Source organism: Pseudomonas sp. UYIF39 (assembly GCF_029963765.1).
Taxonomy (GTDB): domain Bacteria; phylum Pseudomonadota; class Gammaproteobacteria; order Pseudomonadales; family Pseudomonadaceae; genus Aquipseudomonas.
The window spans coordinates 1-82701 of the sequence record NZ_JALBYU010000026.1 but is presented as its reverse complement, the minus strand read 5'-3'; the positions used below and the strand labels follow the sequence as shown (position 1 = coordinate 82701).

63 protein-coding genes and 1 pseudogene are annotated in these 82701 nt (G+C 59.3%); 32 read left to right on the top strand and 32 right to left on the bottom strand.

Going from position 1 to position 82701, the window contains the following annotated elements; genetic code table 11:
- Positions 1 to 138: 138 nt before the first annotated feature.
- Positions 139 to 1443, bottom strand: a complete 1305-nt coding sequence (locus MO767_RS26070; protein ID WP_282482881.1) for an IS4 family transposase — start codon at positions 1441 to 1443, stop codon at positions 139 to 141.
- 300 nt (positions 1444 to 1743) lie between these two features.
- Between MO767_RS26070 and MO767_RS26065 the strand changes: the two genes are divergently transcribed.
- From MO767_RS26065 to MO767_RS26050, 4 genes are all read left to right on the top strand, one after another.
- A complete protein-coding gene (locus tag MO767_RS26065; protein WP_282482880.1) occupies positions 1744 to 2385 on the top strand; it encodes a DUF1345 domain-containing protein in 642 nt (213 codons plus the stop codon).
- A 76-nt stretch (positions 2386 to 2461) separates the two neighbouring features.
- On the top strand, positions 2462 to 3301 hold the full coding sequence (locus MO767_RS26060; RefSeq protein WP_282482879.1) for an AraC family transcriptional regulator: 840 nt from the start codon (positions 2462 to 2464) through the stop codon (positions 3299 to 3301).
- A gap of 51 nt (positions 3302 to 3352) precedes the next feature.
- Positions 3353 to 3970 carry a LysE family translocator gene (locus MO767_RS26055; RefSeq protein ID WP_282482878.1) on the top strand — a complete coding sequence of 206 codons (618 nt, stop codon included), beginning with the start codon at positions 3353 to 3355 and terminating at the stop codon, positions 3968 to 3970.
- Between the two features lie 167 nt (positions 3971 to 4137).
- Positions 4138 to 4638 (top strand): hypothetical protein, encoded by a 501-nt coding sequence (locus MO767_RS26050; RefSeq protein ID WP_282482877.1) that lies wholly within the window; start codon positions 4138 to 4140, stop codon positions 4636 to 4638.
- A gap of 63 nt (positions 4639 to 4701) precedes the next feature.
- Here MO767_RS26050 and MO767_RS26045 read toward each other — a convergent pair whose 3' ends face one another.
- The 3 genes from MO767_RS26045 to MO767_RS26035 all read right to left on the bottom strand — a co-directional run bounded on the left by MO767_RS26045 (position 4702) and on the right by MO767_RS26035 (position 10087).
- Positions 4702 to 6894 carry an autotransporter outer membrane beta-barrel domain-containing protein gene (locus MO767_RS26045; RefSeq protein ID WP_282482876.1) on the bottom strand — a complete coding sequence of 731 codons (2193 nt, stop codon included), beginning with the start codon at positions 6892 to 6894 and terminating at the stop codon, positions 4702 to 4704.
- A 266-nt stretch (positions 6895 to 7160) separates the two neighbouring features.
- A complete protein-coding gene (locus MO767_RS26040) occupies positions 7161 to 9179 on the bottom strand; it encodes a hypothetical protein (protein WP_282482875.1) in 2019 nt (672 codons plus the stop codon).
- A gap of 104 nt (positions 9180 to 9283) precedes the next feature.
- Positions 9284 to 10087 carry a hypothetical protein gene (locus tag MO767_RS26035; RefSeq protein ID WP_282482874.1) on the bottom strand — a complete coding sequence of 268 codons (804 nt, stop codon included), beginning with the start codon at positions 10085 to 10087 and terminating at the stop codon, positions 9284 to 9286.
- 230 nt (positions 10088 to 10317) lie between these two features.
- On the opposite strand from MO767_RS26035, the gene MO767_RS26030 reads away from it, so the two are divergent.
- The 7 genes from MO767_RS26030 to MO767_RS26000 all read left to right on the top strand — a co-directional run bounded on the left by MO767_RS26030 (position 10318) and on the right by MO767_RS26000 (position 17772).
- The gene (locus tag MO767_RS26030; protein WP_282482873.1) at positions 10318 to 11340 is read left to right on the top strand and encodes a LacI family DNA-binding transcriptional regulator; all 1023 of its coding nucleotides are present in this window, start codon (positions 10318 to 10320) and stop codon (positions 11338 to 11340) included.
- A gap of 56 nt (positions 11341 to 11396) precedes the next feature.
- Positions 11397 to 12179, top strand: a complete 783-nt coding sequence (locus tag MO767_RS26025; RefSeq protein WP_282482872.1) for a TIM barrel protein — start codon at positions 11397 to 11399, stop codon at positions 12177 to 12179.
- Complete coding sequence (locus MO767_RS26020; RefSeq protein WP_282482871.1) at positions 12172 to 13233, top strand: sugar kinase; 1062 nt, start codon at positions 12172 to 12174, stop codon at positions 13231 to 13233. Before MO767_RS26025 ends, MO767_RS26020 begins: the two co-directional genes overlap by 8 nt.
- Before the next feature lie 45 nt (positions 13234 to 13278).
- The gene (locus MO767_RS26015) at positions 13279 to 14577 is read left to right on the top strand and encodes an MFS transporter (protein ID WP_140678402.1); all 1299 of its coding nucleotides are present in this window, start codon (positions 13279 to 13281) and stop codon (positions 14575 to 14577) included.
- A 21-nt stretch (positions 14578 to 14598) separates the two neighbouring features.
- Complete coding sequence (locus MO767_RS26010; protein ID WP_282482870.1) at positions 14599 to 15576, top strand: D-glycerate dehydrogenase; 978 nt, start codon at positions 14599 to 14601, stop codon at positions 15574 to 15576.
- 150 nt (positions 15577 to 15726) lie between these two features.
- On the top strand, positions 15727 to 16905 hold the full coding sequence (locus tag MO767_RS26005) for an MFS transporter (RefSeq protein ID WP_282482869.1): 1179 nt from the start codon (positions 15727 to 15729) through the stop codon (positions 16903 to 16905).
- Between the two features lie 159 nt (positions 16906 to 17064).
- Positions 17065 to 17772, top strand: a complete 708-nt coding sequence (locus tag MO767_RS26000) for an HPP family protein (protein WP_282482868.1) — start codon at positions 17065 to 17067, stop codon at positions 17770 to 17772.
- A gap of 166 nt (positions 17773 to 17938) precedes the next feature.
- Here MO767_RS26000 and astA read toward each other — a convergent pair whose 3' ends face one another.
- The 7 genes from astA to MO767_RS25965 form a co-directional block, all read right to left on the bottom strand.
- The gene (gene astA, locus MO767_RS25995) at positions 17939 to 18973 is read right to left on the bottom strand and encodes an arginine N-succinyltransferase (protein ID WP_282482867.1); all 1035 of its coding nucleotides are present in this window, start codon (positions 18971 to 18973) and stop codon (positions 17939 to 17941) included.
- Positions 18970 to 19908: an arginine deiminase-related protein gene (locus MO767_RS25990; protein WP_282482866.1), complete on the bottom strand. Its 939-nt coding sequence runs from the start codon at positions 19906 to 19908 to the stop codon at positions 18970 to 18972. The genes astA and MO767_RS25990 overlap by 4 nt, the downstream gene beginning before the upstream one ends.
- Positions 19909 to 20091: 183 nt before the next feature.
- Positions 20092 to 20571, bottom strand: coding sequence for an Lrp/AsnC family transcriptional regulator (locus MO767_RS25985; protein ID WP_007974731.1), 480 nt, complete (start codon positions 20569 to 20571; stop codon positions 20092 to 20094).
- 12 nt (positions 20572 to 20583) lie between these two features.
- The gene (locus tag MO767_RS25980; protein ID WP_008155281.1) at positions 20584 to 21345 is read right to left on the bottom strand and encodes an ATP-binding cassette domain-containing protein; all 762 of its coding nucleotides are present in this window, start codon (positions 21343 to 21345) and stop codon (positions 20584 to 20586) included.
- A gap of 55 nt (positions 21346 to 21400) precedes the next feature.
- Positions 21401 to 22111: an ABC transporter permease gene (locus MO767_RS25975; protein WP_282482865.1), complete on the bottom strand. Its 711-nt coding sequence runs from the start codon at positions 22109 to 22111 to the stop codon at positions 21401 to 21403.
- A complete protein-coding gene (locus tag MO767_RS25970) occupies positions 22108 to 22833 on the bottom strand; it encodes an ABC transporter permease (protein WP_282482864.1) in 726 nt (241 codons plus the stop codon). Before MO767_RS25970 ends, MO767_RS25975 begins: the two co-directional genes overlap by 4 nt.
- A gap of 76 nt (positions 22834 to 22909) precedes the next feature.
- Complete coding sequence (locus MO767_RS25965) at positions 22910 to 23689, bottom strand: transporter substrate-binding domain-containing protein (RefSeq protein ID WP_282482863.1); 780 nt, start codon at positions 23687 to 23689, stop codon at positions 22910 to 22912.
- 448 nt (positions 23690 to 24137) lie between these two features.
- On the opposite strand from MO767_RS25965, the gene MO767_RS25960 reads away from it, so the two are divergent.
- Both MO767_RS25960 and MO767_RS25955 read left to right on the top strand, forming a co-directional pair.
- Positions 24138 to 25244: an enoyl-CoA hydratase/isomerase family protein gene (locus tag MO767_RS25960; RefSeq protein ID WP_282482862.1), complete on the top strand. Its 1107-nt coding sequence runs from the start codon at positions 24138 to 24140 to the stop codon at positions 25242 to 25244.
- A gap of 3 nt (positions 25245 to 25247) precedes the next feature.
- Positions 25248 to 26399 (top strand): acyl-CoA dehydrogenase family protein, encoded by a 1152-nt coding sequence (locus MO767_RS25955; protein WP_282482861.1) that lies wholly within the window; start codon positions 25248 to 25250, stop codon positions 26397 to 26399.
- Positions 26400 to 26538: 139 nt separating this feature from the next.
- On the opposite strand, the gene MO767_RS25950 is transcribed toward MO767_RS25955, so the two are convergent.
- The 7 genes from MO767_RS25950 to pssA all read right to left on the bottom strand — a co-directional run bounded on the left by MO767_RS25950 (position 26539) and on the right by pssA (position 34848).
- Positions 26539 to 27312 (bottom strand): enoyl-CoA hydratase, encoded by a 774-nt coding sequence (locus MO767_RS25950; RefSeq protein WP_282482860.1) that lies wholly within the window; start codon positions 27310 to 27312, stop codon positions 26539 to 26541.
- A gap of 14 nt (positions 27313 to 27326) precedes the next feature.
- Positions 27327 to 28454 (bottom strand): acyl-CoA dehydrogenase, encoded by a 1128-nt coding sequence (locus MO767_RS25945; protein WP_282482859.1) that lies wholly within the window; start codon positions 28452 to 28454, stop codon positions 27327 to 27329.
- A 9-nt stretch (positions 28455 to 28463) separates the two neighbouring features.
- A complete protein-coding gene (locus tag MO767_RS25940; protein ID WP_282482858.1) occupies positions 28464 to 29657 on the bottom strand; it encodes an acetyl-CoA C-acyltransferase in 1194 nt (397 codons plus the stop codon).
- A 12-nt stretch (positions 29658 to 29669) separates the two neighbouring features.
- Complete coding sequence (locus tag MO767_RS25935) at positions 29670 to 30431, bottom strand: SDR family NAD(P)-dependent oxidoreductase (RefSeq protein ID WP_282482857.1); 762 nt, start codon at positions 30429 to 30431, stop codon at positions 29670 to 29672.
- 16 nt (positions 30432 to 30447) lie between these two features.
- Positions 30448 to 32112 (bottom strand): AMP-binding protein, encoded by a 1665-nt coding sequence (locus tag MO767_RS25930; protein ID WP_282482856.1) that lies wholly within the window; start codon positions 32110 to 32112, stop codon positions 30448 to 30450.
- A gap of 249 nt (positions 32113 to 32361) precedes the next feature.
- Entirely contained in the window at positions 32362 to 33378 is a 1017-nt protein-coding gene (locus tag MO767_RS25925; RefSeq protein ID WP_282482855.1) for an AraC family transcriptional regulator, read from the bottom strand.
- 126 nt (positions 33379 to 33504) lie between these two features.
- A complete protein-coding gene (gene pssA, locus MO767_RS25920; protein WP_282482854.1) occupies positions 33505 to 34848 on the bottom strand; it encodes a CDP-diacylglycerol--serine O-phosphatidyltransferase in 1344 nt (447 codons plus the stop codon).
- A 216-nt stretch (positions 34849 to 35064) separates the two neighbouring features.
- Here pssA and MO767_RS25915 point away from each other — a divergent pair, with 216 nt between their 5' ends.
- Positions 35065 to 35628 carry a TetR family transcriptional regulator gene (locus tag MO767_RS25915; RefSeq protein ID WP_282482853.1) on the top strand — a complete coding sequence of 188 codons (564 nt, stop codon included), beginning with the start codon at positions 35065 to 35067 and terminating at the stop codon, positions 35626 to 35628.
- A 57-nt stretch (positions 35629 to 35685) separates the two neighbouring features.
- Positions 35686 to 36162 (top strand): nuclear transport factor 2 family protein, encoded by a 477-nt coding sequence (locus tag MO767_RS25910; protein WP_282482852.1) that lies wholly within the window; start codon positions 35686 to 35688, stop codon positions 36160 to 36162.
- Positions 36163 to 36283: 121 nt separating this feature from the next.
- Here the strand turns inward: MO767_RS25910 and sfnG are convergent, their stop codons facing one another.
- A complete protein-coding gene (gene sfnG, locus MO767_RS25905) occupies positions 36284 to 37384 on the bottom strand; it encodes a dimethylsulfone monooxygenase SfnG (protein WP_282482851.1) in 1101 nt (366 codons plus the stop codon).
- 341 nt (positions 37385 to 37725) lie between these two features.
- Here sfnG and MO767_RS25900 point away from each other — a divergent pair, with 341 nt between their 5' ends.
- Positions 37726 to 38964 (top strand): acyl-CoA dehydrogenase family protein, encoded by a 1239-nt coding sequence (locus MO767_RS25900; protein ID WP_282482850.1) that lies wholly within the window; start codon positions 37726 to 37728, stop codon positions 38962 to 38964.
- 191 nt (positions 38965 to 39155) lie between these two features.
- Positions 39156 to 39935, top strand: coding sequence for a TSUP family transporter (locus MO767_RS25895; protein ID WP_149627940.1), 780 nt, complete (start codon positions 39156 to 39158; stop codon positions 39933 to 39935).
- On the opposite strand, the gene nudC is transcribed toward MO767_RS25895, so the two are convergent.
- Positions 39903 to 40733 carry an NAD(+) diphosphatase gene (nudC, locus tag MO767_RS25890; protein ID WP_282482849.1) on the bottom strand — a complete coding sequence of 277 codons (831 nt, stop codon included), beginning with the start codon at positions 40731 to 40733 and terminating at the stop codon, positions 39903 to 39905. The genes MO767_RS25895 and nudC overlap by 33 nt on opposite strands.
- 6 nt (positions 40734 to 40739) lie before the next feature.
- Positions 40740 to 41552, bottom strand: a complete 813-nt coding sequence (locus MO767_RS25885) for a crotonase/enoyl-CoA hydratase family protein (RefSeq protein WP_282482848.1) — start codon at positions 41550 to 41552, stop codon at positions 40740 to 40742.
- Between the two features lie 562 nt (positions 41553 to 42114).
- Here MO767_RS25885 and glgA point away from each other — a divergent pair.
- From glgA to MO767_RS25830, 11 genes and pseudogenes are all read left to right on the top strand, one after another.
- A complete protein-coding gene (gene glgA, locus MO767_RS25880) occupies positions 42115 to 43701 on the top strand; it encodes a glycogen synthase GlgA (RefSeq protein ID WP_282482847.1) in 1587 nt (528 codons plus the stop codon).
- A gap of 13 nt (positions 43702 to 43714) precedes the next feature.
- Complete coding sequence (gene treZ / locus MO767_RS25875; protein ID WP_282482846.1) at positions 43715 to 45511, top strand: malto-oligosyltrehalose trehalohydrolase; 1797 nt, start codon at positions 43715 to 43717, stop codon at positions 45509 to 45511.
- A complete protein-coding gene (gene malQ, locus MO767_RS25870) occupies positions 45508 to 47586 on the top strand; it encodes a 4-alpha-glucanotransferase (protein WP_282482845.1) in 2079 nt (692 codons plus the stop codon). Before treZ ends, malQ begins: the two co-directional genes overlap by 4 nt.
- Complete coding sequence (locus MO767_RS25865; RefSeq protein ID WP_282482844.1) at positions 47583 to 50366, top strand: malto-oligosyltrehalose synthase; 2784 nt, start codon at positions 47583 to 47585, stop codon at positions 50364 to 50366. Before malQ ends, MO767_RS25865 begins: the two co-directional genes overlap by 4 nt.
- 21 nt (positions 50367 to 50387) lie before the next feature.
- The gene (locus MO767_RS25860; RefSeq protein WP_282482843.1) at positions 50388 to 50705 is read left to right on the top strand and encodes a DUF2934 domain-containing protein; all 318 of its coding nucleotides are present in this window, start codon (positions 50388 to 50390) and stop codon (positions 50703 to 50705) included.
- A 113-nt stretch (positions 50706 to 50818) separates the two neighbouring features.
- Positions 50819 to 52978 (top strand): glycogen debranching protein GlgX, encoded by a 2160-nt coding sequence (gene glgX, locus MO767_RS25855; RefSeq protein WP_282482842.1) that lies wholly within the window; start codon positions 50819 to 50821, stop codon positions 52976 to 52978.
- A 196-nt stretch (positions 52979 to 53174) separates the two neighbouring features.
- A complete protein-coding gene (locus MO767_RS25850) occupies positions 53175 to 53933 on the top strand; it encodes a PIG-L family deacetylase (protein WP_282482841.1) in 759 nt (252 codons plus the stop codon).
- Between the two features lie 256 nt (positions 53934 to 54189).
- Positions 54190 to 54990: an endonuclease/exonuclease/phosphatase family protein gene (locus MO767_RS25845; protein WP_282482840.1), complete on the top strand. Its 801-nt coding sequence runs from the start codon at positions 54190 to 54192 to the stop codon at positions 54988 to 54990.
- 397 nt (positions 54991 to 55387) lie between these two features.
- On the top strand, positions 55388 to 55756 hold the full coding sequence (locus MO767_RS25840) for a DUF6124 family protein (RefSeq protein WP_282482839.1): 369 nt from the start codon (positions 55388 to 55390) through the stop codon (positions 55754 to 55756).
- 49 nt (positions 55757 to 55805) lie between these two features.
- Positions 55806 to 56046: pseudogene (locus tag MO767_RS25835) on the top strand (autotransporter domain-containing protein); the annotation flags it as partial.
- Positions 56047 to 56368: 322 nt separating this feature from the next.
- The gene (locus tag MO767_RS25830; protein ID WP_282482838.1) at positions 56369 to 57442 is read left to right on the top strand and encodes an autotransporter outer membrane beta-barrel domain-containing protein; all 1074 of its coding nucleotides are present in this window, start codon (positions 56369 to 56371) and stop codon (positions 57440 to 57442) included.
- 80 nt (positions 57443 to 57522) lie between these two features.
- Here MO767_RS25830 and glgB read toward each other — a convergent pair whose 3' ends face one another.
- From glgB to MO767_RS25815, 3 genes are all read right to left on the bottom strand, one after another.
- The gene (gene glgB, locus MO767_RS25825) at positions 57523 to 59754 is read right to left on the bottom strand and encodes a 1,4-alpha-glucan branching protein GlgB (protein ID WP_282482837.1); all 2232 of its coding nucleotides are present in this window, start codon (positions 59752 to 59754) and stop codon (positions 57523 to 57525) included.
- A gap of 2 nt (positions 59755 to 59756) precedes the next feature.
- Positions 59757 to 63098, bottom strand: a complete 3342-nt coding sequence (gene treS, locus MO767_RS25820; protein WP_282482836.1) for a maltose alpha-D-glucosyltransferase — start codon at positions 63096 to 63098, stop codon at positions 59757 to 59759.
- Between the two features lie 164 nt (positions 63099 to 63262).
- Positions 63263 to 65257 carry an alpha-1,4-glucan--maltose-1-phosphate maltosyltransferase gene (locus MO767_RS25815; protein ID WP_282482835.1) on the bottom strand — a complete coding sequence of 665 codons (1995 nt, stop codon included), beginning with the start codon at positions 65255 to 65257 and terminating at the stop codon, positions 63263 to 63265.
- 230 nt (positions 65258 to 65487) lie between these two features.
- Between MO767_RS25815 and MO767_RS25810 the strand changes: the two genes are divergently transcribed.
- On the top strand, positions 65488 to 65652 hold the full coding sequence (locus tag MO767_RS25810) for a hypothetical protein (RefSeq protein WP_165353285.1): 165 nt from the start codon (positions 65488 to 65490) through the stop codon (positions 65650 to 65652).
- 68 nt (positions 65653 to 65720) lie between these two features.
- On the opposite strand, the gene MO767_RS25805 is transcribed toward MO767_RS25810, so the two are convergent.
- On the bottom strand, positions 65721 to 66221 hold the full coding sequence (locus tag MO767_RS25805) for an MgtC/SapB family protein (RefSeq protein WP_129443892.1): 501 nt from the start codon (positions 66219 to 66221) through the stop codon (positions 65721 to 65723).
- 122 nt (positions 66222 to 66343) lie between these two features.
- Between MO767_RS25805 and MO767_RS25800 the strand changes: the two genes are divergently transcribed.
- The 3 genes from MO767_RS25800 (at position 66344) to mapR (ending at position 69685) form a co-directional block, all read left to right on the top strand.
- Positions 66344 to 66577: a DUF3203 family protein gene (locus tag MO767_RS25800; protein WP_282482834.1), complete on the top strand. Its 234-nt coding sequence runs from the start codon at positions 66344 to 66346 to the stop codon at positions 66575 to 66577.
- Between the two features lie 195 nt (positions 66578 to 66772).
- Complete coding sequence (gene ccoG, locus MO767_RS25795; protein ID WP_282482833.1) at positions 66773 to 68203, top strand: cytochrome c oxidase accessory protein CcoG; 1431 nt, start codon at positions 66773 to 66775, stop codon at positions 68201 to 68203.
- Positions 68204 to 68275: 72 nt separating this feature from the next.
- Complete coding sequence (gene mapR, locus MO767_RS25790) at positions 68276 to 69685, top strand: GntR family transcriptional regulator MpaR (RefSeq protein ID WP_282482832.1); 1410 nt, start codon at positions 68276 to 68278, stop codon at positions 69683 to 69685.
- A 33-nt stretch (positions 69686 to 69718) separates the two neighbouring features.
- Here mapR and MO767_RS25785 read toward each other — a convergent pair whose 3' ends face one another.
- The 7 genes from MO767_RS25785 to tpx all read right to left on the bottom strand — a co-directional run bounded on the left by MO767_RS25785 (position 69719) and on the right by tpx (position 82486).
- Positions 69719 to 70465 (bottom strand): SDR family oxidoreductase, encoded by a 747-nt coding sequence (locus MO767_RS25785; protein ID WP_149415723.1) that lies wholly within the window; start codon positions 70463 to 70465, stop codon positions 69719 to 69721.
- A gap of 92 nt (positions 70466 to 70557) precedes the next feature.
- Positions 70558 to 72639, bottom strand: coding sequence for an EAL domain-containing protein (locus MO767_RS25780; RefSeq protein ID WP_282482831.1), 2082 nt, complete (start codon positions 72637 to 72639; stop codon positions 70558 to 70560).
- Between the two features lie 169 nt (positions 72640 to 72808).
- The gene (locus MO767_RS25775) at positions 72809 to 74290 is read right to left on the bottom strand and encodes an efflux transporter outer membrane subunit (protein ID WP_282482830.1); all 1482 of its coding nucleotides are present in this window, start codon (positions 74288 to 74290) and stop codon (positions 72809 to 72811) included.
- Positions 74287 to 77394, bottom strand: coding sequence for an efflux RND transporter permease subunit (locus tag MO767_RS25770; protein WP_282482829.1), 3108 nt, complete (start codon positions 77392 to 77394; stop codon positions 74287 to 74289). The genes MO767_RS25775 and MO767_RS25770 overlap by 4 nt, the downstream gene beginning before the upstream one ends.
- A complete protein-coding gene (locus MO767_RS25765) occupies positions 77391 to 80495 on the bottom strand; it encodes an MdtB/MuxB family multidrug efflux RND transporter permease subunit (protein ID WP_282482828.1) in 3105 nt (1034 codons plus the stop codon). The genes MO767_RS25770 and MO767_RS25765 overlap by 4 nt, the downstream gene beginning before the upstream one ends.
- Entirely contained in the window at positions 80492 to 81808 is a 1317-nt protein-coding gene (locus tag MO767_RS25760; RefSeq protein ID WP_282482827.1) for an MdtA/MuxA family multidrug efflux RND transporter periplasmic adaptor subunit, read from the bottom strand. Before MO767_RS25760 ends, MO767_RS25765 begins: the two co-directional genes overlap by 4 nt.
- 177 nt (positions 81809 to 81985) lie before the next feature.
- Positions 81986 to 82486 (bottom strand): thiol peroxidase, encoded by a 501-nt coding sequence (gene tpx, locus MO767_RS25755; protein ID WP_282482826.1) that lies wholly within the window; start codon positions 82484 to 82486, stop codon positions 81986 to 81988.
- Positions 82487 to 82701: the final 215 nt, after the last annotated feature.

The window sequence follows — 82701 nt, the reverse complement described above, 5'->3', positions numbered from 1 at the left end:
CGATCTGGCGAGCATTCTCGCCTAAATGGGTGTCCGGTTTCATTAGACCACTACAGGTGATTGGATTTCGGGTTTTGGTGTACATATCCGTTGCTGCGGTAACGGCGGCTTAGGGTTTCGCTCTTACAGCCAGCCCTTTCAAGGTGTTTTCTTTTTATGGGCCTTAAGCACGCGATCCTTCGACACATGAGCATTTGCAGCCCTGCCCTCCAGCCACTCCTTGGACTTGGCGATTTTGGGACCTCGTATGCTTTTGGCGACCTGTTTGGGTTTGATGTTTCTGGCCAGCGCCAACAGGCGCTGCGCCAGAGTCTCTGAGATCGATTGAAGTAACAGATATTCAGGGGGCAACGCGACCTGCATGCCCTCATACCCACTGCGCACTTGCACGGCCAAGTGAAAAACCGAGGCCTCCCACCCTTCGGGCTGCGTCTCGCGATGAGCCTGCTCCACACTGCGCTTGAGAACCGCCAAAACGTTGTAGGTCAAGATCGCCGAAGCAAAGCCCAGCAAGGCCGCGCGGGGAGAGCCGAGGCTTGCGATTTCACTGTCCAGCACCGACTCAAGACGCTGAAACATCCCTTCGATACTCCAACGGCGACGGTACAAATCGGCAATCTGCCCGGCGCTGATGGTGTCGGGCAGGTTGCTCCAGAACCACATCACGGAGTCGCCTGATTCGGTAGCTGTTTGTAGGTTCAATTCAATTCGGCGCCAGCGGTGGCCGCCGTTGAGTTCGATGGTTTGTTCGCGCACTGCTCCGGCTTCGACCGGCGTCGGTTCTTGCCAGTCGCTTTCCTGAATCAACCGTGGATGTTTGCTTGGCTGGCGAAAAATGAACGAAGCGCTCGCGTCCGCGCAGGCCTGCATGACGGGTAGCGTGCAATACAGTCGATCGGCCATCCACAGCTGCCCCTTACTGGCGCGAGCCAACAACGGCAGCACGCCGACGCGCTCACTCGCGTAGGCATCCTCGCAAGGCTGCAAGTCGACGATCTGATCCAGGTCAGGATCGTAGACCACCACTGAAAACCCTGGCCGAGCCGCACCTCGTTCACGCCGCAAAGCCCCAAGACGTTTTTCGGTAGAGGGCAAGTGGTTGCCGTCAACGACGCGCAGTTGCCAACCGGGCAAAATGGCTAAAAATCCCAACTCCTCTATCGTCGGAGCCAAGCGTTCTGCGCTACCGGTGACCAAGGCCCGCAGCAACGCGGGTTCTGTGCGACTGACCTTGTCATAGAGCGCCGCCAAGGTAACCGGTAGATGCTCCATCTGACGGGCGGCGGCATGCAAGGAAGGGCGTAAGCCCAATGAAACAAGGGACATCAGCTCCACGATGGTCGAAAACAAAAGCTCACGAGGGTACTGGCGTTGACGTTGTTCCTCGAACACCTGATCGACCCATGCGGCAGGAACAGCTTGCTCCAGTATCAACTTGGTCATGACACTGGCCGGTGTCTTTTTCTCAAGCCGCGCTAGAACTTCTGCCCACATTGTTTTCGTCACCCTGACTGGAGTTTTGGGGGATTTTAAACGAAGACCTTGAAAGGGCTGGCCGTAAGGGCGAAACCCTAAGCGGCCGTTACCGCAGGAATGGATATGTACACCATCAAAAACCCGGTCGGCTCTAAGGCCGCCATCGCGAACAAGCTCGCCACAGGAGGCCCCATCGCCTACAGCTTGGTGGTCACAACGGACTGCGCTGGGCTAAGGTATTTGCATACCCAGTCCTATCGAGTTCATATGCCTTTCCTTGCCCGCACCCACCCTCGCCTGTCCGCCGCCTTCACTCTCGGCGTTGCGGCAGGCATTCTGGCCCCGGCCGATTCAATCATCAGCAAAATCCTCATCGGCTGGAACACCGGGGTCTGGACTTACCTGATCCTGATGCTCTGGCTCACCGCGCGCGCCAAGGCGCCGGATGTGAAACGCATTGCCGAGGTCGAGGACGAAAACGCCGGGCTGGTGCTGTTTGTTGTATGCATCGCTGCGATTGCGAGCCTGGCGACCATCACCTTCGAGCTGGCCGGCAGCAAAGACCTGGAAACCACGCGCAAGCTGCTGCATTACGGTTTTACCGCGTTGACGGTGATCGGTTCATGGCTGCTGATCGGGGTGATTTTCAGCGTGCACTACGCCCGTCTGTTCTACACCTGGGGCGGCAAAGATCCCGCACTGCGTTTTGCCGAAGGTCTGACAACGCCCAATTACTGGGACTTCCTGTACTTCTCGTTCACCATCAGCGCGGCGGTACAGACGTCCGATGTTGGCGTGGCGACTCGGGATTTGCGCAAGATTGTCCTGGCGCAGTCGCTGATCGGCTTTCTGTTCAACACGGCCATTCTCGGGTTCTCGATCAACATTGCGGCGGGACTGTTCAACTGATCCCTGCACAAACGTTCTAGTCATCACCCTCGGTGCAGGCGTTAAATAAGCCGGCTATCCGCCTCACAGGTGCAGCATGACGACTCACAACTGGATCGACCTGGCCCAGGACGCCGACACCGGCATCGAGACCCTGCGCGCGCATTTCGAAGGCCATGCCTACGACCCGCACTGGCATGACAGTTATCTAGTGGGCGTCACCGAGCAAGGGGTTCAGCAGTTTCACTGTCGACGAGCAAAGCACCAAAGCACGCCGGGCAAGGTGTTTCTGCTCGAGCCGGGTGACATCCACGACGGCGAAGCACCGACCGAAGACGGTTTCACCTACCGCATGCTGTACCTCGATCCGCAGTGGCTGAAACGTGAACTCAGTGCAGTCTTCGAAAATGCCCCTGACAACAGTCAATTGAGTTTCGCCAACACCCTGGCCAGCGACTCGCGACTCGCCCACGCCACCAGCCTGGCATTTCAAACCCTGCATAACGGTGAGCTGAAAATCGTCCGCCAGACCGCCCTCGACGGTTTGCTCGAACGCCTGACCAGTCACCTGCACTGGCGCGCTCGCTATGGCGAGGATCCGCGCCTGCCGCTGGTGGCGCAAAAGGCTCGGGAATACCTGCACGCCAACGCTCAATACGACATCGGCCTCGACCAACTGGCTGCCGCCACCGGAGTTGATCGCTTCCGCCTGACCCGCGCCTTCAAGGCCGCTTATGGCATGGCACCCCACGCCTACCTCGTTCAATTGCGCCTGGCGACCGCCCGACGAATGCTGGCCCGTGGCGAGCAACCGGCGACGGTGGCGATGGAACTGGGGTTTGCAGATCAGAGTCACCTAGGGCGCTGGTTTGTCCGGGCATATGGCTTGACTCCGGCGTTGTATCGCAAGCGCTGCTCAAATCTTCCAGACGCATGACCCGGACTTTGTGAGGATCAACTCCTGAAATCATTCACGGAGTTCGCTGCCATGTTGTCTACCTTTCCCACGCTGTTGCCATTTTTGCTGTTCGCTTTCGTCGCCTCCATTACGCCGGGGCCAACCAATATTCTGGTGCTGAGTAATAGCGCCCGGTATGGCTTCAAGGCTACTTTGCCTATCATCTTTGGTGCCTGCGTCAGTGCTGCAGTCATCGTCCTGCTAGTAGGTTATGGTTTGGGTGAATCCCTGAAACAGATTCCCTTGTTGCAATACGCCATGCAGTGGCTAGGTGCTACCTGGTTGAGCTACCTGGCCTGGCAGATTTACCATTCTGCGACCGATACCTTAGATCCCGATGTATCCGGCAATCAAAAGCGCCCGGGTCTGTTGACCGCCGCAAGCCTGCAATGGGTGAACCCGAAAACGTGGATGATGGCCATGGCGGTCGTCAGCGTATTCGCCGACAACGGTGCCAATCGTCTAAACCACATCCTGTATTTGAGTTTTATTTTTTTCGGCATAGCTCTGCCTTGCATGTCTACCTGGGCGGTTCTGGGATCGAGGGTCAAACAGTTGCTCCATTCATCTAAAGCCCTGCGAAACTTTAATCGGTCCATGGGTTTATTACTGGCAGGTTCGACGTGGCTAAGTGTATGGATCGGCTAATAAAACTTTCCTTTCTCTCCAGACGACCAGATAAAAATCACATTAATAGGACTATGTAAACTGTCAAGTCTGACAGTTTACAGCGACGCCCAATGGCGGTTTTATACCTCATCCCGGACGTTTCTTTGATAGCGGGATACCTTGTCATGACTATGGAGACCGTATTAATGAACATGATCACGCAGAAACTCAGACAGGCCGTGGGTGCTGGTAGTTGTGCCGGGACAATAAACGGCAGAGAACGATACAGCGCAGGTCTGGTAGAACTCTCAGAGCGCACTTTCCCGCTGCCACATGGCGAGGCTTACGTCATGTTTGCCCGGCAACGCGAATCACAGCCGGAATACACGACAAAAGAACTCATCCTTTCGTTTTCCAAGGGATTGGAAAATAAGTCCTACGAACTTACGCAGGATTCACATCAAGTACGCCTGACATTCGCCGATAACAGCGACCCAGCCAAATCGGTTATTTATACCCAGCTCTCGGGAACAGCCGATCTTGAACTTGATGAGACTACAGGGATTTTTTCCGGAAAACTGACAAAGGTTATCGTCGAGAATCATGACGATGATGTCTCTAAACAGCTGACGCTTGATGTGATCTTTTCAGCAAAAGGAGCCTTTGCCACATTTCACCAACCTCGCGGTCGAACGCTAGCGGCATAACCGTTTGATCTAAAATTAAAAAGGAAGCAATTGCTTCCTTTTTAATTTGCTTTCGCAGACTTCTTACCACCTATAACGTAGACCGAAATTGATACCGTAAGGCTGTTCTATGTTTTGACCGCTGCTGTACTCGAAGTCCGCATGCATGTTGAGATTATCAGTCATTGCTACAGCGACGCCGGTCCCCAACTCCGCGCGGGAACCTGACAGGTCGTTGTTGAACACGTTGTTGTTGACTTGTACCTCATTACTTTTTGCGAATTCATGTGCCCATGCGGCGCGTAGATACGGCTGTACGACACGTCCTTGCCCAAACGATATATTTCGGCCAGCGGTAGCGCCCACCTTCCCGATAAACGAACGTGTGCGATCCCCTTCGGCTTGCAGGTCGTTGCTCAGGGAAAAATCCTTTCCTTGAATGACCACGGCGGACCATTGAGTGAAGGGTTCAAGGAAGTTGCCATTGTCGAAGTTGATGTGTTTGCCGAACTCGACAGAACCACCCAGCCCCGAGTTGTCATAATCTCCCTTGGCCCGGGTACCATCGCTCAACGCCACTTTCGCATCATTACGGAAGCGGTTTGCCTTCAACACACCGTCAAAGTAATAGCCTGTCTGGGTGTCTAACCAGGTGACATAGGTACCCACGTAGTAACTGTCCACGCTGCCTGAAGTGCCGGCATTGAGATTGAGATCAGATTGACTTTGACCCGCCATCACTCCCACTAACCATTGGCCGTCTCCGAGAGGAAGCGCCGCATCGGCACCCAGGGTGAAACCTTGCTGGGTTTGTTGATAACCGACACCTGAGCCATCGGCGATGTTGTATTTGTTGGCGTATGTACGCCCCCACGCGCCTGACTGGCCGCCATTGAAACGCAGTTCCCCCATGCGAGTGCGCAACGAGGTCAGCTCACCCAGCCAAACCGTCGATGCGGTATTGAACAGCGCAAGTACAGAACGTGCGCCAGGACTCACTGTTCGGGTGCTTGGATCGAGTATCCAGTCATTACCGCTTTTCGCCAGACCGTAAGAAAATGTCCCAAGTTCAACCGCTCCGTTCACCAGAGAAAAGCTTGCATCGCCACCTGCGGTTTGAACCACACGAATAGGCTGGCCGGTGGCTGGATCCAGGCCACTGCTGGCGATCAGCAGTTCATGATTGCCAACAGCGGTTCCGGTGACATTCAGCACATCAGTTCGGCCCGTGCTGAAATCCGTTCCCATCACGAATCGACCATTCCCGGAAAGGTTGGTCACATTCAATTGATAGAAAGCATTGGTGTCCCCAAATACCACGGATCCCCCGCGGTTAAGGCTGAGGGTGTCAACCTGGCTGTCACCCACCAATACCCAGCGGGAAGAGTCATTGATCGTGGTGCTGGCAACATTTTCCAGGCGGCCGGTCAAAACCGAGTCGTTTTGCAGAACCAGCTGTGTGGCACTGCCTTGCTCGGACACGATGTTCCCGTTCAAGGTACTGCCATTGACGGTCATGGAGACATTCGCGCCGCCTTTCACATCCAGCAAAATCTCGTTGCCTGCCAGCAAGCGCGAGTTGTTCAACGAGATGGTCGCAGGCAGTGTCGAAGCGTTGTTGAAATCGACCACGATCGCCGAACCGGTATTCCCCTGGACAGTGGTGTTTTCAAGGGCCAATACGGCGGGCTGAGCATCATTCACATCAAGATCAATACGTACTCCGTTTTGTCCGCCAGAAACAGTGCTGTCTCGGGCAATGGCTTGTCCACTGCTCAATCGAAGCCCGTAACTCGTGGCTCCGGTGCCCTGAATGATTGAGTCGCTGACGTCCAGAGTGCTATGAGCGCTGACCAAGGCGCCTCCCAGGACACCCGTGATGGTGCTCTTACCAGTCACGACAACCTTGGAACCGGTTTGAGTCGCTGTATTGCGAACCGCCTGCAGCCCCAGACGATTGCCGGTAACAGTACTTTTATCGATGGTGGCATCGCTATTGGTCAGCAGGACACCGGCGAGACCACCCGCACCTGAAACGGTAGCGCCACTCAGATTGACGACCGAGCCATTGCTGGCCGAAATCTGCTGTGTAGTACTACCGGTGTTTACATTGAGTGTCGAATTATCAGACGTGATCTGAAGTGTTTGCGCGCCATTGACGGTCAGAGTGGCTTGCTGGCTCAAGCTCCAGCTTTCTGGTACGCCATCATTAATCGTCACATTCCCCCCAACAATCGGCGCAGCGCTGGCGTGTGAATGATAGAGAGAAAGCAGCAATAAACTCGTGGCTGTCGAACCACACGTATTTATAACTTTTAAAAAAACAATTCCTCGCATTGGGCACCTGCCTTAAATAAAACTTAAATGCTGACACTCTGAGCAGGCCAGCTACTTGAGGGGCGCTAGGTTAGCTGGGCGTTTCGCAAAACTCTGTAGGACTTATCCTGTTTTGCGATTGGAAAAGCCCTCAGGATTAAGTCCTGACTATTGACTTGAAACATAAAAAATACGGCGAGCGCACCGCGCTCACCGCGTCATTACAATCAAACTTGAGGTAACGTTTCCTCGCAATATTTGCCCTGATTATCTGTCAGAAATACGACATGTTCAGCAGGCAATGAGTCAGGCGTTGGAGTACCAGCACCCCGAGAAATGGAGTAAGTAACCCTGCCTTTTCCAAGATGGGCCGGTTTAAAGTGCGTTGCATAGACGCCTATTTCAATCAATGCACCCGGATCGGGATATGTTCCGGTAATGAGGTAGGTCGCTGTCGTATCTGCGCCCGGAATGGGAGCGGGTGGCACTGCATTATCATACGGCACCCATTTCACGGTAATGGTCTCTCCGTCAACGGTGTACTGATTCTTTCTTACGCGCACAGTCAGGTTTCGTCGGGGCGTTCCGTCACCTGGATTTCCGGTGACAGGAAAGTTCAGGGTTGGGCAACTGATCCTTCTAAGAGGACCTCCAAGATACAGGACTTCCGGCGCCACCATTTCGATCGGAAATGCTTCTACATCAATGCTTTTGTTCCTGGATGGCGTTGGATTAGCCCCGGTACGCGTATACAGCTTATAGCTCAACACCTTGGTTCCGCTTTGCTGTGCAAGCACCGTTGCCCAAGGCAGAGGGATAGTAAGGGTTGTACCTTCCTGGCCAGTTGTCAACGCAATGGTCTCACCAATCTTGACATCATCATATAAGACATCAATCAGCCAACCTTCTTCCGTTGGCGGGATAGCAAAAAGATCAATCGTGATCTTGATTCCGGTATCGCCGTAATCCGATTCGAGAATTTCATCGATGCTGCCCGCTGACGTTTCCAACTTAGGCGCATCCAGCCCCACAAGAATTGGATCAGGGCCAACAAACGAAACATCAACATCTATATTCGCTTTATCTGTAGCAATCTGACGATTTGAACGAAACATTTTATAGCTGACTTCTGTATCCACGCTGCCATCGGTATCGCCATACTTCTCTTTTACAAGATCATAGCTGGCAAAGAACGATAACTCGGTATTTGTTCCTACTCTTTGCTCCGGAGTAATCGACTTTCCTCCCCAGTAAACAACAATCGTGTCGGATATAGAGTTTGGCGTCGGCACAGTTACCTTGATTTCGACGCCCCTGCTATCAAATTGAGTGTCAGCCAGGTCGATCAGACCATCGCCACTTGGTCCGTTTGCCAACGGGATCACTGGCGGCAAGATAACGCCAGGATCAGGCAGAATAACGACATTTCGTTCGCTGGAATTTGATTTTTTCCCCTCGTTGCCCGGCAGGTCGGTCGCAATATAAACAAGCAGGTTTTTACCCTCATTCTCTTTAAACACCGCAGCCGGAATCAAAGCTTCCCCCGCCGTCAACACACCATCAAACACTGGTGTGTCGCGGTTCTCATCAGGTGCAGGTCCCCAATAGAATCGGTAAATGTCACTTGGGTGATAGGTTGGGGAGACGGCAGGCTTGACCGGAATCCCCGCCTTGCCTTCGAGATAAGCCTCATCGATCGGGTCATTCGGGCCCAGATCTGCCGGCCACGTAGGGGCGCCCGGTTTGCGGTCAGAACCTGTACTCTTTATTTTGTAGGGAGGTGTGCGGTCAATCGCGTACGTGACAACAGGGACCGAAATCGACTGGTTCGTTCCGCCCGCCCACAAGATGTACCGAAATTCATATTCAGTCGGAGCTTCTGGAGTGGGGTCCTCAATCATGAAGCTTAACGGAATATCGAAAGGCACATCCCAGTCCCTGTCGTCTACTGGGCCCAACTCAATATAATATGGTTCGTCGGGCAGAACCTCTTGCCAGTCGGGGGCTCCTTTCTTTCGAACCTGTGGCTGTAGTAGATCATCTTCGTATTCATCAACTGGCTTGGGCACGATGTACTGTAAGGGTGCTTGTAATTTGTCGACGGGTATACGCAGATCACCACCGGGTAAAGTTTGTGCCAAAAGTGTAGGGGGCGGAGCGTCAGAAAGAACACTACCACCCTTGCTGAGTTTTTCTTGAAGCACTGCCATTCTAGACAATTTCGCCTGTTCAACTTTAGCATTCATGTTCGCCATCTCCATTGCGTTCACAATTAATTGCGACACGACCCCAAGAAGCCATCAGCTTCTTCGTGCGCTGTTGCACGTCACTCTTAATATCCACGCCGAACTTAAGGCCCACATGGAAGTTCGTCCCCACTTACAATCCTGTCTATTTTTACCAATGCGATTTTTGAGCTTCCTACAAGCTTAGCGCCGCGAAACACGCGATAAACAACAGTGGCGGAGTCATTGTTTACCATTGGTTTTATATGAGTTTCGTAAGGTTCAATGACCAAGGAATATCCTTCACGTATGTCTTGATCACTTAACGATGACCGGATGACTGTCTTTCGAGCGCTGTCGATTTCCGGGCCACTTCCATTCAGTGTTGAATAACCCCGCCAGAGTACTTCGCATCGATCACCGACATTGAACCCCTGAAGTGCTGGAATCTCGACATTTACTCCCTCCCATAGCGGAGGATCCGTTTTGCAATACAGATACCCCCACATGTCGGCATGGGTAAACCTGGCTTCCTTAAGATCTACCGGGACAGGTGTGTGATCGATAGTCAGGCGCCGCTTATATGATTCCGATGGATTTCCAGCGCTGTTGACCAGCTCATACCACAACTCACCCGGACCATTATTTTTAAGATGCTCGGGGCCAATTCGGATAATGAATTCGGGCCTCATATCCTCTGGTTTGTAGGTGTTAGGTATTCTTACCGGCGTTTGCCCAGCCTGTTCAAAGCAGACCGTGAGCGTATCGGTCTCAAGGGGTTCCTTCGCCGGTTCAGGCCATAAAGGAACAACTACTTCAATACCGGTCAGCAGCAATGGAGTTGGAATATGACCCTCCGGGTCAATATCTGAATCGGGTACGCCGATGACTTTCGGTGGATCGTATGTCAGAGGTTTATTAACCACCATGTGGGAAATCCTTCTCGCTCTCGTAGGATTGCTCTTTAGTACTGAAAGCTGTCGCTTGCATGAATTAAGCGCCAGGTTTGGAAGGCTGCCTACTGTCACATTTGACAGGTAAAGCTACCGCTCGTCGGGTTTATCCTTCGACTTCCTACTTTTCCGGCTTGACGCATTCGTTGGAATGCTGTTTTCTGAAACCGGTTTCACAAGCAATATCAATAATAAGGTCCATCACCATGAACGACTTCTCCGCCGCCCAGCGCAGCCGCGTCACCATGCTCGACGTCGCCGAACACGCCGGCGTTTCCAAAGCCAGCGTCTCGCGCTTCATCGGCGATGACCGCGCCCTGCTCTCCGATGCCACTGCCTTGCGCATTGAGCAGGCGATTGCCGAACTGGGCTATCGCCCGAACCAGATGGCCCGCGGCCTGAAACGCGGGCGTACCCGCCTGATCGGCATGCTGGTGGCCGATATCCGTAACCCTTATTCAATTGCCGTGATGCACGGGGTGGAAACCGCCTGCCGTCAGCACGGTTACAGCCTGGTGGTGTGCAACACCGACCGCGATGACGAGCAGGAACGCCAGCACCTGGCCTTGCTCCGCTCCTACAACATCGAAGGGCTGATCGTGAACACCCTCGGTCATCACCGCGACGAATTACGCGAACTGCATCGGGAAATGCCGCTGGTGCTGGTGGATCGCAAGGTCGAGCAGCTGGAGAGTGATCTGGTCGGGCTGGACAATCCGGCAGCGGTCGAACTCGCCCTCGCGCACCTTGAAGAGAGCGGCTATAGCGATGTGCTGTTGGTGACCGAGCCGTTTGACGGCACCAGTTCGCGGATTGAGCGGGTCAGTAGTTTCAAGGCGCAGATCGAGCAGCGTCCGACGCTTCAAGGGACCATTGTCGAGACCGGCAGCGATCTGAGCACACGTTTGAAAACCTTCCTCGACACGCCCGGCCCCGGCCCGAAAGCGCTGTTCTGCGCCAACGGAATCGCCGCGTTGGCCAGCACCCATTCGTTGCGTGAACTGAAGTGCAATCTGTTCGAGGACGTCGGTCTGATCGCCCTTGATGACCTAGATTGGTATCCGTTGGTAGGCAGCGGCATCACCGCCCTCGCCCAACCGACGGCCGAGATTGGCGCCAGTGCGTTCGAGTGTTTGCTCAAGCGTTTGCGCGGTGATGTCGGGCCAGTGCGGACCCTGGATTTTTCGGCGCGGTTGATTGTGCGTGGGTCGACAAAAATCGCCACTTGAGTCAGCAGTCCTATTTTTTTGAACAAAAATGAAACCGGTTTCAGAGGTATACAACAATGAATAAACCACCTGTTTCCATCAGCCTGTCGAGCTACGGCGCCGACCTTGTTCGCCAACGCGGCCAGGGATCGTTTATTGAGGTGTTGGCCGCCGCGGGCGCCACGCGCATCGAATGGCGTGAAGAACTGCTGACCGTCGAAGATCCCGCGCAACTGGCCGATGCCACGCAGGCCCAAGGCCTCGAAAGCGTGTATTCCTCACCGATGGAGTTGTGGCTGGCCGGCCAGTCCAAACCCAATCCCGAACTGATCTCTGCGTTACAGCGCGCCCAGGCATTCGGTGCCAAATGGCTGAAAGTGTCCCTGGGTTATTTCACCGACAACAGCGACCTGCAAACCTTGGCTCGCGTACTGGGCAAAAGCGCTGTGCAGTTGCTGGTGGAAAACGATCAAACCTTACACGGCGGCCGCATCGAGCCGTTCCAACGGTTTTTCACTGAAGTCGAGCAACACAACCTGCCGGTCAAAATGACTTTCGATATCGGCAATTGGCACTGGCAAGACCAGTCCGCCGCCAGCGCCGCGCGGTTGCTCGGTCGCCACGTCGGCTACGTGCACTGCAAAGCCGTGACGCGCCGGGCCGACGGCAAACTGGTCGCCATACCGCCGGCCGCCAGTGACTTGTATCTGTGGGAACAACTGCTGCGGCACATGGCCCAAGGCGTCATGCGGGCGGCGGAATATCCGCTGCAAGGCGACGACCTGGTGCAGTTGACCACCGAGCATGTCGCCGCCCTCGCCCGCCTCGGTCAAACTCGGTTGGAGAGCGCTCATGTCTGAGATCGATATTCTTTCGTTCGGCGAAACCATGGCGATGTTCGTTGCCGAGCAGAACGGCGACCTGGCCGACGTCAGCCACTTCCACAAACGCATTGCCGGGGCCGACAGCAATGTTGCCATTGGCTTGTCGCGGTTGGGTTTCAACGTGGCCTGGCTGAGCCGGGTGGGCGCTGATTCGCTGGGACGGTTCGTCATCGATACTTTGGAGAAAGAAGGCCTGGATTGCAGCAACGTCGCCATCGACACCGCGCACCCAACCGGTTTTCAACTCAAGTCGCGCACCGACGATGGCAGCGATCCGGTGGTCGAGTATTTCCGCCGTGGGTCGGCGGCAAGTCATCTGTCGCGGCAGTCGATCGCGCCTGAATTACTGAACGCCCGGCACTTGCACGCCACCGGCATTCCCCCGGTGCTGTCCGAAACGGCGCGGGAAATGTCTTTCGAATTGATGACCCGCATGCGCGATGCCGGGCGCAGTGTGTCCTTCGACCCAAACCTGCGCCCGAGCCTGTGGGCCAGCGAGCAACAGATGATTACCGAGATCAACCGCCTCGCCGCCCTCGCCCATTGGGTGCTGCCGGGGTTGAGTGAAGGCCGCTTGCTGACCGGTTTCGAAGACCCGGCCGACATCGCGGCGTTTTACCTCGATCAAGGCGCCGAAGCCGTGGCGATCAAACTGGGCCCGCACGGTGCGTATTACCGCACCCATCTGGACCAGGGTTTCGTGGCGGGCGTGCCCGTGGAAACGGTGGTCGACACCGTCGGTGCCGGCGATGGTTTTGCCGTTGGCATGATCAGCGCCCTGCTGGAAAACCACAACTTTGCCGACGCCGTGAAGCGTGCCAACTGGATTGGCAGCCGCGCGGTGCAGAGCCGTGGGGATATGGAGGGGTTGCCCAATCGCCTCGAAATGTCTGCCGAGTTTGAGGCCGCCATCGTCGGATCGCCGCCCGGAGACAAGCTCGCTCCCACATTGGATCGGGTTCAAACACAAATCACCTGTGGGAGCGAGCTTGCTCGCGATAAGGCCCGCACAGTCACTGAAAATCTATAACCCGTTACCTGCTGCGACAAAAACAACAAGCTCAGGAGCACCGCTATGAAAACCGCAACACTCGCCGCCCGCCGCTGGTGGTACATCATGCCCATCGTGTTCATCACCTACAGCCTGGCGTATCTGGACCGCGCCAACTACGGGTTCGCCGCCGCCTCCGGGATGGCCGCCGACCTGATGATCACGCCGGGCCTGTCGTCGATGCTCGGCGCACTGTTCTTCCTTGGCTACTTCTTCTTCCAGGTGCCGGGCGCGATCTACGCCCAGAAGCACAGCGTCAAGAAGCTGATTTTCGTCAGCCTGATTCTTTGGGGTGGCCTGGCCACATTGACCGGGATCGTCTCCAACGCCTACTGGCTGGTCGTGATTCGCTTCATGCTCGGCGTGGTCGAAGCCGCGGTGATGCCGGCGATGCTGGTGTACCTGTGCCACTGGTTCACCCGTGCCGAACGCTCACGCGCCAACACCTTCCTGATCCTCGGCAACCCGGTGACCATGCTCTGGATGTCGGTGGTGTCGGGTTACCTGGTGCAGCATTTCAGCTGGCGCTGGATGTTCATCATCGAAGGTTTGCCGGCGGTTATTTGGGCATTTATCTGGTGGCGTCTGGCCGATGACCGTCCCGCTCAAGCCAAATGGCTGAGCGATCAAGAGAAGCAGGATCTGCAAAGCGCCCTGGCTGCCGAACAGGTCGGTATCAAAGCGGTGAAGAACTACGCCGAAGCTTTCCGCTCGCCGAAAGTGATCATCCTGGCCCTGCAGTTTTTCTGCTGGAGCATTGGGGTTTACGGCTTCGTGCTGTGGCTGCCATCGATCCTCAAGGCCGGCGCGCAGATGGACATGATCGAAGCTGGCTGGCTTTCGGCGCTGCCGTATCTGGCGGCGGTAATCGGCATGCTGCTGGTGTCCTGGGGCTCGGACAAATTGCAGAAGCGCAAACGCTTTGTCTGGCCGCCGCTGCTGATCGCTTCGATTGCGTTCTACGGTTCCTACGCGCTGGGCGCTGAACACTTCTGGTGGTCCTACACCCTGCTGGTGATCGCAGGCGCCTGCATGTACGCACCTTACGGACCGTTTTTCGCCATCGTCCCGGAAATCCTGCCGGCCAACGTCGCAGGTGGCGCCATGGCGCTGATCAACAGCATGGGTGCGCTCGGTTCGTTTGGCGGTTCATATCTGGTCGGTTACCTGAACAGCTCCACCGGCTCGCCGGGTGCTTCTTATCTGTTGATGAGCGGCGCGTTGATGCTCTCGGTGGTGCTGACGATTTTCCTCAAGCCGGGCGCCAGTGACCGGGTCGTGGCCAAGGCCGTTGTGCAACGGTCGACCGCTGCTCATTCCTGAATTGAAGTTGAGATGATGACGATGAAAAAGCAGGTTGTGCTGTACAAGAAACTCGCGCCGCTGCTGATGGCTCGCCTTCACGAGCAGACCGAGGTGACGCTGATCGACAACCTCAATGCCGACGGCTTGGCGAAACTGCGCGAGGCCCTGCCCCGCGCCCACGGGTTGCTCGGTGCGAGTCTGAAACTGGATGCCGGATTATTGGATCTGGCACCTGACCTGGAAGCCATCGCCAGTGTCTCCGTGGGAGTCGATAACTACGACATTGACTACCTGACCGAACGACGGATCCTGCTCAGCAACACCCCGGACGTGCTCACCGAAACTACGGCCGACACCGGTTTCGCGCTGATCCTGGCGACCGCCCGGCGCGTGGTGGAGCTGGCGAACATGGTTCGCGTCGGTCAGTGGAAGCGCAATGTCGGCCCCGCGCAATTCGGTACCGATGTACACGGAAAAACCCTGGGCATCATTGGCATGGGACGGATCGGTGAGGCGCTGGCCCAGCGTGGGCATTTTGGTTTTGGCATGCCGGTGATTTACCACAGCCACTCGCCAAAACCGGCGGTGGAACAGCGATTCAAAGCGCAATACCGCAGCTTGCCGGAGCTGTTGCAGCAGGCTGATTTCGTTTGCCTGACGTTGCCGCTGACCGCTGAAACCGAAGGGCTGATCGGGGCCGAGCAATTTGCCCTGATGCGCCCCGAAACCATTTTCATCAACATTTCACGGGGCAAGGTGGTGGACGAGACGGCGCTGATTCAGGCCCTGCGTGACGGGCAGATTCGCGGTGCAGGGCTGGATGTGTTCGAACGCGAACCGCTGAACACTGACTCGCCGCTGTTGCAACTGAACAACGTGGTGGCGACGCCGCACATTGGCTCGGCGACGCATGAAACGCGCGAGGCGATGGCCACGTGTGCGGTGGATAATCTGCTGGCTGCGCTGGCGGGTGAGCGGCCGGCGAATCTGGTGAACGCAGGGGCGTGGAAAGCTTAAGAAATTCGGCGCCTGTCAGTCAGCCATCGCGAGCAAGCTCGCTCCCACAGGGGAACGCATTCCAAATGTGGGAGCGAGCTTGCTCGCGATGGCGGCGCCACGGTGTCGTATCGAACACTACAGAATCTGAATAAGGATATTTGCACCACCGTGGCCACTTACTCACTCGTTATCCGTCGGTTGATGATCGTTTCGCTGACCATCGTCGTCAGCCGCGCCATCACCAGCCCGTTGCTCACATTGTTCCTGAGCAACAAACTCGGCCTCAACCAACAGGACGTTGGCTTACTGCTGGGCATCGCGGTGTTCATCGCCACCCTGCTCGCGCTCTATGGCGGTTACATCATCGACCGCCTCGAAAAGCGCCGGCTGCTGATCCTCGCGATGCTCTCCAGCGCCATCGGCTTTGTGCTGCTGACCTTCGCCGACAACCTCTACCTGACCACCGCCACCTTGGTGATCACCGAAACCGCCTCGGCGCTGTTCCTGATCGGCTCGAAGGCGATCCTCAGCGAAAACCTGCCGATGGGCCAGCGCGCCAAGGCGTTTTCCCTGCGCTACACCTTGACCAACATCGGCTACGCCACCGGCCCGATGTTGGGCGTGGTGATTGCCGGGGTGTATCCGATTGCACCGTTCCTGATCGCCGGCGGCATCGCGTTCTTCAGTATTTTCCTGATGATCGGGATTCCGAAGGACTCGGCCCAGGCACCCGCGATTGGCCCGCCCGCGAGTTTCCTCAAGACACTGGTCACCCTGAAAAACGACCGCACGCTGATCATGTTCACCTTTGGCTGCCTGCTCAGTACCGTGGTCCACGGCCGTTTCACCCTGTACCTGTCGCAATACCTGCTGGTGACTCACGACTCCAAACGGGCACTGGAAACCATGGCTGCCCTGCTCGCCTGCAACGCGATCAGCGTGATCCTGCTGCAATACCAGATCGGCCGTTTCCTTAAACGCGAACAATTGCGTTACTGGATCGCGGGCGGTACCAGTCTGTTCATCGTCGGGTTGATCGGTTTCAGTCTGGCCGACAGCCTTGTGAGCTGGTGCGTGGCCATGTTCATTTTCACCCTCGGTGAAATGATCATTTACCTCGCCGAATTCCTCTTCGTCGACACCCTGGCCCCGGAAGAACTGCGCGGCAGCTATTACGGCGCGCAAAACCTCGCCGCCCTCGGCGGTGCCCTGAGCCCGGTGATTTGCGGTTACCTGCTGATGCACACCCCCGCGCCAACGATGTTTTATGCCCTGAGCGCACTGACCGCCATGGGCGGTTTTCTGTGTTTCATGAGTGGTCGCCAGGTGGCATTACAGCAAATTTAATGCACTCAAACTGCATTAATATGAATTTGTCAGCATCAGGAATGAACGGCACACTGTGCCCGTTCCTCCCCCAATAGTTGGAACAACTTCAAGGGCTTTCTGGGTATCCCAGCTAAGCCTTTTTTTTGCCTCGGTTTTTTCCAACGGATCGTCTGCCTCATGTTTGCTCGCTGGTTTCCCGCCGCCATCAACACCCGCCCCTCCGAATGGAGCCGCGCCGCGATCGGCATGTCCTTGGGCACGATGCTCAGCGTCTGGGTCTGCAGCCAGGTATTCGGCATGCCGGTGGCGCAGCACTTGATCGGTCCGCTGGGTGCATCGGCCGTGTTGCTGTTCGCTGTGTCCTCAGGCGCCCTCGCCCAGCCTTGGTCGATTCTTGGCGGCTACCTCAGCGCCGGGGTGGTCTCGCTGCTGGTCGCTCACGTGCTCGGACGAACCCTTGGCAGCGCATGCCTGGCGGCCGGCATGGCGCTGATTCTGATGTGCTGGCTGCGTTGCCTGCACCCGCCGGCGGGGGCGTTGGCGCTGCTGTTGGTGTTGGCAGACCCGGCGACCATTGCCCTGGACTGGAAAGCCCTAGGCCCGGTGATGCTCAGCGGATCGACCATGCTGCTCAGCGCCCTGGCCTACAACAACCTGACGCGCATTCGTTACCCAAAACGCGCCAGCGAACCGGTGTCCATGGTCCCCGCCGACCACCCGCCCACCGACAGCCAGGCAATCACCGCCCAGGACCTGAAACTGGCCCTGGCGGACATGGAAGCCTTCTTCGACGTCACCCCCGAAGACCTCGAACAGCTGATCCATGCCAGCGAGTTGCATGCCAAACGGCGCAGTATTGGTGAAGTCCTTCGAGGCAGAACCTGACAGCGCCCACGGTCCTTATAGCAGCTGCCGAGCCTGCGAGGCTGCGTTCGGCTGCGCAGCAGTCGTGAAATCAGGCACCTCGGTCTTCCAGGTAAACCGCGTGCACAGGATTTACGACTGCTTCGCAGCCGAACGCAGCCTCGCAGGCTCGTCAGCTGCTACAAATTCAGGCCGCTGACAATTGACGCACTGGCACCGCCAGGCTCACCGCGCGCACCGATGAACCGGCGCTCAAGCCCAGGGTCTCCGCAGTCTCTGCATCGATAATCAACGTACCCGCGGCCACCCGCGCCGGTGCCGCGGTAATCCGGCACTCGGCGAATTGACGGTTATGAATCAGGTAAGTCGCCGCCTGCTCCCCCGGAGTGCCGATGCTCAGTTGCAGCACCTGGCTGTCACGCATCGCGCGGATGTCGCCGGTGGCGCATTCGATCAGCGGGCCGCCGTCGAAGATGTCGATGTAGTCGCGGTGCTCGAATCCTTCAGCCTTGAGCATGCCCAGCGCCGGTTCGGTATTGGGGTGAACACGACCGATGACCGTTCGCGCCGCTTCCGGCAACAGGCAGGTCGGCAGCGGAAACTTGGGCATCAGCTCGGCGATGAAGGTCTTGTTACCCAGCCCGGTCAGGTAGTCGGCATCGGCAAAGTCCATCTTGAAGAAGTGACGGCCCAGGCCTTCCCAGAACGGTGAAACGCCCTCTTCGTCCGAGTAGCCGCGCATCTCGGCGATGACTTTCTCCCCGAAATACTGACGAAATTCCGCCAGAAACAGGAACCGCGCCTTGGACAGCAAGCGCCCGTTCAGACCGCTGCGGTGATCGGCATGCAGAAACAGCGAACACAGTTCCGAATGACCGGTCATGTCGTTACCAAGGAACAACGTCGGCAGCTGCTGATTGATCCCGAGGTTTTTCGAGGCCGCGACAAACAGGCCCACTCGATAGTTGTACCAGGGCTCGCGCAGGCCGACGGCACCGGCCAATGCGCAAATGCCGATGGCTTCATGCTGGTCATTCTCGAGCACAAACAGGTAATCGGCATCGGCGCGTTCGGCCTCGCCTGCGAAGGTTTTCGCCGCCCATTCCAGGCGCTGGCGCAGACGCCCCGCGTCGGCCGGCAAGGTGGTCAAACCGGTTCCGGCGCTATGGGCCAGGGCTAACAGTGCCGGCAGGTCTGCCGGTGTGGCTGGACGAACGATCATCGTGCTTGCTCCTTGGTAGCCAGACGTTTGGTTAGAAAAACCTCGGCCAACATGCAGCGCGCGCTGCCGCCGCCGATGCGTTCGATGGTGTCGATATTCACGGGGAGTGGCGTGGTGTGGGTTTCGATCAAACGACGTTGCGCGGCGTCCAGCGATTGCCAGGCCGTGCGCGACATCACCAGCAAGGGTTCGCCCGCGGCGGTGTGAACCTCCAGCATGTTGCCGGCGAAGGACTCCAGTTGCTCCCAGCTCAGGGCGATGACGTTTTTGCCGCTGTCTTCCAGGCGTTTACGCAGGGCCAGGCGTTCGGCCGGGTGCGTGACCGACGCCAGGCACGCCACGGCCAGGCGAGTGCCGACACTCATCATTACGTTGGTGTGGTAAATCGCGACACCCTGGCGGTCCACCGCGTTGAAGGCACATAGCTCGTAACCGAGGTGGCTGACCACCTGATCCAGGGCACGGGCATGGGTGCGGGTGGAGTAACCGGCGTAGCAAATCCGTTGTTGACGATCCAGCACCATGCTGCCGGTGCCTTCGAGGAACACTTCCTGCTGTTCGAGGCTGGAAAGGTCCAGCAACTGTTCCACCCGGTACTCGTCCCGCAGCCAGTCGAGCACGCCTTTGTCCCGCTCCAGACGCCGGTTGTGGCCCTGCATCGGGTACAGCACCAATGTGCCGTCGGGATGGCTGCTCCACCAGTTGTTGGGGAAGATCGAATCCGGGGTATGCGGCGCTTCGCGGTCGTTGTGCACCATGACCTGGACGCCATGGCTGCGCAGCGCGGCAACGTAGCCATCGAACTCTTGCAGGGCCTTTTGCTGAACGTCTTCGCTGACGGCGGCCGGCTGCTGGAATCGGTTGTTCGCCGCTGTGTCCTGATTGAAGGAGAAGCGTGTCGGGCGAATCATCAAAACAGTATTGGTGGTTTGCATGGGCACAGATTCAATGAGGGTTAAGAGGTACCCATTGTCTGTTTCGCAGACTGAAAAACCCGGTTGATAAGTGGCGGCGGCGTGATGGAAACGGCTGAAAAACGTGTGCGGCCCAGCCGATTCGGCGGCGGCCAGACAAAAAAAATCGCAGCCCGAAGCTGCGATGTTTTTGATCTGCCAAACCTATTCCATCGTGGTCTTGACCATCGCCAATTCCGGATGGCTGACCAACTTGTCGATGTGCAAATCCGGGTCATCGAACCAGACTTCTGTCAGCACCCGGTAATGCTCCATGTCCCGGCAACGCATGCGCAAGCTGTAGTCGAACGCACCGCTGATCAACCGACACTCCAGCACCTGCGGGCAGGCGCGGACCTTGGCTTCGAACGCCTTTTGCGCCGCCCGCCCACTCTGGTTCGACAACGCAACCAGCACCAGCAACGACAAGCCTGGTGTCAGCTTCTTTTCATCGAGAATCGCGCCATACCCACGAATGACCCCGAGCTGTTCGAGCTTGCGCACCCGCTCCAGGCACGGTCTGGGCGTGAGGTGCACGCGCTCGGAAAGCTTTTGATAAGTGATGCGCCCTTCGTGGCGCAGCACTTCGATGATTGCCTGATCGATACGATCAAGCACGATCGACAGATCGCGGATATCCGCCATGTACGTCTTGCCTCACTTCAAACGACCCGATAGAAATTGCTGCAAACGTTCACTTTTTGGTTGGTCTAGGATCGTTGCGTCACCCTGCTCCTCGACCTTCCCCTGATGCAAGAACAACACTTGGCTGGAAACCTGCCGGGCAAAGCCCATTTCGTGGGTCACCATCAACATGGTACGGCCTTCTTCGGCCAGCGCCTGAATGACCTTCAGCACCTCACCCACCAATTCCGGATCGAGTGCCGAAGTCGGCTCGTCGAACAACAGAATCTCCGGTTCCACTGCCAGGGCACGCGCAATCGCCACCCGCTGTTGCTGCCCACCGGACAAGAACGCCGGGTATTGATCGGCCACTCGTTGCGGCAGACCAACCTTGTCCAGATAGGCCCGCGCACTTTCTTCCGCGGCCTTGCGGCTGATCCCCAGCACCCGGCACGGCGCGAGCACGATGTTCTCCAGAACCGTCAGATGGCTCCACAAATTGAAATGCTGGAACACCATCGCCAGACGCGTGCGCAAGCGCTGCAATTGCGCCGGATGAGCGACGCGCATGCCACCGGCACCGGGGCGCGTAATGACGCGCTCGCCGTCCAGTTCAATGGCGCCTTCGTCCGCGCGCTCCAGAAAGTTGATGCAGCGCAGCATCGTGCTTTTACCCGAACCGCTGGCGCCGATCATGCTCACCACATCGCCTGCCCGTGCATTCAACGAGACGCCCTTGAGCACTTCGTTGTCACCAAAACGTTTATACAGATTTTCAACCGTGAGTTTGTACATGTCAGCACTCCTGGAGCGGCGCGCCTGGCGCCACCGCCCTGGATAAAAATGGGATTCAGTGAGTCGGGCCGAGAAAGCTCAGCCAGCGCTTCTCCGCCAGACGGAAAGCTCCGACCAGGCCGAACGACAGTGCGAGGTACAGCAGGCCGGCAATGCCGAACGCCTGGAAGGTCATGAAGGTCGCGGCATTGGCGTCCCGAGCGATTTTGAGGATGTCCGGAATGGTGGCGGTGAACGCCACGGAAGTCGCGTGCAACATCAGGATCACTTCGTTGCTGTAATACGGCAGTGCCCGGCGCAATGCCGAAGGCAGAATCAGCCGCAAGTACAGGCGCCAGCCGCTCAAGCCATACGCATGGGCAGCCTCGATTTCACCGTAGGGAATGCTGCGAATCGCCCCGGCGAAGATTTCCACGGTATAGGCGCAAGTGTTGAGCGTGAACGCGAGCAAGGTGCAATTCATCGCATCGCGGAAAAATGCTTCGAGCAGCGGTTGCGAGCGCACCAACGCGATGCCGTAGATCCCGCTGTAGCAAATCAGCAACTGGATATACAGCGGCGTACCGCGAAACACATAAGTGAACAGCTGAACCGGCCAGCGCAGCAGGCCCCAGCGCGAGGTGCGCATGATCGCCAATGGCAACGACAGGAAAAACCCCATCACAATGCTCGCCACCAGCAGCCACAAGGTCATGGCCAACCCGGTGAGGCTGTAGCCGTCACTGAACAGAAAAGGTTTCCAGTATTCGGCAATCAACTCGATCATCGTGCCATCCCCCGCACACCCTGGTTATAGCGCCGCTCCAGCACGCGCAAAACGTAGTTCGAAGCGCTGGTGATCAGCAAATACAGCGCCGCTGCCAGCAGCAAGAAATCGAGCATATTGAAGGTGCTTTTACCGGCTTCCTGCGCAACCTTGACCAGGTCCGACAAACCAATGATCGACACCAATGCCGTGGCCTTGAGCAGCACCAGCCAGTTATTGCCGAGGCTCGGCAAGGCGAAACGCATCATTTGCGGGAACACCACAAAGTGAAATCGCTGCCAGCGGTTCAGACCAAAGCACGCGGCGGCTTCCTGCTGGCCGCGCGGCACGCTCAGAATTGCCCCGCGAAAGGTCTCGGTGAAATAGGCGCCGTAGATAAACCCAAGGGTGATGACGCCGGCCACGAACGGATCGATTTCCATGTAAGGCCAGTCCATGGCCTCGGTCAGGCTGCTCAGCCAGCCTTGCAGGCTGTAGAAAATCAGCAGCATCAGCACCAGGTCCGGCACGCCGCGAATCAGCGTCGTGTAGAAGGTCGCCGGCAGGTTCAACAGCTTCAGCGGCGACAGTTTCGCCGCCGCCCCGAGCAAGCCCAGCGCCATGCTCACCAGCAGCGAGAGCGCTGACAATTTCAGAGTGACCCAGGTGCCGTGCAGCAACAAAGGGCCATAGCCTTGCAGGGCCGAGAGATCGACCCCGATCAGATTCAGGAAGGAGTTCACGTCAGTCACCTGTCTTGAGGCGCCCGCGCGCAAGCGCTGCGCCTGTTACCAGGACGCAGCCTTCGGGGCGCGGGGATCAGTTGTTGTAGAGGTCCAGATCGCCGAAGTGTTTCTGCTGGATCTGCGCGTAGATGCCCTTGTCATGCAGGGCCTTGATGGCGGCATTGAGCATGCCTTTGAGTTCTTCGTTGTCCTTGCGCACGCCGATGGCGATGTCGGATGGCACCAACGGGTCGCTGATGCCTTCACTGTTCTTGAAGTCAGCCCCTTGGGGGGAAGTCAAAAAACTCATTTGCGCCTGCATCTTGTCCTGGATGGAGGCGTCGAGACGGCCAAATACCAAGTCGGCGTAGACCTGATCCTGATTTTGATAGGCCCGCAGTTTCACGCCGCCCGGCCCCAGCTTGGCTTTGGCGTAGGTTTCCTGAATCGTGCCCTGCATGTAGCCGATGGTCTTGCCCTGCAGCGACTCGGCGGTGGGCAGCAGCCCGGAATCCTTGCGGGTGACGATAGCGGTCGGTCCGGCATACAGACGATCGGTGAAGTCGATCTGTTTTTTGCGTGCATCGGTCACCGTCATCGACGATTCGATGGCATCGAACTTACCTGCCTTGAGCGCCGGAATCAGCCCATCGAAGTCATTGCTGACCCACACGCATTTCACCTTCAATTCGGTGCAGATCGCGTTGCCCAAATCCACGCCAAAGCCCTGCACGCCGCCATCGGCGGTGGTGGACTCAAAGGGTGGGTAACTGGGGTTGACGCCAAATCGCAACTCTTTCCATTCCTTGGCACTGGCGCCGGTGGTGCAGCACAGCAATGCGAGTACCGACAAGCTCAGCCATCTAGTCTTCATCTTCTTGAATCCCGATTTGTTTGGAGTTATCGCGGCCAGGCTAACCAGGCCACCTTTATGGGCAGGAACAGAGAGTCGATGCGGCTAACACCGCAACAGCGTTCTTATTGTTTTGCACGGTGGGCCGCACTCAGCGGCACCCGGCCTGAAACCCTCGGCACAGACGGCTTCAAACCCGAGGCCAGAATGCCAACAGATGATCGGGCGCAGGTGTCGTACGGGCCGGTATAGACACCCGGATTGCGCTGATAAGGCTGTTTCGACAGCCGAATCTGTCGTGAGCCCGGTCCACGGCCGTTTTCACAGAGGAACTCTTCTCCAGCATTACAAAAATGCAGACGAGACCTGCACATATCCCGGTTGTACATCACAAATTTGCACTGTTACGATCCAGCATCGCTCGCGCGCGAGCTTCTCTATAAAGAACAATAAAAGCAGGGAGTTAGTGATGACTGCTCAGGTTTCATCGAAGGGGACTTCGTCCAAGGATGCCACGCAAAACGAAGTGCTGGCCGAGGTTCGCAACCACATCGGTCACCTGACCCTCAATCGCCCCGCCGGCCTCAACGCCATTACCCTGGACATGGTGCGCCATCTGCAGCGTCAGCTCGACGCCTGGGCACTGGATCCGCACGTACACGCAGTGGTATTGCGCGGTGCTGGCGAGAAGGCGTTCTGTGCCGGCGGCGACATCCGTTCGCTGTACGACAGCTTCAAAAACAGCGACACGCTGCACGAAGATTTCTTCGTTGAGGAATACGCCCTCGACCTCGCGATTCACCATTACTGCAAACCTGTGCTCGCCTTGATGGACGGTTTTGTCCTGGGTGGCGGCATGGGCCTGGTGCAAGGCGCTGACTTGCGGGTGGTCACCGAGAAAAGCCGTCTGGCAATGCCGGAAGTGGCGATCGGTTATTTCCCGGATGTCGGTGGCAGCCATTTCCTGCCACGCGTTCCCGGTGAACTGGGGATTTACCTAGGCGTCAGCGGCATGCAGATCCGCGCGGCCGATGCGCTCTATTGCGGCCTGGCCGACTGGTACCTGGAAAGCGACAGGCTGGGCACTCTCGACGAGCAACTCGATCAGCTCGAATGGCACGAAACACCGTTGAAGGACCTTCAAGGCCTGCTGGCGAAACTCGCCGTGCAACAACTGCCGGCACCACCTTTGGCGGCGTTGCGCCCGGCCATCGATCACTTCTTCGCCCTGCCCGATGTGCCGAGTATTGTTGAGCAATTGCGTGAAGTAACGGTCGCCGACAGCCACGAGTGGGCCACGACCACCGCCGACCTGCTGGAAAGCCGTTCACCGCTGGCCATGGGCGTGACCCTGGAAATGCTCCGTCGTGGTCGGCACTTGAGTCTGGAAGACTGCTTCGCCCTTGAGCTGCACCTGGACCGTCAGTGGTTCGAGCGCGGCGACCTGATCGAAGGCGTGCGCGCCTTGCTGATCGACAAAGACAAGAAACCGCGCTGGAACCCGCCGACCTTGCAGGCGCTGGACGCCGAGCACGTCGCGAGTTTCTTCACGGGTTTTGACCAAAGCGGGAGCTGAGCCATGCACGATATCGAATTGAGCGAAGAGCAAGTCATGATCCGCGACATGGCCCGGGACTTTGCCCGCGGCGAAATCGCACCCCACGCACAGGCCTGGGAAAAGGCCGGCTGGATCGATGACGGTCTGGTGGCGAAAATGGGCGAACTGGGTCTGCTGGGCATGGTGGTGCCTGAGGAATGGGGCGGCACCTATGTCGATTACGTCGCCTACGCCTTGGCGGTGGAAGAGATTTCGGCCGGCGACGGCGCCACGGGCGCACTGATGAGCATTCACAACTCAGTGGGCTGCGGTCCGGTCCTCAACTACGGCACTGAAGAACAGAAACAGACCTGGCTACCGGATCTGGCCAGCGGACAGGCCATCGGCTGCTTCTGCCTGACCGAACCGCAGGCCGGTTCCGAAGCCCACAACCTGCGCACCCGCGCCGAACTGCGCGATGGTCAGTGGGTGATCAACGGCGCCAAGCAATTCGTCAGCAATGGCAAACGGGCGAAACTGGCCATCGTGTTCGCGGTGACCGATCCGGACCTGGGCAAGCGCGGCATCTCGGCGTTCCTGGTGCCAACCGATACAACCGGTTTCATCGTTGATCGCACCGAACACAAGATGGGCATCCGTGCTTCCGATACCTGCGCGGTGACCCTGAGCAACTGCACGATTCCCGAAGCCAACCTGTTGGGTGAGCGCGGCAAAGGTTTGGCAATCGCCCTGTCGAACCTTGAAGGCGGCCGCATCGGCATCGCGGCGCAGGCGTTGGGCATTGCTCGCGCGGCATTTGAAGCGGCGCTGGCCTACTCGCGGGATCGGGTGCAGTTCAACAAGCCGATCATCGAGCACCAGAGCATCGCCAACATGCTGGCCGACATGCACACCCGGTTGAATGCTGCACGTTTACTGATCCTGCATGCCGCGCGGTTGCGCAGTGCCGGCAAGCCGTGTCTGTCGGAGGCTTCACAGGCGAAGCTGTTTGCATCCGAGATGGCCGAGAAAGTGTGTTCGTCGGCGATGCAGATTCATGGCGGGTACGGGTATCTGGAGGATTACCCGGTAGAGCGTTATTACCGGGATGCGCGGATTACGCAGATTTATGAAGGGTCGAGCGAGATACAGCGGATGGTGATTGCTCGGGAGCTGAAGCACTACTTGGTGTGATGCCCAAAAGCATCGTCGGATCGCCGCCCGGAGACAAGCTCGCTCCCACAGGGTTCTTCTGTGTACACAAGATCTGTGAACACCGCTAATCCACTGTGGGAGCGAGCTTGCTCGCGATGACGTCAGTGAGGACGCTACATCACTTACCTTGGAACTCGGCCTCACGCTTGGCAATAAACGCCGCCATCCCTTCCTTCTGATCCTGCGTCGCAAACGCCGCATGGAACACCCGACGCTCAAAGCGCACACCTTCCGACAGGCTCACTTCAAATGCGCGGTTGACGCTTTCCTTGATCATCATCGCAATCGGCAACGACTTCTTGGCAATCAGCGCCGCGACTTTCAACGCTTCTTCCAGCAGCTCATCAGCCGGAACAATCCGCGCCACAATCCCGCAACGCTCCGCTTCCACCGCATCGATCAGTCGACCGCTGAGGCACATTTCCATGGCCTTGGCCTTGCCCACCGCGCGGGTCAAGCGCTGGGTGCCGCCCATGCCCGGCAGTACGCCGAGGTTGATTTCCGGCTGACCGAATTTGGCGTTGTCGCCGGCCAGGATGAAGTCGCACATCAGCGCCAGTTCACATCCACCGCCCAAGGCGTAACCGTTGACGGCGGCAATGATCGGCTTGCGGCGGTTAGCCACGCGATCGCTGTCGCTGAACAGGTCGTCGAGGTAGATCTGCGGGTAGGTCAGTTCGGCCATTTCCTTGATATCGGCGCCGGCCGCGAAGGCTTTTTTCGAGCCGGTCAGCACGATGCAGCCGATGTTTGAATCGGCTTCCAGGCCATCGAGGGCGTGGTTCAGCTCGCTGACGATCTGCGCGTTCAACGCATTCAGCGCCTGCTGACGGTTCAGGGTGATCAGGCCCACACGACCGTGGGTTTCCAGCAAAATCGTTTCGTAGTTCACAAGTAGCTTCCTTCTCAAAGATTGCGCGAAATGACCATGCGCTGAATATCGCTGGTGCCTTCGTAGATCTGGCAGACCCGCACGTCGCGGTAGATCCGCTCCAGCGGGAAATCGTTCAAGTATCCGTAACCACCGAGGGTTTGCAAGGCTGCGGAGCACACCTTCTCGGCCATTTCCGAGGCGAACAGCTTGGCCATGGACGCTTCGACCAAGGCCGGCTTGCCGCTGTCTCTTAATGCCGCCGCGTAATGCACCATCTGCCGGGCCACAGCGATTTGGGTTGCCATGTCCGCCAGGCGGAACGCGACCGCTTGATGTTCGATGATTGGCTTGCCGAAGCTTTCACGCTCTCGGGCGTAGTCGCGGGCGGCTTCGAACGCGGCGCGGGCCATGCCCACCGACTGCGAAGCGATGCCGACCCGGCCGCCTTCGAGGTTGGCCAGGGCGATTCGATAACCTTCGCCCTCCTCGCCCAAGCGGTTGGCCACCGGCACCTTCACGTCTTCGAACAGGATCTGGCAGGTGTCGGACGCATGCTGGCCGAGCTTGTCTTCGACCCGTGCGACTTTGTAGCCCGGTGAATCGGTGGGCACGATCAGCGCCGTGATGCCACGCTTGCCGGCACTCGGATCAGTCACGGCGAACACAATCACCACCCCGGCGTTCTGCCCGGAGGTGATGAACTGTTTGCAGCCATTCAACACGTAGTGATCGCCTTCCAGACGCGCGCGGGTTTTCAAGCCGCTGGCGTCGGAGCCGGCCTGCGGTTCGGTGAGGGCAAAAGCCCCGAGCATCGAGCCGCTGGCCAAGGGTTTGAGGAAGCGTTCTTTCTGGTCGTCGTTGCCGTACTTCAGAATCGGCACGCAACCCACCGAGTTGTGCACGCTCATGATGGTCGAGCAGGCGCCGTCGCCGGCCGCGATTTCTTCCAGGGCCATGGCGTAGGCCAGGTAACCGGTGTCGCAACCGCCCCACTCTTCCGGCACCAACATGCCGAAGAAGCCCAGTTCCGCCATCTCGCCGATGGCTTCCTTGGGGAAGCGATGCTCGCGGTCCCATTCGGCGGCGAACGGTTTCAGCCGTTCCTGGGCAAACTGCCGCGCCGCGTCGCTGATCTGAAGTTGTTCGTCAGTCGGGAGCATAGTGATTCCTTAGTACAGGCATTCAACGGCCATGGCCGTGGCTTCACCGCCGCCGATGCAGATCGCTGCAACGCCGCGCTTCAGGCCTTTCTGGCGCAAGGCCGAGAGCAAGGTCACTAGGATCCGCGCGCCAGACGCACCAATCGGGTGACCGAGGGCGCAAGCGCCGCCGTGAACGTTGACCTTCTCGTGGGGAATTTCCAGTTTGGTCATGGTCACAAGACTGACCACGGCGAAGGCTTCGTTGACTTCGACCAGATCGACTTCGTCCAGCGACCAGCCGGTTTTTTTCATCAGCTTCTCGATCGCGCCCACCGGTGCCACCGGGAACAGGCCCGGGGTGTCGGCAAACGCGGCGTGGCCGTGAATCACTGCCAGCGGTTTCAAACTGCGCTTTTCAGCTTCGGAACGGCGCATCAACACCAGCGCCGCAGCACCATCGGAAATGGAGCTGGAGTTCGCCGCCGTCACCGTGCCGCCGTCGCGGAACGCCGGTTTCAAGGAAGCGATCTTGTCCAGTTTGGCTTTCGGTGGTTGTTCGTCGTTGCTGATCAGCACCTGCTCTTTGCCGACGGTCACGGTGAGCGGCACGATCTCGTCTTTGAAACTGCCGTCCTTGATCGCCTGCTGCGCGCGGGTGGTCGAGGCAATGGCAAACGCGTCCTGGGCTTCGCGGGTGAAACCGTTGGTTTCAGCGCAATCCTCGGCGTAGGTGCCCATCAGGCGACCTTTGTCGTAAGCGTCTTCCAGACCGTCGAGGAACATGTGATCAAGCACACGACCGTGGCCCATGCGGTAACCGCTGCGGGCGCGGTCCAGCAGATACGGGGCGTTGGACATGCTTTCCATGCCGCCGGCGACGACCACGTCGGCGCTGCCGGCCACCAGGATGTCGTGGGCCAGAATGGCCGCTTCCATGCCCGAACCGCACATTTTGTTCAGAGTGGTGCAACGGGTCGATTTATCCAGCCCGGCGCCCAGTGCGGCTTGGCGCGCCGGGGCCTGGCCGAGGCCGGCGGACAGGACGCAACCGAACAGCACTTCTTCAACCGAGTCTGGCGCCACACCGGCACGCTCGACAGCAGCGCGAATCGCCGCAGCACCGAGTTGCGGTGCGGTCAGGCTTTTCAGTTCGCCCTGGAAACCACCCATCGGGGTGCGGACGGCGCTGACGATAACAATGGGATCGTTGGAAATAGTCATGACAAATCCTCCTTATTTGGCGGCCATGCGCAAGGCGCCATCGAGACGGATCACCTCGCCATTGAGCATGCTGTTTTCAATGATATGCCTGACCAGCCCGGCATACTCGCTCGGTTTGCCCAAACGTGGCGGAAACGGCACGCCGGCCGCCAGGGACGCGCGGACTTCCGGAGCCATGCCGGCCATCATCGGGGTTTCGAAAATGCCGGGGGCGATGGTCATCACGCGGATGCCGAAGCGCGCCAGTTCACGAGCGGCGGGCAAGGTCAGGCTGACGATCGCGCCTTTGGAGGCGGCATACGCAGCCTGGCCGATCTGGCCGTCATAGGCTGCAGCCGAGGCGGTGTTGATGATTACACCGCGCTCGCCATCAACATCTGCTTCGGTTTCGGCAATCGCCGCAGCGGCCAGGCGCAGCATGTTGAAACTGCCGATCAGGTTGACGTCGATCACCTGGCTGAAATTGGCCAACACGTGTGGACCGTTCTTACCGAGGATCTTCTCACCGCGCACGATACCAGCGCAGTTGACCAGACCATTCAGGCCACCGAAGGCTTTGACCGTCGCCTGCACAGCGGCTTGCGCCGCGGCTTCGTTGCTGATGTCCGCCACCACGCTTTGCGCGCCAAGACGTTCAGCCTGGGCCGCAACGGCTTCGGCGTTCATGTCCACCAGCATCACTTTGGCGCCCGCCGCGACCAGCATTTCAGCGGTGGCCGCACCGAGGCCGGACGCACCGCCGGTGACGAGAAAAACCTTGTTTTCGATCTGCATCATTGTTTCCTTGGATTCAAGCTGAAACGTTCTTCGCGGCGGCCTCTTGAGCCTTGGCGATTTCCTGGTTGCGCAAGATAAAGCGCTGCAATTTGCCGCTAGGGGTTTTCGGCAATTCGCTGACAAATTCGATTTCACGAGGGTACGAGTGCGCGGCCAGTCGTTTGCGCACGTGTTGACGCAGTTCTTCGGCCAGTTCCGGTGCAGCGCGGTATTGCGCGCTGAGCACGACAAAGGCTTTGACCAGTTCGGTACGCTCTGGATCGGGTTTGCCGACCACTGCCGCTTCGACCACGGCCGGGTGTTCGATCAACGCGCTTTCCACGTCGAACGGACCGACGCGATAACCGGAGGTGGTGATCACGTCGTCGCTGCGACCAACGAAACTGATGCTGCCGTCCGGGTTCCACTCGACGGTGTCGCCGCTCAGGTAATAGTTGCCGACGAAGGCCTTGGTCGGTGCGCCTTCGTAACCGGCGAACCAGCACATCGGCGACTGGGTACGATCGATGGCCAGAATGCCCGGCTGGCCGACGCCGAGTTCTTTGTACTCGTCGTCCAGCACCACAATGCGGTGACCTGGCGAAGTGAAACCGGCGGCGCCCATGTGGACCGGATGCTCCAGAGCATGGTGATTGCACAGGACCATGCCCAGTTCGGTCTGGCCGTAATGATCGTGAATGACCACACCGAGGTTGTCGGCAAACCAGCGAATCACTTCCGGATTCAGCGGCTCGCCGGCACTGCTGACAATGCGCAGCTTGCCCTTGATCGAGCGGGCGAACTCGTCGCCACCCGCGATCAACAGGCGATAGGCCGTCGGCGAACCGGTGAGGTTGGTGATACCGTATTTGTTGATCACCCGGCAGGTGCTTTCGAGGGTGAACGGGCCATCGTAAAAGGTGATCGGATGCCCCATGGCCATGGGACCTGTAACACCGAAATAGATGCCATAGGCCCAGCCCGGATCGGCGACGTTCCAGAAGGCGTCTTCAGGGCGCAAGTCCACGGCGTCACGGGTGTAGCTCTGGAAGGCGACGATGGCCTTGAGCGGAACGGACAGCGCTTTCGACGGACCGGTGGTGCCCGAGGTGAACATCAGCAGGAACGGGTCTTCACCGGTCAGCAGGACCGGTTCGCACTCAGCAGAATAATTGGCCAGTTCGGCCCAGAAGCTGTAATCGCCGCGGACAATGCCTTGGCCTTTGGGGCCAGCGACGGTGACGATGGTCGGGCAGTCGGCGACTTCAGAGAGTTTGGAGCGATTGCCCGCGTCGGTGACCACCACTTTGGCGCCAGAGGAGCTGAGGCGGTGTTCGATGGCTTTGGGGCCGAATGCCGTGAACAGCGGCTGGTAGACCGCGCCGATGCGCCAGGTGGCGAATACGGTGATCAGCAATTCGATGTTACGTGGCAGGAGACCGGCCACCTTGTCGCCTTTTTTCACGCCTTGGGCCAGCAGGAAATTGGCGAATCGCGCAGCTTTGTCCTGCAAGTCGCTGAAGGTGTAGGTCGCGCTGGCGCCGTCGCGGCCTTCCCAGAACAGTGCGATGCGCCCCGGCAAGGCATGCCGGTCGCAACACTCGACACAGGCATTGAGGGCAGTCAAATCGCCCGCGAGTGCGGCGTCGACGGTGTGCTGATAATTGAACTGTGATGTAGCAGACAAATAATCGCGCATTGCCAGAATCCCTTTGTATTTTTATTAGGCTGGGGGAACCTTGAATAACAGGGAAATACTCGCTCTGCGCGGGGCGCGGGACAATGGTCAAAGCTATCAAGTTGCGTGACTGGTTTGGCCAAGATTTGAGAGATGTGGCGCCTGTAAGGGCGTCATCGCGAGCAAGCTCGCTCCCACATTTGGAATGCGTCCCCCTGTGGGAGCGAGCTTGCTCGCGATAGCGTCAGCCCAGACACCACAGGCTTCGGATCAGTCAGCCTCATTGAGGATCAGGCTGCGGTAATGCCCCGGATTTGACCCGGACCACTTGCGAAACGCCTTGTAGAAAGAGCTGGTATCGGCAAACCCCAGCCGCGTGGCGATCTCGGCGAAGCTAATCGCAGGTTCGGCGAGCCAGACAATCGCCAATTCCTTGCGCACGCTGTCCTTGAGCCCCTGGTAAGTCTGGCCCTCTTCAGCCAGGCGCCGACGCAGGGTGGAAGCCGACATACACAACTGTTGCGCCAGGGGTTCGGTTTCCGGCCAGTGTTCGGCGGGCAGTTGCCGTAAATCATGCTTTATCCGGCTGGCCAGGCTCTCCGGGGCGCGGTACTTGACCAGAATATTGGCCGGCGCATGGGCCAGGAAACGCTTGAGTTCTTCCGGACTGCGCTTGATCGGCAAGTCCAGGCACTCGGCGGAGAAAATCATCCGTGTGCGCGGCCGGTCGAAACGCAGGTTCTCGGAAAACATCACCTGATAGTCATCGCAGAAGTCCGGTGCCGGGCAGCGCAACTCGATGGCCAGGATCGGAATCCGCCGCCCCGCCAGCCAGCAGGCGACGCCGTGAACGATCATCCAGTAAGTGAAATAAGTGAAGGCGCGGCGCGGGTCCTGGTCGTCTTCGAGCAGGACGATTTCCGCCAGGCTTTGCTGACGAACCAGCTGTGCGGGCAGGTGTTCGAGCATCAACGACAAAAAGCTCAAGCCCGAGGTCAGACCGGCGGCCAGGCTCGGCTGGACCATAGAGCAGCGACAGAGAAACTCCAGGCTGCCGGACTTGAGCTTGCGCGGGTCCATGCCAAAAAACTCGTCGTCCCCACGCCGCGCCAGTAAACGCCACAGACGCGCATAAGCTGTGGCCGGGACGCGGGCATCGGTGGTTTGCAGCAATGCCGGATCGATGCCGACCTTGTTCAATGCCTCATCGGTGGTCGCACCGGGGGCGCAACTTTGCAACAGCGCTTCACGCACCAGTTGAATGGAGATGGTGTCTTTTTCCGACATTGGCCGAGGCAAGCCTTGTTCTTGTTTGAGTGGTGGGCATATTAGCGCAGCCTTCGGCAGCTCCTGCAGTGGGATGACGTACACCCGTAGGAGCTGTCGGAGGCTGCGATCTTTTGCTTTTAAGCCTTACAAAATCCGATAGAGCAACCGCTCGATCCGCACACGACTCACGCGCTTGAGAAACTTGGCCACCCCCGCCGGGTATTCCAGCAGCGTTCCCAGTTCCTGGTAACGCTCGATGCGGCGGGTGTTCTCGAAAATTTCCGCCAGCTCATTACGACGCGGCTCTAACAACTCGCCTTTCGGATCATCAATCAGCAAGGCGTTTTCCAGATCAAGACGGAACGCCCGCGGGTTGAGGTTGTTGCCGGTCAGCAAGGTGTAGCGCTGATCGATCCACATGCCCTTGAGGTGATAGGTGTTGTCGCCATCACGCCAAAGATGCAGGTTCAACTGGCCGCTGTCGACGCAGCGATGATGACGCTTGGCGAAACGCCGCAGGCTGATCTCGTAAAGGTACGGCAGCGCCGAAATCACCTTGAACGGTTCGCTCGGCGGGATGTAAAAGTCGTTGGCCGTCTTGTCGCCGACGATGATGTCGATCTTCACGCCCCGCGCCAGTGCCCGGTTGATTTCCCGGGTCACGGCCAGCGGCAGGTTGAAGTATGGCGTGCAGATGGTCAGTTGCTGCTGAGCGCTAGCGATCAACTCGCAAATCACCCGACTCAACGGGTTGTTTTTGCCGACACCGAGCAATGGGCTGACCGACAAACCGCCCTTTTCCGTGGTGCCTGTCGTGGTGTCGTACGCCGCGTGCTTGAGGCGGCTGCGCAAGTCGCCGATGTCGTTGCGCAGGCTGCGGGTGGTCGGCAGGTTCGGCAAATCAAGACGATGCACCGCTTTGGAGGCGATCAGACCGTGCTGAATCAGGTGCTGCATCGAATCGGCCAGCGCGCTGCTATTTAGCAGGTGATAACGGTCGTAGCGGTACTTGTCGAATTTGTGCAGGTAAACGTTGTTCAGGCTCGCGCCGCTGTAGATCACACAGTCATCGATCACGAAGCCTTTCAAATGCAGCACGCCGAACAGCTCACGGGTCTGCACGGGAACGCCATACACCGGCACAACGCTTTCGTGAGTACGGGTGGCTTCCTGATACCAGGCCGAGTTGCCTGGCTGCTTGCCGGCGCCGATCAAGCCGCGTTGAGCGCGCAGCCAGTCAACGACCACCACCACGTCCAGTTCCGGACGCGCCAGTTTGGCCGCGTGCAAGGCATCAAGAATTTCCTGGCCGGCTTCATCCTGTTGCAGATAGAGCGCGACGATATAGATGCGCCGGGTGGCGCTGGCGATTTTTTCCAGCAGGCAACGGCGGTACTCGGCAGCGCCGGAAAGAATGGTGACGGCATCGGCGGTCAGCGGAAAACTGCGCAGTTTGGGCAGCAGAGAGCGTTTGAAAAGCGACGGCATAGGGCTCGCAAAAAGGTCGAATCCGAAGAACCCGAGAGCTTACACCATGGATCGGTTCGGGTCTTGTTACTGACTGTAATGGCCCCTTCGCGAGCAGGCTCGCTCCCCCATGGAAATGCATTCCCCTGTGGGAGCGAGCCTGCTCGCGAAAACGATTTGCCAGGCGACAAAAATAGCTACTTGACCAAGGAGAACGATCGTTCTACCCTTCGCCACATGAACGAAATAATCAGCAATGACACACGCAACATCATTCTGGATGTCACCGAAAAGTTGATCTACAAAAGTGGCATCGCGGCCACCGGAATGGATCTTCTGGTGAAAACCGCCGGCGTCTCCAGAAAGAGCATTTACCGCTACTTCGCCAACAAGGAGGAGCTCACCGTCGCGGCCCTGCAACGCCGTGATGTGCGCTGGATGCATTGGTACAGAAGCGAAGTCGACCAGGCCGAAACCCCGGCCGGCCGGCTGCTCACCCTGTTTACCGTACTCAAGGCCTGGTTCGCCTCTGAAGGCTTCCGTGGCTGTGCATTCATCAACACCAGCGGCGAAACCGGTGACCCGCAAGACCCGGTTCGCCTGGTTGCCAAAGACCACAAACAGAAGCTGCTCGACTACGTGCGCGAGCTCTGCACCGAACATGGCGCCACAGACCCGGAGACGCTGGCCAAACAGATGCTGATCCTGATCGACGGTGCTATTACCGTGGCGCTTGTCATGGGTGATCACAGTGCCGCCGATAATGCGCAATGCATGGCGCGAAAGTTATTGGACCTGTAACACTTTAACCAAGCCCGACAACTTGCTAGAACTTTACTTTGATAGGGAGACTATTAAATGTCTAATGCCGAAGTTCGTCCGCCATTGCCGCCATTCACCCGTGAATCGGCCATCGAAAAAGTACGCCTGGCCGAAGACGGCTGGAACTCCCGCGACCCGGAACGCGTGTCGCTGGCCTACACCCTGGACACCAAGTGGCGCAACCGCGCCGAGTTCGCCTACAACCGCGAAGAAGCCAAAGGTTTCCTGACGCGCAAATGGGCCAAGGAACTGGATTACCGCCTGATCAAAGAACTTTGGGCCTTTACCGGCAACCGCATCGCCGTGCGTTATGCCTATGAGTGGCACGACGACTCGGGCAACTGGTTCCGCTCGTATGGCAACGAAAACTGGGAGTTCGACGAGAACGGTTTGATGGCCAATCGGTTTGCCTGCATCAATGACATGCCGATCAAGGAAAGTGATCGCAAGTTCCACTGGCCGCTGGGCGGTCGCCCTGACGATCACCCAAGCCTGTCCGACCTGGGCCTATAAACCGACACCGAACAAATGTGGGAGCGAGCTTGCTCGCGATAGCGGTCGATCAGTCAACAATGATGTTGAATTTGATGACGCCATCGCGAGCAAGCTCGCTCCCACAGGGGGTTTGTGGTGTTCAGGCGACCGCAGCATGCGGCTTCACACCTGCCTTGGCCTCAAGCTCACGCACCAACGGCAATACCCGCTTACCGAAATACTCCACCTCTTCCTGAAAGTGGAGAAAGCCCGCCAACACCAGATCCACACCCACCGCTTTCAACGCGACGATCCGCTCGGCAATCTGCTGCGGCGTACCGATCAGGTTGGTCTTGAAACCGTCGTTGTACTGCACCAGATCCTCAAACGTCGACTTGGCCCAGTTGCCCTCACCCTCAGGTGACGCCCTGCCCGCTTGCTTCGCGGCATCGCCAAACGCATTCACCGCCTCGGGGTCCGCCTGATCGATGATTTGTGCCAGCACGGCTCGCGCCTCTTCTTCGGTGTCGCGGGCAATGACAAACGCGTTCACGCCGACTTTCACCGAATGATTGTTCGCCGCCGCCTTGGCGCGAATGTCATCGACCTGGGCCTTGATGCCTTCCGGGGTGTTGCCGTTGGTGAAGTACCAGTCGGAAACCCGCGCTGCCATGTCCCGAGCCGCGCGAGAACTGCCTCCCTGGAAGATTTCCGGCTGACCCAACGGTTTGGGTTTGAGGCTGTAGTTGTCGAAACGGTAGAAGTCACCGCGAAAGGTAAAGTTGTCCTGACTCCAGATGCCTTTCAGCGAGCGGATGAATTCTTCGGAGCGGCGATAACGCTCGTCGTGTTCCAGCCAGTGTTCGCCAATCGCCTGGAACTCGCCCTTGAACCAGCCACTGACAATGTTCACCGCCACCCGGCCGTTAGTCAGTTGGTCGATGGTTGCCAATTGCTTGGCCGCCAGCGCCGGTTGCCAAGGGCCGGGCAGGATGGCGGCGATCACTTTCAGTTGGGTGGTGGCGGCCAGCAGCGCATGGCTGAAGGCGACCGATTCGTGCTGGTACTCGGCGCCGTAACCGGCGGTGAAGCGGATCTGCGTCAGGGCGTATTCAAACCCTGCCTCCTCGGCCAGTTGCGCGAGTTTGCGGTTGTAGTCGATGCCCCAGTGGGTGCGTTGTTCGATCTTGCTGACCACCAGCCCGCCGCTGACGTTCGGCACCCAGTAGGCAAATTTGACGGCTTGCTGACTCATTGGCATGTCCTCGGGACTTTAGGGATGTCCTGAGGTAAGAGCAGCAACCGTGCCAGCGCTGAAATCATGGGGAGGGCGAACCCTGTGGCGGGGGGGCTTGCCCCCGTTGGACTGCGCAGCAGTCCCATTTTTTGGGGCCGCTTCGCGACCCAACGGGAGCAAGCCCCCTCGCCACAGAGTGGGTGTGCCTGAGGCAATTTGCTGATGCACTGTTGGTACAGCAACAATTCACTGCATGCCGACATCCAATTCCTCCAGTAAATCCTGGCCCGCGAGCTTCGGCATGGACCATGCAATTGCCCTTGGCAGACGCAACACTTTCTACTGCCGATCCAAGGAGCCGTCCCATGACCGAACACCAGGTAATCAATCCGCTGTCCATTGGCACCGACTATCAAGCGCTGGCCGCAAGGTTCCGGCCGATTTTCCAACGCATCGCCGGCGGTGCCGTTGAGCGCGAACAGTCCCGCAGCCTTCCCTACGAACCGATTCAGTGGCTCAAGGACGCCGGATTCGGCGCCGTACGGGTTCCAGTTGAGTACGGCGGTGGCGGCGCCTCCCTCCCACAACTGTTTGAGTTGCTGATCGAATTGGCCGAAGCCGATTCCAACGTGCCTCAGGCTTTGCGCGGGCACTTCGCCTTTGCCGAGGATCGCTTGAACTCGCCACCTGGGCCGGGCCGGGATCTATGGTTCAAACGCTTCGTCGACGGTGACATCGCCGGCAATGCCTGGACCGAAATCGGCAGCGTGGCGATTGGCGATGTCATCACCAAAGTCTCGCCGCATGGCAATCAATGGCGGCTCAACGGCGAGAAGTTCTACAGCACCGGCAGCCTGTTTTCCGACTGGATCGACGTGTACGCGCAACGCAGCGACACCGGCGGCGACGTGATTGCTGCGGTCCGAACCCGCCAACCCGGTATCGTGCAGAGCGACGACTGGGACGGCTTCGGCCAGCGCACCACCGGCAGTGGCACCTCACGGTTTATCGATGCTGATGTGGAGGCCGAGAACATCATCGACTTCGCCACCCGCTTCAAATACCAGACTGCGTTTTATCAGTTGGTGCTGCTGGCGACCCTGGCCGGGATTGGTCGTGCGGCGTTGCGCGATGTGGCTCATCAGGTGCGTGAACGCAAACGCATCTACAGCCATGGCAATGCGCAGCACGTCAGCCAGGATTCGCAGGTGCAGCAAGTGGTCGGTGAAATCGCGGCTCTGGTGTATGCGGCCGAAGCAAGCTCCTTGAAGGCTGCGCAACCGGCCCAGCGGGCTTATCTGGCGCGTTTCTCGGGTGATGAAGCCTTGGAACAGGCCGCGAATGTCGCGGCGGAAATCGAATCGGCCAAGGCTCAGGTGGTGGTGTCGGAGCTGATCCAGCGAGCGACCTCGCAACTGTTCAACGCGCTGGGGGCTTCGGATACTCGGGTGGGTAAATCACTGGACCGGCACTGGCGCAATGCGCGGACGGTGTCGTCGCACAATCCGGTGATCTACAAGGCAAGGATTGTCGGGGATTGGGCGATCAACGGGACCAAGCCGCCGTTTGTGTGGCAGATCGGGAATGGACCACAGACCAAGTGATGTGTCGTCAGGGCTGACGCCATCGCGAGCAAGCTCGCTCCCACATTTGATCTATGCCGCACCGGAGATCTCCTGTGGGAGCGAGCTTGCTCGCGATAGGGCCAGACCGGTCGCCGCGAAGATTGGATATAGGTAAGATATCGGCCCTTCCCCGCAGCCCTGTCCTGCGCCCCGCAGAATAAGCCGATTCCATGCCTTTCGAACTCAGTGTTGACCTCACCACCCTGGCCATTCTGGCCCTCGTCGCGTTCATTGCCGGTTTCATCGACGCCATTGCCGGAGGCGGCGGTCTGTTGACCACCCCGGCGCTGCTGACCGCAGGCCTGCCGCCACATCTGGTGCTGGGCACCAACAAACTCAGTTCGACGTTCGGCTCGGCCACCGCCAGTTTCACCTTCTACCGACGCAAGCTGTTCCATCCCAAGCAATGGATGCACGCCATTGTCGGCACGCTGGTGGGCGCGTTGACCGGTGCCGTGGTCGCTCACTACCTGCCGGCGGAATGGCTGAACAAGATGCTCCCGGTGATCGTTTTTGGCTGCGGCGTCTATCTGTTGTTTGGCGGCACGCCAAAAGCGCCGCTGGACAGTGACGCACCGATCAAGAAAAAGTGGCAATCGACCCAAGGCTTCGGACTCGGGTTTTACGACGGCGTGGCCGGTCCGGGCACGGGTGCGTTCTGGACCGTCAGCACGATGCTGATGTACCCCATCGACTTGGTGAAGGCCAGCGGCGTGGCGCGCAGCATGAACTTCGTCAGCAACATTGCGGCACTGTCGGTGTTCGTGTTTTCCGGGCAGGTGGACTGGATCATCGGCCTGAGCATGGGCCTGTCGGTGATGGTCGGGGCGTTCTTCGGGGCTCGCACCGCCATCAGCGGCGGTGCGAAGTTCATTCGCCCGGTGTTCATTACCGTGGTGCTGGGCTTGACCGTGCGGTTAGCCTGGCAACACTGGTTCAGCATGGCCTAAGCGTCGCGCCACATAGACGTCGATCAGGTAACGGGCAATCGAGCGTGACGCCGGCAACGGCGGCAGCTCATGAACGTTGAACCACTGGGCGTCTTCGATCTCGTCTTCCTGACACACGATCTCGCCGCCGGCGTACTCGGCATGGAAACCCAGCATCATCGAATGCGGGAACGGCCAGCACTGGCTGCCCATGTACTGGATGTTCTTGACCTCGATCTGCACTTCTTCACGGACTTCACGAATCAGGCAGTCTTCGGCCGACTCGCCCGGTTCGGCAAACCCCGCCAACGTGCTGTAGACGCCGGTGACAAAGCGCGGCGAACGCGCCAGCAGGACTTCATCGCCACGGGTTACCAGTACGATCATGCTCGGCGAAATGCGCGGGTAGCTGCGTAAATCACACGGTTCGCAATACATCGCCCGTTCCCGGGTCACTTGGGTCATCGCCTGCCCGCAGTTGCCGCAAAAGCGGTGTTCGCGGGCCCAGGTGCCGATTTGCGCGGCATAACCGAGCACCTTGTAAACCGTATGGTCGCCTTCGAGCATGAATGCCCGCAGGCCTTTCCAGTTGCAGCCCGGCACATCGCTGTGACTGCGCAGCTCCAACAAGTAGACCGGTTCGCCGTCCAGGTGACCGATGCCATGTTCAGCAAGGATGGACAGGTCCTGGCGCTTGAGCCATTCGCGCGGGAACAGCGCGCCATTGTCATCGAACAAAAAGCCTTCGGGGCTGCGCGCTACCGCCCAGCCGCCGGGTTGGTCGGTGTCCAGTACTGCAGTGGTCCAGCGTGAAGTCATTTTTAATCAGTCCAGAAATTCGGGTTTCTGTTTGCTCATATGGGCGGCCATGGCCACGCGCAGATCGGTGGATTGCAGCATGGCGGCGTTCCAGGTGGCGACGTATTCGAGGCCGTCATCGATGCGATGGTCGCGCATGTAGCTGATCATCTCTTTGGTGCCGGTGATCGCAATCGGCGACTTGCCGGCGATCTCACGGGCTATGCCCATGACACCGTCGAGCAGGCTGGAGGTGTCGCTGTAAACGCGATTGACCAGGCCCATGCCACGCGCTTCTTCGGCACCGAACGTGCGACCAGTGTAAGCCAGTTCACGCAGCATGCCGTCACCGATGATCCGCGGCAAGCGTTGCAAAGTGCCAACGTCGGCCGCCATGCCGATGTCGATTTCCTTGATCGAGAATTGTGCGTCTTCGGCGGCGTAACGCATGTCGCAAGCCGAAATCAAATCAATAGCACCGCCCAGGCAGTAGCCCTGAACCGCAGCCAGTACCGGTTTGCGGCAATTGTCGACAGCATTGAAGGACGCTTGCAAGGCGAGGATCTTGCGGCGCAGCAGGCGTGCGTTGCGCCCCACGTCCTTGCCCAGTTCATTGGCCACGCTGGCCAGCATCATCAGGTCGATGCCAGACGAAAAATGCTTGCCCGCACCACTGAGCACCACCACCCGGACCTCGTCGGTGTCGTCGACCCACTGAAAAATCTCGATGATCTCGCTCCAGAACGCGGCGTTCATCGAATTGATTTTTTCCGGCCGGTTGATCTGCACATGGGCGACTTTATCGGCCAGCTCGACGGTGAACGCAGTGTACTGAGACATGGCAGTGATCCTTTTACCGGGTAGAAAATGAGGCCCGGACTATAACAAGGCAGTATGGCCGGCTGTAAGGCAGCGGTTCGGCCAAAGACGGGACTGACCGCCGCGCACCACAACGGTGCGCGACCATTGCCGCGCTTCGCACATTCATGTGTCAGCTTGAATATTTTTTGAGGCAAAACTGCAAAAAAACATGCCCTTCGTCGGTGCGTTTGTCGCTCCAAACGGTACGTCCGTACCTCTTTAAACCGATTGTCGAACAATTTTGCCATCTAGTCTCCCCCGCTCTAAGTTCTGGCCTAGACTCATTTCCGCGGGGCAAAACCGGCCGGTCAAAAAGCGGAAAGAAAGTCGAAACTTTTACCGGTCGTGACGGGTCAGCTTAAAGAGTGGGGCGTTGCGACTGGTGCAATCCTTGCAACGATCTCAACAGCCATTCTGCTTCATCGTATTGGCAGCGCTTGCTCACCGATGCGTAGCGCGTTTGCGCCCGGCCACAGGAATTGGCCACGAAACACCGTTTTTGCCAGACCTAAGAATTAGATCACCAACACGGGAGATTCATATGATCAGTGCGGCTTTAGACATTCAGGGAGAACGTGCTCATCAGCAGGTCGGCGAAACGAGCGCTGTGAGCGCCCCCAGTCACCAATCGATCAGCGTACCCGGCACCAAGACGCTGACGCCGGTGGCCAGCCAGAACCCTAACAAGAAGAAAGTGCTGTTCGTCACCTCGGAGATCGCCGATCTGGTGAAAACCGGTGGTCTGGGCGATGTTTCCGCAGCACTGCCGCGAGCCATGGCTCACTTGCACGATGTGCGAGTGTTGATTCCCGGTTACCCGCAAGTGCTGCATAGCGAAAATCCGATTCATATCATTGGTGAGCTCGGTGGTCACGCCGCGTTGCCTCCCTGCAAGATCGGGCGCATGGACATGCCTGATGGTCTGGTCATTTACGTGTTGATCTGCCCCGAGCTCTACGAGCGCGAGGGTTCGCCTTACGGCGCCAACAACGGCCGCGACTGGCCGGACAACCACATCCGTTTCGCCCGTCTGGGCCTGGCAGCCGCCGATATCGCCGCCAATCTTGCACAAATTCACTGGTGCCCGGACCTGGTGCACGCCCATGACTGGCCTGCCGGCCTGGCGCCCGCTTACATGCACTGGCGTGGACAGCGCACCCCGACGCTGTTCACCATTCATAACCTCGCCTATCAGGGCGTGACCAGTCTTGGCTCGTGCCCGGAACTGGGTATTCCCCTGCATGCTTTGCAACAGGAAGGCATGGAGTTCTACGGCAAGATGTCGTTCCTCAAGGCCGGCATGGCTTATTCGAGCCACATCACCACCGTCAGCGCCACCTATGCCCAGGAAATCACCACCCCGGCCTTCGGCTGCGGTCTCGACGGTTTTCTTTCCGCCAAGACCCAGCAAGGTCTGCTCAGTGGTATTCCCAACGGCATCGATGAAAGCTGGGACGCCGCCACCGACCCGCACCTGTTCTGCCCCTTCAAAATTGGCGATTGGGAAGGCAAAGCGGTCAACGCCGCCCACGTGCGTAAGCTGTTCGGCCTGGACGCCTGCGAAGGTCCGCTGTTCGCCGTGGTTTCGCGACTGGTCTATCAGAAAGGCCTGGACCTGACCGAAGCCGTCTCCGAGTACATCGTCAAATCGGGCGGGCAAATCGCGATCATCGGTCGTGGCGAGCCGGAAGAAGAACAAGCCATGCGTGAGCTGGCCCTGCGCTTTCCAGGCCAGATCGGCGTGCGCATCGGTTTCAACGAAACCGACGCCCGTCGCATGTTCGCCGGCAGTGATTTCCTGCTGATGCCTTCGCGTTACGAGCCTTGCGGGCTGAGCCAGATGTACGCCCAGCGCTTCGGCTCGTTGCCGGTAGCACGTAATACCGGGGGTTTGGCCGACACCATTGAAAACGGCGTGACCGGTTTCCTGTTCGACGAATCCACGGCCGAAAGTTACGAGGAAGCCCTGAGCCGGGCCTTCAAGGTTTTTGCCTTCCCCGACCTGCTCAACGCCATGCGCTGCCGGGCCATGGCCGCGCCTTTCAACTGGTGCAAGGCGGTCGAACCGTACGCCGAACTCTACGAAAAACTGGTGACCAAGGCACTGGGTAAATCGGGCAAACATTAAGAGGTTTTCATAGATGCCGTTACGGACCCTTGAGACCTGGCCCCACGGCGCAATCATGCTGGACGCAGAGCACACGCGTTTTGCCTTGTGGGCGCCAGATGCGTTTTACGTCAGTGTCGAACTGGAAGATGGACAGCCCTTGCCACTCCTGCCTCAGGCAGATGGCTGGTTCGTGATCAACACCTGCTGCCCCGCCGGCACGCGTTACCGCTACAACATCGACGGGGAACTTGCGGTGCCCGACCCGGCCTCCCGCGCGCAGGCCGGTGATATCGACTGCCACAGCGTGGTGGTCGATCCACTTGCCTATCAATGGAAACACAGCGCCTGGCGCGGGCGGCCGTGGAATGAGGCGGTGATCTACGAATTGCACGTCGGTGCGCTCGGCGGCTTCAGCGAAGTCGAACAGCACTTGGCGCGCCTCGTGGAGCTGGGCATCAGCGCGATCGAACTGATGCCCCTGGCGCAGTTCCCCGGTGATCGCAATTGGGGTTACGACGGGGTTCTGCCCTACGCGCCGCAAGCCTCCTATGGCACTCCCGAACAACTCAAACACCTGATCGACACCGCCCACGGTCTTGGCCTGGCGGTGATTCTCGACGTGGTCTACAACCACTTCGGCCCGGACGGCAATTACCTGCATCACTACGCCAAGGGCTTCTTCCGCGAAGACAAGCACACCCCATGGGGCGCGGCCATCGACTTCCGGCGGCGCGAGGTGCGGGACTTCTTCATCGACAATGCGTTGATGTGGTTGCTGGAGTACCGCTTCGATGGCTTGCGCCTGGACGCGGTGCACGCCATTGAAGACCCGGACTTTCTTCAGGAACTGGCGCAAAAGGTTCGCCAGCAAACCGATCCGGGCAGGCATGTGTGGCTGACCGTTGAAAACGAACACAACCAGGCCCGCCTGCTCGAAGAAGGCTTCGACGCGCAGTGGAACGACGACGGCCACAACGCCTTGCACGTGCTGCTGACCGGCGAAACCGACGCCTATTACGCCGACTATGCGCAAAACCCCACTGAACAACTGGCGCGCTGCCTGAGCAAGGGCTTTGTGTTTCAGGGCCACGTGACCCGTCACGGTACAACCCGCGGTGAGCCCAGCGGTCATTTGCCGCCCAGCGCTTTCGTGCTGTTTCTGCAAAACCACGACCAGATCGGCAACCGCGCCTTGGGCGAACGGCTGCATCAACTGGCCAACCCCGATGCGCTCAAGGCAGCCACCGCCTTGCTGCTGTTGTCACCGATGATCCCGCTGATGTTCATGGGCGACGAGTTCGCCGCCGAGCAACCGTTCCTGTTCTTCACCAGCCATCACGGTGAACTCGCGAAGTTGGTCCGCGAGGGACGACGTAACGAGTTTGCCGCCTTCAGCGCGTTTGCTGATCCGCACAAACGCGAGCAGATTCCCGACCCCAACGCGCGCCAGACCTTTGAGGCTTCACGCCCCGAGCTGACATCAACCCGACAATCCGCCATACACGACCTGTATCGCCAACTGTTGCAGATCCGCCATCAGCAGATCATTCCTCGTCTGCCCGGTGCTCAAGCATTGGGCGCGGACGTGCTGGGCGCAGGCGCAGTAACGGCGCGCTGGCGACTGGGCGATGGCAGCCTGCTGTGCATTGACCTGAACCTCAGCGACACGCCGGTGGTCCACTCCCCACAGGCCGACGCTTCGTTGTTGTTCGAATACCCGCCACAGTCAGCCGGCCTGTTGGATCAGGGCACACTTGCCCCGTATTGCGCGCTAGTCAGCCTCACGGCCACAGCCCCTTTGCTAACCCCGGATGGAGAGCGCCCATGAGCGATGCGCAACTGGAAATACTGGCCAGCCGAGCAGGCCTGGCAGTCGACTGGATCGACGCCAACGGCCGCCCACAGAAAGTCGCCCCATCAGTGTTACGCAACGTCCTCACCGGACTCGGCCACCCGGCCGGCAGCGCTCAGGAAATCGACGCCAGCCTGCTGGAACTGCAGCAGGTGCAACAGACCCGACACCTGCCGCCGCTGCTGACCGCAGACTTCGGAGTCGGCCTGAGCCTGGCGCATTACTTTGAGCCGCAAACACCGTGCGAGATCCACCTCGAAGATGGCTCGCGACTCAACCTGAAACTGGATGCCGAGGCGATACTCCCCGGCCTGATCCCGATCGGTTATCAACATGTCAGCATCGACGGACAACAATTTACGTTGGCCGTGGCACCGACGCGCTGCTACAGCGTCGGCGATGCCGTCGACAGTCCGATACCGCGCGCCTGGGGCCTTAGCGTGCAGTTGTACTCGCTGCGTCGTCCGGGCGATGGTGGTTTCGGCGATACCCAGGCGCTGGAAGACCTTGCCCGAGTCGCCGGCGAGCGCGGTGCTGAAGCGCTGGCGATCAGTCCGCTGCATGCGATGTTCGGCAGCGACACTCAGCGTTACAGCCCGTATTCGCCTTCCAGCCGTTTATTTCTCAACAGTGTATATGCCGCGCCGGGCGCCATCCTGGGTGATGGAGCGTTGCGTACTGCGATTGATGCCACAGGCCTGGCGGCAGAACTCAAGCACCTTGAAGCCTTGCCGTTGATTGATTGGCCGGTGGCGGCCGAAGCCAAACATCGTCTGTTGCAAGCGTTGTACGAAGGCTTTGTGCAGGGTGAACACCCGTTGCATGCCGACTTCAGCAGCTTCCGCCACGCCGCTGGCGAAGCCCTGGAAAACCACTGCCGCTTTGAAGCCATTCAAGAGTCCCGCGCCGCCAAGGGTGAAAGTCTCGACTGGCGGCAGTGGCCCGAGCAATGGCAAAACCCGCGCAGCGCGGCCCTCGCCGAATTCGCCGAAGAGAACGCCGGACGCATCGGCTTCTTTGCCTTCTGCCAATGGCTGATCACACGCTGCCTGGAGCGCGCACAAACCGCCGCCCGCAGCGCCGGCATGAGCATTGGCTTGATCGCCGATCTGGCGGTGGGTGCCGATGGCGGTGGCAGTCAGGCCTGGAGTCGTCAGGACGAATTACTCGCCTCGCTGACCGTGGGCGCACCGCCCGACATCCTTAACCGCACCGGTCAGGGCTGGGGGATCTCCGCATTCTCGCCCGAAGGTCTGATACGCAATGGCTTTCGTGCCTTCATCGAAATGCTCCGCGCCAATTTTGCTCACGCCGGTGGCCTGCGCATCGATCATGTCATGGGCCTGCAACGGCTTTGGGTGATCCCCAATGGCGCGTCACCTGCCGACGGCGCCTATCTCTACTACCCGGTGGACGACCTGCTGCGTTTGCTGACCCTCGAGTCCCATCGGCATCAAGCCATCGTCCTCGGTGAAGACCTCGGCACCGTAGCGGATGGGTTGCGAGAAAAGCTCATCGCCCGCTCGATCCTCGGCATGCGCGTGCTGCTGTTCGAGCAGGACAACGCGCACTTCAAAACGATTCTCGACTGGCCGGACAACGCCCTCGCGACCACCAGCACCCATGACCTGCCGACGCTCAATGGCTGGTGGCATGGCCACGATATCGACTGGAACGCCCGACTGGGCATGGTTGACGCCCCGGGTGAAATCGAATGGCGCCACCACCGCGAACGCGAGCGTGAAGGCCTGCGCCGGGTGTTGAGCGAAGACCCGCAGAACTTTCGCGAAGAGTCCCATGAAACCGATCAGGTGCTCGACGCCGCGATACGGTTCCTCGGTCATACCCGTGCGCCGCTGGTGTTGCTGCCGCTGGAAGATGCCCTGGGCATCGAGCAGCAGGCCAATTTGCCCGGCACCACCGACACGCACCCCAACTGGTCCCGACGCTTGCCCGGCGACAGTGAAGCCTTGCTCGATGACCCGGACGCCGCCCGACGCCTGGAACTGCTTGCCTGTGCGCGGCTTCAGGCGGCCGAGCGTGACCAATGAAGCAAACGCTTATCCAACCGCTGCGGGCGACCCTGCGGCTGCAGTTCCATAAAGGCTTCACGCTGGACGATGCGGTGCCGCTGGTGCCGTACTTCGCCAGCCTGGGCATCAGCCATGTCTATGCGTCACCGCTACTGAGTGCTCGCGCCGGTTCCATGCATGGCTACGACGTCGTGGACCCGACCACGGTCAACCCGGAACTGGGCGGCGAAGCGGCGCTGCGGCGTTTGGTCAGCGCATTGCGCGAGCTGAACATGGGGCTGATCCTCGACATCGTCTCCAACCACATGGCCGTCGGCGGTGGTGATAATCCCTGGTGGCAGGAGTTACTGGAGTGGGGGCGCCTGAGCCCTTACGGCGAGTTCTTCGATATCCAGTGGCATTCGCCCGATCCGTTGATGGTAGGCCAGTTGCTGTTGCCCTTCCTCGGCAGCGACTACGGCATTGCCTTGCAAGACGGCACCCTGCGCCTGCGCTTCGATGCGCAAAAGGGCGCGTTTTATGTCGAGCACTATGAGCATCACTTCCCGATCTGCCCGACCCATTACGGCGAACTGCTCAGGACCGATGACCCGCTGAGCGCCGAGTCGCTCAAGTCGCTGGCAGACCGTTTCAGCACCTTGAGTTACCAGACCGACGCCCACAGTCTGGCGATGCCGCTGAAAGCAGAGCTGAGTGAGCTGGCCAGTGATCCGGCGATTCTGCAGGCCATCCAGCAAAACCTCAGCGCTTACGACTCGCTCACCGACGAAGGTTTCCAGCGCCTGCACCAATTGCTTGAACTCCAAAGTTATCGCCTGGCCAGTTGGCGCACGGCGGCAGATGACATCAACTGGCGGCGTTTTTTCGATGTCAACGAACTGGGCGGCCTGCGGGTCGAACGCCCCGCCGTGTTCGAAGCCACCCACGCGAAAATCTTCGAGCTGGTGGCCGAAGGCCTGGTTGACGGTCTGCGCATCGACCACATCGACGGCCTCGCCGACCCTCGGGGTTACTGCCGCAAATTGCGGCGGCGGGTCGACAGCCTGTCGCCGGACCGGCATCTGCCAATCTACGTCGAGAAGATCCTCGGCGAAGGTGAAACCCTGCACCGTGACTGGTCGATGGATGGCACCACGGGTTACGAGTTCATGAATCAGTTGTCGCTGCTTCAACACGCTCCCGAAGGCGCCGACACCCTGGGCGAACTGTGGAATCGCTACAGCGAACGGCCCGCCGATTTCTGTCAGGAAGCGCAACTGGCCCGCCAGCAGATCCTCAACGGCTCCCTCGCAGGAGACTTCGAAAGCGTCGCCCAGGCCCTGTTGCAAGTGGCCCGGGATGACCTGATGACCCGCGACCTGACCCTCGGTGCGATTCGTCGGGCGTTGCAGGAACTGATCGTGCATTTCCCGGTGTACCGCACCTATATCAGCCCCCGTGGGCGGTCGGCTGAAGACGATGTGTTTTTCCAGCAAGCCATGGACGGTGCCAGGCTTACCCTCGGCGAGGCCGACTGGCCGGTACTCGATTGCCTGGCCAGTTGGCTGGGGGGTGAGCCGTGGCGCAAACGCCCGTTGGGCCAGCCGCGCAAGATGCTCAAGCATGCCTGTGTGCGTTTTCAGCAACTGACGTCGCCGGCGGCGGCGAAGGCTGTGGAGGACACCGCGTTCTATCGCTCGGCGACATTGTTGTCGCGCAATGACGTGGGCTTCAGCACCGAGCAGTTCAGCGCGCCGGTGGCCGATTTCCATGAGGCTTGCATCAACCGTCTCGAAACGTTCCCCGATAATTTGCTGACCACCGCGACCCACGACCACAAACGCGGCGAAGACACCCGCGCACGCCTGGCGGTGCTGAGCGAGCGCAGTGCCTGGTACGCCGAGCAAGTGACGCTCTGGCAGGCCCTCGCCCGGCCCCTGCGCGATGATGACCAGATGCCGACTGCGGGCGATGAGTTGATCCTCTATCAAGCGATCCTCGGCAGCTGGCCGCTCGATTTGCGCAGTGATGATCAAGCAGCTCTGGAGCACTACACTCAACGTATGTGGCAGTGGCAACAGAAAGCCTTGCGCGAAGCCAAGTTGCAAAGCAGCTGGAGCGCGCCGAACGAAGCTTACGAACAAGCGGTTCAGCACTTCCTGCAACGTCTGCTTCTGAGCCCCGAAGGTGAACTGTTACGCACTGCCCTCGGCAAAGCAGCCAACAGCATCGCCGTCCCCGGCGCCCTCAACGGGTTGGCGCAAACCTTGCTGCGCATGACCGTGCCGGGGGTACCTGACCTGTATCAGGGCAACGAGTACTGGGATTTCTCGCTGGTCGATCCTGACAACCGCCGGCCGGTGGATTACGCCAGCCGTCAGCAGTCGTTGCAGACGCCATTGGAACTGCCCGAGCTGTTGGCTGACTGGCGGGACGGGCGCATTAAACAAGCGCTGATCGCTCAAGTGTTGTACCTGCGACAGGAGCACACCGAGCTGTTTCAGCGAGGGACGTATCAAGCCCTTGAAGTCGTCGGCAGCCAGGCTCACCGGGTGCTCGCATTTGCTCGCTCGCTGGAAGGAAAACGCGCCATCGTGATCGTACCGATACGCTGCGCCCAATTGCTGAAAAACAGTGCCGAGCCATGGATTGACGCGCCGCTGTGGGGCGATACACGGGTGAAATTACCGTTCACCCACCCTGATGCACATTTGAAGGGACTTTTTTCAAGCACCGCAGTCACACCCCAAAGGGAGCTGAACATCAGCGCCGCGCTAGGGGATTTCCCAATCAATGTTTTTATCCAAACTACCCCTTGAGTTCAGTTCAGGAGCATTGCGATGAGCACTAACGATAAACGCATCCGCGAATTCGCCTATCAGATTTGGGAATCGGAAGGAAAACCCGAGGGCCAGGACGCTCGCCACTGGGAGATGGCCCGCAAGCTGGCTGAAGCCGAAGCCCTGGCACCGAGCAAATCGCCAAAAGCCGCTGCCAGCAAAACCGCCGCCACCAAGACCCCTGCCAGCAAACCCAATGGCAAGGCAGCGGAGCCAAAAACCAAAGCCAAGCCCGCGGCTGCCGCCAAGGTCATCCCGCCGGGCGAAAAAGCCAACGAGAAAAAGCCTCGAGCAGCGCGAAAACCGCCCGCGGTTTGACGCCCTCACCTTTGTCCTGAATGACCTCGTGGCGAGCCCTCTCGCCATCGAGGGCTCGCTCGCCCTCAAAAAAAACCAGAGCCAAGAACTGTCCCCCCTTTGCAGGAGCACCTATGACCAGTCCGAAGAAAGCCGCGCCAGAACCTCAGCTCGAGGCCTCGCGAATCCGTGAAGGCTTGCCCTTCCCGCTGGGCGCGAACTGGGATGGCCTGGGGGTCAACTTTGCCTTGTTTTCCGCCAATGCCACCAAGGTCGAGCTGTGCATCTTCGATGATGCCGGCGAGGTCGAACTGGAACGCATCGAACTGCCGGAATACACCGACGAGATCTACCACGGCTACCTGCCCGACGCGCATCCGGGGATGATCTACGGCTACCGTGTCTATGGCCCGTATGACCCGGCGAACGGTCATCGCTTCAACCACAACAAACTGCTGATCGACCCCTACGCCAAACAACTGGTCGGCCAGTTGAAATGGTCCGAAGCGCTGTTCGGCTACACCATCGGCCACCCCGATGCCGACCTCAGTTTTGACGAACGCGACAGCGCCCCGTTCGTGCCCAAGTGCAAGGTGATCGACCCGGCTCACACCTGGGGCCACGACCATCGGGTCAGCGTGCCGTGGGACAAGACCATCATTTATGAGACTCACGTGCGCGGTTTCAGCATGCGTCACCCCTCCGTCCCCGATAACGTGCGCGGCACCTTCGCCGGGTTGATGGTCGATGACGTGCTGGAACACATCCGCAAGCTCGGCGTGTCGACGGTGGAATTGCTGCCGATCCATGCCTTCGTCAACGACCAGCATCTGTTGCACAAAGGCATGACCAATTACTGGGGCTACAACAGCATCGCGTTCTTCGCCCCCGACCCGCGATACCTGGCCAGCGGCAAAATCGCCGAGTTCAAGGAGATGGTTGCGCACCTGCACGAAGCCAATCTTGAAGTGATCCTCGACGTGGTCTACAACCACACCGCCGAGGGCAACGAACAAGGCCCGACCCTGTCCATGCGCGGCATCGACAACGCCTCCTACTACCGCTTGATGCCCGAAGACAAGCGTTTCTACATCAACGATTCCGGCACCGGCAACACCCTGGACCTGAGTCACCCATGCGTGCTGCAAATGGTCACTGACTCCCTGCGCTACTGGGCTTCGGAAATGCACGTCGACGGTTTCCGATTCGACCTGGCGACCATTCTGGGCCGTTACCATGATGGCTTCGACGAACGTCACAGCTTCCTTGTGGCCTGCCGTCAGGACCCGGTGCTGCGTCAGGTGAAGATGATTGCAGAAGCCTGGGATTGCGGCCCCGGTGGCTATCAGGTCGGTAACTTTCCGCCTGGCTGGGTCGAGTGGAATGACAAATTCCGCGACACCGTGCGTGCGTTCTGGAAAGGCGACGACGGCCAACTGGCGGACTTCGCCAATCGCATGACCGCCTCCGGCGAGATGTTCAATCAGCGTGGCCGGCGTCCGTATGCCTCGGTGAACTTCGTCACCGCCCACGACGGTTTCACCCTTAACGACCTGGTGTCGTACAACGACAAACACAACGAAGCCAACGACGAGAACAATCAGGACGGCAGCAACAACAACCTGTCCTGGAACCATGGCGTCGAAGGCCCGACCGACGATCCCGAGATCAATGAGCTGCGTCAGCGCCAAATGCGCAATTTCTTTGCCACGCTGCTGCTGTCCCAAGGTACGCCGATGCTGGTGGCCGGCGACGAATTCGCCCGAACCCAGGAAGGCAACAACAACGCCTATTGCCAGGACAGCGAGATCGGTTGGGTCAATTGGGACCTGAGCGAAGACGGCAAAGCCCTGCTCAAGTTTGTAAAACGACTGATCAAGTTGCGCCTGGCCTACCCGATCCTGCGTCGCGGTCGGTTCCTGGTGGGCAATTACAACGAGGACATCGGCGTCAAGGACGTCACCTGGCTCGCGCCGGATGGCAGCGAAATGTCCATCGAACAATGGGAGGAAGGCCATGGTCGCTGCCTCGGCATGCTGCTCGATGGCCGCGCCCAGGAAACCGGTATCCGCCGCAAGGGTGCCGACGCCACGCTGCTGTTGGTGGTCAACGCGCATCACGACATCGTCAATTTCCGGCTTCCGGAAGTGCCCGACGGCGGTTTCTGGACCTGCATGATCGACACCAATCAACCGTCGATTCGCGGTCAGGAACGCTTCGAGTTCGGGCACGAATATTCGGTCACTGGCCGTTCGCTGCTGCTGTTCGAATTGCAGCGTGAGGAAGAAGAGTGAAATAGACCTTCAGGGATTCCAGGCACTATTCGTCCCGCAGCGTTCCAGTTGCCGGGACGGGGTGCAGGTCGGATAAAAAAAGGTACCGGACGGAACATCGACGCGACGAATAGCGTGACATGAGCAATACTCTGCTCGCGGCAATCCAGGGTTTGGAGCGCTGCACATTGCTATCAACGAGAACAAGGACGTAGCCATGAAATCGGTTTCCATCAGTGAAAGCAGCCTGCCAGTACAGATCTGGAACAGCGCCCCGCAACTGGACAACATTCCTGTCATCAGCACTCAGACCCTGGTCCCCGCCGGCGCTCGCGCTGTAGTGATTGCCCCACATCCCGGCGATGAAGTCGTGACCTGCGGCGGCCTGCTGCAGTTGCTCAGCGCCCTGGGTCATCCCCTGCAATTGATCTCGATTACCGACGGCAGCGCCAGCCATCCGGGCTCGCAACAGTGGTCGGAGAAACGCTTGAGCGTGTTCCGCCCCCAGGAAAGCCTCGAAGCCTTGCGCCGGCTCGGGCTGCCGATGCACAGCCTCAAATGGATTCGGGGCGGCTTCACCGACAACGCCCTGGCCGAGCGGGAATTTCAGATGACTCAATTCATCGCCCGTTATTTACGCCCCGGGGATGTGGTGTTCAGCACCTGGCGCGAGGATGGCATTGTCGACCATGACGCCGTTGGCCGGGCCAGCGCCAAGGCCGCGGCCATGGTCGGTGCGGCGTTCAACGAAGTACCAGTCTGGGCCTGGCACTGGCCAACGCGTGATCGAGGGCTCATCCCGTGGCATCGCGCGCGCAAGGTTCGCCTGGACACCTGGACCGTCGCGCGCAAAAGCCACGCCACCCACGCCTATGCCAGCCAGCTCGACGGCGAGCCGGCCATCGGCCTCGCCCCCCTACTGCCCCCGGTGCTTCTGGAGCGGATACGGTTGCCCTACGAAATTGTCTTCGTCTGACGCAGCGTTGTAGCAGCTGTCGAGCTTGCGAGGCTGCGAGGCTGCGTTCGGCTGCGTAGCAGTCGCAAAACCCGGCAGCGCGGCGTGTCAGGCAAACTCCATATTCTGGATGACGACTGTTTCGCAGCCGAACGCAGCCTCGCAGGCTCGGCAGCTGCTACATTTTGGTGTGAAGGCTGCTTGCGACGAATCACTCTGAACTGCCCGCCGCTGTATCAGTCGCATACATAAGCAGCCCTGATTCAGAGGAGTGAACGTGACCAGTGATTCCAAGTGGCAGGCCGTCGAATCATCTCCATTGAACACGCCCCCGGCGATTCATCGACTGAGAGTGCTGACGGTCAACACCCACAAGGGTTTTACCGCACTCAACCGACGTTTCATTCTCCCGGAACTGCGTGAAGCGGTACGCAGTACGTCGGCGGACCTGGTGTTCCTGCAGGAAGTCGTCGGTGAACACGACCGCCATTCCACTCGCTACAACGATTGGCCGCAGACCTCACAGTACGAGTTCCTGGCCGACAGCATGTGGAGCGACTTCGCCTACGGTCGCAACGCGGTCTATCCCAACGGCCACCACGGCAATGCCCTGTTATCGAAATACCCGATCCGCGAACACCGCAACCTCGACGTCTCGATCACCGGCCCCGAACGCCGCGGCCTGCTGCATTGCGTTCTGGATGTGCCGGGGCACACTGAAGTCCATGCGATCTGCGTTCACTTGAGTCTTCTGGAAAGCCATCGCCAACTACAGCTCCAGCTACTCTGCCAACTGCTCGAATCGTTGCCCGACGATGCGCCGGTGATTATCGCCGGCGACTTCAACGACTGGCAGCTGCAAGGCAACACCGCCCTCGCCCGACGCGACTACCTGCATGAAGCCTTCGAGCGTCACCACGGTCGCCCGGCAAAAACCTATCCGGCACGCTTTCCCCTGCTGCGCCTGGATCGGATCCATCTGCGCAATGCCAGCAGTCATGAGCCGCGAATACTGGGGCACAAGCCCTGGACGCATTTGTCGGATCACTTGCCGTTGGCGGTGGAAGTGCATCTTTGAAACGCTCATTAGTTTCATAGACTACTGTGCCGGCCGCTTTCATGCGTTTAGCGGACTCGTTTAAAGACACTCGGTGTTACGTCCTAACGGCTACAACGCCTTGCGTCGTTACCTACACGTGCGCCAGAATCCGCCGGCTTGTGCGCTTTGACCCCGGCCTCTATCGTTTACCTGCCACTGCTCATCAGTGGTCGGGTTTAGTCGCCCGGTGGTTATCGGTAAGGTGCATAAGCGCCATTCAGTCAGGTCGTTCTATGCCTGTACTTGATGGTGGCTGTGCGCAGGGCGCCCTTGGGCGCGCCGGGCTTGCTGATTCCACCGGTCGACTAACCTGCGTACAGCCGCCACCCTCTTTTAGTCGAGAGCGGTAGCGGCCCCAACTCTGGAAATCAGATCTATGTTCAAAGTAACGCCGAATCCCCCGCACACGGGTCCAGTACCCTACGACGCCTTTATTGATCTTGACCCCAAGAAAATGAGAGAGGCGGCCGACCGCGCACTCAGCTTCTACCTCAACCCCGGGGCGACGAAAACGCAGATACCGCCCTACAAGCCCAGCACCATTTTCACCATCGACGCAGCGGTGGATGACGAAACGTTGCTCGTCGAGGCCTGCGAATCGTTGGCATCAGCCAGCGCCATGGTCAACGATCTCGCCGACGTAACGGACGGCCCGCGACGGCAAACGATGCTGGTGCTGCAACGGATGATCATGTTGGGTGAGTTAGCGGTCAATCGGGTTTTGGATAACCACAAGCCTGGGTAGTCGCCAGGCGAGTAGCGAGGGCGCTTGCGCCCTCACTATTTAGAAGCATTCAAAGGTCTCATTCGACTCTGACGGTGCCTGGACCGGTCGCCTCGGCGCTCGACTCAAAGGCCGATACCAAGTCAGTGGACGACCACTGGAACCTTATCTACGAGCCAATCTGTGGCACACCCTTTCCGGTACTCGCGAAAACCGCGAGCGTGTATGGCGCAGTCGACTACACCCGCAATATCGACAGTAATCAGCTGCGCGCAACGGCCGCAAATGTCGGTGTCAGGGTGAGTTGGTAGACCGGTAGCCCACTATCAAAAACGCTCTGGAACGCGGAATTTTGACGATGTTTCGAACAAACAAGAACTTAGATGTAGGGCATAAATCAGTCACTTGCGAGTCCTAAAATACACATACCATTTATCGGCCATTTTCTTGACGCGATGTCAAGGGTCTTCTTAGCTACACGTTACTACCCCCGGAAATACACTAGGGGCAAACCCCAAGACACCCGCAAAAACGGGCGACCAGAGGCTTGCCCCACTACATTCGGTCGCCCCTCATTCGGGGTAGGAGAGACGCCAGAGCGAGATACCGCATGCGATTGCAAGGTAGACCTCCATGAAAACTTCATTCACCCAACATGAGATCAAAGTTACTTTTTGCACTGTCTCGAGTTCACTCCTTCTGTGCTCGACCATGGAAGTACAGGCAGGGCCGGCAGAGTATGAAACCATGCCTTGGTACCGTCAGGATGTTCCGGTCATGACTTTGCCCGCGGTCACTTTCACCGGCCCCTACCCCGGCCGCTTCAGCGTCGCCTCCGATATACGAAGTTCACACCTGACCATTGAGGACGCTGCGCCTTCGGCCTGGGATCAGGTATATGGACAGGCCTCGCGGCAGGCGCAAACCGATGTTCTGGCTCAGGGATTTGCTATCCCTGGCAGTAGCGAATTCAAAGGTCCGGCGATCCTGACTCTGCAAAGCGGTAGCGGTCATACCCAGCGGGTCGGACTGGTCGGCGGCATCACTCAGTTACAAGGCAACAGCAACGGGCTGCTGACCGGTCCCGCCCTTGCCGACCCCAGCCACGACACCCTCAACCTCGAAGGCCAGAGCCTCGGCGCCTACTGGAGCCTGACCGGGCCCCAAGGCTGGCACGTGGATTTGACGGCCAGCGGCGGCCGGGTCAACGGTTATACCCGCAATGACCAGGGCGCCCGACAAGCGGCCGAGGGTAGCGCGGTGACGCTGTCGGTAGAAGGTGGTTTCCCCATTGGCCTTAGCGATCACTGGGTAGTCGAACCCCAGGCGCAATTAATCAATCAACGCATTACCCTGGACACCCCGTATGCCGGCTCCGGCAATGCCTCATCCAGCGACCTGACGTCCTGGAGCGGCCGAGTCGGTGCACGGTTGAAAGGTAGTTACGACATCAACGGACTGGGGGTCGAACCCTACGTGCGAACCAACTTGTGGCACACGGTGTACACCGGCAATACCGTGAACCTCGATCAGGTCGAGAAGATCAGCAGCAGCCGCTATTCATCGACCGTCGAAGTGGGTTTGGGGTTGGTGGCCAGAGTGACGCCCGCCGTGAGTTTTTACGTCAGCGCCGACTACAGCAGTGATGTGGATGACAATGATTTGAACGGGTTGATTGGGAGTTTGGGTGTGCGGATGCGTTGGTAGAAAGATCAAAAGATCGCAGGCTCCTACAGAAGGTACACCGACCTAACGTAGGAGCTGCCGCAGGCTGCGATCTTTTCGGATCAACCCTCCGGACGCAGCATCAACACCGCCAGCGGCGGCAGGTTCAATACCAACGAGAGAGCCTGGCCATGGCTCGGTTCCTCCTCGGTAAACGCCCCGCCGCTGTTGCCATAGTTCGAACCGGCGTAAGTGGCCGCATCGCTGTTGATCACCTCGGTCCAACGCCCGGCAAACGGTACGCCGATGCGATAACCCTCTCGCGGCACCGGCGTGAAGTTAGCCACCACCAACACCGGCCGCCCATCCCTGCTCCAACGCATGAAGGCGTAAACGCTGTTGATTGCATCATCACCGATCAACCACTGGAAGCCTTGCGGCGCGTCGTCCTGATCATGCAGCGCCGGTTCTTCGCGATACAGCCGATTAAGATCGCCGACGAGTTTCTGCACCCCTTTGTGTTCCGAGTACTGCAGCAAGTACCAGTCGAGCTGCTGATCGTGGTTCCACTCACGCCACTGACCAAACTCGCAGCCCATGAACAACAGCTTCTTGCCCGGATGCGCCCACATAAAGCTGAGGTAGGCGCGCAGGTTGGCGAATTTCTGCCAGCGGTCACCGGGCATCTTGTCGATCAGCGAGTGCTTGCCGTGTACCACCTCGTCGTGGGAGATCGGCAGGATAAAGCGCTCGGACCAGGCATACACAAGGCCGAAACTCAGTTCATTGTGATGATGAGCGCGGTACACCGGGTCCTGCTGGATGTAGTGCAACGAATCGTGCATCCAGCCCATGTTCCACTTGTAGTCAAAGCCCAGTCCGCCCTGTTGCGTGCCCTGGCTGACACCCGGCCATGCGGTGGATTCTTCGGCAATCACCAGCGCGCCAGGGGCTTCGATGTCGACCACGTCATTGAGATGGCGCAGGAAGTCGATGGCTTCAAGGTTCTCCCGACCGCCGTGACGGTTCGGCACCCATTCGCCGGCCTTGCGCGAATAATCGCGATACAGCATCGACGCCACGGCATCGACCCGCAGACCGTCGACGTGGAAATGTTTGAGCCAGTGCAACGCCGAGGCCAGCATGTAGCCGTGCACTTCGGTGCGACCCAGGTTGTAGATCAGCGTGTCCCAGTCCTGATGGAAGCCTTCCTGCGGGTTGCCGTATTCGTACAGCGCGGTGCCGTCGAATTGCGCCAGGCCGTGGGTATCGGTCGGAAAATGCGCTGGCACCCAGTCGAGGATCACGCCGATGTCGGCCTGATGGCAGGCATTTATGAACGCGGCGAAGTCATCCGGCGTACCGTAGCGGGCGCTCGGGGCGAATTGCGACAGCAGCTGATAGCCCCAGGAGCCGCCGAACGGGTGTTCCATGATCGGCATCAGCTCGATGTGGGTAAACCCCAGATCCTTGACGTAAGGAATCAGCCGCTCGGCCAACTCATGCCAGGTGTACTGGCGGGCGACCTCGCCCAGATCATCCAGCTCACATTGCCAGGACCCGGCATGCAATTCGTAGATCGACAGCGGCGCACTCACCCGATGACGGTCGCCCCGCGATTGCATCCAGTCCTGATCCTGCCAATCGATGTTCAGCGGCGAAGCGACTTTTGACGCGGTGTCCGGCGGCAGCGAGGTGGCCAGCGCCATCGGGTCGGCCTTGAGCGGCAGAATGCCGTGGGTGCCGAGGATTTCGTATTTGTATGTTTCCCCCGCTTGCATGCGCGGGACGAAAATTTCCCATACACCGGTAGGATGACGCAGGCGCATCGGGTGCCGGCGACCGTCCCAGTTGTTGAAGTCACCCACCACCGACACCCTTTTGGCGTTCGGTGCCCACACGGCGAATCGCACGCCATCGACACCGTCGACGGTTTGCAGCTGCGCGCCCAGGCAAGCGCTGAGATCGCGGTGATTGCCTTCGGCGAACAGGTACAAGTCCATCTCACCCAGCAACGGGCCAAAGCTGTAAGGGTCCTCGGAAATTTGTTCGCCGCCGGCCCACCGGGTTCGCAGCAGATACGGCTGCGCCCGATCGAAGTGCCCGACGAACAGGCCCGGTGTCTGGGTGGCCTCAAGGTTGCCGAGTTCCTCCCCGGAGTCCTTGGCCAAAACCTGCACGCTCAAGGCGTCCGGCAAATAGGCCCGAATGAATTGCCCGCCGGCACCATCGCCGTGGGGGCCAAGAATTGCAAAGGGGTCGTGATGTTCGGCGCGTACCAGCGCGTCGATGTCCCGCGATCTGGGTAGCAACGCTTCTTTAGCGTGACCCTGTTCCTTGTTCGAGAAACTCATGACTACTCTCCACCAAGATCGGAAAAGGGTTTAAGCCCTCTCAATAACCCATACAAACCGTGCAACGGCACGGGCAACCAGGTGGGGCGATTTTCTGCCTCATAGGCCACTTCATACGCTGCCTTCTCCAGGCCGAACAACGCCAACGCGGCGTCCTCGCCTTCCGGATCTTGCCATGCATGAGCAAGACTAGCTGCCGCCAGCCGATAAGCGTCGACAAATGCTTGTCTTGCTTCACTTAAATAGCGATCAGCGACACGTTGACGAGCGGCTTGGGCATCGGCCGTGTTGTCGACGTTGTGCACATTGATCGCCATCGCCGCAGCGTAGTCAAAAGAACGCAATACGCCACTGACGTCTTTGTACGGGCTGTGTTTGCCCCGTCGCTCATGCAGCGGCCGCGCCGGCTCGCCTTCGAAGTCGATCAAGTAGGCGTCGCCCTTGATCACCAGCACCTGGCCCAGGTGCAAGTCGCCGTGGACGCGAATGCGCAGACCACCAACGGCTTTTTTGCCCAGTTCCTGAACATGGCTGAGGATGGCTTTTTTGTTGTCCAGTAAACGAGTGACCAAGGCTTTGTCTGCCGGGTTCAATTCGCTTTGATGCTGTTGGAGCAACTTCAGCGCGTGCTCCAGTTGCGCCGCCACGTCCTTGGCGCAGGCCAGGGCATCTTTCTGGGTGGTGACCTTCGGGGCGAAGTCCGGGTTGTCGCTGGGCGCCGCCAGCAGCTGATGCATTTCGCCCAGGCGCTGACCGAGCATGCCGGCGAAGTCTCTCAGTTCGCCCAAGGCGTTGTAGTGTTGCTCCTGCTCGGACATGGCGTCGGCCAGCTCGTCGCGCAGCGCCCGTTCGAGGTTGTTCTGAGTCCATTCCCAGGCGTCGCCCTGATTGCTCAAATAGCCTTGGGCAATCATCAGCAGGTTGTCCTCGCCTGCCGGATCACGGCGAACCACTGAACCCAGCAGCGGCGAAATATTGCGGAAACCGGCGTGAGTCAGGAACGCGCTCATTTCCAGTTCCGGGTGCACGCCAGTCGCGATCTTGCGGATCAGCTTCAACACCAGGCTGTTGCCGATCACCACCGAACTGTTGGACTGTTCGGCGGACAGGTAACGCACTTCCGATTCCCCGCTCAAGCCGAGATTCGCCAGTTCCGCCGTCGGCTCGAAATGGATCTCGCCCGCGCTGGATGGCAATACGATATTGCTTTGTATGCCATGCAAAACCGCATGCACAAAGGTGTCGAGGCTGAAGGCGTCGGTGATCAAACCGACCTGACGCACGCGCCGGACTCGAGACAAGGCCAGTTGCTGAGGCAACGCGGCACCGACCTGATCTTCGGAGATAAAACCGAACGGCAACTGATAGCGGCTGGTCTGGCCGCCACTGGTGACGTCGATTTCACTCAACAACACGGGGTGCAGCGGATCGCCGAAGCGCACACCGTACGCGATGTTGACCTGTTCGATGGCCGCGTCCTTGCCGGCAAACCAGCGGCGATTCTGTAGCCAGCTTGGCAAGATGCCCTGCTCCAGAGTGCCGCGGGACGGCGCTTCGAGCAGTTCTTCCATGCGTTTCTTCAGCACCAGCGTGGTGAAGTCCGGCAGGCTTTGCGCCGGTTCCACGTGCCAGCTTGGCATTTGGTTTTCCGCCGCCAAGACGAACCAATAGAAACCGTAAGGCGCCAGGGTCAGCAGGAAATTCAACTGACCAATAGGCGGGAAGGCGTTACCGCCGAGCATCTCCACCGGCACCATGCCGACGTAGGCCGACAGGTCCAGCTCCGCTGCTTGCGCGCTACGTGACACGTTGGCCACGCACAAGATGATTTCGTGCTTGCCGTCAGCCCCCGTGAATTCTCGGGTGTAGGCCAGGATCCGCCGGTTGCTCGGCGAGAGCATTTTCAGTGTGCCGCGACCGAAGGCCTTGGACTGCTTGCGCACGGCGAGCATGCGCCGGGTCCAGTTCAGCAACGAATGCGGGTCGCCGGCCTGGGTTTCGACGTTAACCGACAGGTAACCGTATTGCGGGTCCATGATCGGCGGCAGCACCAGGCTCGCCGGGTCGGCGCGGGAGAAACCGCCGTTACGGTCAATCGACCACTGCATCGGCGTCCTCACGCCGTCACGGTCGCCGAGATAGATGTTGTCACCCATGCCGATTTCATCGCCGTAATACAGGGTCGGCGTGCCGGGCATCGACAGCAGCAGGCTATTTAGTAGCTCCACCCGGCGACGGTCGCGCTCCATCAAAGGTGCCAGGCGGCGGCGAATGCCCAGGTTGATCCGCGCCCGACGGTCGGCCGCGTAGTAATTCCACAGGTAATCGCGCTCCTTGTCGGTGACCATTTCCAGGGTCAGCTCATCGTGGTTGCGCAGGAAAATCGCCCACTGACAGTTGGCTGGGATCTCCGGGGTCTGACGCAGAATGTCGGTGATCGGGAAACGGTCTTCCTGGGCCAGCGCCATGTACATGCGCGGCATCAGCGGGAAGTGGAACGCCATGTGGCATTCGTCGCCGTTCAGGCCCTTGGCGTCGGTGTCGCCGAAATACAGTTGCGTGTCTTCCGGCCATTGGTTCGCCTCGGCCAGCAGCATGCGGTCCGGGTAGTTGGCATCGATTTCGGCACGGATCTGCTTGAGGACGTCGTGGGTCTCGGGCAGGTTTTCGTTGTTGGTGCCGTCGCGTTCGATCAGGTACGGAATCGCGTCCAGACGCAGACCGTCGATGCCCATGTCCAGCCAGTAGCGCATCACCGACAGCACGGCTTTCATGACTTGCGGGTTATCGAAATTCAGGTCTGGCTGGTGGGAATAGAACCGGTGCCAGAAGTACTGACCGGCCACCGGGTCCCAGGTCCAGTTGGATTTTTCGGTGTCGAGAAAGATGATACGAGTGCCGTCGTACTTTTGATCGTCATCAGACCAGACGTAGAAGTCCCGCGCCGCCGAACCTTTCTTGGCTTTGCGCGCTCGCTGAAACCAGGCGTGCTGGTCCGAGGTGTGGTTGATGACCAGTTCGGTAATGACCCGCAGGCCACGTTTGTGGGCTTCCGAGATGAAACGCTTGGCGTCGGCCATGGTGCCGTAGTCGGAATGCACGCCACGGTATTCGGCGATGTCGTAGCCATCGTCGCGTCGTGGCGAGGGATAGAACGGCAACAACCAAATGGTGTTGACGCCCAGATCGGCAATGTAATCAAGTTTGGCGATAAGACCGGGAAAGTCGCCGATCCCGTCATTGTTGGAGTCGAAAAAAGACTTAACGTGAACCTGATAGATCACCGCATCCTTGTACCAGAGCGGGTCCTTGATAAAGGTGGCTGCCTTGGGTTTCTTCGCCATTTGAAACTCCTGTTGAATTCGAAATTTGCTGAGCCGAGCGCCTGTCACAAACGCGATGATTACCTGTGGAAGCGAGCTTGCTCGCGATGGCGATTGAACATTCAACAGATGTGTTGCCTGCCAAATTGCTATCGCGAGCAAGCTCGCTCCCACAGGTCCTGCGTTTACACAGTAATCCGCCAGATCCCGAACGGTTGATGCGCCGGGTCGATTCGCATGAATTGGTACTTACCGTGCCAGGTCCAGCGATGACCGCTCATCAAGTCTTCGCCCTGGGTGCTGGCGTCGTCGGGCAAGCCCATTTCCCACAGCGGCAATTCGAAATTCGCTTCCTGGACGTTATGCGGATCAAGGCTGACGGCCACCAGAATGAAATTGCTGCCATCCGCGCTGCGTTTGCCGAAATACAGAATGTTGTCGTTCCAGGCGTTGTAGACCTTCAAGCCCAAGTGTGTCTGCAGCGCCGGGTTCTGCCGGCGGATGCGGTTGAGCTGGGCGATTTCGGCAATGATATTGCCCGGCGCGTTGAAGTCCCGTGGGCGGATTTCATACTTCTCGGAATTGAGGTATTCCTCCTTGCCCGGCACCGGTGCCGCTTCACACAGTTCGAAGCCTGAATACATGCCCCACAGACCGGAGCCCATGGTCGCCAGCGCCGCGCGGATCAGAAAACCGGCGCGCCCCGACTCATGCAAAAACGCCGGGTTGATGTCCGGTGTGTTGACGAAGAAGTTCGGCCGGAAGCATTCGCGCCACGGTGACTCGTTGAGTTCAGTGAAATAGGTGGCCAGCTCGGACTTGTTGTTGCGCCAGGTGAAATAGGTGTAGCTCTGGGAGTAACCGACCTTGCCCAACCGCGCCATCATTGCCGGGGTGGTGAAGGCTTCGGCCAGGAAGATCACCTCGGGGTACAGCGCTCGCACATCGGCGATCAGCCACTGCCAGAACGGTAGAGGTTTGGTGTGAGGGTTGTCGACGCGGAAGAGCTTCACGCCCTCCTCGACCCAACCCACCACGATGTCGCGCAACTCGACCCACAGACTCGGGATCGCATCGCTGGCATAGAAATCGACGTTGACGATGTCCTGGTATTTCTTCGGCGGGTTCTCGGCGTATTTGATCGTGCCGTCCGGCCGCCAGTTGAACCAGCCCGGATGCTGCTGCAGCCACGGGTGATCCTGGGAACACTGAATCGCGAAGTCGAGGGCGATCTCCAATCCATGGTCCGCGGCTGCCGCGACAAGACGCCGGAAGTCTTCGCGGCTGCCCAGCTCCGAATGAATCGCCTCATGCCCGCCCTCTTCGCTGCCAATGGCATACGGACTGCCCGGATCGTCCGGCCCGGCGGTCAGGGAATTGTTCGGGCCTTTGCGGTAACTGCGGCCGATCGGGTGGATCGGCGGGAAGTACAGCACATCGAAGCCCATGTCCTGGATCATCGGCAGCCGCGCATGCACATCGTTGAAGGTGCCATGACGGGCCGGATCGTCAGTGATCGAACGCGGAAACAATTCATACCAACTGGCGAACTGCGCCAGGTCCCGTTCGACGTCGAGCGGGTACTCAGGGCTGATGCTCAAATAGGCACGATGATCGGCCTGCGCCATCAACCCGGCGCTACGCTGGTGCAGAAACAGCTCGACCTGCTCGATTTCGAGCAGACCCGACAATTCATGGTGCAGCGCCGCCAGTTGCTCGCTCAACTGCCCGTCCGTGCGTTCGGCGGCGTGCTGGACCAGCGTTCGGCCTTCCTGCAATTCCAGACTGATCGGCACCCTGGCGGCGTGTTTTTTCTCCAGCTCATAACAGAAGCTGGAGAACTGATCGATCCAGGCCTCGATGCAAAACACATAACGGCCCTGTCGCGCGACCCGGAACTGGCCCTGCCAACCGTTATTGCCCAGGTCGGTCATGACTTCACTTTGCCAGGTCTCATCGCCCTCGGCACGCGAGCGTATGCGCACGGCCAACTTGTCGTGACCGTCGGCAAACACTTTGCTGGTCACCACCACGTCCTGGCCCACCACCGCTTTGACGGCGAACTGCCCGCCATCGAGGGTCGGCATTGTGTTTTCAATGGCGATGCGCGGCAGCAGCAAAGCCTGCGACAGCGGCATATGAGGGTTGTAGTTCAGCTCTGTCGGTTTTTCAGCAGTCATCGAGCATCTCTCCTTTACGCCCCATGGACGCTCTTGTGTCTGTGGCTTGTAACAGGATAGTCATCCCGCAGGATCGTCCGCCCCGGAATGAACTCACTTAGGTTCCGAGCGACAGGCGCCGGTAAAAGTTCACGAGGAATTGCCTGAGCCTTCGGAGGAATCAATTCCTTTACACGGTGGTCAACACACTTAAGCACGACTTACGCCATGTGCCACTGGAGACTGAATTTATGAGCATTCCGATCCCTGCCGAAACGCCTGATCCAAACATCGACAGCCCGACCATTCCGCCGACCGAACCTACGCCTGTGCCTGAGCAAGATCCGCCCGGCACCACCCCGCCACCGCGGGAAGAACCGCCAGAGACGATGCCGCCGGTGATCGTTACACCGTAGGAGCTGCCGAAGGCTGCGATCTCTTGATTTGCTTTTCAAGATCAAAAGATCGCAGCCTTCGGCAGCTTCTACGGGGTGTGATCCCTCTCCAGTAATCGCACGATCCTCGGCATCACACTGAATATCGCCAACGCCAGCAACGTACTGAACACCGCCGTCGCCTCTCGCCCCAACCCGGCCGAGACGCCGATGGCGGCGGTCATCCACAACCCCGCGGCGGTGGTCAGGCCTTTGACGTGCCCCTCGTCGCCCTCGTTGTTTTTCAGAATAGTCCCTGCGCCAAGAAAGCCGATCCCCGCGATCACACCCTGCACCACCCGGCTCATGGCATCGGCCTGCGAGCCGGACATTTGCGGCACCAGCACGAACAGCGCGGCGCCGAGGGCAACCAGCATGTGGGTGCGGACCCCGGCGGCCTTGCCCTTGTGCTCGCGTTCGAAGCCGAGAATCCCGCCCAACACCGCCGCCATCAGCAAGCGCACGGTAATGCGCGTCAGTTGTGAAGCGTCGCCAATGTCGGCGAACTCCGCTTGCAGGGTCACCCAAACCTCATGCCACCATGCGTTCATGGCGTTGTCCTTGTTAAAGGTCGTTTCAGGATGGACCGCGTCGACCATTAATCGGTTGCACAGAACGATGATCCTCGGCTGTGCCCTAACACCTTATAACCCGCAGAAAAAAGGACGCCTCCATGACTGTGCGCATCGAAAACCAGACCAGCTTCTTCATTACCGAGAACGGCGAAGAAATTCGTTTGTGTCCCGACGTCACCATCATTACCGACTCGGAAAAAGCCATGTCGGCGGTGGAACTCGACGGCCAGCGCATCTACATCACCGAAGCAGAAGCCGACGCATTGACCGTAGCAGGCGCAGTCGACGGGCGTAAGCATTTGAAGGCCACCGACAGTGATTCGGTGATTTGACTGACCCGGATCAACAACCCCCGCTGACGCTTGATATAAGCGCCTGCATCCCGCTGCAGCGGGTGCATCAACTTGTCGCAGGCAGCGGATCAATGTCCATCTGATCCGCTTTTTATTGCAATAGGTGAGTCTGTTATGCAAACAGATCGCCGCTCATAGTGCTCAGGCCTGATGGAGGCTGATGAGCGAAAGACCATGAGCGATAGAATCCCCGTCCGAATTGTTGAAAGTGCTTCGCCCGTTCAAAGCTATGAGCCTTCGCGTCCAAAGATGAAGGCCAAGTCCAGCGACAACCTGATCCACACCCGCAGCTTCACCGGCCTGTTCCGCACCCTGCGCATGAGCGGCGCGGGGTTTCTGTTTCTGCTGTTCTTTGGCACGGTGTGGTTGAACTGGGGCGGCCGCCAAGCGGTGCTCTGGGATCTTTCCGAGAGCAAATTCCACATCTTCGGTGCGACCTTCTGGCCGCAGGATTTCATCCTGCTGTCGGCGCTGCTAATCATCGCGGCGTTCGGTCTTTTTGCGATCACCGTGTTCGCCGGGCGAGTCTGGTGCGGTTACACCTGCCCACAGAGCTCCTGGACCTGGATTTTCATGTGGTGCGAGAAGATCACCGAGGGCGAACGCAACCAGCGGATCAAGCTGCAAGCCGCGCCCTGGGGTTTGAACAAACTGATCCGCCGCTCGGCCAAGCACACCTTGTGGCTGGCCATCAGCCTGTTGACCGGCCTGACCTTTGTCGGCTATTTCACCCCGATCCGGCCGCTGGCCGAGGAACTGCTGACCCTGCAGATGGGCGGCGTCAGCCTGTTCTGGGTGCTGTTCTTTACCGGCGCGACTTACATCAACGCCGGTTGGCTGCGTGAAGCGGTGTGCATGCACATGTGTCCGTATGCACGGTTCCAGAGTGTGATGTTCGACAAAGACACCCTGACCATCTCCTACGACGTCGCCCGTGGCGAAAACCGTGGCCCGCGCAAACGTGACGTGGCACCGGCTGAAGTCGGCCTCGGTGATTGCATCGACTGCCAGTTGTGCGTGCAGGTCTGCCCGACCGGCATCGACATCCGCGACGGCTTGCAGATGGAATGCATCGGCTGCGCCGCGTGTATCGACGCCTGTGATTCGATCATGGACAAAATGGGCTACGCCCGCGGGCTGATCAGCTACACCTCGGAGCATCAATTGCAGGGTGGCAAGACACATTTGTTGCGGCCACGTTTGATCGGCTACACCGCGGTGCTGCTGGTGATGATCGGTGCACTTGCCCTGGCGCTGGTGGAGCGGCCGATGGTGTCGCTGGACGTGAGCAAGGACCGTGGCCTGTTCCGCGAGAACAGTCAGGGGCAGATCGAGAACATTTACAGCCTGAAAGTCATCAACAAGACCCAGCAACGTCAGGATTACCGTCTGACCCTGGTCGAAGGCGACGGCTTCCTGCTGCAAGGCAAGACCGAACTGAGCCTGGCACCGGGTGAGATTGTGGATGTGCCGGTGTCGGTGGCAATGACCACGGAACGGCCGAGCAGCAGTTCGCAGACGATCAGCTTCAAGATTGTCGACAGTGATGAGCCAGAGATTTATAGCGTGGCGAAGAGTCGGTTTGTTGCGCCGATGAATCGTTGAGCCTTTAAGATGCGAAGCCAAAGATCTGACTGCCACCCTTTTTTAAATGAATGACACCCACCCCGGCACTCGATGAAACGCTACGAAAAATTCGCCGACGACATCGCTGAACTGATCCGCTCCGGCGTACTCGGCCCCGGCCAGCGTGTGCCATCGGTGCGCTACGCCAGCCAGACCTACGGGGTCAGCCCGTCCACGGTGTTCCAGGCCTACTACCTGCTCGAACGTCGCGGCCTGATCCGCGCTCGCCCGCGTTCCGGCTACTTTGTCAACGCACACGCGCCGAGCCCGTTCTCGGAGCCGGTGATCAGCAGTCAGGTCAACGAGTCCACCGAAGTCGACGTCAGCGAACTGGTGTTCTCGGTCCTCGACTCGATCAAGGACCCGAACACCGTGCCCTTCGGCTCGGCCTTCCCCAGCCCTACTCTGTTCCCGCTGCAGCGCCTGTCCCGCTCTCTGGCCAGCGCCGCCCGAGAGATGGACCCGCGCATGGTCGTCACCGACATGTCGCCGGGCAACCCGCAACTGCGTCGACAAATCGCCCTGCGCTACATGGTCGGCGGGCTGATGCTGCCCATGGAAGAACTGCTGATCACCAACGGCGCGCTGGAAGCGCTGAACCTGTGTCTGCAAGCGGTCACCGAGCCCGGCGATCTGGTGGCCATCGAAGCCCCGGCGTTCTACGCGTGCCTGCAAATCCTGGAGCGGCTGAAGCTCAAAGCCGTGGAAATCCCTGTGCACCCGCGCGATGGCATCGACCTTGGCGTACTCGCGCAAACCCTGGCACGGCACCCGATCAAGGCTGTCTGGTGCATGACCAGCTTCCAGAACCCGATGGGCGCGACGATGCCCGAGGCGAAGAAACAGGAACTGGTGGAGCTATTGCGCAACCATCAGGTGCCGTTGATCGAGGACGATGTCTACGCAGAGCTGTATTACGGCCAACAGGCGCCGAAACCGGCCAAGGCTTTTGATACCGAAGGGCTGGTGATGCACTGCGGTTCGTTTGCCAAAAGCCTGGCCCCTGGCTACCGCATCGGCTGGGTCGCCGCCGGGCGCTATGCGCAGAAGATCGAACGGCTGAAACTCATGACGTCGCTGTGCGCGTCAATGCCGGCCCAGGCGGCCATCGCCGATTACCTGCAACACGGCGGCTACGACCGGCACCTGCGAAAACTGCGCTATGCGCTTGAAGAACAGCAAAGCGCCATGCTCGCCGCCATCGCGCGCTACTTCCCGACCCAGACTCGCGTCAGCCAACCAGCCGGCGGCTATTTTTTGTGGCTGGAATTGCCACCGCAGATGGATTCGCTGAAGTTGTTTCAGATGGCGTTGGCGCAAGGGATCAGCATTGCGCCCGGGCCGATCTTTTCGCCGACCCAGCGCTTCAGGAATTGTATCCGCCTGAATTACGGCAGCCCCTGGGATGAGACGGCCGAGAAGGCGATGGAGACGTTGGGGCGGATTGTAAGGTCCTTCTGAATGATCGTTCCTACAGAGTGGGAACGATCAGTGCTAGCGCCCGCCGCCGAGATCAACAAAAGTACCGGTCGCATAGGAAGCCTTGTCCGACAGCAACCACACAATTGCTTCAGCCACTTCATCCGGCCGCCCACCCCGGGCCATCGGTATCGCCGATTCCAGTTTGCTGACCCGATCCGGATCGCCGCTCAACGCATGGAAATCGGTATAGATGTAACCAGGGCGCACGGCGTTGACGCGGATGCCTTCGCCGGCCACTTCTTTTGACAGGCCGATGGTGAAGGTATCGAGCGCACCTTTGGAGGCGGCGTAGTCGACGTATTCACTTGGCGCGCCCAGGCGTGAGGCCACCGAGGACACGTTAACGATGCTGCCACCCTGCCCGCCATGTTTGGGCGACATGCGCAGGATCGCGTGTTTGGCGCAGAGGATCGGCGCCAGGACGTTGGTTCTGAGGATTTTGAGAATACGGAATTCGGACATTTCATCGACTCGGGACTTATGCCCGACGGTGCCGGCGTTATTCACCAGTGCCGTGACCCGGCCCAACTCGGTGTCCACGCGGTGGAACAGCGCGATCACTTCATCTTCGATGCTGACGTCAGCGCGCACCGCGATGGCTTGCGCGCCCAGCGCCCGGACTTGCTCCAGCACCGTTTGCGCAGCCGATTCATCGGCCAGGTAGTTGATGCAGATCCGATAGCCTTGTTCGGCGGCCAACAGGGCTGTGGCGGCGCCGATACCGCGGCTGCCGCCAGTGATGACGATGACTTTGTCCATGCGAAATTTCCCCCATTCCAGCGTTAGCGGTCGGGGCCAAGAATAACCGTCATCGCCGGCTTTTGCATGGACTCACATCAATCACAGTGTTCTCAACTCACCGCCAATTGCTCTGCGCGGTGAATATCCACCATGAAGCGCTCGGCAGGCAGCGGGTGCCCGAGCAGATAACCCTGAAGCGAATCACAACCGAGTTGCGTCAGGAAGTCTTGCTGCGAGTCGGTTTCCACCCCTTCGGCGACGATCCGCAACCCCAACGCCTGACCGAGGGCGACGATGGCGGAAACGATGGCGGCGTCATCACTGTCGCGCTCCAGATCGCGGACAAACCCCCGGTCGATCTTCAGTTCGTTAGCCGGCAAGCGCTTGAGGTACATCAGGCTCGAATAGCCGGTGCCAAAGTCGTCGATCGACAGGTCGACACCCATTGTCGAAAGCTCCTGAAGCACCGTCATGCTCGCATCGGCATCGCTCATGGCGGTAGTTTCTGTGATCTCGAGGGTCAGGCTGTTGGCCGGCAACTGGTGAGTGGCCAAGGCTTTGGCGACGCTCTGGACCAGGCCTGCGTGGCAGAACTGCAGGGCTGAAAGGTTCACCGCGATGCGCCAGTCGGTATACCCGAGAACGTACCACTCGCGCATCTGACGGCAGGCTTCGTTGAGCACCCATTCGCCAATCGGAATGATCAGCCCGGTCTTTTCCGCCAGTTCGATGAACTTGTCCGGCAGCAGCATGCCCTGGGTCGGATGCACCCAGCGAAGCAACGCCTCGGCACCGACCGGCCGGCCATTGTTGGCATCGAACTTGGGTTGGTAATAGAGACTGAATTGCTGCTGATCAAGGGCGATACGCAAGTCCTGCAGCAATTGCAGCTGTTTGCGCGCGTTGCTGTTCATCGAGGCATCGAAGAAGCAATAGCCGTTTTTGCCGGCGCCCTTGGCGTGATACATCGCCGCGTCGGCGTTCATCAGCAACTCTTCGGCGGTTTCACCGTTACCCGGATAAATCGCGATGCCGACACTGGCGGAAATCTGCAAGTCATGTTCGCCGACCCGGAACGAACGCGCGATCAGCCCGACCTGACGGGCCGCCAGGTTCAATGCGTCATTCTGCTCGCCGAGTTGCACCAGCAATACAAATTCATCACCGCCGATCCGCGCCAGGGTGTCCTGGCTGCGCAAATCCTCACGCAGGCGCAAGCCGACGTCACGCAACAACAGATCGCCCATATGGTGCCCAAAGGCATCGTTGACCGGTTTGAAACCGTCCAGATCGATGAACATCAACGCGAAACAGCCGTCTTGCTCACGCACCATGGACATTGCCTGCTCGATGCGATCAGCCAGCAACACGCGATTCGGCAGGCCGGTCAGGGTGTCATGCAAGGCCAGTTGGGTCAGTTCGCGGTTGGCCTCGGTCAATGAGTGGGCGAGTTCTGCGGTTCGTGCCTCAAGGCGCGCATCGAGGATCGAGGTCAACAAGGCAAGACTCAACACCGCCAGGGTGGTGATCAGCACCAGATTGTCCAGGCCCTTGCCATTCAAGCCGCTGACGGCCGCGCCACAGAAGCTGCCGTCCGGGAAACGTGCCGCCGCCATGCCGGTGTAGTGCATGCCGACAATAGCAAGGCCCATGATCACCGCTGCACCGCCACGGATCAGGCCGACATAAGGTGTGTGTTGGCGCAGGCGGAAAGCGATCCATAACGCGGCGCCCGAGGCGACTACGGCAATCAGCAGCGAGGCGCCGAATAGCGTCGGATCGTAATCGATACCCGGCTGCATGCGCATGGCGGCCATGCCGGTGTAGTGCATCGCGCTGATCCCGGCGCCCATGACCAGCGCACCGAACGCCAATTGCCAGGCTGGCAATTGTGGCTGGCTGACCAGCCACAGGGCAAAGCCGCAGGACAGGATGCCAATCAGCAGCGACAGCAATGTGATGCCGACGTCGTAACCGAGGTCGATGGGCAATTTGAACGCAAGCATGCCGATGAAATGCATCGACCACACGCCAACCCCCATGGCAAAGGCGCCGCCCGCCGTCCATAAATACACGGCCCGGCCCTTGGCCGTGGAGATGCGTTCGGTCAGGTCGAGCGCGGTATAGGAGGCGAGAATCGCCACAAAAAGCGAGATGATAACCAGCGTGGGGGAGTAGCTACCGATAAGCATGAGACTTCTCGCGACTGCCCTCCGTACTGCTTCCATTCTCGGGGGGCAAATTGGGCGATTGTACTGATTGCGCAAAAGAACGCACTGACAAAATAAGCAAATGGCCATCAAGCCGATGAAACACTCGTTTTAAGGTTTCACATTAACTGACGATCATCGGAGCTGATGCCTACTCTTTTTCGCTCACTTGCAATGCCCCATCCCAGCCGCCACCCAGTGCCGCGATCAATTGCACGCTGGCAATCAACCGGCTCTGCAACAGGCTCAGCACGCTGCGTTCATTGTTCAACGCTGTGGCCTGAACGACCACCACGCCCAGATAAGCGATCACACCGGCCTTGTACTGGTTCTGGGTCAGACGCAAGGATTCTCGCGCCGCGTCCAGTGCTTCCTGGCGCACGCCCGCTTCGTCTTCCAGGACCTTGAGTTGCACCAGGTAGTTTTCCACTTCACGGAAGCCATCGAGCACGGTCTGGCGGTACTTGGCTACTGTTTCGTCGTAGGCCGCTTCGCTGCGGTCAACTTCCGCGGAGCGCTGGCCGCCGTCGAACAAGGTCATGGCCAATTGCGGTCCGACCGACCAGAAGCGGTTCGGCAAGCTGATCCAGTTGGCATAGGTGCTGCTGCTATAGCCACCGTTCAGACTCAGGGTGAAGTCCGGGTAATAGGCCGCCTTGGCCACACCGATGTTGGCATTAGCCGCCATCACCGAGCGTTCGGCGGAGGCGATGTCTGGGCGGCGCTCAAGCAATTGCGAAGGCAGGCTCAGCGGTATCTCGGGCAACGCAGGAATGTCTTTGCTTTCAGCCAGGCTGAACTCGGCCGGCGGTAGCCCGATCAGTACCGCAATGGCATTCTCGAATTGAGCACGCTGCCAGATCAAATCAACCATGTCAGCCTGGGTGCTTTTTAGCTGAGTCTGGGCCTGCGCCACAGCATCCTTGCCCGAGACACCGGCGCGATACTGGTTTTCAGTCATAGTCAGCGAGCGCTGATAGGCCTCGACCGTCGCTTCCAGCAGGCGTTTCTGCTCGTCGATCACGCGCAATTGCAGATAGTTCTGCACCAGTTCCGACTGCTGGCTCAAGCGCATCGCCGCCAAATCGGCAAAACTCGCCTCGGCGTTGGCGGTGTCGGCTTCAAGGCCTCGGCGCAGTTTTCCCCAAACGTCGGCCTCCCAACTGACTCCGGCCTGTGCGGTGTAAGTGTCGCGAATCCCGCTGGAAGAACTGGTCAGGCTCGAACTGCTGCTGCCGGTGCCCTGGCTGGAGCGGTTTTTCCCGACGGTCAGGTCCACGGTCGGAAAAAACGCGCCACGGGCACTGCGCACCAAGGCCTGGGCCTGACGGTACTGGGCTTCGGACTGCGCGACTGTCTGGTTGCCACTGTTGAGTTTTTCAATCAGGCCATTGAGCTGCTGATCACCATACAACTCCCACCAGGCGCCACGGGCCAGGGAATCGCCGGGTTTGGCCTGACGCCAGCCTGCCGCTTCTTTGTATTGCGCCGGCGCAGCCGCTTGCGGGCGCTGGTAATCCGGGCCGATGGCGCAAGCGCTGAGCATCGCCACGCACAGCGCCAGGCTCAGCAAACGCGAGCCTCGGGCCGTTACCAGCGGTGCAGCCAGAGTGATAAGCGAACGGTCAGTCATAGCGGAGTTTCCAGAGCAGCATCGGTACGCACCCCACGCCAGTGGTTGAAGCGATGGCGCAGTTTGTCGAGATAGAGGTAAACCACCGGGGTGGTGTAAAGGGTCAGCACCTGGCTGAAGATCAGCCCGCCGATGATGGTCAGGCCCAGCGGCTGACGCATTTCCGCACCTTCGGCGCGGCTCAGCAGCAACGGCAACGCGCCGAGGATCGCCGCCAGGGTGGTCATCAGAATGGGACGGAGGCGTTGCAGGCAGGCGCTGCGAATCGATTCCAGCGGTGCCATGCCCTGATGCCGTTCCAGCTGCAAGGCCAGGTCGATCATTAGAATGGCATTTTTCTTCACCACGCCGATCAGCAGGAACAGCCCGAGCAACGAGATAAGGCTGAACTCACCGCCCAGCGCATAGATCGACAGCAACGCGCCGACCCCGGCCGACGGCAAGGTCGAGAGAATGGTCAGCGGATGGATGTAGCTTTCATACAGCACACCGAGCACCAGATACACCGCCACCAGCGCCCCAAGAATCATCCACGGTTGGCTCTTCTGGGTCGCGGCGAAGGCGTCGGCGGTGCCGGCCATTTTCACGATCACGTCTTCCGGCATACCCAGTTTGGCGATAGCCCGCTCGATGGCCGCCGTGCCCTGCTCCACCGTCACGCCTTCGGCCATGTCGAAGGAAATGCTCTCGGAGGCGAACTGACCTTCGTGGCTGACGCGGTCGTCTTCCAGACTGTTTTCGTAATGAGCGATGGTCGAGAGCGGAATCCGCGCACCGTCGGCGGTGATCACCTGAACCTGTTTGAGGGTGATCGGGTCCTGGGCATATTTGGGATTGACCTCCATGACCACCTGATACTGGTTAAGGCTGTCGTAGATCGTTGAAATCTGCCGCTGGCTGTAGGCGTTATTCAGCACCGCGGTGACCATGTCCATGTCGACGCCCAGGCGTTTGGCCTGATCACGATCGACAATCAGCGTCACTTGCTGCGCGCCACGGCCTTCGCGGGCATCAATCGCCGTCAGCTCCGGCAAAGCCTTGAGTGCGGTGACGACTTTCGGATACCACTCGCGCAATTCGCCAAGGTCGGCGCTTTGCAGGATGTAGGAATACTGCGACGTGGTCTGTTCACGACCGCCACCAAACTGCAGGTCCTGATCGGCCATCAGCATCAGCTGCGCACCGGCGACCTTGGGCATTTCCTTGCGCAGGCGTTCAATGACCTTTTGCGCAGAAATATTGCGTTCGTTGATCGGTTTCAGCCGCACCAGCATGAAGGCGTTGTTGGTGCCGTTGGTGCCGCCGATGAAGCCGGCGACGCTTTGCACCGCGTCATCCTTGAGCACGGCACGGCGGAAGGTTTCCATTTTCGGCTGCATCACGCTGAAGGACAGCCCGTCGTCGCCGCGCACGAAACCGATCAGTTGACCGGTATCCTGCTGAGGTAGAAATGTCTTAGGAACAACGACATACAGCGCAATATTAACGCCAACTGTCACGATAAGACTGAGCAAGGTCAACCGGCGATGACGCAGCACCCAGTCGAGGCTTGTGGCGTATTTGCCGACCATCCACTCGTTGGCGCGCTGACTCCAGCGCTGCAAACGGTTTTCCTCACCCGGCGTATGCGGCTTGAGCCAGCGAGCGCAGAGCATTGGCGTGAGCGTCAAGGAGACCAGCAGCGACACCACGATGGACGCCGCCAACGTGATGGAAAACTCGCGAAACAGGCTTTCGACAATCCCGCCCATGAACAGGATCGACAGGAACACCGCCACCAGCGAGACGTTCATCGACAGCAAGGTGAAGCCGACTTCCTGCGCCCCGAGGTACGCGGCCTTCATCGGCGGTACGCCTTTGTCGATGTGCCGCGAAATGTTCTCCAGCACCACAATGGCGTCGTCCACCACCAACCCAGTGGCCAGAATCAGCGCCATCAGCGACAGATTGTTCAGGGAGAATCCGTAGAGGTACATCACCGCAAAGGTGCCGACCAGCGACACGGGCACCGCAAGGGTCGGAATCAACGAGGCGCGGAAGTTACCGAGGAACAGGAATACCACCAGAATCACCAGTGCCACGGCAATCAGGAGGGTCATTTCCGCTTCGTGCAAGGTCGCCTTGATCACCGGCGACCGGTCCATCGCCACGTTCAGCTTCACGCTGGCCGGCAACACCGCCTGCAACGCCGGCAGTTGAGCCTTGATTTCGTTGACCGTCTCGATGATGTTGGCGCCAGCCTGGCGGTTGATCACCAGCAGTACCGCCGCGTCGTTGTTGAAGAAACCGCTGTTGTAGCGGTCTTCGACGCCGTCGCTGACCTTGGCCACATCCTTCAGGCGCAGGGCCGCGCCGTCCGCGTAGTGAATGATCAGCGACTCGTAATCCTTGGCTTTTTCCAGTTGATCGTTGGCCTGAACCTGCCACAGCCGCTGGCTATCTTCGACCGACCCTTTTGGCCTGCGCACGTTGGCGTTGGCGATGGTGTTGCGCACATCGTCCAGCGCCACGCCGTATTGGTTGAGCGCCTGCGGTTCGAGTTCGATGCGCACCGCCGGCAGGGAACTGCCGCCGATCTGCACTTCGCCGACACCCTGCACCTGAGACACGCTCTGGGACAGAATCGTCGAGGCCAAATCGTAGAGCTGGCCTTTTTCCAGCACGTCGGAGGTCAACGACAGCACCATGACCGGCGCCTGGGACGGGTTGACCTTCTTGTAGGTCGGCATGCTGCGCATCCCGCTCGGCAGCAGGTTGCGCGAAGCGTTGATCGCCGCCTGCACTTCCCGCGCCGCGCCGTTGATGTCGCGGTCCAGGTCGAACTGCAAAATCACGCGGGTCGAGCCCTGGCTGGAGCGGCTGCTCATGGTGTTGACCCCGGCGATGGCGCCGAAGGAGCGTTCCAGCGGCGTGGCCACGGTCGAGGCCATGACCTCCGGGCTCGCACCGGCCAGACTCGCCTGAACCACGATCACCGGGAAGTCCATCTGCGGCAACGGCGCAACCGGCAACAGCCCGAAGCTCACACCGCCCAGCAGCATGATCGCCAGGCTCAGCAACATCGTCGCCACCGGTCTCTTGATGAAAGGTCCGGACAGGTTCATGGCTGTTCCGCCGCTTCCACGGCTTCAGGCTTGCGCCCCCAGCGCCGACCCAGGCGGTCGAAGTACAGGTAGATGACCGGAGTGGTAAACAGCGTCAGCACCTGACTCACCAACAAGCCACCCACCATCACCAGACCCAACGGTTGCCGCAGTTCCGCGCCGGAGCCGGTCGCCAGCATCAGTGGCACCGCGCCGAACAACGCGGCCAGTGTGGTCATCAGAATCGGCCGGAAACGCAGCAGCGCCGCCTGGTAGATCGCCGTTTCCGGGTCCATGCCCTGATTGCGTTCTGCGTCGAGGGCGAAGTCGATCATCATGATCGCGTTCTTTTTCACGATGCCGATCAACAAAATGATGCCGATGATCGCGATCATGCCCAGGTCATTCCCGCTCAACAGCAGCGCCAGCAAGGCGCCGACCGCCGCCGAGGGCAAGGTCGAGAGAATGGTGATCGGGTGGATGTAACTCTCGTAAAGCACACCAAGCACGATGTACATGGTGACCACCGCCGCCAGAATCAGCAGCAAGGTGCTCGACAGCGACGCCTGGAATGCCTCGGCCGCGCCCTGGAACTGGGTCTGCACGCCGATCGGCATGCCGATGTCTTTCTGCACCTGGTCGATGATCTCCACCGCATGCCCCAACGCCACACCGGGCGCGAGGTTGAAGGACATCATCACTGCCGGGAACTGACCGATATGAGTGATCGCCAGTTGGGCCTGACGCTCCTCGATGTGCGCCAGACTGGACAGGCGCACTTGCCCGCCGTCGGTGGTTTTCACATGAATCTGATTCAGCGCTTCCACACCGATTTTCTCGCCGGCCTGCGATTGCAGCACCACGCGGTATTGGCTGGCCTGGGTGTAGATGGTGGAAATCTGCCGCTGACCGAAGGCGTCATACAGCGCATCGGTGATGTTCGACACCGACACGCCGACACGCGACGCCGCGTCGCGGTCAATCACCAGATAGACCTGCAAGCCCTTGTCCTGCAAATCGCTGGCGACGTCGGTCAGCTCTGGCCGTTGGGCCAGGGCTTCCACCAGACGACCGCTCCACAGACTGAGCAGCTCGGAATCCGGCGACGACATGCTGAACTGGTATTGAGTCCGGCTGACGCGGTCTTCGATGGTCAGGTCCTGCACCGGTTGCATGAACAGGCGAATGCCGATGAGTTTGTCCAGTTCCGGTTGCAGACGTGCAATCACCTCGGTGGCGCTCAGGTCGCGATTGCCGTGGGATTTGAGGTTGATCAGCAGACGACCGCTGTTCAGCGTCGAGTTGTCACCGTCGACGCCGATGTAGGACGACAAGCTCTCCACCGCCGGATCCGCCAGGATCACTTTGGCCAGTTCCTGCTGACGTTCACTCATGGCCGCAAAGGAAATCGACTGCGGCGCCTCGGAAATTCCCTGGATCACCCCGGTGTCCTGCACCGGGAAGAAGCCCTTGGGCACCACCAAGTAGAGGAACACGGTCAACGCCAGCGTGCCGATGGCCACCATCAAAGTCAGCGGTTGATGCTTGAGAACCCACTTTAACTTGCGCCCGTAAGCCGCGATCATCCAATCAATTGTGGCGCCGCTGGCCCGGTAGAAACGGCCCTGTTCTTCTTCCTTCGGTTCACGCTTGAGCAACCGCGCGCACATCATCGGCGTCAGGGTCAGGGACACCACCAGGGAAATCAGGATCGCCACCGCCAGGGTGATGGCAAACTCACGGAACAGCCGCCCCACCACGTCGGCCATGAACAGCAACGGGATCAGTACGGCGATCAGCGACAGGGTCAGGGAGATCAGCGTGAAGCCGATCTGCTTGGCACCCTTGAGCGCCGCATTCAGGGGGCTGTCGCCCTCTTCGATAAATCGGGAAATGTTCTCCAGCATGACGATCGCATCGTCCACCACGAAACCGGTGGCGATGGTCAGTGCCATCAGGGTCAGGTTGTTGACCGAGAAACCCGCGAGGTACATCACGCCGAAGGTGCCGATCAGCGACAGTGGGACCGCGACCGACGGAATGATCGTGGCGCTGGCCCGCCGCAGGAAAAGGAAGGTCACCATCACGACCAACGCAATGGCGATCAACAATTCATGCTGCACGTCGGTGACCGAGGCGCGGATGGTCTGGGTGCGGTCGGTGAGTACGGTGACGTCGAGACCGGCCGGCAGGTTGTCGGTGATGCTCGGCAACAGGGCTTTGATCCGGTCGACCACTTCAATGACGTTGGCACCGGGTTGACGCTGGATGTTCAACAGCACGGCCTGATTTTCATTGGCCCACGCTGCCAGACGTTCGTTTTCCGCGCCATCGACGATCTCCGCCACGTCCTTGAGCCGCAACGGCGCGCCGTTAACGTAGGCAAGAATCAGGTTGGCGTAGTCCTTGGGCGAGGTCAGTTGATCGTTTGCATCGAGCATCGACACCCGGGTCGGGCCGTCGAAGTTGCCCTTGGGCTGGTTGACGTTGGACGCGCCGATCAAGGTGCGTACGTCCGACAGGTTCAAGCCATTGGCCGCCAGGGCTTCCGGGTTGACCTTGATCCGCACGGCCTGACGCTGGCCGCCGGCAATGCTGACCATGCCGACGCCGCTGATCTGGGCAATTTTCTGCGCCATGCGCGTGTCGACCAAGTCATTGAGCTTGGGCAGCAGCATGGTCTTGGAGGTGATGGCCAGGGTCAGCACCGGGGTGTCCGCAGGGTTGACCTTGTTGTAAACCGGCGGTGCCGGCAGGTCCTTGGGCAGCAAATTGGTCGCGGCGTTTATTGCCGCCTGCACCTGCTGCTCGGCGACGTCCATGTTGATGTCGAGGCTGAAACGCAGGGTCAGCACCGAAGCACCGCCGGAACTGGTCGAGGCCATCTGGGTCAGGCCGGGCATCTGCCCGAATTGACGCTCAAGGGGCGCGGTCACGGCGCTGGTCATGACATCCGGGCTGGCACCGGGGTACAGCGTCATGACGCGGATGGTCGGGTAATCGACCTGAGGCAATGCCGACACCGGCAACAGCCTATAGGCGATCACGCCGGCCAGGATAATGGCCAGCATGCTCAGGGTCGTGGCGACCGGGCGAAGGATGAACAGCCGCGAGATGTTCATGCGCCGCCCTTTTTCGCCTTGTCGGTGGTCGCAGGCTCAGTCGAGCTGGCCGCCGACTTGCCTTGCAGGTGGCCGGTCGGGGCGGTCGGTACATCCTTGGTGTCGTTGACCACTTCGACTTCGCTGCCTTCCTTCAAGCGGTCGGTGCCTTCAAGGACCACGCGATCCCCAGGGGCCAGGCCTTCGGTAATCACGGTGTTCTCACCATCACTGGCGCCGACTTTCAACTGACGAATCACGACTTTCTTGTCGCCGTCCAGGGCGTAGACAAACGTACCGTTGGTGCCGAACTGAATCGCTGCCGAAGGTGCGAGCACCACGTCTTTGAGGGTGTCGGCCAGCAGGTGGACGTTGACGAACTGGTTCGGGAACAGCGCTTGGTCGCGGTTCTCGTAGCGTGCCTTGAATTTCAGGGTGCCGGTGGCGACGTCGATCTGGTTATCCAGGCTCTGCAAGACGCCGGTGGCCTGCAACTTGGTGTCGCCGCGGTCCCAGGCTTCGGCGGGCAGTTTGGCGCCGGAGCGATAACGGGCCAGCACGGTTTCCAGGCTGTTTTCCGGCAAGGTGAAGGCGACGCTGATCGGTTGGGTCTGGGTGATGATCACCAGTGCGGTGGTGTCGTTGGCGGCCACCAGGTTGCCGACATCCAGCTGACGCAAGCCCACACGCCCGGCAATGGGGGCGCGGATCTTGGTGAATTCCAGGTTGAGCTTGGCGTCGTTGACCGCCGCCTGATTGGTTTTGACCGTGCCCTGATACTGGCCCACCAGCGCTTCGGCGGTGTCCAGGGTCTGCTTGGCGATACTGTCTTCGCGATACAGGCCGCGATAGCGCTCCACATCGACCAGGGCGTTTTTCAGTTGTGCCTGGTTCTGCAGCAACGTGCCTTCGGCCTGAAGCAAGGCGTTCTGGTAAGGACGCGGGTCGATTTCAGCCAGCAGATCGCCCGCCTTGACCATCTGTCCTTCCTCGAATGAGATCTTCATCAGCTCACCACCGACGCGGCTGCGCACATTGATGGTGTTCAGCGCCGTCACGGTGCCCAGCGCCTTGTAGTACAGCGGGAAGTCACCCTTGACCGCAGGCGCGACACGCACTGGAACGGGCCCGGTCGCCCCGCCGAAACCCGGACGCATCCCCCCCGACCTTCCGGTATGCCCGGCAACGGCCTTTTGCCCTGCGCCCTCTTTTTGGACAGTGCCGGCGGGCCAGAATTTCCAGCACAGGCCAGCGATGACCAACAGGACAAGCAGGCCAAACAGCCAGCGACGGGGACTACGGGAAACGGAGGATTGCATGGAATGATCAACCATTGGGCGCGTGGGCTTCTTCTACAGGAGGCTGAACGATAAGCACTGGCGGGTATTAAGCAAAGCGGCTTTACCGGCAATTTACCTTCGGCTTACGTAACAGGAGATTTATCTAAGACACTGAAGCACAAATGAAAACGGCCTGGACAGTGCCAGGCCGTTAACAAATGTAAAAGCTGCTTACTTCAGAACAGCGAGCGCTGCTTCGTAATTCGGCTCTTGAGCGATTTCGCTGACCAGTTCGCTGTGCAGAACGTTGTCGTTTTCGTCCAGAACCACGACGGCACGGGCCGTCAGGCCTTTGAGCGGGCCGTCAGCGATGGCAACGCCGTAGTTCTCGATGAACTCGGCACCGCGCAGGGTCGACAGGTTCTGTACGTTTTCCAGGCCTTCGGCGCCGCAGAAGCGAGCTTGAGCGAACGGCAGGTCAGCGGAGATGCACAGCACGACAGTGTTGGCGACATCGTTGGCCTGGGCGTTGAACTTGCGAACCGAAGTGGCGCAGGTCGGGGTATCGACGCTTGGGAAGATGTTCAGCACTTTGCGCTTGCCGGCGAAGCTCGCCAGGGTCACGTCGGACAGATTGCCGGCAACCAGGGAAAAGGCTGGCGCCTTGGAACCGGCTTGTGGCAGTTGGCCGTTGACTTGAACCGGGGAGCCTTTAAGAGTGACTTGAGCCATGAACGGAGTCCTTCTGAACGTTGTTGTAGAGAATTTTGAAGAGGCCGAAGTTAACCACGAAATGGCCCGACGACCTATGCCCAGATACAAATTGTGAAGTGTCGCCCCCTAAATTGGATACAACTCTAACAATCAACACAAACCTGTGGGAGCGAGCTTGCTCCGGGCGGCGTTCCGACGATAGCGGACTAACATTCAAAATGGGTGTCGACTGG

Coding starts and splice junctions, on each gene's coding strand:
- MO767_RS26070 (WP_282482881.1), bottom strand. CDS start 1,443: ATGACCAAGTTGATACTGGAGCAAGCTGTTCCTGCCGCATGGGTCGAT.
- MO767_RS26065 (WP_282482880.1), top strand. CDS start 1,744: ATGCCTTTCCTTGCCCGCACCCACCCTCGCCTGTCCGCCGCCTTCACT.
- MO767_RS26060 (WP_282482879.1), top strand. CDS start 2,462: ATGACGACTCACAACTGGATCGACCTGGCCCAGGACGCCGACACCGGC.
- MO767_RS26055 (WP_282482878.1), top strand. CDS start 3,353: ATGTTGTCTACCTTTCCCACGCTGTTGCCATTTTTGCTGTTCGCTTTC.
- MO767_RS26050 (WP_282482877.1), top strand. CDS start 4,138: ATGAACATGATCACGCAGAAACTCAGACAGGCCGTGGGTGCTGGTAGT.
- MO767_RS26040 (WP_282482875.1), bottom strand. CDS start 9,179: ATGAATGCTAAAGTTGAACAGGCGAAATTGTCTAGAATGGCAGTGCTT.
- MO767_RS26035 (WP_282482874.1), bottom strand. CDS start 10,087: ATGGTGGTTAATAAACCTCTGACATACGATCCACCGAAAGTCATCGGC.
- MO767_RS26030 (WP_282482873.1), top strand. CDS start 10,318: ATGAACGACTTCTCCGCCGCCCAGCGCAGCCGCGTCACCATGCTCGAC.
- MO767_RS26025 (WP_282482872.1), top strand. CDS start 11,397: ATGAATAAACCACCTGTTTCCATCAGCCTGTCGAGCTACGGCGCCGAC.
- MO767_RS26020 (WP_282482871.1), top strand. CDS start 12,172: ATGTCTGAGATCGATATTCTTTCGTTCGGCGAAACCATGGCGATGTTC.
- MO767_RS26015 (WP_140678402.1), top strand. CDS start 13,279: ATGAAAACCGCAACACTCGCCGCCCGCCGCTGGTGGTACATCATGCCC.
- MO767_RS26010 (WP_282482870.1), top strand. CDS start 14,599: ATGAAAAAGCAGGTTGTGCTGTACAAGAAACTCGCGCCGCTGCTGATG.
- MO767_RS26000 (WP_282482868.1), top strand. CDS start 17,065: ATGTTTGCTCGCTGGTTTCCCGCCGCCATCAACACCCGCCCCTCCGAA.
- astA (WP_282482867.1), bottom strand. CDS start 18,973: ATGATCGTTCGTCCAGCCACACCGGCAGACCTGCCGGCACTGTTAGCC.
- MO767_RS25990 (WP_282482866.1), bottom strand. CDS start 19,908: ATGCAAACCACCAATACTGTTTTGATGATTCGCCCGACACGCTTCTCC.
- MO767_RS25985 (WP_007974731.1), bottom strand. CDS start 20,571: ATGGCGGATATCCGCGATCTGTCGATCGTGCTTGATCGTATCGATCAG.
- MO767_RS25980 (WP_008155281.1), bottom strand. CDS start 21,345: ATGTACAAACTCACGGTTGAAAATCTGTATAAACGTTTTGGTGACAAC.
- MO767_RS25975 (WP_282482865.1), bottom strand. CDS start 22,111: ATGATCGAGTTGATTGCCGAATACTGGAAACCTTTTCTGTTCAGTGAC.
- MO767_RS25965 (WP_282482863.1), bottom strand. CDS start 23,689: ATGAAGACTAGATGGCTGAGCTTGTCGGTACTCGCATTGCTGTGCTGC.
- MO767_RS25960 (WP_282482862.1), top strand. CDS start 24,138: ATGACTGCTCAGGTTTCATCGAAGGGGACTTCGTCCAAGGATGCCACG.
- MO767_RS25955 (WP_282482861.1), top strand. CDS start 25,248: ATGCACGATATCGAATTGAGCGAAGAGCAAGTCATGATCCGCGACATG.
- MO767_RS25945 (WP_282482859.1), bottom strand. CDS start 28,454: ATGCTCCCGACTGACGAACAACTTCAGATCAGCGACGCGGCGCGGCAG.
- MO767_RS25940 (WP_282482858.1), bottom strand. CDS start 29,657: ATGACTATTTCCAACGATCCCATTGTTATCGTCAGCGCCGTCCGCACC.
- MO767_RS25935 (WP_282482857.1), bottom strand. CDS start 30,431: ATGCAGATCGAAAACAAGGTTTTTCTCGTCACCGGCGGTGCGTCCGGC.
- MO767_RS25930 (WP_282482856.1), bottom strand. CDS start 32,112: ATGCGCGATTATTTGTCTGCTACATCACAGTTCAATTATCAGCACACC.
- MO767_RS25925 (WP_282482855.1), bottom strand. CDS start 33,378: ATGTCGGAAAAAGACACCATCTCCATTCAACTGGTGCGTGAAGCGCTG.
- pssA (WP_282482854.1), bottom strand. CDS start 34,848: ATGCCGTCGCTTTTCAAACGCTCTCTGCTGCCCAAACTGCGCAGTTTT.
- MO767_RS25915 (WP_282482853.1), top strand. CDS start 35,065: ATGAACGAAATAATCAGCAATGACACACGCAACATCATTCTGGATGTC.
- MO767_RS25910 (WP_282482852.1), top strand. CDS start 35,686: ATGTCTAATGCCGAAGTTCGTCCGCCATTGCCGCCATTCACCCGTGAA.
- sfnG (WP_282482851.1), bottom strand. CDS start 37,384: ATGCCAATGAGTCAGCAAGCCGTCAAATTTGCCTACTGGGTGCCGAAC.
- MO767_RS25900 (WP_282482850.1), top strand. CDS start 37,726: ATGACCGAACACCAGGTAATCAATCCGCTGTCCATTGGCACCGACTAT.
- MO767_RS25895 (WP_149627940.1), top strand. CDS start 39,156: ATGCCTTTCGAACTCAGTGTTGACCTCACCACCCTGGCCATTCTGGCC.
- nudC (WP_282482849.1), bottom strand. CDS start 40,733: ATGACTTCACGCTGGACCACTGCAGTACTGGACACCGACCAACCCGGC.
- MO767_RS25885 (WP_282482848.1), bottom strand. CDS start 41,552: ATGTCTCAGTACACTGCGTTCACCGTCGAGCTGGCCGATAAAGTCGCC.
- glgA (WP_282482847.1), top strand. CDS start 42,115: ATGATCAGTGCGGCTTTAGACATTCAGGGAGAACGTGCTCATCAGCAG.
- treZ (WP_282482846.1), top strand. CDS start 43,715: ATGCCGTTACGGACCCTTGAGACCTGGCCCCACGGCGCAATCATGCTG.
- malQ (WP_282482845.1), top strand. CDS start 45,508: ATGAGCGATGCGCAACTGGAAATACTGGCCAGCCGAGCAGGCCTGGCA.
- MO767_RS25865 (WP_282482844.1), top strand. CDS start 47,583: ATGAAGCAAACGCTTATCCAACCGCTGCGGGCGACCCTGCGGCTGCAG.
- MO767_RS25860 (WP_282482843.1), top strand. CDS start 50,388: ATGAGCACTAACGATAAACGCATCCGCGAATTCGCCTATCAGATTTGG.
- glgX (WP_282482842.1), top strand. CDS start 50,819: ATGACCAGTCCGAAGAAAGCCGCGCCAGAACCTCAGCTCGAGGCCTCG.
- MO767_RS25850 (WP_282482841.1), top strand. CDS start 53,175: ATGAAATCGGTTTCCATCAGTGAAAGCAGCCTGCCAGTACAGATCTGG.
- MO767_RS25840 (WP_282482839.1), top strand. CDS start 55,388: ATGTTCAAAGTAACGCCGAATCCCCCGCACACGGGTCCAGTACCCTAC.
- MO767_RS25830 (WP_282482838.1), top strand. CDS start 56,369: ATGAAAACTTCATTCACCCAACATGAGATCAAAGTTACTTTTTGCACT.
- glgB (WP_282482837.1), bottom strand. CDS start 59,754: ATGAGTTTCTCGAACAAGGAACAGGGTCACGCTAAAGAAGCGTTGCTA.
- treS (WP_282482836.1), bottom strand. CDS start 63,098: ATGGCGAAGAAACCCAAGGCAGCCACCTTTATCAAGGACCCGCTCTGG.
- MO767_RS25815 (WP_282482835.1), bottom strand. CDS start 65,257: ATGACTGCTGAAAAACCGACAGAGCTGAACTACAACCCTCATATGCCG.
- MO767_RS25810 (WP_165353285.1), top strand. CDS start 65,488: ATGAGCATTCCGATCCCTGCCGAAACGCCTGATCCAAACATCGACAGC.
- MO767_RS25805 (WP_129443892.1), bottom strand. CDS start 66,221: ATGAACGCATGGTGGCATGAGGTTTGGGTGACCCTGCAAGCGGAGTTC.
- MO767_RS25800 (WP_282482834.1), top strand. CDS start 66,344: ATGACTGTGCGCATCGAAAACCAGACCAGCTTCTTCATTACCGAGAAC.
- ccoG (WP_282482833.1), top strand. CDS start 66,773: ATGAGCGATAGAATCCCCGTCCGAATTGTTGAAAGTGCTTCGCCCGTT.
- mapR (WP_282482832.1), top strand. CDS start 68,276: ATGAAACGCTACGAAAAATTCGCCGACGACATCGCTGAACTGATCCGC.
- MO767_RS25785 (WP_149415723.1), bottom strand. CDS start 70,465: ATGGACAAAGTCATCGTCATCACTGGCGGCAGCCGCGGTATCGGCGCC.
- MO767_RS25780 (WP_282482831.1), bottom strand. CDS start 72,639: ATGCTTATCGGTAGCTACTCCCCCACGCTGGTTATCATCTCGCTTTTT.
- MO767_RS25775 (WP_282482830.1), bottom strand. CDS start 74,290: ATGACTGACCGTTCGCTTATCACTCTGGCTGCACCGCTGGTAACGGCC.
- MO767_RS25770 (WP_282482829.1), bottom strand. CDS start 77,394: ATGAACCTGTCCGGACCTTTCATCAAGAGACCGGTGGCGACGATGTTG.
- MO767_RS25765 (WP_282482828.1), bottom strand. CDS start 80,495: ATGAACATCTCGCGGCTGTTCATCCTTCGCCCGGTCGCCACGACCCTG.
- MO767_RS25760 (WP_282482827.1), bottom strand. CDS start 81,808: ATGGTTGATCATTCCATGCAATCCTCCGTTTCCCGTAGTCCCCGTCGC.
- tpx (WP_282482826.1), bottom strand. CDS start 82,486: ATGGCTCAAGTCACTCTTAAAGGCTCCCCGGTTCAAGTCAACGGCCAA.